This window comes from Pseudomonas spartinae (assembly GCF_965197125.1).
Lineage (GTDB): Bacteria > Pseudomonadota > Gammaproteobacteria > Pseudomonadales > Pseudomonadaceae > Aquipseudomonas > Aquipseudomonas composti_A.
Genome location: NZ_CBDAMB010000015.1, coordinates 1 through 115,130, shown reverse-complemented (window position 1 = coordinate 115,130; position 115,130 = coordinate 1). Strand labels below are relative to the sequence as shown.

Annotated in this window: 81 protein-coding genes, 2 tRNA genes and 5 pseudogenes; 23 read left to right on the top strand and 65 right to left on the bottom strand. The window is 60.5% G+C overall.

Translation table 11 applies throughout. The features are described from left to right. Positions 1-674: 674 nt before the first annotated feature. From ACN8M7_RS23700 to ACN8M7_RS23680, 5 genes are all read right to left on the bottom strand, one after another. The gene (locus ACN8M7_RS23700) at positions 675-4,010 is read right to left on the bottom strand and encodes a DEAD/DEAH box helicase (RefSeq protein WP_490262355.1); all 3,336 of its coding nucleotides are present in this window, start codon (positions 4,008-4,010) and stop codon (positions 675-677) included. A 40-nt stretch (positions 4,011-4,050) separates the two neighbouring features. Further along, positions 4,051-9,180 carry a RecQ family ATP-dependent DNA helicase gene (locus tag ACN8M7_RS23695; RefSeq protein WP_490262354.1) on the bottom strand — a complete coding sequence of 1,710 codons (5,130 nt, stop codon included), beginning with the start codon at positions 9,178-9,180 and terminating at the stop codon, positions 4,051-4,053. 115 nt (positions 9,181-9,295) lie between these two features. Continuing rightward, positions 9,296-10,735: a hypothetical protein gene (locus ACN8M7_RS23690; protein ID WP_490262353.1), complete on the bottom strand. Its 1,440-nt coding sequence runs from the start codon at positions 10,733-10,735 to the stop codon at positions 9,296-9,298. After that, positions 10,732-15,786: an AAA domain-containing protein gene (locus ACN8M7_RS23685; RefSeq protein WP_490262352.1), complete on the bottom strand. Its 5,055-nt coding sequence runs from the start codon at positions 15,784-15,786 to the stop codon at positions 10,732-10,734. Before ACN8M7_RS23685 ends, ACN8M7_RS23690 begins: the two co-directional genes overlap by 4 nt. Positions 15,787-15,964: 178 nt before the next feature. After that, positions 15,965-16,159 (bottom strand): AlpA family transcriptional regulator, encoded by a 195-nt coding sequence (locus ACN8M7_RS23680; protein ID WP_316915897.1) that lies wholly within the window; start codon positions 16,157-16,159, stop codon positions 15,965-15,967. Between the two features lie 79 nt (positions 16,160-16,238). On the opposite strand from ACN8M7_RS23680, the gene ACN8M7_RS23675 reads away from it, so the two are divergent. After that, complete coding sequence (locus ACN8M7_RS23675; RefSeq protein WP_490262351.1) at positions 16,239-16,541, top strand: hypothetical protein; 303 nt, start codon at positions 16,239-16,241, stop codon at positions 16,539-16,541. 8 nt (positions 16,542-16,549) lie between these two features. On the opposite strand, the gene ACN8M7_RS23670 is transcribed toward ACN8M7_RS23675, so the two are convergent. From ACN8M7_RS23670 to ACN8M7_RS23600, 15 genes are all read right to left on the bottom strand, one after another. After that, positions 16,550-19,324, bottom strand: coding sequence for a DEAD/DEAH box helicase (locus ACN8M7_RS23670; RefSeq protein ID WP_316915899.1), 2,775 nt, complete (start codon positions 19,322-19,324; stop codon positions 16,550-16,552). Positions 19,325-19,333: 9 nt separating this feature from the next. Further along, complete coding sequence (locus tag ACN8M7_RS23665) at positions 19,334-19,834, bottom strand: hypothetical protein (protein WP_490262350.1); 501 nt, start codon at positions 19,832-19,834, stop codon at positions 19,334-19,336. A gap of 3 nt (positions 19,835-19,837) precedes the next feature. Next, a complete protein-coding gene (locus tag ACN8M7_RS23660; RefSeq protein ID WP_490262349.1) occupies positions 19,838-23,089 on the bottom strand; it encodes a DUF1156 domain-containing protein in 3,252 nt (1,083 codons plus the stop codon). Between the two features lie 12 nt (positions 23,090-23,101). Then, positions 23,102-24,103, bottom strand: coding sequence for a PglZ domain-containing protein (locus tag ACN8M7_RS23655; protein WP_490262348.1), 1,002 nt, complete (start codon positions 24,101-24,103; stop codon positions 23,102-23,104). After that, positions 24,103-26,850: a DUF499 domain-containing protein gene (locus ACN8M7_RS23650; RefSeq protein ID WP_490262347.1), complete on the bottom strand. Its 2,748-nt coding sequence runs from the start codon at positions 26,848-26,850 to the stop codon at positions 24,103-24,105. The genes ACN8M7_RS23655 and ACN8M7_RS23650 overlap by 1 nt, the downstream gene beginning before the upstream one ends. 522 nt (positions 26,851-27,372) lie before the next feature. Further along, positions 27,373-27,449: transfer RNA gene (locus ACN8M7_RS23645), tRNA-Pro, on the bottom strand. 75 nt (positions 27,450-27,524) lie between these two features. Further along, positions 27,525-27,881 (bottom strand): MerR family transcriptional regulator, encoded by a 357-nt coding sequence (locus ACN8M7_RS23640; protein ID WP_013716019.1) that lies wholly within the window; start codon positions 27,879-27,881, stop codon positions 27,525-27,527. Continuing rightward, complete coding sequence (gene ihfA / locus ACN8M7_RS23635) at positions 27,862-28,164, bottom strand: integration host factor subunit alpha (protein WP_003243414.1); 303 nt, start codon at positions 28,162-28,164, stop codon at positions 27,862-27,864. Before ihfA ends, ACN8M7_RS23640 begins: the two co-directional genes overlap by 20 nt. Before the next feature lie 3 nt (positions 28,165-28,167). Beyond that, the gene (pheT, locus tag ACN8M7_RS23630) at positions 28,168-30,546 is read right to left on the bottom strand and encodes a phenylalanine--tRNA ligase subunit beta (RefSeq protein WP_490262346.1); all 2,379 of its coding nucleotides are present in this window, start codon (positions 30,544-30,546) and stop codon (positions 28,168-28,170) included. A 45-nt stretch (positions 30,547-30,591) separates the two neighbouring features. Further along, positions 30,592-31,608 (bottom strand): phenylalanine--tRNA ligase subunit alpha, encoded by a 1,017-nt coding sequence (gene pheS, locus ACN8M7_RS23625; protein ID WP_490262345.1) that lies wholly within the window; start codon positions 31,606-31,608, stop codon positions 30,592-30,594. Between the two features lie 96 nt (positions 31,609-31,704). Beyond that, a complete protein-coding gene (rplT, locus tag ACN8M7_RS23620; protein ID WP_003461224.1) occupies positions 31,705-32,061 on the bottom strand; it encodes a 50S ribosomal protein L20 in 357 nt (118 codons plus the stop codon). A 29-nt stretch (positions 32,062-32,090) separates the two neighbouring features. After that, a complete protein-coding gene (rpmI, locus tag ACN8M7_RS23615) occupies positions 32,091-32,285 on the bottom strand; it encodes a 50S ribosomal protein L35 (RefSeq protein ID WP_003461222.1) in 195 nt (64 codons plus the stop codon). 60 nt (positions 32,286-32,345) lie between these two features. Continuing rightward, positions 32,346-32,897 carry a translation initiation factor IF-3 gene (infC, locus tag ACN8M7_RS23610; protein WP_197432229.1) on the bottom strand — a complete coding sequence of 184 codons (552 nt, stop codon included), beginning with the start codon at positions 32,895-32,897 and terminating at the stop codon, positions 32,346-32,348. After that, on the bottom strand, positions 32,897-34,819 hold the full coding sequence (thrS, locus tag ACN8M7_RS23605) for a threonine--tRNA ligase (RefSeq protein ID WP_061242374.1): 1,923 nt from the start codon (positions 34,817-34,819) through the stop codon (positions 32,897-32,899). The genes infC and thrS overlap by 1 nt, the downstream gene beginning before the upstream one ends. A gap of 275 nt (positions 34,820-35,094) precedes the next feature. Beyond that, positions 35,095-35,171, bottom strand: a tRNA-Val gene (locus ACN8M7_RS23600). A gap of 182 nt (positions 35,172-35,353) precedes the next feature. On the opposite strand from ACN8M7_RS23600, the gene ACN8M7_RS23595 reads away from it, so the two are divergent. After that, positions 35,354-36,637 carry an NAD(P)/FAD-dependent oxidoreductase gene (locus ACN8M7_RS23595; protein ID WP_061242371.1) on the top strand — a complete coding sequence of 428 codons (1,284 nt, stop codon included), beginning with the start codon at positions 35,354-35,356 and terminating at the stop codon, positions 36,635-36,637. Positions 36,638-36,689: 52 nt separating this feature from the next. Here the strand turns inward: ACN8M7_RS23595 and ACN8M7_RS23590 are convergent, their stop codons facing one another. The 12 genes from ACN8M7_RS23590 to ACN8M7_RS23535 form a co-directional block, all read right to left on the bottom strand. Next, positions 36,690-37,643: a PA2778 family cysteine peptidase gene (locus tag ACN8M7_RS23590; protein WP_490262344.1), complete on the bottom strand. Its 954-nt coding sequence runs from the start codon at positions 37,641-37,643 to the stop codon at positions 36,690-36,692. Next, the gene (locus tag ACN8M7_RS23585) at positions 37,628-38,035 is read right to left on the bottom strand and encodes a PA2779 family protein (protein WP_490262343.1); all 408 of its coding nucleotides are present in this window, start codon (positions 38,033-38,035) and stop codon (positions 37,628-37,630) included. Before ACN8M7_RS23585 ends, ACN8M7_RS23590 begins: the two co-directional genes overlap by 16 nt. 80 nt (positions 38,036-38,115) lie before the next feature. Continuing rightward, positions 38,116-39,840 carry a hybrid sensor histidine kinase/response regulator gene (locus ACN8M7_RS23580; protein ID WP_490262342.1) on the bottom strand — a complete coding sequence of 575 codons (1,725 nt, stop codon included), beginning with the start codon at positions 39,838-39,840 and terminating at the stop codon, positions 38,116-38,118. Then, a complete protein-coding gene (gene ercA / locus ACN8M7_RS23575; protein WP_490262341.1) occupies positions 39,824-40,987 on the bottom strand; it encodes an alcohol dehydrogenase-like regulatory protein ErcA in 1,164 nt (387 codons plus the stop codon). Before ercA ends, ACN8M7_RS23580 begins: the two co-directional genes overlap by 17 nt. Before the next feature lie 77 nt (positions 40,988-41,064). Then, positions 41,065-43,023 carry an alpha/beta hydrolase family protein gene (locus tag ACN8M7_RS23570; protein ID WP_490262340.1) on the bottom strand — a complete coding sequence of 653 codons (1,959 nt, stop codon included), beginning with the start codon at positions 43,021-43,023 and terminating at the stop codon, positions 41,065-41,067. Next, the gene (gene pqqE / locus ACN8M7_RS23565; RefSeq protein ID WP_490262339.1) at positions 43,011-44,165 is read right to left on the bottom strand and encodes a pyrroloquinoline quinone biosynthesis protein PqqE; all 1,155 of its coding nucleotides are present in this window, start codon (positions 44,163-44,165) and stop codon (positions 43,011-43,013) included. Before pqqE ends, ACN8M7_RS23570 begins: the two co-directional genes overlap by 13 nt. Continuing rightward, positions 44,137-44,415, bottom strand: coding sequence for a pyrroloquinoline quinone biosynthesis peptide chaperone PqqD (gene pqqD / locus ACN8M7_RS23560; protein ID WP_061242357.1), 279 nt, complete (start codon positions 44,413-44,415; stop codon positions 44,137-44,139). The genes pqqE and pqqD overlap by 29 nt, the downstream gene beginning before the upstream one ends. Positions 44,416-44,446: 31 nt before the next feature. Continuing rightward, positions 44,447-45,199 (bottom strand): pyrroloquinoline-quinone synthase PqqC, encoded by a 753-nt coding sequence (gene pqqC / locus ACN8M7_RS23555; protein ID WP_061242355.1) that lies wholly within the window; start codon positions 45,197-45,199, stop codon positions 44,447-44,449. A gap of 28 nt (positions 45,200-45,227) precedes the next feature. After that, positions 45,228-46,142, bottom strand: coding sequence for a pyrroloquinoline quinone biosynthesis protein PqqB (gene pqqB / locus ACN8M7_RS23550; protein ID WP_490262338.1), 915 nt, complete (start codon positions 46,140-46,142; stop codon positions 45,228-45,230). A gap of 47 nt (positions 46,143-46,189) precedes the next feature. Beyond that, the gene (pqqA, locus tag ACN8M7_RS23545) at positions 46,190-46,261 is read right to left on the bottom strand and encodes a pyrroloquinoline quinone precursor peptide PqqA (protein ID WP_003243383.1); all 72 of its coding nucleotides are present in this window, start codon (positions 46,259-46,261) and stop codon (positions 46,190-46,192) included. A gap of 462 nt (positions 46,262-46,723) precedes the next feature. Next, on the bottom strand, positions 46,724-48,244 hold the full coding sequence (exaC, locus tag ACN8M7_RS23540; RefSeq protein ID WP_490262337.1) for an acetaldehyde dehydrogenase ExaC: 1,521 nt from the start codon (positions 48,242-48,244) through the stop codon (positions 46,724-46,726). Positions 48,245-48,573: 329 nt separating this feature from the next. After that, positions 48,574-50,349 carry a methanol/ethanol family PQQ-dependent dehydrogenase gene (locus ACN8M7_RS23535; RefSeq protein WP_061242349.1) on the bottom strand — a complete coding sequence of 592 codons (1,776 nt, stop codon included), beginning with the start codon at positions 50,347-50,349 and terminating at the stop codon, positions 48,574-48,576. Positions 50,350-50,554: 205 nt separating this feature from the next. Between ACN8M7_RS23535 and ACN8M7_RS23530 the strand changes: the two genes are divergently transcribed. Then, complete coding sequence (locus ACN8M7_RS23530) at positions 50,555-50,941, top strand: hypothetical protein (protein ID WP_061242347.1); 387 nt, start codon at positions 50,555-50,557, stop codon at positions 50,939-50,941. Positions 50,942-51,046: 105 nt separating this feature from the next. On the opposite strand, the gene ACN8M7_RS23525 is transcribed toward ACN8M7_RS23530, so the two are convergent. The 4 genes from ACN8M7_RS23525 to pedF are packed head-to-tail and all read right to left on the bottom strand — an operon-like array spanning position 51,047 to position 54,148. Further along, positions 51,047-51,976 carry a quinoprotein relay system zinc metallohydrolase 1 gene (locus ACN8M7_RS23525; RefSeq protein ID WP_490262336.1) on the bottom strand — a complete coding sequence of 310 codons (930 nt, stop codon included), beginning with the start codon at positions 51,974-51,976 and terminating at the stop codon, positions 51,047-51,049. A 54-nt stretch (positions 51,977-52,030) separates the two neighbouring features. Then, complete coding sequence (locus ACN8M7_RS23520; RefSeq protein ID WP_490262335.1) at positions 52,031-52,780, bottom strand: quinoprotein dehydrogenase-associated SoxYZ-like carrier; 750 nt, start codon at positions 52,778-52,780, stop codon at positions 52,031-52,033. A gap of 27 nt (positions 52,781-52,807) precedes the next feature. Then, entirely contained in the window at positions 52,808-53,680 is an 873-nt protein-coding gene (locus ACN8M7_RS23515; RefSeq protein ID WP_490262357.1) for a substrate-binding periplasmic protein, read from the bottom strand. Between the two features lie 48 nt (positions 53,681-53,728). Further along, on the bottom strand, positions 53,729-54,148 hold the full coding sequence (gene pedF / locus ACN8M7_RS23510; RefSeq protein ID WP_061242341.1) for a cytochrome c-550 PedF: 420 nt from the start codon (positions 54,146-54,148) through the stop codon (positions 53,729-53,731). A 350-nt stretch (positions 54,149-54,498) separates the two neighbouring features. Here pedF and exaA point away from each other — a divergent pair, with 350 nt between their 5' ends. From exaA to ACN8M7_RS23490, 4 genes are all read left to right on the top strand, one after another. Further along, a complete protein-coding gene (exaA, locus tag ACN8M7_RS23505) occupies positions 54,499-56,361 on the top strand; it encodes a quinoprotein ethanol dehydrogenase (RefSeq protein WP_061242339.1) in 1,863 nt (620 codons plus the stop codon). A gap of 114 nt (positions 56,362-56,475) precedes the next feature. Further along, a complete protein-coding gene (locus tag ACN8M7_RS23500; RefSeq protein ID WP_061242337.1) occupies positions 56,476-57,135 on the top strand; it encodes a pentapeptide repeat-containing protein in 660 nt (219 codons plus the stop codon). Positions 57,136-57,395: 260 nt separating this feature from the next. Beyond that, the gene (locus tag ACN8M7_RS23495; protein WP_490262356.1) at positions 57,396-57,788 is read left to right on the top strand and encodes a DUF2231 domain-containing protein; all 393 of its coding nucleotides are present in this window, start codon (positions 57,396-57,398) and stop codon (positions 57,786-57,788) included. Next, positions 57,785-59,086, top strand: coding sequence for a PQQ-dependent sugar dehydrogenase (locus tag ACN8M7_RS23490; RefSeq protein WP_490262334.1), 1,302 nt, complete (start codon positions 57,785-57,787; stop codon positions 59,084-59,086). The genes ACN8M7_RS23495 and ACN8M7_RS23490 overlap by 4 nt, the downstream gene beginning before the upstream one ends. A gap of 227 nt (positions 59,087-59,313) precedes the next feature. Here the strand turns inward: ACN8M7_RS23490 and ACN8M7_RS23485 are convergent, their stop codons facing one another. From ACN8M7_RS23485 to ACN8M7_RS23465, 5 genes are all read right to left on the bottom strand, one after another. Beyond that, the gene (locus tag ACN8M7_RS23485) at positions 59,314-59,937 is read right to left on the bottom strand and encodes a hypothetical protein (RefSeq protein WP_490262333.1); all 624 of its coding nucleotides are present in this window, start codon (positions 59,935-59,937) and stop codon (positions 59,314-59,316) included. A gap of 79 nt (positions 59,938-60,016) precedes the next feature. Then, positions 60,017-60,526: a hypothetical protein gene (locus ACN8M7_RS23480; RefSeq protein ID WP_490262332.1), complete on the bottom strand. Its 510-nt coding sequence runs from the start codon at positions 60,524-60,526 to the stop codon at positions 60,017-60,019. Positions 60,527-60,854: 328 nt separating this feature from the next. After that, positions 60,855-61,505: a response regulator transcription factor gene (locus tag ACN8M7_RS23475; protein WP_490262331.1), complete on the bottom strand. Its 651-nt coding sequence runs from the start codon at positions 61,503-61,505 to the stop codon at positions 60,855-60,857. A 106-nt stretch (positions 61,506-61,611) separates the two neighbouring features. Beyond that, positions 61,612-62,952, bottom strand: coding sequence for a HAMP domain-containing sensor histidine kinase (locus ACN8M7_RS23470; RefSeq protein WP_490262330.1), 1,341 nt, complete (start codon positions 62,950-62,952; stop codon positions 61,612-61,614). Beyond that, positions 62,953-63,390 (bottom strand): cupredoxin domain-containing protein, encoded by a 438-nt coding sequence (locus tag ACN8M7_RS23465; protein WP_490262329.1) that lies wholly within the window; start codon positions 63,388-63,390, stop codon positions 62,953-62,955. A 246-nt stretch (positions 63,391-63,636) separates the two neighbouring features. Here ACN8M7_RS23465 and ACN8M7_RS23460 point away from each other — a divergent pair, with 246 nt between their 5' ends. The 7 genes from ACN8M7_RS23460 to ACN8M7_RS23430 all read left to right on the top strand — a co-directional run bounded on the left by ACN8M7_RS23460 (position 63,637) and on the right by ACN8M7_RS23430 (position 69,486). Further along, entirely contained in the window at positions 63,637-64,815 is a 1,179-nt protein-coding gene (locus ACN8M7_RS23460; RefSeq protein WP_490262328.1) for an ABC transporter substrate-binding protein, read from the top strand. Positions 64,816-65,015: 200 nt separating this feature from the next. Next, positions 65,016-65,981 (top strand): YVTN family beta-propeller repeat protein, encoded by a 966-nt coding sequence (locus tag ACN8M7_RS23455; protein WP_061242326.1) that lies wholly within the window; start codon positions 65,016-65,018, stop codon positions 65,979-65,981. Next, positions 65,978-66,850 (top strand): ABC transporter ATP-binding protein, encoded by an 873-nt coding sequence (locus tag ACN8M7_RS23450; protein WP_490262327.1) that lies wholly within the window; start codon positions 65,978-65,980, stop codon positions 66,848-66,850. The genes ACN8M7_RS23455 and ACN8M7_RS23450 overlap by 4 nt, the downstream gene beginning before the upstream one ends. Beyond that, positions 66,847-67,638, top strand: coding sequence for an ABC transporter permease (locus tag ACN8M7_RS23445; RefSeq protein WP_490262326.1), 792 nt, complete (start codon positions 66,847-66,849; stop codon positions 67,636-67,638). Before ACN8M7_RS23450 ends, ACN8M7_RS23445 begins: the two co-directional genes overlap by 4 nt. 102 nt (positions 67,639-67,740) lie before the next feature. Further along, the gene (locus tag ACN8M7_RS23440) at positions 67,741-68,316 is read left to right on the top strand and encodes a PQQ-dependent catabolism-associated CXXCW motif protein (RefSeq protein ID WP_490262325.1); all 576 of its coding nucleotides are present in this window, start codon (positions 67,741-67,743) and stop codon (positions 68,314-68,316) included. Positions 68,317-68,339: 23 nt separating this feature from the next. Next, the gene (locus ACN8M7_RS23435) at positions 68,340-69,005 is read left to right on the top strand and encodes a response regulator transcription factor (protein WP_061242320.1); all 666 of its coding nucleotides are present in this window, start codon (positions 68,340-68,342) and stop codon (positions 69,003-69,005) included. A gap of 61 nt (positions 69,006-69,066) precedes the next feature. Then, positions 69,067-69,486, top strand: a complete 420-nt coding sequence (locus tag ACN8M7_RS23430) for a GNAT family acetyltransferase (protein WP_061242318.1) — start codon at positions 69,067-69,069, stop codon at positions 69,484-69,486. Positions 69,487-69,663: 177 nt separating this feature from the next. On the opposite strand, the gene nahK is transcribed toward ACN8M7_RS23430, so the two are convergent. The 5 genes from nahK to pqqF all read right to left on the bottom strand — a co-directional run bounded on the left by nahK (position 69,664) and on the right by pqqF (position 78,034). Beyond that, positions 69,664-72,306 carry a hybrid sensor histidine kinase/response regulator NahK/ErcS' gene (nahK, locus tag ACN8M7_RS23425; protein WP_197432224.1) on the bottom strand — a complete coding sequence of 881 codons (2,643 nt, stop codon included), beginning with the start codon at positions 72,304-72,306 and terminating at the stop codon, positions 69,664-69,666. Next, positions 72,236-73,399 (bottom strand): nitric oxide-sensing protein NosP, encoded by a 1,164-nt coding sequence (nosP, locus tag ACN8M7_RS23420; RefSeq protein ID WP_490262324.1) that lies wholly within the window; start codon positions 73,397-73,399, stop codon positions 72,236-72,238. Before nosP ends, nahK begins: the two co-directional genes overlap by 71 nt. Before the next feature lie 268 nt (positions 73,400-73,667). Then, positions 73,668-74,060, bottom strand: coding sequence for a hypothetical protein (locus tag ACN8M7_RS23415; RefSeq protein WP_490262323.1), 393 nt, complete (start codon positions 74,058-74,060; stop codon positions 73,668-73,670). A gap of 72 nt (positions 74,061-74,132) precedes the next feature. After that, the gene (locus tag ACN8M7_RS23410) at positions 74,133-75,317 is read right to left on the bottom strand and encodes a porin (RefSeq protein WP_490262322.1); all 1,185 of its coding nucleotides are present in this window, start codon (positions 75,315-75,317) and stop codon (positions 74,133-74,135) included. Between the two features lie 329 nt (positions 75,318-75,646). Next, positions 75,647-78,034 (bottom strand): pyrroloquinoline quinone biosynthesis protein PqqF, encoded by a 2,388-nt coding sequence (gene pqqF / locus ACN8M7_RS23405; RefSeq protein WP_490262321.1) that lies wholly within the window; start codon positions 78,032-78,034, stop codon positions 75,647-75,649. A 96-nt stretch (positions 78,035-78,130) separates the two neighbouring features. On the opposite strand from pqqF, the pseudogene ACN8M7_RS23400 reads away from it, so the two are divergent. Together ACN8M7_RS23400 and ACN8M7_RS23395 are read left to right on the top strand one after the other, a co-directional pair. Beyond that, positions 78,131-79,642 (top strand): annotated as a pseudogene (locus tag ACN8M7_RS23400) (methyl-accepting chemotaxis protein); the annotation flags it as partial. A gap of 390 nt (positions 79,643-80,032) precedes the next feature. Further along, positions 80,033-80,548 (top strand): annotated as a pseudogene (locus ACN8M7_RS23395) (methyl-accepting chemotaxis protein); the annotation flags it as partial. Between the two features lie 427 nt (positions 80,549-80,975). Here ACN8M7_RS23395 and ACN8M7_RS23390 read toward each other — a convergent pair. Genes ACN8M7_RS23390 through ACN8M7_RS23375 form a run of 4 tightly spaced genes read right to left on the bottom strand, consistent with a single transcriptional unit; the run spans position 80,976 to position 85,095 of the window. Continuing rightward, a complete protein-coding gene (locus ACN8M7_RS23390; RefSeq protein ID WP_490262320.1) occupies positions 80,976-82,166 on the bottom strand; it encodes a Bcr/CflA family multidrug efflux MFS transporter in 1,191 nt (396 codons plus the stop codon). Between the two features lie 55 nt (positions 82,167-82,221). Beyond that, a complete protein-coding gene (locus ACN8M7_RS23385; RefSeq protein ID WP_490262319.1) occupies positions 82,222-83,544 on the bottom strand; it encodes a TRAP transporter large permease in 1,323 nt (440 codons plus the stop codon). Beyond that, positions 83,541-84,071 carry a TRAP transporter small permease gene (locus tag ACN8M7_RS23380; RefSeq protein WP_061242299.1) on the bottom strand — a complete coding sequence of 177 codons (531 nt, stop codon included), beginning with the start codon at positions 84,069-84,071 and terminating at the stop codon, positions 83,541-83,543. The genes ACN8M7_RS23385 and ACN8M7_RS23380 overlap by 4 nt, the downstream gene beginning before the upstream one ends. Before the next feature lie 4 nt (positions 84,072-84,075). Continuing rightward, a complete protein-coding gene (locus tag ACN8M7_RS23375) occupies positions 84,076-85,095 on the bottom strand; it encodes a TRAP transporter substrate-binding protein (RefSeq protein ID WP_490262318.1) in 1,020 nt (339 codons plus the stop codon). 825 nt (positions 85,096-85,920) lie between these two features. Here ACN8M7_RS23375 and feaR point away from each other — a divergent pair. After that, entirely contained in the window at positions 85,921-86,865 is a 945-nt protein-coding gene (feaR, locus tag ACN8M7_RS23370) for a transcriptional regulator FeaR (protein WP_061242292.1), read from the top strand. A 60-nt stretch (positions 86,866-86,925) separates the two neighbouring features. Here feaR and ACN8M7_RS23365 read toward each other — a convergent pair whose 3' ends face one another. From ACN8M7_RS23365 to ACN8M7_RS23330, 8 genes are all read right to left on the bottom strand, one after another. Next, entirely contained in the window at positions 86,926-87,696 is a 771-nt protein-coding gene (locus tag ACN8M7_RS23365) for an SDR family oxidoreductase (RefSeq protein WP_061242291.1), read from the bottom strand. Continuing rightward, positions 87,696-88,490 carry an SDR family NAD(P)-dependent oxidoreductase gene (locus ACN8M7_RS23360; RefSeq protein ID WP_061242288.1) on the bottom strand — a complete coding sequence of 265 codons (795 nt, stop codon included), beginning with the start codon at positions 88,488-88,490 and terminating at the stop codon, positions 87,696-87,698. The genes ACN8M7_RS23365 and ACN8M7_RS23360 overlap by 1 nt, the downstream gene beginning before the upstream one ends. Continuing rightward, positions 88,483-89,304, bottom strand: a complete 822-nt coding sequence (locus ACN8M7_RS23355; protein ID WP_061242285.1) for a molybdenum cofactor biosynthesis F family protein — start codon at positions 89,302-89,304, stop codon at positions 88,483-88,485. Before ACN8M7_RS23355 ends, ACN8M7_RS23360 begins: the two co-directional genes overlap by 8 nt. A gap of 104 nt (positions 89,305-89,408) precedes the next feature. Further along, on the bottom strand, positions 89,409-90,872 hold the full coding sequence (locus tag ACN8M7_RS23350; protein ID WP_061242283.1) for an amidase: 1,464 nt from the start codon (positions 90,870-90,872) through the stop codon (positions 89,409-89,411). 17 nt (positions 90,873-90,889) lie between these two features. After that, complete coding sequence (locus tag ACN8M7_RS23345; RefSeq protein WP_490262317.1) at positions 90,890-92,131, bottom strand: MFS transporter; 1,242 nt, start codon at positions 92,129-92,131, stop codon at positions 90,890-90,892. 320 nt (positions 92,132-92,451) lie between these two features. Then, positions 92,452-93,099: a helix-turn-helix transcriptional regulator gene (locus ACN8M7_RS23340; RefSeq protein ID WP_490262316.1), complete on the bottom strand. Its 648-nt coding sequence runs from the start codon at positions 93,097-93,099 to the stop codon at positions 92,452-92,454. A 67-nt stretch (positions 93,100-93,166) separates the two neighbouring features. Continuing rightward, a complete protein-coding gene (locus ACN8M7_RS23335; RefSeq protein WP_061242278.1) occupies positions 93,167-93,526 on the bottom strand; it encodes a cupin domain-containing protein in 360 nt (119 codons plus the stop codon). 37 nt (positions 93,527-93,563) lie between these two features. Continuing rightward, positions 93,564-94,862 (bottom strand): NAD(P)/FAD-dependent oxidoreductase, encoded by a 1,299-nt coding sequence (locus ACN8M7_RS23330; RefSeq protein ID WP_061242276.1) that lies wholly within the window; start codon positions 94,860-94,862, stop codon positions 93,564-93,566. A 584-nt stretch (positions 94,863-95,446) separates the two neighbouring features. Here ACN8M7_RS23330 and ACN8M7_RS23325 point away from each other — a divergent pair. The 5 genes from ACN8M7_RS23325 to ACN8M7_RS23305 all read left to right on the top strand — a co-directional run bounded on the left by ACN8M7_RS23325 (position 95,447) and on the right by ACN8M7_RS23305 (position 103,225). Continuing rightward, positions 95,447-96,430: a helix-turn-helix domain-containing protein gene (locus tag ACN8M7_RS23325; RefSeq protein WP_061242274.1), complete on the top strand. Its 984-nt coding sequence runs from the start codon at positions 95,447-95,449 to the stop codon at positions 96,428-96,430. 257 nt (positions 96,431-96,687) lie between these two features. Then, positions 96,688-98,319, top strand: coding sequence for a DUF1302 domain-containing protein (locus ACN8M7_RS23320; protein ID WP_061242273.1), 1,632 nt, complete (start codon positions 96,688-96,690; stop codon positions 98,317-98,319). Between the two features lie 15 nt (positions 98,320-98,334). Further along, the gene (locus tag ACN8M7_RS23315) at positions 98,335-99,687 is read left to right on the top strand and encodes a DUF1329 domain-containing protein (RefSeq protein ID WP_061242270.1); all 1,353 of its coding nucleotides are present in this window, start codon (positions 98,335-98,337) and stop codon (positions 99,685-99,687) included. A gap of 41 nt (positions 99,688-99,728) precedes the next feature. Beyond that, on the top strand, positions 99,729-100,805 hold the full coding sequence (locus ACN8M7_RS23310) for a WD40/YVTN/BNR-like repeat-containing protein (RefSeq protein ID WP_061242268.1): 1,077 nt from the start codon (positions 99,729-99,731) through the stop codon (positions 100,803-100,805). After that, a complete protein-coding gene (locus ACN8M7_RS23305; protein ID WP_061242266.1) occupies positions 100,802-103,225 on the top strand; it encodes an efflux RND transporter permease subunit in 2,424 nt (807 codons plus the stop codon). Before ACN8M7_RS23310 ends, ACN8M7_RS23305 begins: the two co-directional genes overlap by 4 nt. 301 nt (positions 103,226-103,526) lie before the next feature. On the opposite strand, the pseudogene ACN8M7_RS23300 reads toward ACN8M7_RS23305, so the two are convergent. The 6 genes and pseudogenes from ACN8M7_RS23300 to ACN8M7_RS23275 form a co-directional block, all read right to left on the bottom strand. Then, positions 103,527-103,701: pseudogene (locus ACN8M7_RS23300) on the bottom strand (methyl-accepting chemotaxis protein); the annotation flags it as partial. Positions 103,702-103,722: 21 nt separating this feature from the next. Next, a pseudogene (locus ACN8M7_RS23295) lies at positions 103,723-104,019 on the bottom strand (PAS domain-containing protein); the annotation flags it as partial. Between the two features lie 449 nt (positions 104,020-104,468). Beyond that, a complete protein-coding gene (locus tag ACN8M7_RS23290) occupies positions 104,469-105,545 on the bottom strand; it encodes an extracellular solute-binding protein (protein ID WP_490262315.1) in 1,077 nt (358 codons plus the stop codon). A gap of 121 nt (positions 105,546-105,666) precedes the next feature. Then, positions 105,667-107,070 (bottom strand): APC family permease, encoded by a 1,404-nt coding sequence (locus ACN8M7_RS23285; protein WP_490262314.1) that lies wholly within the window; start codon positions 107,068-107,070, stop codon positions 105,667-105,669. 242 nt (positions 107,071-107,312) lie between these two features. After that, entirely contained in the window at positions 107,313-108,242 is a 930-nt protein-coding gene (locus tag ACN8M7_RS23280; protein ID WP_490262313.1) for a p-hydroxyphenylacetate 3-hydroxylase reductase component, read from the bottom strand. 81 nt (positions 108,243-108,323) lie between these two features. Continuing rightward, positions 108,324-109,493: a p-hydroxyphenylacetate 3-hydroxylase oxygenase component gene (locus ACN8M7_RS23275; protein ID WP_490262312.1), complete on the bottom strand. Its 1,170-nt coding sequence runs from the start codon at positions 109,491-109,493 to the stop codon at positions 108,324-108,326. 266 nt (positions 109,494-109,759) lie between these two features. Here ACN8M7_RS23275 and ACN8M7_RS23270 point away from each other — a divergent pair. Then, positions 109,760-111,067: pseudogene (locus ACN8M7_RS23270) on the top strand (MFS transporter). Between the two features lie 178 nt (positions 111,068-111,245). Here ACN8M7_RS23270 and ACN8M7_RS23265 read toward each other — a convergent pair. Next, complete coding sequence (locus tag ACN8M7_RS23265) at positions 111,246-114,785, bottom strand: hypothetical protein (RefSeq protein ID WP_490262311.1); 3,540 nt, start codon at positions 114,783-114,785, stop codon at positions 111,246-111,248. Positions 114,786-115,130 lie beyond the last annotated feature (345 nt).

Below are 115,130 nucleotides of genomic sequence, written 5' to 3'. Positions count from 1 at the left end.
TTGGGGTAAGAGCTTCGTTGGCGCATGGGAATCCCGGCGATAAGGGCTATCGCGTCCGCTTAAAAATACGCGGACACCATCGCCCTTAATGCTGGAGTTCGGAAGGTGACTTGGCTGGACGCTTACGTTTGGTAGCGGTACGGTTGAGCATGACGATGCACCTGTGTGGTTGATACACACCAAGTGCATTGGTTGTTTTTAATTACTCACACTGAGCGGCCATAAGCTGTTGCTGTCCTACACAGCAACAGCGTTTCTCAGGCGATCGTGCAGCTATCGCTGGAGGGATGACGAGTAGCTGCTCTCAGGGATAGAGGTATCGACTGGATGGTAGATAGCTATCTGGTTGAATGGTTGTGTGATCTATAAAACTAGAACCCGCCCCCATAAAGCCCCCTCCCTCCCAGCAGACTGGAGAAATCCGTGTGTACAGGCCAGTAAACCGGAACAGTTTTCTTGACTTGAACATCACCGACTTAGCTGAGATTTTTCATGCCTCTCTACCCGAAGAGCACCAAGCTAAAACGGCAAACAAGCTGGTAATCGCAGCTGGCTAGATTCAGCTACTGGACTCCCCAAAGCACCGATGAATTGACTCGCTAGTCTGAGTTAATGGTCGCAAAGGCCAAGTAGCCTCCAAACATTGCGGTCAGCGGAGGTCATGCCATGGCAGATCATGCACTGCCAATAACCCGAAGCTTCATCGCACGGGTTTCTAATAAATACGTTTCAACCCCAGCCAACAGATGCAATCCCTCTTCATTAACCGCAGAGCGCGATAACCCTGGTTGTACAATGCGAACGTCGAACTCATAGCGATAGTCTTGCCAGCTTGCCTTCAGCTTCTTGAGCGATGCTGCAGTTCCCAGCTCGAAGCGAGAGCTCTTCCCCATTTCGAGACGACGCTTCTCTCGCTTCAGCATGTGAGCAAACATGCGATTCGGGCGATCGCGCCACCTAGCAGATTTCTGCGCTTGCCCGCAGACCTCGTAGAGATCTCCGAGGCGAGATCCAGGGGTATCGCTGCCTGAAAACTTGCAATGGTAGAGCGTGACCTGCACTAAGCTGTCAGTGACACGCAGAGAAACCACGTCAGCAATTTCCCCTTTCCCATCATCGTCAAAAATCAGGTCATATAAGTTGCCATCGGAGAGCAAGTATTCAATGACCTTACGCTGGACAGAGTCGGGGCGTTTCTCTGCACCTTGAGATTCGGCCCGTATATTGGTTGTGGACCAATCCCACTCAACAATCTTGTCAGTTGGGTACGGCTCAACAGACACACCGTCAGGCAGCGCGTAGAGATGGCTGTAGATCAGAAGCGACCCATCGCCAAAGTCGATCTGAGGCGCATCGTCTCCGAACGACTCAGATAACGTCTTCGCGGCACTGCCAATCTTAATGGTTGCCTCCGGCCCCACTCGCTGTGGATAGCGGGCTCCCCCATCGTTGAACTCGATTTCAAACTCGGCGGCATGGGCGTCGCTGGTCACGGCGAACCGCAGCGGGCCGGTCCTCTCATGACTGATAAGCTCGATATCGCATTCGGCGAACGGGACAACCTGGCCATCGAAACTGATTTCTATACGCTCTTCGATCTGTGTCATAAGCGACTCCGGCCAGTGAATTGCGACGGGAGGTGCCGTAGGTCTCTCGCTGATAAGGCGAGGCCGCATCGCACTCTTGAACACTTCATCAGTGGTAATTCCGGAATCGCTCACCAACCGACCGATTCCCTGGCACCAATCCACCCAATCGGTCAGATCACGGACTGGAGTGATCGACCAGAACTTACCCTTCACCGAGCAACCACGAATGGCCGGTACACCATCAAGAAAGCCGGTAGCAAAGACGTTGTTCTTGATTCTCGACTGCTTTGCGGTGTCGAGGCCGTCAGCGACATCAACGCCCATGTACATGGAATAGCGTACTCCGCGACCCTGATGATGGGTGAGTCCCAGGTTGCGCAGGATCAGCCTTTTGAAGCCATGAAGACTTCGAAACACATCTTCACCCTCGATTCGGCGAGAGCTGTCGCCACAGATAGCCTTGGCAAGCTTGTCATGAGGGCCCTTCGTGGAGCTACTAATGAACAGGAGTCCAGCGTCCTCATCCCAATGCATCATGTGCAGATCCCAGATGACATTGGTAGCTTGCTGAGCTGTAGTCCAGCCGGCCTGTTCTTCATTGCGCGTAACGAATATGGCGACTCGGCGCTGCTGATTGAGCTTCATGCCTCGATAAACGCCGGCAGGGAAGAGGTCCTCTACTTGCAGTGGATCCCAAATTTCGCATGTCGTCCTATAAGCGACAGCATTCATTTTTGGCTCCAGGGTCTGCAGAGGAATATCGCAAAGGTCCCCCGTGAAACCCCGGAACATTTCCGCACGCCGCACCTGTCGTTCGATCCGCGCAGAACTCAGCGCCTCGACCAACGTATTCCAATCGGCATCCTCCGCATAGAGCTTCGCCAACGAGCGGTCGATGTCATCCACACCAGTGTTAGCGATTACTGTTGCATCGCCGAGCCTGGGATCCTGTCGCGTGAACCGACCCACGAACTGAATAGTGACCGCAACGCTTTTATGCGGGTCGTGCAGGCCGGCGATCTTGAGCTCCGGCAAATCGAAACCCTCTCCCAGCATGTCAACACACACGATAATTCGGCTGTCGAAACGACGCAGCGCCGCAAGGCTTGCACGCCTTTCCCGTGCGGACTGGTTGCTGTGAACCAGGACAGGATTATGTTGTGGGAACCGTCGGCTATAGAGCTGATGAAGCTTCTTGGCGCGCTCAATTGTGGAGCACCGCGCCATAGCCAAGTGGTTTAGACCAAGGCTGAGATCGTCTTGCAGAATCTCACCGAGCTTTTCGGCGATCGCCTCATCGGCCTCGGATTGATCCAGGCCAAAGATCGCCTCAAAGCGAATCGGCTTAAAGTAGCCTTCTACCTGCGCTTTCTTGAGCGGATAGGTATAGATGAACTCGCCATCGACTCGTCGCCCATCTTCTCGGAACGGAGTGGCAGTGAACTGGAAAATAGGTAAAGGCAGTTCACGATCGACGAAGAGGCTGCGGAATCTCGCCCAGGTCGGGGCCGCAATGTGGTGGGCCTCATCGATGAAGAGAGCGGATGCGTGATCAGCCATACGCTCCTGGATCTGGGCGTCGGCGCGACCAGCAATCTGCATGGTAGTCACCACCACATTGGCGCTGCCAAAGATCTGATCCACTTCATCCACCGCGGTGGGAATGTGGCAAAGGCGCATTACTACTGGGTAGTCAGCTCTTGAGCTGAGGCACTCCTGACGCCTGAGCACACCAAAGGTTTCAAACTTCCCGGCGATTTGCTCACGTAACGCGTCGTTCGGTACTACAACCAACAATCGCTCGAAACGCTGGTGAGCATTCAGCGCGAGCATAGTTTCCGTCTTGCCGGTACCTGTTGGCATGACAATAGTGGCAGGTGAACCTGATCGCGTGAGGTGGGCGAGCGAGGCATGCAGCGCTCCAATTTGGGGGCGGCGTAACCCTGGTGTAGCGGGCCTGTCCCCCTTAGCTAGGCGGCTTTCACGGAGTTGAAAGGCGTCGTCCCAAGAGGCCGTAATTGCTTCGAGTCTTGATTTCCGAGCAACTGCATCGAGTGTGCTTAAGTCGATCGTGGTGTTGCCCACCCAACGGCCTTCACCTCGCTCAAGTGCCAGAGAAATTTCTGCAGGATCTGAAGCCCCAGCAATCAGTAGAACCAAATCTGCATTGAGTTGAGTTGCAGTCTTAGCGCTGATAATCCTCAGAATCTCGCCGGTTTGTAAGGTCGCTTCATAGCCCGCAATTTGACGAACTGAGAACGGCCGCAACCGGCAGAGCTCACGCTTTTCTGGACTTTCAAGTTGTCGAACGGGGTTATCGAGTACCTTGCAGTTGATTGCAAAGCGCTCTGGAAGCAACAGCGATACCTCCTCGTGGAAGAGATCATCCTGAGTAGAGATAAGGGGGGCATGCGCTGTCATTAACAGTCTCCGTAATCAACTCAGGGCACGATCCCTGGCCCTATAACGCAGGCTGTGGCACGCCACAGAGCCTTGGAACAACAATCTCCCAGCGCTCGCACCTCTGAAGAGACCGATACTGCTCCTCGCTGTCCTCTTGGAACCGAACTACCACACCCGCAACCTCGCACTGTTCAACCTCAAGATCCAGCCTAAAGGACTGAGAAGTCCGCCCGACAACCCGCCCCTGGTCGTCCAGAATCACATAACGCTCGCCTCGCTGCTCAAGCTTCAGCGTCGCCCCCGGCTCCAGGGACCTCAGTGCCTCATGGATAGGGTCTGTTACAGGGCTACGTCCGGCAAAGCCAATATCAATGTCCTTCAAACTGAGCTGCAGATAACGCCGCTCCAAAGCTGGGTTGTAATCGCCGGTGAAGGTCTGCTGCACGATGTCAGCCGACAAACTCCCACTGAAAGGATTCGCTGCACTGAACTCACACAGAGTCAGTGTCTGCTCTGCGCGCGTCATGCCCACGTAGTACAACCGGCGCTCATCGTTAAGTCCCTCAGTCTGTACATTCCATCCACCATCAAGCAAAACGGCATGCCTGAACTCTAGGCCTTTCGCTGAATGCACTGTGCCCAGATACAGGCCACTCTTGGTCTGCTGCCGCATCTCCCGGGCGTAGTCATAGAGCCAGTCCACGATTGCAGCACTGTTGAGCTGGCACTCACCGAGCTCGACCTGCAATTGGGTGAAAGCCTCCCTGAAAAAGTTACACCAGCTCTCACCCACTCCCGCAGACACCTGCTGCCACGCCATAGCAGCCGAAAGCGCCTCATTGACTTCTCGAAGTCGATCAACAACCGCCACGAAATCACGCTGCCGAGTGATGGGCGGCGCACTATCTTTATCCGAGGCCAGAAAGTACGGAACTCCGGCAAGCTCGCAAAGCGCCTGGACTGGCCACAGATACTGATGGGTACGGGCAAGAATGGCGCATCCACTCCAGCTACCCTCTTCCAATGCCAGCAGTCGCTTGAGTTCGCGTATAGCAGCCTGCGCCTGAAGGTTGCCAACAGCTCTATCGCTGGGATCAATTGCCAATCGTGCAACCCGTCCAGAGCGACCTGAATCAAGCGCCTGCCACTGTCCCCCGAGAGGATCTGACTGGCGCTCGCGGTTGATTCGGATCGGATAGGACGCTTTCAAGCGCCCGGGGTTGTTACCAACCAGGTGATTTGCAGCCGCAATGATGCTCTGAGTCGAACGATAGTTCTCGACGAGGTAACTGGTAGCAGCAGAGTAATCCTCGCGAAAGCGCTCGATGTAGCGGTTGTTGGTATCGCGCCAGGCGTAGATGTTCTGATCATCATCGCCTACCGCCAGAATGCACAAACGCCCTTCCTCACTGGACTGCCTACCGGCAAGCGCACTCACCAAACGGTATTGCAGAGCATCGATGTCTTGGTATTCATCAACCAAGATGTAGCGGTAGCCACGCAACAACTGCTCTCGCAGGTCGTCCTCGCCATCGGCTGTTCCCTTGCCCTCCAAAAGCTCAACAGCGTCCTCCAGAACCTGTTTAAGAGCCCCCTCGTCGACAACATCCCTACGCTCAAAACGAGTGCCGGTCAGCCGCATGGCCATGCTGTGGTAAGTCATGACGCTGACGCCGTAGGCATCAGCTCCGACCAGGCTCAAGAGGCGCCTTCGTATTTCATTGGCCGCATGCCGATTGAAGGTCAACGCCACAATTGCATTGGCAGGAACCCGTCGAATACGCAGCAGGTACGCAATACGGTGAACGATTACGCGAGTTTTGCCAGACCCTGGCCCTGCCAACACCAAGCGATTAACGTCGTCGTCATCGACCACAATGAGTCGCTGTTGAGTGCTCAGATCCTCAACGATGGATTTCCAGGACTCTTCACTGGTGGCATGCTTAAGCACCTCTTCGCGGCCAGCGAAATAGCGCTGCAAGAAAGCATCTTTTGAGTCCGTGAAATAGTGCAGCACCAGCTCCAGCGCACTCGCCATAGCGCCGAGCGCGACCTCGGCATACTCACGCATCACATGGACCTGGATACGCTTTTCGCTGTAATGCTCATCGAGACGCAGGTAATCGTCTTTGAGGTAGCTGCCCTTCTTGTCTGCGTTTACCTCAATGGTCATTGCTCGACGCATCACAGTCATCCCGTGGTTGAGCGTCAGCACCTCCTGCTTATGCAGGTATAACAGCACATGCTCAATTGCTCGCTGCCGCTGGTTGGGGGGGATGACCTGTGAGAGCTCCAGATCCGACTCGATCACACCCACCAGCTCACCGAAGGTGGATTGCACCATCAGATCTTTGCCCTTGGAGGCCGGAGCCAGCTTTCCGATCAAGAATTGAAGCAGCTTGCTGGCAATGACTCGGCGCTTTTCACCAAAGCGTTCAATCTGCGACCAGCTGTACCTACCTTGAACTTTAAGCTTGATGTAGTCGTGATTGACCTGTTTAAGCTCAAAACTGCTGCGTGGCTGGCTGTTGCTTTCACGATCTTGAGAGAGACTTCGCAGTAGGCGAAGCACCTGCAACGGGATGACATCCCCACGCTCTAGTCTGGTTTTGAGCCCTGCTGTCAGAGCCGCGAGATTGAGATCCTGCCAACTGCCATCCTCGGCATCTGGCGCCAGCTCGCTGAGTACCTCCAACAGCGCTCCCTCTAATGCAAGGGTCTGCTCCAGCCGTTGAATGGAGGCGTCCACTACGCCGTGACGCAGCAATACGGTCAGTTGGGTGTCGTTGACGAGTAGGCCCAGCTCCTCCATCTGCTTGAGAGTGCTAACAACTTCCTCAGAAGTCAGGCTGGTGAGCGACATCAGGTTGTCAGTATTCACCCGCTCATCGGCCTCAGCCTGGTAGAGGTATTCCAGAATTGCGCCGAACTCTTCACGGCGCCGCTCCGACAGATTGGCCTTGAGCAAACGCTGCTCGGCGTCCGCTTCGCTCAGACTCAGGCGAGCCGGAAAAATCTGTGTACTGTTTTCTTCTCGCTTGAGGTATTGCCCCCGCTCCAGCCAGGCAACCGCGGTGACCACTTTGGTTTCAGCATCACTGTCGTCAGCGTCGAACGAGGTCTCGACGGTCTCATCCATGAGAATCTCGCCGGCGGTGATGACCAGCTCGCCGCCCTTACGCCTGGCATACTCGAAACGCAACTTGCGGAGAATTTGTTGGATGTCACGGAGGCTGAGCTTGGAGCGCTCGCACAATCCAAATTGGGTCTCAATATCCTGCGAGTCATAAAGCAGCACACAGCGTGCTGCATCCTGGTCACGCCCTGCCCTGCCGGCCTCTTGAAGGTAGTTCTCCAGCGAACCAGGAATGTCTGCGTGAACTACCAGGCGGATATCGGACTTGTCGACGCCCATGCCAAAGGCATTGGTGGCGACGATGATGCGGAGCCGCCCAGCCTTGAAGTCGTCCTGGATATCCTTCTTGTCATTGGGTTCAATCCCGGCGTGGAAATGGCGGCACGGCCATCCCTGCCCGACTAGAAACTCTGAAAGCTCTTCAGCGCCCTTGCGACTTGCAACGAAAACGACCGCACCACCGTCCTGGCCGCCGAGGTGATCCTCAAGCAATTGATGGGTTCTTGGCCATTTCTCGCCACGACTGCAGGGCAGCACTTCAAAGCTAAGATTCGTCCGCTCATGAGTCCCCAGGAACTGATCAAACTCAATCCCGAGACCTTCCTTAAAATGCGCCCGGATATCAGCCAACACATCCGGCTTAGCCGTTGCAGTGAAGCAGCCAATGGGGGCCAGGGGTTGATTGCCTGTGTGCTCGCGAATGAAGCGCGAGGCGTACATGTAATCTGGACGGAAATCGTTGCCCCACTTCGACAAGCAGTGGGCCTCATCGAAAATCCAAGCGCCGATCTGGCGCTGGCGTATCGCACGCCGGAAAGCCTTGTTGCGGAACTGCTCAGGAGATACCAGCAGAATGCCGACATCGCCCATCTGGACCTTCTCCAGCACATCCGCACGCTCAGGCATGGTCAGCAGGCCATTGAGCGTCGCAGCACACTGCACATTTCGCTCAAGAAGCCCGTCAACCTGATCCTTCATCAGCGACTGTAGAGGCGAAATGATGATGGTCAGGCTGCCGTTGCGATGAAAACGATTCAGCGCCGGCAGTTGGTAACACAGCGATTTACCACCACCGGTTGCCAGGATCGCGAGAACATGTCTGCCCTGCATGCCTGCGAGAACCACATCGTGTTGCAGGCTTTGGCCGGGGCGTTCGTAGCGGAAATCAGCAAAGCCGAAGTAGCGCTTCAGCTCATGGCGCGGATCGTGGGTCGTGCAGCAGTAGCGGCAGTCTGAACGGCCGCAGGGAACATCCCGGAGCTCAGTAATCAATCGCCCAACAGCAGAGAACTGATGCCGCACCCAAGGCGCAAGGACAGAGTTGCCCCCCGACACTCTCAACCACGCAAGGGCATAGGCCAAGGGCAGATGCAAATCCGTCTGCTCAAGGTCCTCAGCCAGGAGAGCTTCCAGTCGAGCTCTACATACCTTCAGATCACGATCCAATGATGGATCGGTTTCCGCCAACAGACTCGGAATGAGCCGCTGCAGATCCGAAATCGGAACTGCAGTCTGCCCAGTTAGCGAAGCGAAGAATGATCCCAGATCGCTTTTTATGCTTGGGGCAAGCAATGCCTGATAGCAGAGCAGCTCAGCACGATTGGTCTCATTTAACTGCGCAAATGCATCCCGCTGATCTCTAAACAGAATCAGCGTTGAACGACAGTCTGCAAGCGGCGAGTTGAGGCTGTCCCGGATGAGTTTGTAATCCTTGACCAGCCGGTGATACGGGTTCTGCGGAAAGGCCAGGGGGGATAGTCTTAAGGTATCGATGACTGGCAGAGAATGTAGAGCAAGCGCAGGTGCCTGCTGCTTGAGGATGGGCAAGTCATGTTCGATGACGTTATGCCCCAGAAGAAAGCCAGCACCATCGGACAGCGCATCGACTTCAGCAAGAATCTCGGGGAGATTTTTCGAGACCTTACGATCAAGCTCGACACCGAGGTCAGGCCGCGCTGCCCCGACCTTAAAGATACGATCTGGATACCCCTCCTTTCCGGGAGCGACCTCCAGATCGATGACCAAGCTCTTGGGTTGGGGAACTGATGACATCCCTTACGCGATCCCTGCTACTGCAAATGCTTGGTTGCACTTTACAACAAAAGCATGGCACGGCGTTCACAAAGCGCGGCAGTCACTGACAGCAAAGAGCGGACCATCAACACCACTACAAATTCCTGCCCAGATCTGCCAAGCCGCCCAAGTACCTTGGCTTATTCTCAAAGCTGTACTCATCAAGAACAGACCTAACTAGCCCCTCAATACTCCTCACGCGAGCTGGGTCTTCAGTAATAAATCCAAACGGAATTGGTACAGGGTAACGGTCAGGCACCACAAGATGATAGATAACAACTGCAAAACAGCCGCTCAGCATAAAGACCTCTAGAGGCGCCAAGGTTTCAGACTCGACAAAACCGTGCAAATACTCTTTCGCTTCTGCGCAATCGTTATTTGCAGCCTTTTTCGACTGCCAATCCTTGCTAGACGACAGGGGAATCAGAATCTCTGCCTCAAAAGCATGCCGGTCATTTCGTTTGCTTTTTAAACCCGCATACTCAACGAACTTACTTAAAGCTTGACCATGGCGAGAGCTTTTACCCCACAATCCATGGGAGCACGGAGCGAGCCAGGTAAGTCTGGTAGCAACTTCACGCTCAGAATCAGAAATTTTCTCATGGTGCTTTTTCAATAACGAACACACCTGATCCCAATTTCTATTCAGCTGTAGGGATCCATAAATTCTTACGTCACCACGGCGATCATCTAAGCCAAACGACAAAGCACGTTGAGCAACTCCTCTGAAATCCATCACTCCACTCGAAAGAGCATCAATCGTTTCTGAATCGCCTAACCTATCTGCCAGTCGAACAACATCATCGAAATTTTCGCGTCCATTTAGGCTATGCAGCATAGATGCACGACGACCAATATATTCCTCCTCCTCGGCTATTCCCTTTTTCACCTCGAAACTCAAATCGAGACTATCAACATCAAGGCACAACGCCTCCTCAACAAGAAAGCACACGTCTGAGCTTTTCCTCACGTCGCTTATTTTGTACAACTCCGGAACAGAGTCTTGCTGATCCTTCCCTGTCAAATCCCCGCGACGAAATATCTCATGCAAATTATTCTGAAATGCACCGACCGCCCTTTGCTGTGAAACAGCCCTAACTTCAACACCGGCATCTAGAAGAACTGCTCGCCTTGTACTTGCCGATGGAATCTTCCCCCCAAGATAGGAGAACGTTAGCAAGTCAAAAGTGAATGATCGCCGATAGTCCTGCCTAGACCTGACACTGGGAGAGTCTTCATTTCCTGAGAAGAGTCGAAGTCCTTTTTCTGAAAGACTAATCCGCCCATCTGGCTGGACAGAAACCTCTCCCTTCTGGAAAAAGGGTGTCAGTGCCGCACTCAACTCTTTCGAAGTGAAACCGAAGTATCTAGCTATATCAGCCGACATCAAAGGGGAGACTTTCAACAAACGCAGCAAGAACTCAGAAACGAATGGAAGCCCCCCCTTCTCAATCAGAGAATACTCAATTCTGAACTGCTGCGCTGGCACACAGATATCAACTTCAAACAAAACCAAAGCTTCACCAGCCATCATGCAGCTCCTTTTGCATTTACTACCGACGTAATCCTGTAGCGCTCACCATCCTGACGCTCTTGAATATAAGTGGCAACTTTACCCAACGGCAGATCCGCGTTCCGCCCTGCCCACATACTCATGTCACCGACAATAACCAAACGATCCATGGCTCGGGACATTGCCACATTTATTCGATTCGGCAACCGCAAGAAGCCTGGAGAAAGGTCTGCAGAGGATCGCGTCAGAGAAACAATGACAATGCGGTTTTCTTTTCCTTGGTAACTATCAACAGTGTCAATCTTGACCAATTTCTTGAAATCTTCCGACCATGTTTTCTCGGCAAACTTTTTACGAACCAACTTCTTCTGCTCAGAGTACATGCAGATGATCCCAATAGGAGGCTCCATGGTTTCCGTCATTTCCTCAACTAATGCCGAGCTGAATTCCATGTCACTTTCAATATCTTTGAGCATCTTAATAATGGAGTTTGCCTCAGCATGGTTTACCAAGCTGGTACTACCTTGCTGCTCCGAGTGATTAGCTTGTTTCCCGAGAACGCCCGTATCCAACCAAGTTACAATTGAACCGATAACATCTGGAGCATTCGAAAAGCATTCCGGCACAGGCCGCGCACCAGTCATTAGTTCACCACCGTAGAAAACCTCCGAAACCAGATCTCCGATCGGTGGTTGCATACGGTACTGAACCTTAAGTGTGGCACTGACACCTCGGCCATAAGCAGACTCAAAAGCGCGCTCGAAATCGCTCCGCATGATCCGCCGAAACTCGTCTGACTGACTATGCAGTCCCAAATCACGGGCGATGGCCTTGAGATGCTCGTCTGCATAGGTTGGAGGAAGCTGCCGATGATCCCCTACCAACAGAATTCGGCTTCCCACCTGCATGGCAATCGCCAGCTCGCTAGGTGAAGAACGTGCAGCCTCATCGATAATGACCCAGTCAAACCGGTTTTCAGCAAGTTTCAAATGCGGTAGACCGACGCCTACACAGGTACCGCAGACCAGTGTTCTGGCGCGCATCAGAAACTCATCGTAATTAGCGCCATCAGTGGCAATACGTTGCAGCAACTCCTCAGACAGCTTGATCAGATCCATGCAACGCTTAAATTCATGCGGCCTGACACCGTGGCTGGCGGTAACACTGGCATAGGCCTGCTCAAGCATATTCCGAGCAGTAGACTCTGGGGCTGCAGAGATACCATAGTCATTGGCAAGCGCCTCAAGCAGATCCTCTTGCATTCGACTCAGGCTTGCGGTCAATTGCTTAGACTCGAGAGTGCCCTCACCAGCATCTTGCAGATCCTTATCCAGGCGCTCAATGCTTTTGACCAGTCCATGAATCCTCGACTCAAGCTCAACCAGGCTCGCGATAAACCCGGCGCCAACCCCAAGCGAGGGAGCCATCAGAGACAAACGCCTTTTTAGTTCAGCGCTAAAGCTCGATTGTTGCTGGGTGACAATCGACTTGGAATAGACATCCTGCAACTCATCTGAGACTACCTGTTCGCGGTTGCTGAAACGCACAACATCGAGATCGGTATTCAATCTGCGGCAGTGGGCACGAATGCGCTCTGCCGCAGTATTTACAGCCTCATGCGACTGGCTAACAAGAAGGATATTCCTAGCACCCTCTTCACTTATCAGGTAGTGGCAGAATGCGGCAATAAACTCAGTCTTACCGGTACCGGGTGGCCCCTGCAAAAAACCCACTGGCCCATTTGTTATCAACTTTGAAAAAGCATCCTTCTGTGCATCGTTGAGGCCAATAGTCTGCCCGCTTGAAGTTTCTCGCTGGTAGACTGCGAAACCTTCCTCAGTTGGCGGCACAGAAAATCGCTCAGGAACTATACTGCAGCCTTCGTCAAAATAGTCAACCAGCCCTGTTACAACTGATTGACGACCTAATATACGCTCTATCGCGCGCTTTCGACGGGTCAACGAGGACCTGTTCTTATTGCTTTGAAGATAGAGCACATCATCAGCTTTAATAACAGCTCTGGTTTTTCCTGAGTACACCAAACACAGAGCAGACTTTGTACTCTTACGAAGATCTATCTCACCAAGATTGATTTGCTTTTCACCATCCTTCTTGATGAGATTAATTTTATCATCAGTCTCGAACGACTCTAAAACCTCACCACTGGCTGTATATGGAATCATGAGCCCAGTTTTTTCTTTATTAAAGACAGGCTCACCCGACACCTCTAGCGTTGGCAGCCCCTCGACTTCTGTATCCATAATAGCCTTCCAGACTTTACTTGTCTGAATAGACCTCGTTTTTATCTCCGGGACATGCTCTTCATTGATATCATTGTCAGCAGCCAAATCGGTGGAGTTATGCGCACCTCCGGCCTCCTGGTTTACTGAGGAAGCACAGGCAGCATCCATAATACTGGCAACAAGCTCGTCGAACGCCAGATTATTCCCCATAAAGTCTGACAGCTCTTTGAGGTTACTAATATTTGCAACAACAACATTAATTTCGACATCAATTTCAAAATCTGCATTACGCTCAACCCAGTGCGGAACAGCCTCCTGCTGACTAGGCTTGAATCCCCTCACAAAGGCTTTCGAGGACTTCTCATATGCAGCTGAAAAGCTTCCGCCCACACCGCTGAACGTAACGACAGCCTGATGGGCATCCTTTACATCTGGCTTGATGCTGACAAAAAGGCGTCCATTGTCAGGATAAATTGCGAAATCTAGAGAGTCATTTCCGCGCACGGTGACTGTAATAACTGTTCTAGCTTGCTTCGGACGAAATTCACGATTAAGAGCATCACTAAATCGGTCTAGCGCAACGAAGCCTGAATCGCTCTGTAATTCCTCATTAATTGCCTTACGCAGCTCAGGCAGATCATGTTCATCTGGCTGATCCCAGTCCATTCCGAGCAACTCTACAGCCATACGCATGACAGCAAAGTTATCACGCTCGAAAGGTGTGCAGCTTTCGGCTAGAGGGCTATATCGATTATTGAAAGGTTCGCTTCCTGAAACTGTAAGATCCGGAAGATCTAGCAGGTAAAGCTGTACGGACTGCCCGTCATCAACTGGCACTACGACTTTGATATTTCCAGGATGGAGATCTCCGTGAGTCAACTGCTGCTCATGCAGACACTCAACTGCAGAAATAAAATTACGAATCAGCTCTTCGGCTCGTCGCGAGCTCAGCTGTGATAATTCGCTCCAGTGTTGGCCATCGATAAATTGTTGAACTAAAAAAGGAGTACCGCTCTTGTCATACCCAAACTGATCAATCCTAGGCAAAAATTCATAGCCACTTTTATTCAGCAATTCTATTTTTTCAAAAAAGCTGAGCAACAACGGACCTTGCCCTGCCTGCGGAGCATCTGCATGGATCGTAGGCCATAGTTTTACAATGCAATCACCCGACCGATAGACCTCTTTCTCAGGGGTATCAATGATTTCCTCATCCACCGGGTAAATTTTGTAAATTCTAGCGCTTGAAGCGGAAAAACGTTCAAGTTGTGACTGATCGAAAGCAAACTGCGCTGTATCTTCTGGCGTTACCTGGTTCAACTCGTCCAGCAACTCACCGGCGTTGGCGTAGCGAGAGCTTGGATTGTGCTCCACCGCCTTGGCGAGAACGCCTGAGTACCATGTATCCGAATCCAAGATGTCATCCCGAACGCTATCGATGTAATCGGCATTCAGCTTGAGAGGTAAAGACTTGGCTTGAGCCAAGTGCCAGCAAAGGAGTCCAAGCGCGAAAACGTCGCGGTGGAAAGGCGTACCGCCGTGCCCTTCATCAGTACGATCTTCTGGAAGAGCAATAGAGCCAATACTCAGTTGATCACGACGTGGGCCAACCGTACCTGCTGGCTGATGATAGGCTGCAATGAAGTTGGACAAAGCAATGGCGCTGGATGGCGAGAACCATACGCTATGGTCGCCCAAATCACGGTGAGCGACCTTAAATCCGTGCATGGTAGCGAACTGCGCGACCAAGATCTTGGCCAACTTTACCCGCTCACTCTCCTCATAGTTCTGCGCATATCGATTGATGAATTCGTTGAGCCGGTAGTGACTTGCCGGAAGCTCGCACAGCTCAGAAAATTCTTGAGTAACGGACTGCACGGAGGGGTTTCTGATAGGACGCAGACAACGTTTTGCCAACTCATGATCCCGCTGTCCCAGATAAACCAGAACATCCCGCTCCCTGGAAAGAATCTTGAAGCGCCCCTCTGGGGTTTTGGCATCTACATCATCGAGCTTATTGAAGTCCCACAAACGTAAAAGAGCACGATCGGCCTTGTTATTCTCGTTTGCAGCCTCATACTCAACATAAACCTCGCCGGGATGCTTGAAAATCGGCTCCCCCTGCGCTCGGAACCCATCAACCATGAGTTCCTTCGGTTTGACACTTCCCTGATTGAGCAGCTGATCAAACACATCAAAATACTGATTCAGACCTGCCGCCTCGGGATGCGGGCGAAACCTATTATTAAATTGACGCTCGTTGGCCAGCTTCAAGAAGTCATCGAGATGCATTACATGCTCGCGCTCATTGTCGGGTAGCTGATCAAACGTACACTTACCGCTCAAGACCACGCAAAATTTGATATTTGGCACAATGCCCTTCGGGAATTGCTGCCTAACTGCATTGAGCTTTTTCTTTAGTAGAAAGACTTTATTCTGAGTAACCGATATTGGTGAGCGATCACGCTCATCACCATTCTGGTACCACTTGCCACCATGACTGGTGATAACACCATTCCAATGCTTCAGCTCGACTATGATGACGTTCTTATGGGTTACAATGACAAGATCGAACTCGCCTTCTTTACCGCGCGAGTCTGCAAAACGGAACCCTGCATACCCCTTCCAAGGCCACATACCAGAAGGTTGATCTGCCCCCTTGCCTTTCAGAGACAGATTACTGAGCTGCTGAGCTAGAGACTTACCAGCCGTTGGCGAGGCTGCATCTGATTTTTCAGGTTGAGACACATCCTTGAAGGCCTTACGCATGCTCTCGATAGCTTCGACCTCATGCCGCAGCAGGCCTCCTTCCCAGTAACGTACTTCCATTTCTAATCTCCATAACTGCCCCACCGCAGCTCATCTAGGCGGAGCAAAACTTCTGTTTCGAGCGCAGCTCAAGGATATAAACAGACGGGGCTCAGCTCGAAGGTAAGACAATCTATTTCAGGATCGCCGACAAGTTGAAAGATAACGGCGAATTGTAATCAAACTCGCCGGCATCACGTTATCGGCGAGGGTTAATATCTCGCGCTACAAGCCTGCCCTTAATCCACTCCTGGATCTCACTCTCAAGCCAACCAACGCTCCGCCCTACCAATGGTACAGGCTTCGGAAAGTCGCCCGTTCCAACAAATTTGTAAATTGTGGATCTAGCGAGCCCGGTCGACTCAATAACCGCGCTTAACCGTAATATTTTCATGATACCCCTCCACACAAGCCACAAAGCAGGTGAAAATCTCTGCTTGTATGTTACGTACTCCAGAGTCAAGCGATAGAGAATGAAACTCCTCAACACCTACGACGACCGCGACGAAGCCGAAGAGGCTGCTGAGAAGCTGACCGGCGACAAGCGCCTGGCCAGCGAGCGCGACGCTACCGTGGTCATCTACAACCTGTTTGGCATCCCCAGCTGGGGCAATTTCCACCGCCTGGGCATGTATAACCTCGGCGAGCTAAAGGGCCTGCTGGAGCGCCATGCGAGCTGGCAGCCCGTCGATCAGGCAAGGCATGCTGAGATCATCGCCACGCTGCAGACAGTGGCGAAAAACTACGGGATCGAAGTGCCGGGGCACTGGCTGTAGTCAGAAAGCTACCCAGCCATCTCGATATATCCGATCAGCTCAGCCGAATAGCTCCCATCGCCATTGGCCGCCCCTTTATGTCTCAGTTCGCGCTGTAAAGTAGGCTCTACCAGCTGTGAAAACAGCTCCTGCCGCTGCTCGGGAGAGAAGCAGGGGGCGGCCGGGGCGGCCAGCAGGTATTTCTCACATTGTCGTTCGACCGTCGGGACTCGTGTTCCATCTGCCTTCACGGCTATTGGCTGCAAGACCACGCGACGCTCACCAGCGCTGGTTGAGGTTTCAACCATCCAGAGTGACATCAGCACAGGCTCACCCTGGTCTCCCTGTACGGCAATGCCGATCTCTTCCGGAGGCAGGCTGCGCCAACGTCCCAGCTCCTGCTGTACCAATGGGTGGTCAAGGCCCATCAAGTCGACATCGTCACTGCTGGTGGCAATATCGCGATCCAGCGTAAAACGGAGTTTGCGCGAGCCATCTTGGGCAACGAGATCGCAGGTATTTTCATCAACCTTCACCAAGCGCTGCTGGCGGTCTGCCAGGGCCGACGACATGAAGCGCACCAAACGATCCATGCTGGAGGACACGTCGGAGAAAGGCTGGTAATCATCGAGGCTGAAGCCCTCCAGATCCTGAAAGAGATCGAAGACAACCTTGCGAGCCTCGCTGGAATTGGAGAGCGCCGCTTCGAGCTCCACCTGAGTACGACGCAGGGTTGGGTCGGAAAGCGCTTCCTGGTACAGACGGTCGTAGTTGAGCCGTTCGGAGAGCTGACCAAGGATCTGGGCGCGCAAATCTTCGGCTACGTTGCCTTGATCATCGACCTTGCCGACAGTTCGAGCGATTTCGGTGAGTTTCTCATCCAGAAGCAGGAAAATCCGCCCCTCGATGGTATCCGAGAGCACCAGGTTATAGACCTGTGCCGTATGGTTCTGCCCATAGCGGTGGATGCGGCCGATACGTTGCTCTACGTCCATCGGGTTCCAGGGCAGGTCGAAATTGAACAGGATACGAGCGAATTGCAGGTTGATCCCTTCGCGTCCTGCTGCAGTACACACCAGCACTCGCGGACCATCCTTCTGACGGAAGCGGCGCTCCGCAGCCACTTTTGCCCCATGATCACCGCCCCTAAGCACGACAACACCCTGGCCTGGGTAGGTCGCCTCGATTTCTTGGGAGATCATTTCTACCGTTCCCAGGTAGGTCGCGAAAATCACTACCTTTTCTTCAGGATTCTGTCGCCAGAGGTAACCCAAGCCATCGAGCAGCTTTTGCGCCTTGGTCTCCCGCTGCTGGGGGAAGGAGGCCAGCAGGTCACCAATTCGCAGGCGCTCCTCTGGTAGGTGAAGCTCAACGACGGCAGAAGCTGCCTCTTCCGAATGCGTCGATGAATATTCGCTATCGTAGGGATCGGAAGCCATTTCCAGGACATCATCATCCAGCTTCTTGATCAGGCGATGGCGCAGATCTGCCATCACACGATCGACCTCGCTGCGGCCGATGATGTCGCGTGACAGATTGAACTGCTCATGGATCATTTCACGCGCTTCGTCGTAAAGCCGCTCACGCCCCTCGATGTCCAGATCCTTGTCACGCAGCAGCGCTTCATGCAGGGTCAACATCAACAGGCGGCGCTTGAGGGTACGCCGTACAGCCGCAAAGCTTGAGGCCGCGATTTTCTGGAAGATGGCCATCAGGAACCCCAAGGCCCGGCCCTGGTTACCCTGACGATTGGCCAGGTCAAAGCCTTCCTCCAGATACTCACGCAAGCGCTCATAGAAGCGCTTTTCTGCCTCGTTCATCACGAACGACTCTGTATGCACCCAGCGACGAGCAAACAGCGGTGTGCCATCCGGTTGACAGGCATCCGCCTTGGTGCGGCGGAACATCACCGTATTCAGCCGATATCGGTGATCAACCATCTCCTCCGGCCCTTTGAACAGGGTCGGGTTGAGCAACTGCACCAGCATCCAGAATTGGAAGTGATTGCCCTGGTGAGGGGTGGCAGAAAGCAGCAGCAAGTCACGAGCATGGTTCTTCAGTGCCTCGGCCAGCTTGTAGTTTTCGGTTTTCTTGACCTTGTTTCCGCTACTGCGATGAGCTGTCAGGTGGTGCGCTTCGTCGAACACCACCAGATCCCAGCGTGGGGCTTCCAACAGGCGCTTGATGCGTGCAGGTCGCTTGAGGGTATCGATGCTGGCGATCAAGCGGTCGTGCTTGGCGAAGGCATTGGTCTTGCGGTCGGTGATGTCGCCCTCCGAGCCGAATACCTCGAAGTCGAGATTGAACACGTCGTTCAGCTCGCGATGCCAATTGTTCACCAGGCCCGCAGGAACCACCATCAAGGCACGGTTCAGCTCCCCGCGGCTAGCCAGCTCGCGCAGGATCAGCGCCGTTTCGATGGTCTTGCCTAGCCCCACCTCATCAGCAATCAGATAGCGCCTGGGCGAGGCGGTGGCAATACGGTGGGTCAGCACTACCTGGTGGGGCAGAAGATCGATGCGGGCCGAGGTCAGTGCAGAAGCACTCTCCATCGCTGGCAATGCGTGTGCCTCATAGGCCAGCCAGGCCTTGCGAGCACGCTCGCTGCCACCTGCAACCGCCTGCAGAATGCGCTGGGTGCGCGACAGCTCACGCCTGACCAGGTGAACAGGGACACGTCGTAAACCAACGCCGACAAACAGCGCCCCCAGGTATCCATCCCGAGGCGGCTCGGTAACAACCCCCTGCCCAAACTCGGAATGCGTGATCTGCTCACCGGGAGAGAAATGAAGCTCAGCGCTCATCGTCACGACTCAGGTAATCCGCAGATGGAAGAGGCCGGATGCTTTGGCCCCCTGACGCAAGAGGATCTCCTGCGGGTAATCGGTGGCTTCTCCCCAGAGTACGCGGCCAAAATCCAGGCTGGCCTGAGAGTGAGGATGCGCACAACGCCAGGCCACCGCATCGTTGGCCGGGTTTGTCGTGAGCCGACCAGCGCCGGAGGGCATCCAGAACACCAGTGCTGCCTGCCCCTCGTAATAGCTCTGGAAGGAAAGCAAGGCTCCCTTGACTTCTGCTGCCAGCCAGTCCTCGGCCTCGTCAGGAGGGAGTACATCCAGGCTGCCCTCCAGTCCGGCTACCACAAGGGTATTGTTGTCGTTGCTCGGCAGGTCATCCGGCCAATTTCTGGCAGCCTGCATGAATTGCCTCAGGCTCCAGACCTCACTGGCAGTACAAACCTGCGCCAATGCTTCCGCATCCCAAATCCAGCTGGTTCCCCTGCGCATCCAAACGCTGTCGAGCAACTGCTTCATGCCTTAATCCTCCTGGAAAAGCGCCATTTGCTGCACGGCTTCCTTGTGACTGGATGCCCAGCCGTTGTAGATGGTAAGCGCCCGCGACGCGGCATGGCGCATCGGTTCGGTCGCCGCACGCTTGGACAACCAATCCAGCAGTCCCTTGAGCGCGGCGTGGGGTTTGAAGTTTTCATTCTTCAAGGTATCGGCGGCATTGATCCCGCTGTTGTCGAAGCATGCCCCCATCAGAACCAGCGCCTGGTCAAGGTCCGAAGTCAGCTTGCGGCGATGCTTTCCCTGCCAGCTTTGCGCGAACGCCAGCGGCTCCACCATGTAGAAAACCTTTTTCTTTTCCTCACACCAGCCGCGCTCTACAAACTCGTCAGGGGCCATGCCGGAGCCACGCAGGTGCTTTTGCATCTGGTCGCGGGCGACCTCGGTCTGACCGTCGTAGATACGCAGGAATTGACGAGTGACGGGTTCCGCATTGACCGGCGGCGGCTCCTGGGTACGGTTGGCGTCCTCATCGATCAGCTGATTGATACCCACCAGGGCATCCCGCACGTTGATCACCCGTCCTTCATCGACATAGACCTTGCCGTAGTGGCGAGAGAAGTACTCCAGGGCCTTGCCACGGCGAATCACCTGCAGGTCAGCCGATGGCAAGCCCTGTTTGGAGTGGTTCTCCAGCATGCCTTGCAGTTGGCGAACCTCAGTCAAGACCTCACGGCGCATCCGGCCCCAGCTCACCGGCTTGGGCTCTTCAGTGCGCTTGCGGCAAACGTGGATGATGTCGTACTCGATGGTCTTCGAGCCGAATTCTCCTTCGCCTTTGGTCTCGTCGGAGCGAATCGGGTAGGTAGCCTCGAGGTAGAAGCCCGCATCGAATAGCGACTCCAGCACTGCCACCCACGGCTCATCCTCGCTGTGATGGAAGGTGAAGGCCAGGATGCCGCTGGGCTTCAGGAGGCGATGCGCCTCGCGCCAGCATTGCGTGAGCAAGCGCTGGTAGAAGCCATCCGGGTCTTCTGGCTCCCGTGCTTTGTTGGCCACGGCCTCCAGCGACTTGGGTGTGTACTCTGCACTGAAAATCTCTGGGTACTTGCCCTTAAGCACCAGGCGGAGCCAGACGTAGAAAAAGTCGGCCAGCTCCGAGTAGTGCAACAGGCCGCCGAAAGGCGGATCGGTGATGACCAGATCAAGGCTGGCACTTTCTAGCTGAGTCAGATCGGTGGACGAGCCCTGATGCACGACCACATCTAGTACCGGGTCGCCGGGGAACACTTTTTCGCTCTTCCCACTTAGCTGACCAGCAAGCGCAGAGTCGCGGCGCTTCAGCGCTTCGATGCTCACCGAATCCCACGGTTCAGCCGCCCATTCTCGGCCCTCATTGATCCCTTCGATACACGACGCCCAATTGCCACGACCCAGCGCTGGAAAAACACTGTTTTCAACGACATTGTTCTTCGGGTGATAGTTGTTGTTGCTCATGTGCGGCACGAGCTTGTCGTAACCGCTATCCCAAAAACAAAAAAGATTTTGATTGCGTAAATATTGCTGGAAGGCCCCCAGCACAAACTCCCGCACCCGCCAGTCGTAGTCCCCGACTTCGACAATGGCTTTGAGCAGTTGAGCGTGCACCAGCAGTTGGCGCGGGTTGAACATCGTCCACCAGTGCGTGAAGCCGTAGTTTTCACGGATATCACTGTTGGCAATAGCTGTCATGAACCCATAGGGCACTTCAGAGCGCGGCCAGTAGTCCTTCAGGTCAGCATCCTTGCGCGCTTCCCATTCCGCGAACGCAGCGTCATGTTGATGGGCATGTGCTATTTCATAAGGTGCGAAGAAGCGCCCGCTGTAGGGTTTGCCTGCTTCATCCCGCTTGGGCGCGTAGCCTTGAACGGCATATGCTGCCATTTGGCCGCTTTTCTTGGTGGCCTTGATAGAGCTCATGACGTCTTGCACTGTGCCGCAGGCCGCGCAGGCAAAGTTGGAGCGCTTCGGCACTGTGCCGTTTTCCGGCGCAAAGGTGATCTTCGTTTCTGGGCAAGTCACTTGGTCCGGCAGTGCACCTCGCACCTCTAGCAGACGAATTTTGGATGCTCGCTCATTATCCCAGCGCGTGGTCGCACCCACGTCATCCTGCGCCGAACCACCGAAGGGCTGGCCGTTCACATCCAGCTTTGGCGAGCCTGCTAGCCATTGCGGATGCACCAGCAGACTCAGCTCGACCTTCTTATTTTTGCCCTTGCCAAGCTTGATTTGCCCACGAGTGCCTTCCAGCGCCAGACCATCCTTGATGCGTAGTTGGGCCTTGATACTGCTGCCACAATGCGGACAGCTCACACCCTTCTCGACATCAAGGATGGCGAACGGATGCTCCGACGGTGCCACATACAACGGCACGTCGGGTGCCATCCGCGCAGAGTGTTCCTCAATATGGAATTCACCGCCACAGTTGCTGCAGGCATGCTCCCAGTGCTTGACGGACAGAGTTTTCACCGCCATCACCGGACTGGTCATGATCGGTGTTCGATGGCCGCAGCCGGTCACCTGGCAAGGGCCGTGCTTGGCCCAGAAGGTGTAGATGATCTCCGGGCCTTCGTAGCGATAGTCCTTGCGCTCCTCACGCGGAATGCTCAGCGGGTCGAAGCCGGCGGGCATCACCTTCTGGGTCGGCAGATGCGTCCAGGCGCCTTTCTCACCATTCGGGCCATCACAGTAGTAGTACGGCATGATCTGCGGCTTGACTTCGGCCTCGATGTCGGCAAGCAGGTGCCTGACCTGGTCCAGATCGACGTTGGCAAGCTCCTGCTTTACTACGAACCAGGCAACCGGATTCAGGTCATTGCCGATCATCTGCATGCCAAGGCGTGAGCCCTCCACCAGCGTGGTGCCACCCCCCATGAAGATGTCCGCCACCTTCAGATCCTTGAAAGCACCCTTCTTCTGGTGGTTGGCGTAGTAGTTGTCCCATACCAGCTTGGCCGCGTGCGACTTGTCCTCAGGAGCCTTGGTGGCCGCGGCAATCAGCATGGAGCGGAAAACGCTGGAGCGCCGACGTGCCCACCATTTCGACATCTGGTAAATAGGCTTGCCCGCATTACCCTCGATGATCGCTACCTGGTTGACCGGTAGGATCGGGAAATCGACCTCCAGGCAGGTCTTGGGGCGATTCGGGTCGTTGAAATCCACGGTTTCCAGCGCAACGGCCTTGCCGGCACTGACAGCCTTGGCGACTTCGAGGGCCAGGAGTTCTTTTTTGGTTGCCATTTGGCGCAATCCTTACTTGGTGAGCTCGACGAACGGCGACAAAACTTCCAGCAGCGACAAGCCACCGTGAGTCAGCGTCGGGTATCCACCCTGGTTCTTCCACTTCAAACGGCCAAGCGCCATCAGGTGTGGTCCATGCTGGTTTTCGATCTGGAGAGAAACCGGGGGAGAGAAATGGCCAGCATCGGCAGTGCCTGCAGTGCTACGGCCGCCGGCAAAGGTTTTCTTGAGGTAGGCAGCTACATCCCCCTCGGCATCGGAGAAATAGCCTGTAGCGGCATAGCCATGGTCAGAGGTGATAACCAGTCGGCGGCCATTCGCCAGTTTTTCCACCAAGGCCCAGAAGTCATCGCTAGTGAGCTGCTCAGCGGCATCGCGAGTCAGCACCTCTAGCCCCTGGCCAGCGCCGGAGCCATCATGCACCTTGCTGTCAGGCCAGTGGTGCCAGAACACCCAGTTCGGGGCGCTGTTAACCAGACCGGCGCAGTCCTGCCAGGGCAAGTCGATGCTCTCGGTCTGGCAGGGAGCCAGCCTGTGAGTCAATCCACCGCCATTGTTCTGTAGTTGGCTACGGCTGCCAAAGCCCAGGGCTTTGGCAAATTCGTTGGTTTCACCCGGCAGTTCCGAGGCTGTAGCTGAGACTTCATGCAGGGTAAAACCACGCTCCTTAGCCCCCTGGAGCAGCCAAGGCAGCTCGCGCAGCGACAGACCATCCAGAATCAACACTGCCTTGGCGCTGTACGGCTGCTCCCACCAACTTGCCAGCCGGTCCGAGGTACGCTGAATGCCGCTCACTTCAGGATCTGCAAAGGCATGCCAGAGATCCCAGCTGCTGGTCGCAAGAAAATGATCCAGCCAACCCACTTCACGGTCACGCCGGGTCACCTCGCCAGCTGCATTACCCGTGGCCAACGGCTTGCTGGTGATCTCCATGACGCGGCCGACAATAAGCTCCCAGGCCTCTGCGGACGTACCGCTGGTGATCTTCTGCAACAGTTCAGCATCCAGTGCCATCAGTTATCTTCCTTCTCAAGGGATAGCTCGAAGGTCATGCCATCCGGGAGCTTCTTCAGTAGCTCTTTCAATTGAGCGCCAGTGGCTGCCGAGAGCTTGAGCGTCACGGACTCGACAGGTGTGGCAGGACCAATACCCCAGCCCTCCAGCTTGCCAATCAGATTCAGCGGCGAGGTGGCAGGGTTCTGCAGTACGGTTTTCGATTTGCTGTTGGTGCTGTCAGATGGATTGGCAAAAATCCCTCCAGGAGCAGGTGGGGTGCCACCTCCCGGCTCCGAGATAGGGAATGGGGGCATGCCACTTCCCTGGCCGGGATTGCCATTACTGTCACCGAAGAGCCCGCCAGGCTGTGTCGGAGGGACAATCGGAGTGACCGTGCCGCTTGTAGCAGGTACGGCAGAAGGCTGTAGCAGGAATACCTCGTCCAGCTGTCGCCCCGTGAAGGAAAGCTTGGGGCGCAGGCGCCTCCAGGCGCTTTCTTCATCTTCACCTGGCTGTGCCTGCAGGTATTCCATCCCCCTCAGATTGATGGCGATCTTGCCTCGTGCGCAAAGGCGGATGATGCGCTCCTTCATGGCGGTTTCTCCCAGCCATGGGATGCAGTCCAGCCCACCGGGGCGGGGCTCCTTCAGTTCGCGCAGCAGCTTGCTGATAGGCTCGCTGTTGGAAGCGACTTCCATGACCAGCTCTTCAAGGTCTTCCGGTACGAACAGGTCATTGACCAGTGCTTCCTCGATAGCCTCGGGGATCTGCCCCCCCTGTTTCTTCAGCGTCTCTATAGCAAATGCACATTGGCTGGGGTCCTGGTTGCTCCAGCGCATCAGTACAGCGAAGCGATCAAAGCGCTTCTTCAGAATGTCACGCAGCTCATTCTGATACTTGGTCTGTAGCTTCCGGTATTCAGGGCTCTGGTTGCCCCACTCCTGGGCTTTCATGGATGCGCGGGCCAGGATCAGCAGGTCGCGGTCCTGGAACGCATTCTTCGAGCCTCCTCGGGGAAGCAGAAAGCGCACCGTATTGCGATTTTTTTGCAAGTGATCCTTGAGCCAGCGACCGAGACGCTCATCAAGACGATCAGGCTCCTCCGGCAGCACCAGAATGGGCAGGCGATCATCCCAACGCTCAGGCTGCTCGCTTTCCTCAAGGGTGGACCAAGGGTCAGAAAGCCAAGTGCTGGGCAACGCAATCACGCGGAAGTTTTTCGCCACCTCCTCGGTGCCACCGATGACGTAGCGGATCTCCTTGGCCAGTTGAGCGAGATCTGTACCATCAGCAAACAGCTTGTCGTTGCGAGCACAGGCCATCAGCTTGGCTTGGGGGTTTTCCTCTTCACGGAAAACCAGTCGATTGCCATCCTGGTGGATGTTGAAGCTGTTCTCGACAATGGTGGCGAGCTCGACCTGGAAGGCGTTGTCATCAACCGCCGATGCGCGGGTGATATCGACCTGCAGGGTTGCTGGTTCGGCCCCTGCCTGGTTCCCGACAGCAATCGAGCGTAACCAGAGTGCACTGACAATCTCCCGCAGGTGCGGCACATCGTAGCGGTACCCCGGCACAGCCTCGGTAACCGAGGTGATGTTGCGCAGCGCCTTTTCGCGCAGGGTGCGATGCTGCTGGTTGGACACCGAATCCAAGAGCGCGCCGATGCCAGCGCTGTCGTCATCAAGAATGAAGTCGGCGGCAGTCAGGATCGGGCTGGTCTCTCCCCGACTTTTGAACAGGTTGGCCAGGATGCGGATCATGTCACGGGTTTCCTGGGCATCCGTGGCGATCAGCACCTGGTCCTCCAGGAGCTGCAGCAGGTGCGGGGCGTAGGGCCAGGCCTCAGTGAAGTCGCGGCGCTTTCGCTCCTGTTCCGCGGCTGGAACATCCAGTAGTCGGAAGTATTCGCTGACGTGATTTGCCAAGAGATTTTCGATATTGGCGGCAGACACCTGCAGCCGGTTGTCGAACAGGCGGTGTAGCAGCATACGCCGGCGATCCTGTTGGATACGCTCGGGGCTGCCCCCTGCCTTGAAATCGATGGTCACCGGGTTGACGCGGTGAACCTGCTGATAGGCGTCAGTACCGCCATTGCGCACGGAGATCACCAGAACCAAGAGCTCCGGATGCTCCTTGGCGATCTCGGAAAGGATCTGGATGAAATTGAAGGCCCAAGCGACCGCTGGGGCCTGTTTGGTGTCCTTAAGCCCATCGAACCAGGTCTGGAACTCGTCCAGCAGCAGCATGGTTGGCTGCTTCTGGAGCAACTCCAGGATTAGGTCATGGGAGGGAACATCGGTCTTCGCGTGGCCCATGCCCTCCCATTTGCCGCGGATGTATGTGCCATGGGGGTGACGCTCCAGCAGCACATCCCAGAGGAATTTGTAGCGTTGGCGGTGCAGGCTTTCACCGATCACCAGCATGCCATCACGCAGGCGAATCTTGGCAATCTCCGGCAAAACCAGGGTGGTTGCCCATGAGTTGAGCCAGGCAGCGGTCGATACGGGGTCGTTGACCGCGTGGTACAGGGCCGCCATCAAGTGCGATTTACCAAGCCCTCGCTCGCCAATCACTACAACGGGGCGCCCCTGGTCAGGCCCAACAGCCTCGATACCCTTGAGGAGATCCTGGGTAGGGTAGGTGATGCTCAGGAATTCCTGAGCCGCAACCTGTGTCGCACCAGTGTTACTCTCGTTGGCAAGCTCGATGGCAGTGCCTTTGAGGCGCTTGCCCCGGAACTCCTCACGCAACGTTAACCCAAGCATCGGCACTCGATCTCCATTCAATACTCAACGCAGGCCCCGCCAAAGCACAGGCAGGGGCCAGCAATACATTCGTCAGTGTCAGTCAGCTTATATAGAAGAAGCAGCGATCTGATGATGGAGGCCGGGGATGGCCACCACAGATCGAATCGTAGGGGGCCGCCACACAGCACCCGGGCAGAATTGCTCGGACTGAGCATCGGGGATGCATCGCGGGGCTGCGGGTGAAGCCTTGGAGCTGTACGACTGGAGATGGCACCAGAGGGGCGCGGCACGGAAAGCGCACGCAAGCTAACCGGACAGAGGGGTATGCTCTGTCGGGCGCCATGGTCTAGGTTGTTGCGCTCATCCATCCCGAAGATCCTTCACGGCCGAGCTGCTGCTAGTCAGCCATGAGTGTGCGCAAGCCAATCTCAATTGGCAACCAATTGGCAACCAACCTGATCAATTTTCGAACACCACCAAAAACAGACAGGCATAAAAAAATCCAAGCCCCCGCAAGTGCTTGGATTTTCTAGGGTTTTTTGGTCGGGACGGTGTGATTCGAACACACGACCCCTTGCACCCCATGCAAGTGCGCTACCGGGCTGCGCTACGCCCCGACGATGCTTCCGGGTGACCGAAAGCGGGAGGAACTATACATTAAGCTTTTGAAATAAGGCAACTTTTTCTTGGCCTTACTTCTTCAGGACGTGCAAAACGTCCTCAAGCTCAGCGATCATCTGCTTGATCAGCTGACGATACTGAGTGGTATCGTCTTTGGCCTCATCACCTGAGAGACGCTGACGCGCCCCACCAATGGTGAAACCTTGATCGTACAGCAATGCTCGAATCTGCCGAATCATCAGCACGTCCTGGCGCTGATAGTAGCGGCGGTTGCCCCGCCGCTTTACCGGATTCAACTGTGGGAATTCCTGCTCCCAGTAGCGCAAAACGTGAGGTTTGACCGCACAGAGCTCGCTGACCTCACCGATGGTGAAGTAACGTTTGCCGGGAATTGCCGGTAATTCGTCGTTATGACTTGGTTCCAGCATAGGCCTCGACCCTGGCTTTCAATTTTTGCCCTGGACGAAAAGTGACCACACGGCGAGCCGTGATCGGAATCTCTTCCCCTGTTTTCGGATTACGGCCCGGTCGCTGGCGCTTGTCGCGCAAGTCGAAGTTGCCGAACCCGGACAGCTTGACCTGTTCGTTAAGCTCAAGAGCCTGGCGGATCTCTTCAAAAAACAGTTCCACCAGTTCCTTGGCTTCCCGCTTGTTCAGGCCGAGCTCTTCATACAGACGTTCCGCCATTTCAGCTTTCGTCAGAGCCCCCATACGCTACTTCCTTAACGTGGCGTTGAACCTTTGTTCGAGGCAGGTGAGGATGTTTTGCGTAGTAGTACTCACCTCATCGTCATTAAGAGTGCGCGATGGATGTTGCCAGGTCAAGCCAACAGCAAGGCTTTTTCTATGCGGATCAATACCTTTACCGTGATAGACGTCAAATAGCTTGAGGTCTGTCAGCCATTCGCCCGCAGTTTCTCGGATTGCCGACAACACGGCTTCGGCCGGCTGCTCGCGATCGACCAGCAGCGCCAGGTCACGACGCACTTCAGGGAAGCGAGACAATTCGCTGAACGCAGGCATACGACCAGCAGCGACTTCGGCCAGCACCAGCTCGAAGAGGAACACCGGCTGATCCAGGCCCAGGGTCTTGATCAGCTCCGGATGCAAGGCTCCGATGAAGCCGACCAGACGCCCTTCCCTCTCGATACGAGCGGTCTGGCCTGGATGCAGAGCAGGATGCTCGCCCGGCACGAAGCTGAATGCATCGGCCGCACCGGCATAACCCAGCAACGCCTCGACATCAGCCTTCAGGTCATAGAAATCGACGCTCTCACGGCCGTTGGCCCAGCCTTCCGGCAGACGGCTGCCAGTGATCACACCCGCAAGCATGGCCTCCTGCTGCAGACCGTCCAACTGGCCGACGAAGCGCAAACCGCTTTCGAACAGGCGCACGCGCGACTGCTGACGATTGAGGTTGTGCTGCAACGCCTTGACCAGGCCCGGCCATAGCGACGAACGCATGGCAGCCATATCGGCAGAGATCGGGTTAGCCAACTGCAGCGGCTCGACGCCAGGGGTGAACAGCTCGAACAGCTTAGGATCGATGAAGCTGTAGGTGATCGCTTCCTGGTAGCCACGGGCGACCAGCAGGCGACGCAGAGCCGGCAGTTCGGCACGCGCTTCGGCCTTGGCCTGTGGCGCCAAGCGAGCCTGCGGGTAACGCACCGGCAGGCGATTGTAGCCATACAGGCGGCCCAACTCTTCGATCAGGTCCACTTCCAGACTGATATCGAAGCGGTGGCTCGGCACGCTGACCTGCCATTGACCGGAGCCCTGAGCGCTGACGCCCAGCCCCAGTGCGGCGAGCAGACGTTCGACTTCGGCACCGTCCATGTCCATACCCAGCATCTGACTGATGCGCTCGGCACGCAGCGTGATGGGCGCCACCTTGGGCAGATCGGCCTCGCTGGCGACCTCGATGATCGGCCCAGCTTCACCGCCGACGATCTCCAGCAGCAGCGCAGTGGCGCGCTCCATCGCCTTGCGCGCCAACTGCGAATCGACACCACGCTCGAAGCGGTGCGAAGAGTCGGTATGCAGACCATAGGAACGGGCCTTGCCGGCTACGGCGATGGTGTCGAAGAAAGCGCTTTCCAGGAACAGGTCACGCGTCTTGTCGCTCACACCGCTGTGTTCACCACCCATTACGCCAGCAATGGCCAGAGCACGACCATGGTCGGCGATCACCAGGGTGTCAGCGCGCAGGCTGACTTCCTGGCCATCGAGCAGCACCAGCTTCTCGCCCTCTTCCGCCATGCGTACGCGAATGCCGCCGTTTAGCTCGGCGAGATCGAAAGCATGCATCGGCTGACCCAGCTCGAGCATCACGTAATTGGTGATATCCACTGCCGCATCGATACTGCGGATATCGGACCGACGCAGGCGTTCGACCATCCACAGCGGGGTCGGCCTGGACAGGTCGACGTTGCGTACCACGCGCCCCAGATAGCGCGGGCAGGCATTGCTCGCCAGCACCTCGACCGGACGCACTTCATCGTGGGTGGGCGCTACGACTTCGACAGCCACCGGCGAAACTGCAGCGCCGTACATGGCTCCGACTTCGCGAGCGAGGCCGGCGAGCGACAGGCAGTCGCCACGATTTGGGGTCAGGCCGATCTCGATGCTGGCATCGTCGAGACTCAGGTAAGCCCGGATGTCCTGCCCGACAGGCGCATCAGCCGCCAGCTCCATCAAGCCGCTATTGTCTTCGCTGACCTGCAGCTCGGAAGCCGAGCACAGCATGCCCTGCGACTCCACGCCACGCAGCTTGGCCTTCTTGATCTTGAAGTCGCCCGGCAGCTCGGCACCGATCATGGCGAACGGAATCTTGATGCCGGCACGGGCATTGGGCGCACCGCAGACGACCTGAAAGGTCTCGGCGCCATTGCTCACCTGGCACACGCGCAGCTTGTCGGCATCCGGGTGCTGTTCGGCACTGAGGATCTCACCCACCACCACACCACTGAAGGCACCGGCCACCGGCTGCACCGCATCGACCTCTAGGCCGACCATGGACAGGCGCGCTACCAGTTCTTCGCGGGATACGTCGGGGTTCACCCAGCTGCGCAGCCACTGTTCACTGAATTTCATGTTGTCTGTTCTCCTTAAACGAATTCGATCACGAGGGGACGGTGGCTAGCGAAATTGCGCCAGGAACCGCAGGTCGTTATCGAAGAACAGGCGCAAATCATTGACGCCGTAACGCAGCATGGCCAGGCGCTCGACGCCCATACCGAAAGCGAAGCCAGAGTACTTCTCCGGGTCGATGCCACTCATGCGCAGCACGTTGGGATGAACCATGCCGCACCCCATCACCTCCAGCCAGCCGGTCTGTTTGCACACACGGCAGCCTTTACCGGAGCACATCACGCACTGCATGTCGACTTCAGCCGAAGGCTCGGTGAAGGGGAAGAACGATGGACGGAAACGCACGCCCAGCGGCTTCTCGAAGAACACTCGAAGAAACTCCTCGATGGTGCCCTTGAGGTCGGCAAAGCTGATGTCCTCGTCGACCAGCAGGCCTTCGACCTGATGGAACATCGGCGAGTGGGTGATATCGGAGTCGCAACGATAGACGCGGCCGGGGCAGACGATGCGGATCGGCGGCTGCTGCGATTCCATGGTGCGCACCTGCACCGGCGAGGTGTGAGTGCGCAGCAGCATGTTCGCATTGAAATAGAAGGTGTCATGCATCGCCCGCGCCGGGTGGTGGCCGGGGATGTTGAGCGCTTCGAAGTTATGGTAGTCGTCTTCGACTTCCGGGCCTTCGGCAACGCTGAAACCGATATGGGTGAAGAACTGCTCGACACGCTCCAGCGTGCGGGTGACCGGGTGCAGACCACCGGAGGCCTGGCCACGGCCAGGCAGGGTCACATCGATACGCTCGGAGGCCAGCCTCTCGGCGAGCAGAGCCTGCTCAAGCACAGATTTGCGGGCATTCAGAGCGTCTTGCACCTGGTTCTTGGCAGTATTGATCAGGGCGCCGGCCTGCGGGCGCTCTTCAGCCGACAGCTTGCCCAGGGTCTGCATCAGGGCTGTCAGCTCGCCTTTCTTGCCAAGGTACTGAACCCGGAGCTGTTCCAGGGCATTGACATCTTCGCTTTGTTGCACGGCCTCAAGCGCTTGGGAGACCAATGCATCCAGATTTTCCATTTACAGACTCCAGATACGAAATAGGGGAAGAGCTGTTAAGGCTCTTCCCCTATCTTTGACGTTGCCACCGGGCGAGCCCGGTGATTGTCGGGGGACTTAAGCCAGAACGGCCTTGGCCTTCTCGACAATCGCAGCAAACGCCGCTTTTTCGTTCACTGCCAGATCAGCCAGAACCTTACGGTCGATTTCGATCGACGCTTTTTTCAGGCCAGCGATCAGACGGCTGTAGGACAGACCGTTGACGCGAGCACCAGCGTTGATACGAGCGATCCACAGTGCGCGGAACTGACGTTTTTTCTGACGACGGTCACGGTAGGCATATTGACCAGCCTTGATGACAGCCTGCTTGGCAACACGGAACACACGCGAACGAGCGCCGTAGTAGCCTTTAGCCAGTTTCAGAATCTTTTTGTGACGAGCACGAGCGATAACGCCACGCTTAACACGAGCCATGAGTAATTACCTCTAAGTATCTTGACCGATTAACGAACGCGCAGCATGCGCTCGACTTTAGCTTTGTCCGACGGACCGATCAGCGAGCTGCCACGCAGCTGGCGCTTACGTTTCGTGGACATCTTGGTCAGGATGTGGCTCTTGAAAGCGTGCTTGTGCTTGAAGCCTGTAGCAGTCTTCAGGAAGCGCTTCGCAGCACCGCTCTTGGTTTTCATTTTTGGCATGTTTTGTACTCCGCATTCATTAACAACTGATAACCATCAGGCCTGCCAGTGCCCGGTAGATTATTTACGCTTCTTGGGAGCGATGACCATCATCAGCTGGCGTCCTTCCAGCTTAGGGTGCTGTTCTACGGTGCCGAGCTCAATCAGGTCTTGTTCGACCCGCTTGAGCAGCTCCATACCCAGCTCCTGGTGAGCCATCTCACGGCCGCGGAATCGAAGCGATACCTTGGCCTTGTCCCCATCTTCAAGGAAACGTATCAGGTTGCGTAGTTTTACCTGATAATCCCCTTCTTCCGTCCCTGGACGAAACTTGATTTCTTTAATCTGTTGCTGGTGCTGGTTCTTCTTGGCGATAGCAGCCTGCTTCTTCTTCTCGAACAGGTGCTTGCCGTAGTCCATGATGCGGCAAACTGGCGGCAGCGCGTCAGCAGAGATCTCTACCAGATCCAGCTTGGCTTCTTCAGCCACGCGCAATGCCTCATCGATCGAAACAATACCGACCTGCTCGCCGTCAGCACCAATAAGGCGCACTTCACGAGCGGTGATATTTTCGTTGATCGGCGCCTTAGGGGCGGCCCGCTTGTCCTGTCTCATTTCACGCTTAATAGTTATTACTCCAAATCTTGGCGACCACGCCGGGAAACCGCTTGCTGCAACTGCGCCGCGAATTGCTCGATAGGCATTGACCCCAGGTCAACGCCTTCGCGGGTGCGCACAGCAACGGATCGTGTCTCGACTTCCCGATCTCCAATAACCAAGAGATAGGGAACCTTGAGCAAGGTATGCTCGCGGATTTTAAAGCCGATCTTTTCGTTTCTCAAGTCAACCTTGGCACGAAAACCGCTTTGATTGAGAGTTTTCTCGGCTTCGCGGGCAAAATCGGCCTGTTTATCGGTGATATTCATGATCACCGCCTGAGTGGGTGCAAGCCAGGCCGGGAAGGAACCTGCATAGTGCTCGATCAGCATGCCGATGAAACGCTCGAAGGAACCGAGGATCGCACGGTGCAACATGACCGGACGCTTACGATTGTTGTCTTCGGCGATATAGCTCGCATCCAGACGCTCGGGCAGGTTCGGATCGTACTGCAGCGTACCACACTGCCAGTTACGACCCAGGCAGTCGCGCAGCGTGAATTCGATCTTCGGACCGTAGAACGCACCCTCGCCCGGCTGATATTCCCAAGCCAGGCCGGACTCATTGAGCGCCTCGGCCAGCGCACCCTCGGCGCGATCCCACAGCTCATCGGAGCCCACACGCTTGGCAGGACGAGTCGAGAGCTTCATGGCGATATCGCTGAAACCGAAGTCCGAATAGACCTGCAGGGTCAGCTTGATGAAATCGGCCGCTTCTTTCTTGACCTGATCTTCGGTGCAGAAGATGTGCGCATCATCCTGCACGAAGCCACGCACACGCATGATGCCGTGCAGCGCACCAGACGGCTCGTTGCGGTGACAGGCACCGAACTCAGCCAGACGCAGCGGCAGGTCGCGGTAGGACTTCAGGCCCTGATTGAAGATCTGCACATGGCACGGGCAGTTCATCGGCTTGACCGCATAGTCGCGGTTTTCCGAAGCCGTGGTGAACATGTTCTCGGCGTAGTTGGACCAGTGCCCCGAACGCTCCCACAGGATGCGATCGACCACCTGCGGCGTGCGCACTTCCACGTAGCCATTCTCACGCTGCACCTGGCGCATGTACTGCTCCAGCACCTGGTAAACGGTCCAGCCGTTGGGGTGCCAGAAGACCATGCCCGGCGCTTCTTCCTGCAGATGGAACAGGTCGAGCTGCTTGCCGATACGACGGTGATCGCGCTTCTCGGCCTCTTCGATGCGCTGAATGTAGGCGGCCAGCTGCTTCTTGTCCGCCCAGGCAGTGCCATAGATACGCTGCAGCTGCTCGTTCTTCGAGTCGCCACGCCAGTAGGCACCGGAGATGCGGGTCAGCTTGAACGCCTTGAGGAAGCGGGTATTCGGCACGTGCGGGCCACGGCACATGTCGACGTATTCTTCATGGAAATACAGGCCCATGGCCTGCTCGTCCGGCATGTCGTCGATCAGGCGCAGCTTGTACTCTTCGCCACGGGACTTGAACAGCTCGATGACGTCGGCGCGCGGCGTCATCTTCTTGATGACGTCGTAGTCCTTGTCGATCAGCTCGGCCATGCGTTTCTCGATGGCCGCCATGTCTTCCGGCGTGAAGGGGCGATCGATGGCGATGTCGTAATAGAAGCCTTCATCGATGACCGGGCCGATCACCATCTTGGCATTCGGATACAGCTGCTTGACCGCATGCCCAACCAGGTGAGCACAGGAGTGGCGGATGATCTCCAGCCCCTCTTCGTCCTTCGGCGTGATGATCTGCAGGGTGGCATCGGTATCGATGACGTCGCAGGCGTCGACCTGCCTGCCATTGACCTTGCCAGCCAGGGTGGCCTTGGCCAGACCCGCACCAATGGATTGAGCGACCTCCAGCACGGATACCGGATGATCGAACGAACGTTGACTGCCGTCGGGAAGAGTAATGATGGGCATGGCGCCTCCTCTCCTAGTGGTGACCCCTACCAAAGGTCACGTGGGTTGGGATGAGCCAGGAAGCGATTCGGCGGTATGCCTGCCTAACGATGGCAGGAGCCCGAAGGCCAACCAGAACGAACCAGAGTCACTGGAAGTAAAGAGTGCGGATGCTTTCAGAAAGCCTGAGCCCTGACAAGCCGCCAGCTGAAACAAAAACGGAAAAACCTGCCGCCTTCTCCCGAGCAATTCGGGAAATAAAAAAGGGGTCGCTTAGCGACCCCTTTTTATCGATTTGGTAGGCACAATTGGACTCGAACCAACGACCCCCACCATGTCAAGGTGGTGCTCTAACCAACTGAGCTATGTGCCTTCGATGGGTGCGCATTCTACGCAGATCTTTTTGCCCGTCAACAAGTTTTTTCGCTAACTCACTGAAATAGGCCAATTTTTTTCGAAACCGGGTCGTTGAATATTTTGCACGGCCACTAGCCGGCTATTTTCAACTCAGGTAGCATCGGATCATTCGTAAAAAATAAAGAACAGAGGTTCAATATGGCGCACACGGCATATCCCCAATCCTATTACGCCGCCTCAGCCACCCCAGTCCCGCAACGCCCAGCCCTGCAAGGCGAGGTGGAAACCGATGTCTGCATCATCGGTGCAGGCTACACCGGTCTGTCCACTGCACTGTTTCTCCTGGAGAACGGCTTCAAGGTAAGCATCGTCGAAGCGGCCAAGGTCGGCTTCGGTGCTTCCGGCCGCAACGGCGGGCAGATCGTCAACAGCTACAGCCGCGACATCGACGTGATCGAGCGCACTGTCGGCCCCAAGCAGGCGCAACTGCTCGGGCAGATGGCATTCGAGGGCGGCCGCATCATTCGTGAGCGCATCGCCAAGTACGACATCCAGTGCGATCTGAAGGATGGTGGCGTCTTCGCTGCGCTGACCACCAAGCAGATGGGCCACCTGGAAGCGCAGAAGAAACTGTGGGAGCGCTACGGCCACACCCAGCTGGAGTTGATGGACGCCAAACGTATCCGTGAAGTCGTTGCCAGCGAGAACTATATCGGCGGCATGCTGGACATGAGTGGCGGCCATATCCATCCGCTGAACCTGGCGCTGGGCGAAGCCGCTGCGGTGGAATCACTCGGCGGCGTGATCTATGAGCAGTCCCCTGCCACCCGCATCGAGCGCGGCGCCAACCCGGTGGTGCACACCCCGGAAGGTCGCATCAAGGCCAAGTTCGTGGTGGTCGCGGGTAACGCCTACCTGGGCAACCTGGTGCCGGAGCTGGCGGCCAAGTCAATGCCGTGCGGTACGCAGGTCATCACCACCGAGCCCTTGAGCGATGAACTGGCTGCCAGCCTGTTGCCGCAGGACTACTGCGTGGAAGACTGCAATTACCTGCTCGACTACTACCGTCTCACCGGCGACAAGCGCCTGATCTACGGTGGTGGCGTGGTATACGGTGCGCGCGACCCGGCCAATATCGAGGCGATCATTCGGCCGAAGATGCTCAAGACCTTTCCGCAGCTGAAAGACGTGAAGATCGACTTCGCCTGGACCGGTAACTTCCTGCTGACGCTTTCGCGCCTGCCGCAGGTCGGCCGTATCGGCGACAACATCTACTACTCGCAAGGCTGCAGCGGCCATGGCGTGACCTATACGCACCTGGCGGGCAAGGTCCTGGCCGAGGCGCTACGTGGCCAGGCCGAGCGCTTCGATGCCTTCGCCGGCTTGCCGCACTACCCCTTCCCAGGCGGTCGCCTGTTCCAGGTACCGTTCAGCGCCATCGGCGCCTGGTACTACACGCTGCGCGACAAGCTCGGCGTATAACCCCCCTTCACTCCAATGAAAACGGCGCCCTCGGGCGCCGTTTTCATATGCATCACGGACAAAGCGGCAAGGCCTGACACTGCCCGGCAACGCCAGCGGCATTGGGGGGCACGGCAAAGCGCGCATCATCTGGTGCCAGACGCTGTGCGCAAGCCTGGGCCTGCTGCGCCTCACGGGCGCAACCCTGCTCGCCCAGCACCTGCGACAGGTTGAACCAACCCGCAGCGAAACCTGGCTCGCGCTTCAGACTCTCGCGCAACGCCTGCTCGGCGCCCTTGCGATCGCCATCGGCGTAGCGGCTGTTGCTCAGGGCGAACCAGGGCAGCGACTGCTCCGGCCAGGCCTCGGCAGCACGACGATAGGCACGCCGCGCCGGCTGGGCATTGCCGGTTTGTTCGAGGTCGTTGGCGGCCTTCATCCATACCTGCATGTCGGCCTGTGCCGGCAGGCGCTCCGGCGGCAGGGTCACTACCGCCCAGCGACCACCGCGCGCCCAGGTTCTGTCGAAGCTGTTGAAGCTGTCTTCGAGCCTGCGTGTGGTGGCCGAACGCAGGACCAGCGTGCGCTCACGACGGTCGTAACCCACCACCACCGCGAAGTGCCATTGCGGGTACCAGTCGAAGGCCAGGTTCTGCAGCACCAGCACCGGGTTGCCGGCTGCCACCTCGGCAAGCACTGCCTCCAGGCGCGGCTGCAGCGGATACACGAGCATTTCGTGGTTGCGCGCGGCGGCGACCATCTCCACCTGCAGGCTGCCCTCACGACTGGGGATGTACACCTTGTCCTTGAGCGCACCGGGCGTGGTCAGCACGCCACGCTGGTTGAGCATGGTGGCCAAGGCGGCCGGCCCGCACTGGTAGGCATTCTGGGGGAAGAAGGGAACGTCGGTGAGCTCTACCCGCTCAGGCAGACGCTCGCCCACCGGTGATAACACCGGGGAGCGAGCGCAGGCTGTGAGTAGAACGATCGATGCAATGCAGCAGAGGCGAATCAGCGATTTATGCATTTAACGAAACTGAAGATGTTGGTGGCGCACAGCATATCAGTGATGATGAAGATCACCAGAAACAACACGATGATGCCGACCACACCCGCACCGGCCGGCGCCTGATCCAGCTGCTGGTTGAACTGCGCCAGTTCGGCCGGGGTCAGGCTGGCGATGCGCGACTCGACCTGATCACGGTCGACGCCCATCGACACCAGTTTCTCCTTCACCTGCTCGTCATCGAGCATGGCCATCAACTGCTCCTGATCCACCTTGTGCTGCTGCTCGGCGATTACCTCGTGAGTGCCGACCATTGCCGCGTTCGCAGCAGGAATCTGCACCACCAGCAGCAGATGAAACAGCGCGGTCATGGCTGCCAGGCGGCGCATAACGGGATTCATGGAAATTGTCATTGTGGTTATCTCCTGAGGGACGAGGTAGCCAATAGACAGCCCCAAAATCGCTCAGGTTCACTCCGCCAGCCGGCTGCCGTTCACGCGTCCATCAGCAGCTGGCTGAGCACCGCACGCAGCTTGCCGGGCTTGACCGGCTTGTTCAGCAGCGGCGCGCCCAGGCTCTGCAGCTCACGGCGACAGGCATCACTGCGGTCGGCGCTGATGATCAGTGCCGGAATCGGCCGGGAGAATTCGTCACGTAGCTGCTGGATCACCTGGCAACCGAGCACGCCGTGATCGAGGTGATAATCCGCCAGGATCACCTCCGGCGCCCTGCCCTGCAGTCGCTGCAGCGCCTCAGGAAAATCGACCGCCGTGACCACCTCGCAGCCCCACTGGCCGAGCAGCGCGTCCATGCTATGGAGGATGTCCACCTCGTTGTCGATCACCAGCAGACGCCGCCCCGGCAAGGGATTGCCGAGAATCGGTTGCGCCACGGACGGCGCCTGACGCTGCGGCATGGCCTGCGCCAGTGGTACGCGGATGCTGAACACCGAGCCTCGCCCAGGCTGCGAACGGACCTGTACCGGATAACCCAGCATGCGCGCGATGCGCTCGACGATGGCCAGGCCCAGGCCGACCCCCTTGCGCTCAGCGGCGCGGCCGACCTCCAGCTGATTGAACTCGAGGAAAATCTTGTCCAGCTGATCCACCGCGATGCCGCGGCCGCTGTCCCACACCTGCAGTTCGACAAAATCTCCACGGCGGCGTGCGCCGAGCAATACGCCGCCGCGCTCGGTGTAACGGCAGGCATTGCTGAGGAAATTACGCAGGATGCGCGTCAGCAGGCGGAAATCGGTGAGCACCGCATAGTCGGCGATGCGTACGCGCAGACGCAGGTCATTGGCGCTGGCGACGCTGTCGAACTCAGAGGCCAGCGGCGCCAGCAGCTCTTCGAGACGATAGACGTCGACATCCGGCTTGATCGCCGCCTGATCCAGCTTGGAGATATCCAGCAGATCGGCGAGCAGATCTTCGGCGCCTTCCAGCGCCAGATGGCTGCGCTCGACCAGATTGTGCTCGGCGCTCGGCAGTTCACGCTCACGCAGGGTGGAGATCAGCAATCGCGCCGCGTTGAGTGGCTGCAGCAGGTCGTGACTGGCCGCAGCCAGGTACTTGTCCTTGCTGCGGTTGGCCGCCTCGGCGGCGTCGCGCGCCTCACGCAGCGCCAGTTCGATGCGCTCGCGCTCCTCGATCTGGCGCTGCAGGTTGCGGTTCGATTCGAGCAGCTCATAGGTGCGCGCGGCGACGCGGCGCTCCAGCTCGTCGTTGAGTTGTTGCAGACGTTGCTGCGCCTGCTTGCGCTCGGTGATATCGGCGACGAAGCCCTCGAAGACGCCCTCGCCTTCGGGCTTGAGCAACAGGTTCATCAGCACGTCGATGGTGCTGCCATCGCGCCGCCGCAGACGCGTTTCATAACCGAGCAGGGCCTGGCCCTGGCTCAGGCGGTTTCGAATCACCTCCAGCTCATCGAAACCGCCGACGAACAGATGCCGGGCCAGATCGCTGAGCGACCACAGCACCTGCTGCGGATCGTCATAACCGAGCATACGCGCCATCGCCGGATTGGCCGCCAGCACGCCGTCCTGCAGACTGGCCTGGATGATGCCGTGCACGGCGTGCTCGAACAGCCATTTGTAGCGGTTGCGCTCGGTTTCCAGCTCTTCCAGACGCGCCAGCAGCTCGGGGTAATGACTCTTGCGCGCCGACTGGCTGCCCAGCCCCAGCAGCCCTGCCAGCGCTTCGTCAGAGCGCCTCGCCATAGACCACCTCGACATCTCGCTGAGTCGACTCGCGCGGATTGGTCAGGATGCACGGGTCATCCATCGCATGGCTGGACAAAAACGGAATGTCCGAGGTGCTCACGCCATGCAGGCCGAGCGTCTCGCGGAAACCCATGGCGTGCTTGAAGGCGATCAGGTGCTCGACCAGACGCTGGCGGATCTGCGCGTGGTTGAGGCCACGGCAATCGATACCCAGGGTTTCGGCGATGACCTTGAAGCGCTCCGGCGCCGCGCTGTAGTTGAATGCCACCACGTGCTCGACCAGCACAGCGTTGCACAGGCCGTGCGGCAGGTCGAGAAAACCGCCCAGGCTGTGGCTCATGGCATGCACCGCGCCGAGGATCGCGTTGGAGAAGGCCAGACCGGCCTGCATGCTGCCGAGCATGATTTTCTCGCGCAAAGCGATATCGCCCGGGTTGGCGATCATCTGCACCAGATTGCCGTTGATCAGGCGCATGGCTTCCAGCGCATGGGGGTCGGTGAGCGGGCCATGGCCGGTGGAAACGAAGGCCTCGATGGCATGCACCATGGCGTCAATGCCGGTACAGGCGGACAGGAACGGGTCCATGCTCAGCGTGGTTTCCGGGTCGATCAGCGACACGTCCGGCACCACCGCCTTGCTGACGATGGAGAACTTCATCCGCTCCTGCTGGTTGGAGATGATCACGAACTGCGACACATCGGCGGAGGTGCCGGCGGTGGTCGGGATCAGGATCAGCGGCGGGCTGGGCACACGAATGGTGTCCACGCCCTCGAATTCGAGAATGTTGCGGCCGTGGGCGACGACGATGCCGATGCCCTTGGCGCAGTCCATCGGGCTGCCGCCACCGACAGCGACGATGACGTTGCAGCCCTCGCTGCGATACAGCTCGGCGCCCTCCATCACCTCTTCCACGCGCGGGTTGGGCGAGACGCTGGTGTACAGGCAGTAAGCGATGCCCTGAGCCTGCAGGCTGGCCTCAACGTCACCAGCCCAACCAGCGGCGACCACGCCGGGATCGGAAACGATCAACACCTTGCGCGCGCCGAAGGTCTTGGCGTAATTGCCGACGTTATGCCGAGAGCCGGCACCAAAGATGATCTCGGGGGAAACGAACTTGCGTAGTTGATTCAAATCGTGGCTCATACAACGGCCTGATATTTCTTGTTATGGAGTGGCGATCAGCCTACTGCATTGCTGGGTTTATGCAATGCGACCTGCGATCAGCTAAGGCGGTGAAAAAAGGCATGCTCGGCGCGCAGCGCCTCGGCCAGATTGGCGGCCTGGCGAAAACCGTGGCGTTCGTCGGCGAACAGGTGATATTCGACCGGCAAACCACCTTGGCGTAACGCCTCGACCATGCTTTCGGTCTGGCTTGGCACCACCACGGCATCCAGCCCACCCTGAAAGAAAATCACCGGCACCTTGATCCGATCGGCCTGTAATACAGGGGTACGGCGTCGATAGCGCTCAGCATCCTGCTGCGGGTCGCCAATCAGCCAGTCCAGGTAATCGGCCTCGAACTTGTGCGTCAGCCGGCGTAGCGCCAGTGGGTCGCTGACGCCATAGAGGCTGGCGCCGCCGCGCAACTGCGGCAGCTCGACCAGTGCCCGCAAGGCGCTGAAGCCGCCAGCGCTGCCGCCGCGCACGAACACGCGCCGAGGGTCGATACGGCCGTCGTGGACCAGGGCGTCGATGGCGGCGCGCATGTCCTGCACCTCCAGTTCGCCCCACTGGCCAGCCAGACGCAGGCGATAGTCGCGACCATAACCGCTGCTGCCGCGGTAGTTGAGATCGAGCACGGCGAAGCCGCGCAGCGTCCAGAAGGCGATGCGCGGATCAAATACCGGGTAGCAGGCCGAGGTCGGGCCACCGTGCAGGAAGATCACCAGCGGTGGACGCTCCACGTTTGCAACGCAGGAGTAGAAAAACCCATGGCTACGCTCGCCCTCCGCCACCGCACAGCTGAATGGCCGAGGGCGTGAGAGCTGCTCTTCGGGTAACGGCTGCTCGCCACCGGCCAGTATCCGCACGGTTCCATCGCTGCGGAGAATGGCAAGCACCGCCGGCAGGCGATCCGGGGCGCCGGCAATGCAGTAGAAATGCTCGTTGTCGGCAGCCAGGGAGCGGAAGCGGGTAAACCCTTCGGCCAGCCGCCGCTCTACGTAAGGTGCGACGGGCGTACCGACTGCGTTGCCAGCAAGATCGTTGGTGCTCACAACCTGGTCGGCCCCGCGCGCGCCTACCAAGACGCCCGTGCCTTGCTCGAAACGCGTCAGCAGCAGCTCATCATGCGCAAGCGGCAAGTAGCTGCGACCGCCCAGCTGCCAGGGCGCCGGCGCGTGATCGCAGGGCGCGGCATCGCGCCTTGCGTCGTCATCGACGCACTCGGGCTGCCACCATCCGCTGCGGTCGCTCAACACCCATAGCCGGCCCAATGCATCGAAACGTGGTTGCTGCAGGGATCGATCCCCCGCCTCACCTGACAACACCCGGGTGCGCTCGCCGGACTCGCGCCGACACAGGCGCGTGGCAACCCAGGGCTGATGCGGGCGATCCCATTCGATCCAGGCCAGACGCTGGCCAGTGGGGTCAGCCACCGGCGCAGCGTAGAAATCAGCGCCTTCGACCAATACCTCGCGCTTGCCGGTCAGGCCGATGCGCACCAGGCGATGCACCACCGCGCCCGCCTCATGGCTCTCCTCAACCGCCAGCAACGCCTGCCAGGCGGGCACGAAACACAGGTCGCCATAACGGCAGTTGACGCCAGCCGTCAGCGCCTGCGGCTCATTGTTCGTAGGAGCGGCTGTGCGGTATTGCGCTTGAGCCGCGAATCTTTGCGGATCAGGAGAAATCGCGGCTGAAGCCGCTCCTACCATCTCCGGCATCGGCAGGTGGTAGATTTGCTGATCACGCTCATTGACGAAGGCCACGCCGTGCTCGGTGGCGCAGCAGGCGCCGCCACCGTACTCGTAGACGCGACTGCGCACGGAGAACCCTGGCGGGGTCAGTTCACGTAGCTGCTCGTCACGCCAGAAGAACAAGCCGCAACGCGCCATCTGCGGGTCGAACGCCACCCACAGCACGCCGCCGTGAGCCGCATGCAGCTCGGCGAAGTCGGCGCTGGCTGCAGCGGCCTGCTCGGCGCTCCAGATCGAATCGGGATCGGTCACACCTTGCATATGATCCGCGAGGCCTTGTCGTTGCGGTACTGCAACGCCTCCAGCCCGAGTGGCGCCTCGTCGGCTTGCTGGCGCGCGGCGAGGATCACGTCATGGTGCGCCGACTTGCTGCACACCGGGTCGGCGTTGCTGGCATCACCAGTGAGCATGAAGGCCTGGCAGCGACAGCCGCCGAAATCCTTGTGTTTCTCATCGCAGCTGCGGCATGGCTCGGGCATCCAGTCGTCACCGCGAAAGCGATTGAAACCGAAGGAATGCCGCCAGATATGCTCGATGCTGTGTTCGCGCACGTTGGGGAACTGCACCGGCAATTGCCGCGCACTGTGGCAAGGCAGCGCCGTGCCGTCCGGGGTGATGTCGAGAAACAGGTTGCCCCAGCCGTTCATGCAGGCCTTGGGGCGCTCCTCGTAGTAATCCGGGGTGACGAAGATCAGCTTGCACGGATGATTCTCGGCCGCCAGCTTGTCGCGCCACTGGTTGGTGATGCGCTCGGCGCGATCGAGCTGTGCGCGGGTCGGCAGCAGGCCAGCACGGTTGAGCTCGGCCCAGCCGTAGAACTGGCAGGTAGCGAGTTCGACGAAATCCGCCTCCAGCTCCAGGCATAGTTCGATGATGCGCTCGATATTGTCGATGTTGTGCCGATGGGTAACGAAGTTGAGCACCATCGGATAGCCATGCGCCTTGACCGCACGGGCCATCGCCAGCTTCTGCGCGAAGGCCTTTTTCGAGCCGGCCAGCAGGTTGTTGACCTCCTCGTCGGCGGCCTGGAAGCTGATCTGGATATGATCCAAGCCAGCGTCGGCGAACTCGGCGATACGTGCTTCGGTCAGGCCGATACCGGAGGTGATCAGGTTGGTGTAGTAGCCCAGGCCACGCGCGGCTTTGATCAGCTCGGCCAGATCCTGGCGCACCAGCGGCTCGCCGCCGGAAAAGCCCAGCTGCGCCGCGCCCAGCTCACGGGCCTGGCGAAACACCTCGATCCATTCGGCAGTCGACAGCTCGGCGCCCTGCTTGGCGAAATCCAGCGGGTTGGAGCAGTACGGGCACTGCAGCGGGCAGCGATAGGTCAGCTCCGCCAGCAGCCACAACGGCGGCCCTGGCTCATGACCTGCCTTAGCGAAGCTCGATCCAGAACTGAGCATGGGCCACCTCCATGAAGGCGAGGATGTCTTCGTCGATGCCCGGCACATCGGGGAAACGCTGGTGCAGGTTACCGATGATCTCGGCCACCGAGCGCTTGCCGTCGACCTGCTGGAGAATCTCGCTGGCACTGTCGTTGAGCTTGATCATGCCTTCCGGATAGAGCAGTACGTGGCAGCCCTGCGCCGGCTCGAATTGCAGGCGAAAGCCACGGCGGATGGCAGGCACGTTGGGCAGGATTGAGATGGTCATGCTTCTGACTCCTGGCTAGTACGCACGAAACTCATAGCGCGATCCCCCGATGCCAGGCGCGCGCTTCGGTCACCGTGTGATACGGCGGACGCTGCAGCTCGTAAGCCATGCTCATGGCGTCGAGCATGCTCCACAGCACATCCAGCTTGAACTGCAGGATATTCAGCATGCGCTCCTGTGATTCGCGGGTGCGGTAGTGTTCGAGGGTGATGCGCAGGCCATGCTCGACATCACGCCGTGCTTCGCTCAGTCGTTTGCGGAAGTAGTCGTAGCCGGTGGCGTCGATCCACGGGTAGTGCTGCGGCCAGGCATCCAGGCGCGACTGGTGGATCTGCGGGGCGAACAATTCGGTGAGCGAGCTGCTGGCCGCTTCCTGCCAACTGGCGCGACGCGCGAAGTTGACGTAGGCATCGACGGCGAAACGCACACCAGGCAGCACCAGCTCCTGCGACAGCACCTGCTCGCGGTCTAGACCGACCGACTCGGCGAGACGCAGCCAGGCTTCGATACCGCCCTCCTCACCCGGCGCACCGTCGTGGTCGAGGATGCGCTGGATCCACTCGCGGCGCGTCTCGCGATCCGGGCAATTGGCGAGGATCGCCGCATCCTTCAGCGGGATATTGACCTGGTAGTAGAAGCGGTTGGCCACCCAGCCCTGAATCTGCTCGCGGGTGGCGCGCCCTTCGTACATGGCGCGATGAAACGGGTGATGGATGTGGTACAGCGCGCCCTTGGCGCGCAGTGCCTGCTCGAATTCGGCAGGGCTCATGGCAGGTTGGCTCATCGGCTCTCCGGATTTTTCTTGTAGCCCGTTACAGGTGGATGCTCATGCCGTCGAATGCGACCTCGATACCTTGCGCGTCCAGCTCGGCGCGCTCGGGCGAGTCCAGATCGAGAATCGGGTTGGTGTTGTTGATATGGATGAGGATCTTGCGTGCGGCCGGCAGGCCATCGAGCACCTCGATCATCCCGCCCGGGCCGCTCTGGCACAGGTGGCCCATTTCGCTGCCGAGCTTGTCGCCCACTTCGCACACGCGCATCTCGTCGTCGCGCCACAGCGTGCCATCGACCAACAGGCAATCGGCGCGGCGCATCCAGCTCAGCAGATGTTCGTCCACCTGGCCCAGGCCAGGGGCGTAGAACAAGCTGCGCCCGCTGCGGCTGTCCTCGATGAACAGGCCGATGTTATCGCCCGGATGCGGGTTGCCCCGGTGCGGCGAATACGGCGGCGCGCTGCTGCGCAGGGCGATGGCGGTGATGTTCAGCGCCGGGCAGGCGGGAATGTTGAAAGGCTCGGCATCCAGCTCGATCAACCGGTGCTGCAGGCCACCGTTCCAGTGGCTGAGCATGTTGAACAGCGGAAAGCCCGTGGTCAGATCCTGATGCACCATCTCGGTACACCAGACCTGGTGCGGGCAGCCCTCGCGCAGGGTCAAGAGGCCCGTGCAGTGGTCGATCTGGCTGTCGAGCAAAACGATACCGGCGATTGCCGTGTCGCGCAGCTTGCGCGCCGGCTGCAGCGCCGGGAAGGCTTCGATCTGCGCGCGGATGTCCGGCGAGGCGTTGCACAGAATCCACTGCTCGCCGTCATCGGAAATGGCGATGGACGATTGCGTGCGCGGCTGCGCGCGCAGGGTGCCGGCCCGCACGCCACGGCAGTTGTGGCAGTTGCAGTTCCATTGCGGGAAGCCGCCGCCAGCGGCGGAGCCGAGAATCTGGATATGCATGGAAGTCACCAGCAGGGATGCCCCGGACGAACCGGGGCCAGGAGCGATCAACGGTTGGCGAAGTACATCGTCACTTCGAAGCCAATGCGCAGATCGGTGTAGGCGGGTTTAGTCCACATGGTGCGGTCCTCTTGTTATGAAGCCGGGGCATTCCGGCAACCCCATTAAGCCCCCGCCAGGCAAGAGGCCAAATGGTACTTTGGGATGAGTCAGCACTGGCATTGGTAGGTGCGTCCATTTAGTAGGAATGGATCGCGCCATGAAGGTTCCAGCGATCGCCCGACCTGAAACATGTGCCAATACAAAGCGCTTGGCGGAGTATGGATGGCGCATTCGCGATCAGGGTGAGCGCGATGTCGGTCAATATCGCGGATAAATCCGCTCCTACCGGTCAGGCGCGCCGTTTCTGCAGGAGCGGACTTATCCGCGATCACGCTCAAGCAGAGGCAGAGCCAAACCTCATCGCCAATAAAAAACGCGGCCGAAGCCGCGTTGCGATAAGGGCCTGCTGCCGATCTGGAGCATCGCCAAGGTTACAGGCCACACGCTGGAGCGAACGTGTGGCCTCTTGGGTCTGCGACTTAGAAGAAGCCCAGCGGATTGATGTCGTAGCTGACCAGCAGGTTCTTGGTCTGCTGGTAGTGATCGAGCATCATCTTGTGGGTTTCACGCCCGACCCCGGACTTCTTGTAGCCGCCGAAGGCAGCGTGCGCCGGGTACAGGTGGTAGCAGTTGGTCCACACGCGACCGGCCTTGATCGCACGGCCCATGCGGTAGGCCACGTTCATGTCGCGGCTCCACACGCCGGCGCCGAGGCCGAACTCGGTGTCGTTGGCAATCGCCAGGGCTTCGGCTTCGTCCTTGAAGGTAGTCACGCCGATCACCGGGCCGAAGATCTCTTCCTGGAACACGCGCATCTTGTTGCTGCCCTTGAGCAGGGTCGGCTGGATGTAGTAACCGCTGGCCAGGTCGCCTTCGAGTTTTTCCGCCGCGCCGCCAGTCAGCACCTGGGCGCCTTCCTGCTGGGCGATCTCCAGGTAGCTGAGGATCTTGTCGAACTGCTGCTGCGAGGCCTGGGCGCCGACCATGGTCTCGGTGTCCAGCGGGTCGCCACGCTTGATCTGCTTGACCTTCTTCATCACCTCGACCATGAAGGCGTCGTAGATCGACTCCTGCACCAGCGCGCGCGACGGGCAGGTGCACACCTCGCCCTGGTTGAAGAAGCCCAGCACCAGACCTTCGGCGGCCTTCTCGATGAAGGCCGGCTCGGCGTTCATGATGTCGGCGAAGAAGATGTTCGGCGATTTGCCGCCCAGCTCGACGGTGCTCGGGATGATGTTCTCGGCGGCGCACTTGAGGATGTGCGAGCCGACCGGGGTGGAGCCGGTGAAGGCGATCTTGGCGATGCGCTTGCTGGTGGCCAGCGCTTCACCGGCTTCGCGGCCGAAGCCCTGGACGATGTTGAGCACGCCCGGCGGCAGCAGGTCGCCGACGATTTCCGCCAGCAGGGTGATCGACAGCGGCGTCTGCTCGGCCGGTTTGAGCACGATGGCGTTGCCGGCCGCCAGGGCCGGCGCGAGTTTCCAGGCGGCCATCAGCAGCGGGAAGTTCCACGGGATGATCTGCCCGACCACGCCCAGCGGTTCGTGGAAGTGATAGGCCACGGTGCCGTCGTTGATTTCGGCGGTGCTGCCTTCCTGGGCGCGGATGCAGCCGGCGAAGTAACGGAAGTGATCAGCGGCCAGCGGTACGTCGGCGTTGAGGGTTTCGCGCACGGCCTTGCCGTTGTCCCAGGTCTCGGCCACAGCCAGCAGCTCGAGGTTGGCTTCGATGCGGTCAGCGATCTTCAGCAGGATATGCGAGCGCTCCTGCACACTGGTGCGGCCCCAGGCATCGGCGGCGGCATGCGCGGCGTCCAGCGCCTTGTCGATGTCGGCGGCGTTGGAGCGGGGGAATTCGGCGATCACCGAGCCATCGACCGGGCTGGTGTTGCTGAAGTACTGACCACTGAGCGGGGCGACGAACTCGCCACCGATGTAGTTGCCGTAGCGCGGCTTGAGGGTGACGACGGCGCCTGCGGAACCCGGTTTCGCGTAAATCATGATGCTGACCTCTCTTGTTGTCGGAGCTCGCTGCCAATCGGGAAGCGAGTCATGGTTCGATCTTAGGAAGCCCCCGAAAACCTCGGTATGCGCCCATGGCACAGATCGTCTCGTCATTTGGTAGTAGAGCAGCACGGACGGTCTGCCACGGGCCTTTGGCAGCGAGGCACAAGGCTATGGAAGCTAAAGGCTAGACCCGTTCGCCGCGTCTTGCGTTCCCAGCGGATAAATTCACCCGCGGCATTTCGCAGCAGCGGCAAGCCGCGCGGCAGACGCCAGAAACGACGATGGCCGGACAAAGTCCGGCCATCGTCTGACGCTTCAACCAATCAGTGCTTGGCCACCAGCTCCTTCGGCAGCTTGAAGGTCCACAGCATGCCACCCTGGTTCAGGTGTTTGATGCGCTTGGCCACCTCGCCGCCCCACAGCGGTACCGCACCACCCCAGCCGGACAGCACCGAGACATATTGCTCGCCGTCCATCTCCCAGGTCACCGGCGAGCCGATCACGCCCGAGCCGGTCTGGAATTCCCAGACTTTCTCGCCAGTCTTGGCATTGAACGCTTGCAGGTAACCTTCCGGATTACCGGTGAACACCAGGTTGCCCTTGGTGGTCAGCACACCGCCCCACAGCGGCGCGTAGTTGGTCTGGCGCCAGACTTCCTTGCCGGTTTTCGGGTCGATGGCGCGCAGCACGCCGATGTATTCCTCGTTGAGCGGCTTGATGGTGAAGCCGGCACCCAGATAGGCCGCGCCCTTCTTGTAGGCGATGTCTTCATTCCAGATGTCCATGCCCCACTCGTTGGAAGGCACGTAGAACAGGCCGGTGTCCTGGCTGTAGGCCATGGGCATCCAGTTCTTCGCACCGAGGAAGGCCGGGGCGGAGAATACGCTCTTGCCCTTCTCCTTGGCGCTCGGCGAGCCAGGACGGTTGCTGTCGTCGTAGATCGGCCGACCATTCTTGTCCAGCCCCTTGGCCCAGGTGATCTTGTCGACGAAGGGGAAGCCACGGATGAACTTGCCGTTGGTACGGTCGAGCACGTAGAAGAAACCGTTACGGTCGGCGCTGGCCGCGGCCTTGATGGTTTTGCCGCCTTCCTGGTAATCGAAGGAGATCAGCTCGTTGACGCCGTCGAAGTCCCAGCCGTCGTGCGGCGTGGTCTGGAAGTGCCACTGGATGCTGCCGTCGTCCGGGTTCAGTGCCAGGCGCGAGGAGGAATAGAGGTTGTCGCCCGGGCGCAGGTGCGAGTTCCACGGCGCCGGGTTGCCGGTGCCGAAGAACAGCAGGTTGGTGTCGGCATCGTAATAGCCGCCCAGCCATGGCGCGGCGCCGCCGGTCTTCCACAGGTCGCCCGGCCAGGTCTTGCCGGCCTCGCCACCACTGATGCCGTTCTCGATGGCCTTGCCATCTTTGTAGACGTAGCCCATGTGACCTTCGACGGTCGGGCGGCTCCACAGCAGATCGCCGTTCTTCGGGTCGTAGGCCTCGATCTTGCCGACCACACCGAACTCGCCACCGGACACGCCGGTGATCAGCTTGCCATTGACCACCAGCGGCGCTGCGGTGATCGAGTAGCCGGCCTTGTGATCGGCCACGTTCTTGCGCCAGACCACCTTGCCAGTGTCCTTGTTCAGCGCCACCAGCTTGGCGTCGAGGGTGCCGAAGATCACCAGGTCGTCATACAGGGCGACGCCACGGTTGATCACGTCGCAGCACGGGCGGATATCGTCCGGCAGGCGCGCTTCGTACTGCCACAGCTCACGGCCGGTGCGTGCATCGACGGCGAACACCCGCGAGTAGGAAGCGGTGACATACATCACGCCGTCCTTGATCATCGGCTGCGCCTGCTGGCCGCGCTGCTTCTCGCCGCCGAAGGACATGGTCCAGACCGGGCGCAGTTCCTTGACGTTCTGGTCGTTGAGGATGCTCAGCGGGCTATAGCGTTGGCCCTGCAGACCGAGACCGTTGGTGACGATCTGGTCGGTGGTGGTGGCGTCCTTGAGAATCTCGGCGTCGGTGACCGCCAGCGCGGCGGCGGACGGCAACAGCATGGCGGCACAGAGTGCGGTGAGGAGGAAGGGCTGGCGAAGACCGGCGTGTTTCATTGCGGCTACCTCTGCGGGTTCATTGTTATTGCCGGGAAATTTTCCCGGTCTGCCGCAAATTCTTGGCTCGCACAGGCCTGCCAACAATTGCACCCCCAGCCGATTTTCCTCGTTCCTTGGTAGCAATACCTGCATCGACGCGATTGCAGTGGTCACCGCTTTGCCCGACACTTGGCCGCCCCGCACCTATCGACCGGAGACGCCCGTGCCCCACCCACGCCAGGAAATTCTCGATCATCCCGATGCGCTGGACTGCACGGTCTATCGTCCCGACGAGCAGGATCCGGATGCCGAAGAGCAGGACCTGGGCGATGGCAAGGTCCTGATCACTGGCGCCTTCGAGCCACCGCAGGACTGGGATGCACACCAGCGCGAGGACTACTACGGCGAGGAAGACCCCACCCACTTCGTCACCGCCCATATCGAGTGCCTGGCCAAGCCGGCCACCAAGGCGTTCTTCATGCCCGAGAGCGGTGACTACGTAGCCGTGCAGTCCAGCCTGGATGAGGTGGTGATGTATTACGTCTACGACCACGAAGAGACCGAGCACGGCCGTCATTACGTAATGATTCGTGACGACGAAGAGCTCTGATCGCTGACCGTGGGAGGCGCTTTAGCGGCGGCGCTCTTGTGCGCAGGTCGCGGCTAAAGCCCCTCCCATAAGCGAGACCTGTGGCCTGAGCGACACCTCTGGTTGCTAATCCTGACGATCCACGCGCGCCATGGCATTGCGCTCGTAGCGCGGGTAGAGGTGGCTGACGCTGCGGATCAGCTCATAGCGCGACAGGTTGACCTGGGCGAAACGCTCGGGGATGGCCGCACGGATCAGCTCGTTCATCTCCGCGCCCTGCTCCGCACCCTGGCGCAGCAGGCCGTCGAGCCAGCTCAGGTAATCACGCATCTGCACGAACGGCGCCGCATCGGTGGTCACTGGGCCATGGCCGGGTACGATCTGCTTCCAGGGCAGCGCTTCGAGCCGATCCAGATCGGCCAGCCAGACATCCAGCCCCGGGCTGTTCGGCGTGGTCAGCGCACGCTGGTAGAACAGGATATCGCCAGCGAACAACACGCCGGTACGCTCATCGAGAATCGCCAGGTCGGCGCCGGTATGCCCGCGCAAGGCCAGCAGCTGCAAGCGTCGCCCGCCGATCTCCAGCTCGCCCTCCTGCACTTCTTCGTTGGGCAAGACCACCTCGGTGCCGCGCATCCAGTCGCCGACCAGGCGATACATGTTCTCCGCCATGGCATCGCCCTGCTCGGCCAACAACCGGGTGGTCTCGGCTAACGCCGCGATGGGCACCCCGGTGAAGGCCTGGTTGCCCAGCACATGATCGGGGTGATGGTGGGTCAGCAACACGCGCACCACCGGTTTGCCGGTGGTTTTCTCGATGATCTGACGCAACGCCTCACCGTAGCGGCGCGACGGGCCGGTATCGATCACCACCACGCCGTCAGCGGTTTCGATGAAACCGATATTGACGATATTGCCGCCGTTGTCCGCAGCGAAATTATCGGTACTGCCCTCCAGCAGCCAGACGCCATCGGCGATCTGCCGGGGTTGCAAGTGGTAGTCGAGCGCCTGGGCCAGGCTGGCGAGCAGGCACGTCATCAATAGCATCCAGCGCATGGAAGCCTCCTAGATGGGGTTGGTGCGCACGGCGCACCCGACCGGTCGCAGCGTTCAGAACGCGGCCTGGAATTCGTTGCCGTTGTTGTCGCGCAGCCACAGTTCGGCGTGCTGGTCGCCGCGCAGGTCGAAGGTCAGCGTCGGATTTTCGCTGACGGCCGGGAACAGCTCGATGCGCCCCAGCACCTGGCCATCGGCATCACGCAGCTCGGCTTCTTCGATGTAGAACTCGGGGATACCGTCGACCAGGCCGTTGTCCATCGGGTGCGAGACCTGCAGGCGCAGGCGGCTGTCCTCACCGCGCACGAAGCGCTTGCCCAGCACCTGGCCCAGGCGTTCCTCCCAACCGCCTTCGGCACGCACCACACTGGGTGCGGTGCAACCGCCGCCCGCGGCCTCGATGCGCGCCGAGCCGATATGCCAGACACCATCGTCGGTGAGCACCGCCGCGCGAATCGGCGTGGCCTGCTCGACGCGGATACGGATGGCCAGACTCGGCTCAAGCTCCGCGCCGGGGGTGAAATCGAGAATGCGCGGGATGGGGTTGAGTTCGGCCCAGGCCAGAATGCGTTTGACCTTGCCGCGGTAGGCACTGGCGTCGATCTGGATCGGCACCTGGCGGGCATCCTCGGCGAAGGGCGGCACCTCGAGGCGAATCCTGTCATCGAAGACGAAGGCCTCACCGTTCAGCAGGCGCTGGTGGTAGTAATCCCACATCACCGAGGTGACCGGATCGGGCACGGCGGCCCGCGCCTCCCAGGCCCAGGCAAACATGGCCAGCAACATCAGGCTGCGCCAATCCATCGTTCACCTCCGCTGCGGCCCAAACCGCTATTGGTATTGTTCAGGCTTCTCATAGCGCAGCCCGTAGCGCGCGTACAGGCGCTCGAGCGAGCCATCGAGAATCATGTTTTCCAGCTGTTCTTCCAGGGCATAGGCCAGTTGCCGATTGCTCTCGTGCACCGCCATGCCGATCTCCCAGATCTGCCGGCCCATGTCCGGGTAGGCGTTCTCGGCCAGCGCCAGCTTCGGGTCGTGCGCCTCGTGCAGCAGCCAGTCCACTTCGCCGCGCAGGGCCATCACCGCATCCACCTCACCGGCACGCATCGCGGCGAAAGCCAGGGTCGGCGACGGGTAGTGGCGTGCCTGCGAGCGCAGCAAGCCCTCACGCGCGGAACTGAGGTAGAACGAAGGCACGCTGTCCACCTCGACGCCAATCGGATGCGTCTGCAGTGCATTGATGCTTGGCACCTCGGCCAGGCGACGGCGGTCGAACGCCAGTTGCCAGCGCTCGCGCTGATAGGGGCCGAACATCACCACGCGCTCGTTGACCAACTCGCCCAGTTCGTTGCGCATCTGCGCGTAGTCACGGTCGTAGGGCACGCGCAGCATCAGGTCGGCCAGCTCGCCCTGGGCGGTGACCCGGCCACGCCAGATGTAGTCGCGCAGATCATCGTCGAGCTTCTCGCCGGGCGGCGCCCAGATCACCTGCAGCGTCAGACCCAAGCCCTCGGCCAGCGCCTTGGCCAGTTCGTAGTCGACGCCACGCGGCTGGCCATCCTGCTCGTAGCTGTACGGCGGGAAGTCCTGGTACAGCGCCACGCGCAATACGCCCTCTTCCACGATGCGGTCGTAGTCACGCACCTGTGCCTGGGCTGCGCCCAGGCACAACAGCAGAGTGCTCAGCAGGATCAGCCGACGCATGACCGCGAAGGTCGTGAAGCACGAGCGCAGCAGAGTGATCATCAAGCGCTACTCCTCGACGTGCACGCTCTCCAGGTAGCTGCGCACCGCCCACAGGGCTTCCTGGCTCAGGTAGTCGGCCATCTTCGGCATGTACACGCGACCATCGCGCACTGCACCGTGAATAACCCGCTCCTTGAACCATTCATCACCGCTGGCACCCAGCTCCAGCAGGCGCAGGTCTGGCGCGATACCGCCGGACTTGGCTTCCAATCCATGGCAGGCCGCGCAGTTCTGGTTGTACGCGGAGGAGCCGATCTCGATGGCGCGCGGGTTGTCGCGGTAGGGGTTCTCGTCCAGCCATTGCTCACCCAGCGGCTCCAGGCCATCGGTGTTGACCGCCTGCGGCACCACGTCGCCGTGCGCCCAGAGGGTGGTCGACGCGGTGAGCAGCACCAGCGCCAGAGTGGATTGGATCTTCTTGTTCATGGCCAGGACCTCATCTAATGCACGCAAGACAGCCCGTTCAGAGCTCGTGGCGACCATCTTAGAAAGGCCGCGCAGCGCACCGAATGCTGCTTTGGTGGTCGCGCTCTAGTCCCTTGGTAGTAGGGCTTGGGAGGGGGTATTACCGATGCCTTGGCAGCAAGGCCAAGTCATGTGCCAACCGGGAAATCCTCCCGGTAAGGGCGGGAGTTTTTCCGTAGGCGCCAAGGAAGCACGGTTCCACCATCAGCTTGCCCCTGCAGACCCTCTCCAGAAGCGTCGGCGATGACCACGCGGATCGCTTTCTTGCGGTGAGCTGCGGCGACCTACCACCTCCAATGGGAAGCACAACGATGACAACAAGAAACCTACCCAGCACCCCACGCCCCCTGGCGCTTGCCCTGATGCTGGCCGGCGGCCTGGCGCTGAGCCAGGGCGCGATCGCCAAGCCGGTCACCTGGGACGACATTGCCAACGACCACACCACCACCAACAACGTGCTGCAGTACGGCATGGGCACCAACGCCCAGCGCTGGAGCCCACTGGCTCAGGTCAACGCCGACAACGTGTTCAAGCTGACCCCGGCCTGGAGCTACTCCTTCGGTGACGAGAAGCAGCGCGGCCAGGAGTCGCAAGCCATCATCCACGACGGTGTGGTCTACGTCACCGGCTCCTACTCGCGCGTCTTCGCCCTCGACGCCAAGACCGGCAAACGCCTGTGGACCTACAGCCACCGCCTGCCCGACGACATCCGCCCGTGCTGCGACGTGGTCAACCGTGGCGCCGCCATCTACGGCGACAAGATCTACTTCGGCACCCTCGACGCCCGCGTCGTCGCGCTGAACAAGGACACCGGCAAGGTGGTGTGGAACAAGAAGTTCGGTGATCACTCCGGTGGCTACACCATGACCGGCGCACCGACCATCGTGAAGGACGGCAAGAGCGGCAAGGTACTGCTGATTCACGGTAGCTCCGGCGATGAGTTCGGCGTGGTCGGCCGCCTGTTCGCCCGCGACCCGGACACCGGCGAAGAAGTGTGGATGCGCCCCTTCGTCGAAGGCCACATGGGCCGCCTCAACGGCAAGGACAGCACCCCTACCGGCGACATCAAGGCGCCGAGCTGGCCGGATGACCCCAATCACCCGACCGGCAAGAAGGAAGCCTGGAGCCAGGGTGGCGGCGCCCCGTGGCAGAGCGCCAGCTTCGATGCCGAGACCAACACCATCATCATCGGTGCCGGTAACCCGGCCCCGTGGAACGGCTGGGCACGTACCAGCGACGGCGGTAACCCGCACGACTACGACAGCCTGTACACCTCCGGCCAGGTCGGCGTCGACCCGACCACCGGCGAAGTGAAGTGGTTCTACCAGCACACCCCGAACGATGCCTGGGACTTCTCCGGCAACAACGAGCTGGTGCTGTTCGACTACAAGGACAAGGACGGCAAGGTCACCAAGGCCACCGCTCACGCCGACCGCAACGGCTTCTTCTACGTAGTCGACCGCGCCAACGGCAAGCTGAAGAACGCCTTCCCCTTCGTCGACAAGATCACCTGGGCCAGCCATATCGACCTGAAGACCGGTCGCCCGGTCGAGAACGAAGGCCAGCGCCCGCCGAAACCCAAGCCCGGCGAAAGCAAGGGTGAGGCGGTCGAGGTCTCCCCGCCCTTCCTCGGCGGCAAGAACTGGAACCCCATGGCCTACAGCCAGGACACCGGTCTGTTCTACGTGCCGGCCAACCACTGGAAGGAGGACTACTGGGCCGAGGAGGCGCACTACAAGAAGGGCTCCGCCTACCTGGGCATGGGCTTTCGTATCAAGCGCCTGTTCGATGACCACGTCGGCATCCTGCGCGCGATGAACCCGACCACCGGCAAGGTCGCCTGGGAACACAAGGAGCGCCTGCCGCTGTGGGCCGGCGTGCTCGCCACCAAGGGCAACCTGGTGTTCACCGGTACCGGCGACGGCTACTTCAAGGCCTTCGACGCCAAGAACGGCAAGGAGCTGTGGAAATTCCAGGTCGGCACCGGAATCATCTCCCCGCCCATCACCTGGGAACAGGACGGTGAGCAGTACATCGGCGTGACTGCCGGCTACGGCGGCGCCGTACCGCTGTGGGGTGGCGACATGGCCGAGCTGACCAAGCCGGTCGCCCAGGGCGGTTCCTTCTGGGTGTTCAAGCTGCCGAGCTGGGACAAGGCAACCGCCAAACGCTAGAGGCTGAACGCATGGCGCACCTGGGTGCGCCATGCGCCTTTGCCTGTAGGAGCGGCTGGGCGGCATTCCGTTTCAGCCGCGAAGCTAATCAGGCCATCACCCCGAGGACTCGCCATGAACTACCTGCCTCTACTCATTCCAGTCGTACTGCTGGTACTCGGCAGCCACGCCATCGGCGCCGAAACCGACAACGACGGCGTGCCGCAGATCAACGGCTGCCGCATCGAACCCGACAGCCAATGCCCCAACGCCAACCTGCGCGGCGCTGACCTGCGCAACCTCGACATGCGTCGCATGAACCTGTCCGGGGCCGATCTCTCCGGCGCCGACCTGCGCCATACCAACCTCGACCTGGCCAATCTGGAAAAGGCCAAGCTGCGTGGCGCCAATCTCAACCGCGCCAGCCTGCAGCAAAGCAACCTGCGTCTGGCCGACCTCTCCGGCGCCAGCCTGGTAGCCATCGGCGGCTGGGGCCTGTTTGCCCAGGCAGCGCAATTCGAAGGCGCCGACATGCGCGCCGCCAACCTGGAGTTCGCCCGTCTCTCCGGGGCCAAGCTGCACAACGTCCAACTGCAGGCGGCCAATCTGGAGATGACCTGGCTGAGCAAGGCCGATCTCAAGGGCGCGCACCTGGAAGATGCCAACCTGCAAGAAGTGAAGCTCGGCGGCTCCAACCTGGAGAACGCCAACCTCACTGGCGCGCGCACCCGCTTCGGCAACTTTCAGGACGCCAACATGCCCGGCTGCGTGCAATGCCCCAAGGGCTGGGACTGAGCCCGATCCCGGTAGGAGCGGCTTCAGCCGCGATGCGCTCGTGAATATCGCGGCTAAAGCCGCTCCTACACCCCTTGCGAGCACCAGGCCAAACGCCTCGCCCTTTCGCCCTGAAGTAAAACAACCTGAACCATGCCCATACAGAGCAATCCCTTCTTAGGAACAGCCTGATCGAGGCGGCAACATCCAGGCCGCCATCAGTCATTGTCCAAGAGGGATCTGCCGTGACCACCACCGCAACGCCACATGCCTGCCCCACCATGCTCAGCCCCCTGCACACCACCCTGCTGTGCGGCCAGGTGCCGCTGTTTCTCGGCGCGCTGCTGGCCGACATCGCCTACTACCGCAGCTACCAGATCCAGTGGAGCAACTTCGCCTCCTGGCTGATCGCCGGCGCGCTGGTGTTCACCGGCCTGGCCTTGCTGTTCGCCCTGGTCGGCCTGCTGCGTGAACGCTCCAGTTCACGCCCACTCACCTATTTCCTCCTGCTTCTGGTCACCTGGGTACTGGGCTTCATCAATGCGCTGGAACACGCCAAGGACGCCTGGGCCGCCATGCCCATGGGCCTGGCCCTGTCGGTGATCGTCACCCTGCTGGCCGTCGCCGCCACCTGGGTCGGAATGGCCCAGCCACGCACAGGAGGTGCCCGATGAAAACGCCCCTAGTACTGACCGCCCTGCCCCTGGCCCTGCTGCTGAGCGCCTGCGGCGAAGAGCCCGGCAGCAACCAGCAGTTCTACGGCGCCCAGCCGGATCTGCCCAAACCCGAACGCGGCATCCTGCCAAGCATGACCATCGCCAAGCCAACGCCCTGGGGCGACCAGCAGCCCAGCGTGCCCGAAGGCTTCAGCATCAGCGCCATCGCCACCGACCTGAAGATTCCCCGACAAACCCTGGTGCTGCCCAACGGCGACATCCTCGTCGCCGAAGGCCGTGGCGGTAACGCGGCCAAGCTCAAACCCAAGGACGTGATCGCCGGCGTGATCAAGGCACGCGGCAACACCTCGGTGGAAAGCGGCAACCGCCTGACCCTGCTGCGCGACGCCGATGGCGACGGCAGCTACGAGCTGCAGACGGTGTTCGCCGAAGACCTCAACGCCCCCTACGGCCTGGCCCTGCACGAAGGCAACCTGTACGTGGCCAACCAGGACGAGCTGGTGCGCTTCGACTACCAAGAGGGCCAGACCGAGGCCAGCGGCCCGCCGAGCAAGGTCACCGACCTGCCCTCAGCAATCAATCACCATTGGACCAAGGCGCTGACCGTCAGTGACGACGGCCGCTACCTGTACGTCGGCATCGGCTCCAACAGCAACATCACCGAGCGCGGCATGGACGCCGAAGTCGACCGCGCGATGGTCTGGCAGATCGACGCCGCGACCGGCGCCCACAAACCCTACGCCACCGGCCTGCGCAACCCCACTGCACTGGCCATCCAGCCGGGCACCGGCACCTTGTGGACCGTGGTCAACGAGCGTGACGAACTGGGCGAAAATCTGGTGCCCGACTACCTCACCTCGGTCAAGGAAGGCGGCTTCTACGGCTGGCCCTACAGCTACTTCGGCCAACACGTCGACAGCCGAGTTAAACCGCAGGATCCGGACAAGGTCGCCAGCGCCATCGCCCCGGACTACGCCCTCGGCGCCCACGTCGCCGCGTTGGGCCTGGACTTCTCCAGCGACGTAATGGGTGAGCAATATGCCGACGGCGTATTCGTCGGCGAGCACGGCAGCTGGAATCGCAAGAACCCGGTGGGCTACAAGGTGATTTTCGTGCCCTTCGAAAACGGCCGCCCTTCAGGCGACCCCATCGACTTCGTCACCGGCTTTCGCGATGAAGACGGCAAGACCCGCGGCCGCCCGGTGGGCGTAACAGTCGACCCGCGCGGCGCACTGATCGTGGCGGATGATCTGGCCAATACGATTTGGCGGGTGGTGCGCGAAGGTAGCGAGTGAGACTGGGGGAAGCGAAATATGGCTCCCACGCTCCGCGTGGGAGCTAGCCCGCGACGCTCTGCGTCGCCAGCGGATGCATATGCGCCACGATCTAATGCGGACGCGGAGCGTCGAGGGCTGCATTACCACGCAGAGCGTGGGAACGATCAATCTGGTCCGGCTAACGTTTGGTTATGGGGCAGTCCCAATGAGCGCAGCGAACGGCTTGAAGCAGTTGCTAAGTCTGTTCACACGCTTTCGCTAGTGATAGTTCTTGCTATTTGCCCTAGGAGCACAAGCGCAAACACTCTATCGCTTAATTGATTAATGATAATTGCTCGTGCGTTTTCGGTGGTCAAGTCAGCCTCTATTTCTCTCCATGCAGCGGCTTTCTCTTCCTCCGTATGGTACTGAGTGCCGTTCAACCATGTCCGAAGTAAAGAGCTGTCAAATAATGGCTGCTCTCCGATTGATACCTGCATATAAGCCGCTAACTGTCCATGGTCAAATATATGCTGAAATTCCTTCAAGCGAGCCGATAGACGTTTATTTTTGAAGCATCTACCCAAGATGGCACGAACCGCCCCGAAAGAAGCAGGTTCATTATGGAGGATCAATGGCCGCAGCACATGTAACAACTCATACAGCTCGGCGTTGGAATAGCTTCCGGCATTGAACTTCATTTCACCCACGTCCCATTTTATGCCGGTTATTCTAGGAATTCCTCGCAGAATAAGGCTGCACTCCATAGCACGGTCAAGGTGAGATACGAATTTGGCAAGTATCTTCCAGTCAAGTTCGGAAATATCACCACTTAAGGTATCCAAAATCGCACCATCATCGCTTCGTTCTTCAAGACGGATAGTGGGCATACTGACACCTTAAATTGAGCTAGACATAATGATTAAGTCCCAGCGAATGAAATGAGCGATTTCAGCGCCTTATTAGGCATTATGCCCTCGATTTGTTTGGCCATGCTTTTGCTACGATTTTATTTTTCTTTACGAGCCTTGAACGCCACAGAAGATCGGAAAGCAAGATTGCAACTGCAAAATTGAAGCGAATCCTCGGGCCTGAGGTGGACTCCAAGTCTTTTGGCCCAAGCCAAGATAGATTACTAGTTAGGTCTGATATTTTTTGAGTATCGAACGAGATACCGCGCCAAGCGTGACCAAACTCATTTCGAATTTTCCGAATTATTGTTATCTCTTGAAATTCATTGTCTTGAATTAAGCCCAGAGAGTGTGCGGCGGCTGCACGCGCTGAAAAAGTACCAAGCGGCGCATTGAATCCATCCAATAAATCTTTGGATGATTTATTATCCGCAAGAAACCCCTTAAGTATATTTAGCAGCCACTCATCCAAAACTGAAGCTGCATTCAGAGCAGCACCTCGGTCGGTTTCTTTATTGAATTCATTCAGGAATTCTGAAAGCTCTTGTATTTCTGGCTCTGGATTCATTTATTACTAAGCCTAACACTGATTAGATCGCCGCCCATGCTAATCCAATAGCACGGAGAGCGAAATAACTCTGCACAACTGCCACTATGAAAAACAAACAATTACAACAAAATCAATAATTTGCAATCCAGCTCAAGCAGACAAATGTATTCGATTGACCTACGTTTTTCGCTCACGCATTGCGGCGCCACAAAGAATCAGGTCGAAAAGGCGGGATGCAAATACCGCTGCGCCAGCGCAAGTCCCTGGGTGTGAGCGCAAATAAAGGTAGCCGGAATAGGATTGGCCTTCCCGCGGTCATGCACGGTATCAACAGGCATCGCCCTGCTCAGGCGCTTTCCAACCCCACCCTGACCACCCCACTATCAATCGCCAGATGCACCAGCTCCGCCTGCGAGGCGATCTGCAATTTGTTCTTTACCAGGGTCTGGTAGTTGGACAGGGTCTTGGCGCTGATGCACAGCTTCTCGGCGATCTGCCTCGGCGGCAGGCCGCGGGCGAGCATGACGAAGATTTCGAATTCGCGCTGGGTCAGCTCGCGCAGGCGTGGGTCGAGGCCGTCTGCGCTGGTGGGATTGCAAGCAAGCTGGGTGGCCAGTTGCTGCTCGATATAGGAGTGGCCGGAGGCGGTGCGTTTGACCGCTTCCACCAGCACTTCCGGCGACGAGTTCTTGGTCAGGTAGCCGATGGCGCCAGCGTCCAGCGCCTGACGCACCAGGGGCAGTTCGTCGTGCATGCTGAAGAACAGGATGCGCAGTTGTGGCAGGCGCTGGCGCAGGCGGCGGGTGGTTTCCAGGCCGCTGATGCCGGGCAGGCCGATATCCATGATCACCAGATTGGGAATCTCTTCCTGCACCCGCTGCAGGGCCTGTTCGCCATCGCAGGCCTCACGCAATTGCACGTCCGGCAACAGGGCGCGCAGCAGGCTGGCGTAGCCCTGACGCACCACGGCGTGGTCGTCTACCAGTAGAACCTTCATCGCGTTGCCTCCCGGGCATCTCTAAAAACTACCTGCGTTGCCATCACTGCGTTAAAAACAGGCTCGTGCGCGAGTCCGAGCTAGGCGCCCCCATCAAAATGCTCATTTACAACACACTGCGCTTTTTCACCTGTTTCTGCGGGGCCGCCATCGGTATTGCGCTGGCTGCCTCGCTTACGTTTTTAGAGGCGCCCTCCAAGGGAATATTCAGGCACAACGCCCAGCCCGCTTGCGGGCGGCTGTGCAGGCGCAGTTCACCACCGAGGCTGCGGCTGCGTTCGCGCATCGAGCGCAGGCCGATTCCGGGGCGCAGCGGCAGTGCTGTGCCCTGGCCATTGTCGCGCACCAGCAAGCGCAGGCCCTGGCCACGGCGTTGCAGGCGAATGCGCACTTCACTGGCATCGGCATGGCGGGCGACGTTGGTCAATGCCTCCTGCACCAGGCGATAGAGATGGGCCTTGCTCGCCAGCGGCAGGCTCGGCAGTTGTTCGCCCAATTGCAGGTGGCAGCGAATACCTTGTGCCTGCTGCCAGTCGGCGGCCAGTTGCTGCAGCGCCGGGCCGAGTTCCAGACGCTCCAGCACCACCGGGTAGAGATCACGGATCAGGCTGCGAAAGCCCTGCTGCAGGCGCTCGCAGTTGTCGTCGAGCAGGCGCGCGGTGTCTTGCACCTGTTGCGGCCTATCAGCGATCACCTTGAGCAGGCAGGCCTGGGCGCGGATGCCGCTGAGGTACTGGCCGAGGTCGTCATGCAGGGTCTGGCCAAGGCGCGTGCGCTCACGCTCCTGCAGCTCCAGCAGGGATTGGGTCAGCTCGGCGTTGTCCGCCTGCACCTGCTGCAAGGTGGTGGCCATGTCGTTGAAGTGCGCTGCCAGATGCCTGGCTTCACTCAGGCCGTGGTCACGCAGACGAGTATCGAAGTGGCCGGCACCGACCTTGCGCAGGCCGGCGAGCAATTCGTCCAGCACACGGCGCGCACGGTGCACGGCGAAGCGGATGGTCAGCAGACTGAGGATCAGGGCGAAGGCGCTGAGCAGCAGCAGTTGCAACAGTGAGTCCTGGATTTCCTCGATCTCGTCATAGGGATCGAGGGCGATGCGCAGCACGCGACCGTCGTCGAGCGGCCAGGCATCACTCACCAGCGACGAAGAGCCCAGCAGGCGCTCGGCGATCCAATGCTCAATAGCGCTCGCGCTCTGCGCTTTGGGCAGCTCGCCGGGGCGCAGCCAGCTCACACGGATATGTCGCAGGTTCTCGGTCAGCTCCGGGCGCAGGCTGCCAGGATTGCTGCGCGCCACCTCGCCAAGGTACTCGACCACCGCCTCGGCGGCCTGCAGCTCGCGCTGCACGTCGTGGCTGGCCTGACGCAACAGCAGCGCCAACCCGGCCAGGGTCACCAGCACGAACAGCAGACTGACCACCAGGTTGATGCGGCGCAGAGCGGTCATCTACTTGACCACGAAATGACCGAGCATGCCCTTGCCTTCCAGGCCCTTGGCGTAGAAGCGGAACTTGCCCGGCTTGACCGGCAGGAAGAAGATTTCCGCCTCGCCGGCATCCTCGAACTCCAGCTCGGTGAGGGTGACGGCCTTGACCTCCACGCCACCGGCCTCGACCTTGCGCAAGTAGATGGAAGTGGCGAACTCCGGCGCCTGGAAGGCGTACTCCTTCTGGCCGTTGGAAATGATCTTGAGCTGGTAGGCCTGGCCGGTTTCCAGCTGGTATTCGTTGTGCGATATGAAGTAGTCACTGTCGTCACTGCCCAGCACCAGATCAGGCAGTGCCACCGGGCGGCGGGTCATGTCGCCGGCGGCGTGCAACTGATCGACGCCGAGCAGGCTGATGATCAGCAATAGCGGCAACAGCAGGGCTTTGAAAATACGCATGGCGTTCACCGGTTCTTGTTATTGGAGATTGCCTGCCATGCTAGGAAGTAAAGCCCGGCACCGGGTTACTACCTTGGTACTGACGGGTTGGTACTTTGGGCAGATTTCCTGGCGCGGCGCGGCATAACCCCAGCCTTTGCGACCAGGCGAACTACGACCTTCGTACGTGTCCGGCGCTACCTTGGGCATATTTCCCAAGCCGATGGCGCTTCCTATGCTGGCGACACCCTCTGCTGGAGTCGCCCCATGCGCCGGATCAGTTGTCGCCTGTTGTTCTGCATCGCCGCCGCGCTCGGCGTGGTGGCAGGCGCCAGTGCGGACGAGCTGCAGGTGCGCATCGGCTATCTGGCGCATCTGCCGCCGCGCGGGCCGCTGCTGTCCAACGTCATCCCCGAGCCCAGCGACGCCGGCCGCCGTGGCGCCGAGCTGGCGATCATCGACAGCAACAGCACCGGACGTTTCCTCAAGCAGCAGTTCGCACTGCAAAGCGCCGAGAGCGATCAGGCTGAGGCGCTGCTCGCCGCCGCCGAGCAGCAGCACCAGGCCGGCATTCGCCTGTTCGTGGTCAACGCCCCGGCCGCCACCCTGCGCCTGCTCAGCGCGCGCCTGCCAGACAGCCTGCTGCTCAATGCCGGCAGCGCCGACGATGGCCTGCGCCGCGCACAATGCCTGGGCAACGTGCTGCATACCCTGCCCAGCCGCGCCATGCTGGCAGACGCGCTGGCGCAGTTTCTCGCCGTGCGCAAATGGACGCGCTGGCTGCTGGTGACCGGTAGCACCGAAGACGACATCGCCTACGCCGACGCCCTCAAGCGCGCCGCCAAACGCTTCGGCCACAAGATCGTCGCCGAGAAGCCCTGGAGCTTCGACAACGACCAACGGCGCAGCGCCCAGGCGGAGATGCCGCTGTTCACCCAGGCCAGCGAGTACGACGTGGTGCTGGTGGCCGATGAGCGTGGCGACTTTGGCGAATACCTGCCCTACAACACCTGGCTGCCGCGCCCGGTGGCGGGCACCCAGGGCCTGACCCCGACTGCCTGGCACAAGACGGTGGAAACCTTCGGCGCCGCGCAGTTGCAGAAGCGCTTCGAGGAGTTGGCCGGGCGCTGGATGAACGACCGCGACTTCGCCGCGTGGATGGCCGTGCGCAGCATCGCCGCCGCCGTGACCAAGCTGCGCAGCGCCGAACCGCAGGCCATTCGTGCTCTGGCGCTGTCCGCCGACCTGCCGCTGGATGGCTTCAAGGGCCGCAAGCTGAGCTTCCGCCCGTGGAACGGCGAATTGCGCCAGCCCATCGAGCTGGTGCACCCGCGCGCGCTGGTCAGCACCTCGCCGCAGGACGGTTTCCTCCACCCCAGCAACGAGATGGACAGCCTCGGTTACGACCAGCCGGAAGTGAGCTGTGATCTGGTGGGTATGCCTTAGCGGCCCAACATTCAGCACGATTGTCCTGCGGAAGGTGATGGCCGCAGGCAAAGAAATTCTGTCCCCTCGCCCCTCCGGGGGAGAGGGTTAGGGAGAGGGGGTTTTCAGCCCTCTCCCCCGACCCCTCTCCCATAAATGGGAGAGGGGAGCAAGCGCACAGGCCAAGGCCGTCGCCCCGATAACAACAAGAGGAATCCTCCATGCGCCTGACCCGTCTCGCCTGCGCCGTCGCCTTCGGCCTGGCCTGCCACTCGGCCCTGGCCGCCACTGCCTACGTGACCAACGAGAAGGATGACAGCATCAGCGTCATCGACCTCGACAGCCTGGAAGTCACCGCCACCCTGGACGTCGGCATGCGCCCACGCGGGCTGCTGCTGTCCTCCGACAACAAGCTCTTGTACATCTGCGCCAGCGACTCGGATCGCGTGCAGGTAATGGACCTGGCCACGCGCAAGATCATCAAGGAGCTGCCCTCCGGCGCCGACCCCGAGCAGTTCGCCCTGCACCCCAATGACCGCTGGCTGTACATCTCCAACGAGGACGATGCGCTGGTCACGGTGGTCGACACCCAGAGCGACGAGGTATTGGCGCAGATCGACGTGGGCGTGGAGCCCGAAGGCATGGCGGTGAGCCCGGACGGCAAGTGGGCGGTCAACACCAGCGAGACCACCAACATGCTGCACTGGATCGACACCAGCACCCAGCAGCTGGTCGACAACACCCTGGTCGACCAGCGCCCGCGCCACGTCGAATTCGACAAGGACGGCAAGCGGCTGTGGGCCTCGGCCGAGATCGGCGGCACGGTAACGGTGCTGGACGTGGACTCGCGCCAGGTGCTCAAGGTGCTCAAGTTCGCCATCAAGGGCGTACACCCGGACAAGGTGCAGCCAGTGGGCGTCAGGCTGAGCGACGACGGCAAGTACGCTTTCATCGCCCTCGGCCCGGCCAACCATGTGGCCGTGGTGGACGCCAGGACCTACGAGATTCTCGACTACCTGCTGGTGGGCCGGCGCGTCTGGCACCTGGCGTTCACCCCGGATCAGAAGCGCCTGCTGACCACCAACGGCGTCAGTGGCGACGTGTCAGTGATCGACGTCGATAGCCTCAAGGTGACCAAGTCGATCAAGGTCGGCCGCTACCCCTGGGGCGTGGTGGTGACGCCATGAACGCCCTGGAGGTGAGCGGCGTCGGTTTCGCCTACGGCGCCCGCCAGGCCTTGAATGACCTGGCCTTCGAGCTGGCACCGGGGCGCTTTGGCGCCCTGCTCGGCCCCAACGGCGCCGGCAAGTCCACCCTGATCGCCCTGCTCACCCGCCTGTATGATCTGCAGCAGGGCGACATCCGCATCTTCGGCCACAGCCTGCGCGAGCAGCCGCGCCAGGCGCTGCGCCAGCTCGGTGTGGTGTTCCAGCAGAGCACGCTGGATCTCGACCTGTCGGTGCAGCAGAACCTCGCCTACCACGCCGCGCTGCACGGCATGCCGCGCCGCCAGGCGCAGGCGCGCATCGACGAGGAGCTGCTGCGCCAGGATCTGGCCGAGCGTCGCCACGACAGGGTGCGCACGCTCAACGGCGGCCACCGCCGCCGCGTGGAGATCGCCCGCGCCCTGCTCCATCAACCGCGCCTGCTGCTGCTCGACGAGGCCAGTGCCGGGCTCGATCCGGCCAGCCGCCTGGCGCTGGGCCGACACGTGCGCAACCTGTGCCGCGAACAGGGCCTGTGCGTACTGTGGACGACCCACCTGCTCGACGAGATCGAGTCCAGCGACGAGCTGCTGATCCTCCATCGCGGCGAGCGCGTGGCCTGGGGCAAGGCTGGCCAGCTCGGCGACGACCTGGCCATCAGCTTCGCCCGCCTGACCGGTGACGAGGCGCTGGGCCGTGGCCATGTGCGCGAGGCGCTACGGCCGAACCTGGATCCCCAGGCCCGTAGGAGCGGCTTCAGCCGCGATATCCACGATATCGAAGCGCTCGCGGCTAAAGCGGAACGCCGCCCGGCGCCTCCCACAGATTCCACAACGGAGCCACACCCATGACCGCCTACTGGGAATGCCTGCGCGGCATCGTCCTGCGTGAATGGCTGCGCTTCGTGCTGCAGCGCTCACGCTTTCTCAGTGCTCTGGTGCGGCCGCTGCTGTGGCTCCTGGTGTTCGCCGCCGGTTTTCGCGCCGCGCTGGGCATCGCCATCATCGAGCCGTACGACACCTACATCACCTACGACACCTACATCGTGCCGGGCTTGGCCTGCATGATCCTGCTGTTCAACGGCATGCAGGGCTCGCTGTCGATGGTCTACGACCGCGAGATGGGCAGCATGCGTGTGCTGCTCACCAGCCCGCTGCCGCGCGCCTTCCTGCTGGTGGCCAAGCTGTTGGCCACGGCGCTGATCTCGCTGCTGCAGGTCTATGCCTTCCTCGCCATCGCCTGGATCTATGGCGTGCAACCGCCGGCCTGGGGCCTGCTCGCCGCACTGCCGGCACTGCTGCTGGTGGCGCTACTGCTCAGCGCCCTGGGGCTGCTTTTGTCCAACGGCATTCGCCAACTGGAGAACTTCGCCGGGGTGATGAATTTCGTCATCTTCCCGATGTTCTTCCTGTCGTCGGCGCTGTACCCGCTGTGGAAGATGCGCGAGTCCAGCGAATGGCTGTACTGGCTGTGCGCGGCCAATCCCTTCACCCACGCCGTGGAGCTGGTGCGCAACGCCCTGTACCTGCGCCTGCACCTCGAGGCGCTGCTGATCTGCGCCGGCCTGACCATCCTGCTGACGCTGCTGGCCGTGGTCACGTTCAACCCGCAACACGCGGCGCTGCGCAAGGCGGGCTGAGCTTTCTACTACTTTGGTACTGGTTTTCCTCTCCATCGTAGAATTCCCAAGTCTGCGACCATGGCCTGTAATACCGGCACAACAATAAGTAGAGACCTCGCCATGAAGTACCGTCTGCCCGTGCAAGCGGGCCTGATGCTCGCCTCCCTGCTGCTGGTCTGCATCGTGCGTGCCGATGACCTGTTCGATGCCGACGGCTATCGCAGCAGCCAGTACCGCAGCCCCACGCCAGCCAGCCTGGAAGGCGTACAGATCGTCGATACCCCCGCCCTGCAGAAACTCCTTGCCGAGCGCCCGGATACCCGCCTGATCGACGTTTACCGCCGCCCCTTCGTACAGGACCGTTTCGTCGAGGACGCCCCCCACGCCAACCTGCCCGGCAGCCTGTGGCTGGCCAATGCCGGTGACGGCAACCTGGCCCCGCAATGGCAGCGCTATTTCACCCATTACCTGCACCAGCAGAGCGGTGGCGACGTGCGCCAACCCTTCGTGTTCTACTGCCGCTCCGACTGCTGGCTGAGCTGGAACGCCGCACGCCGCGCCCATGCCATGGGCTATCGTCAGCTCTACTGGTACCGCGACGGCGTCGATGCCTGGGAACAGGCTGGCCTGCCGCTGGTACCCGCCCAACCTGCCGAACTGCCTGCTGCTTTCCTCATGCCCACCGCCACACCATAATCACAACAACGAGGTGCAAGGCCATGTACAAGATTCTGATTGCCGACGACCATCCGCTGTTTCGTGAAGCCATCCACAACGTCATCGCCGACGGTTTTCCCGGCAGCGAGATCATGGAAACCGCCGACCTGGACAGCGCCCTGGAACTGACCCAGAGCCATGACGACCTGGACCTGATCCTGCTCGACCTGAACATGCCCGGCATGCACGGCCTGGGCGGGCTGATGAACCTGCGCAACGAGGCGCCGACCATTCCGGTGGTGATCGTCTCGGCCGAGCAGGACAAGCAGATCGTGCTGCAGGCCATCACCTATGGCGCGGTGGGTTTCATCACCAAGTCGTCGCCACGGGCGCAGATGACCGACGCCATCGCGCAGATTCTCGACGGCAACGTCTACCTGCCGCCGGACATCATCCGTTCGCAGAAGAGCGGCAACTCACGCCAGCACCACGACAACCACAGCTTCGCCCCGGAGCTGCTGCAGGCGCTGACGCGCAAGCAACTGCTGGTGCTCGAACGCATGACCAAGGGCGAGTCGAACAAGCAGATCGCCTACAGCCTGGATATCGCCGAAACCACGGTCAAAGCGCACGTGTCGGCCATTCTGCGCAAACTCGGCGTGCATAACCGGGTGCAGGCGATTCTCTCGGCCGGCGATATTGATTTCGCCTCCTACCTGCGGCGCTAGTGCCTCTAACGTCTGTCATCGGCGCGTGCTAAAACGGTGGGCTCACCGATTGGAGCCCATCATGCACATCCGCCCCTTCCAGCTCTCCGACCAAGCTGCCATCGTCGACCTCTGGCAACGCTGCGACCTGACCCGCCCCTGGAACGATCCATACAAGGACATCCAGCGCAAGTTGCAGGTGCAGCCCGAGCTGTTTCTGGTGGGTGAGATCGACGGCAAGCTGGTGGCCTCGGCCATGGCCGGCTACGAGGGGCATCGCGGCTGGGTCAACTACCTGGCGGTGTGCCCGCAGCAACGCCAGCAGGGCCTGGCCCGTCAGCTGATGGCATACATCGAAGAACAGTTGCTGGCCATGGGCTGCCCCAAACTCAGCCTGCAGGTGCGCGACAGCAACGCGGCCGCGCTGGCCTTCTACGAGCGGCTTGGCTACAAGGTCGACGCCTCGGTCAGCCTGGGCAAACGCCTGATCGCAGATGATTGATGATGTGCCCGTATCGTAGCCCGGATGCAATCCGGGGCAGAACGCTATGATCCTTCCCGGATTGCATCCGGGCTACGGGCCAGCTTCGGTGCACGCAGCGCACCCTACGGGATCGAGGTCGCCTGCGCAGTAGGTATCACGCGGGTACATCGTAGGGTGCGCCGTGCGCACCGGGCTTCAAGCCCCCGCCCCACGCTCCATCAAATGACTCATCGCCGTCTTCAGCTTCATCGGCCTTACAGGTTTGTGCAGCAAGCTGTGGCCCAGCTCGCGCATCTGCTGCTTGAGCTCGTTGCTGTAGTTGGCGGTGATCATCAGCGCCGGTAGCGGCGCGCTGCGCCGGGCGTTGATCTGCGCCACGGCGTCGAGGCCATTGCGCCCGTCGTCGAGGTGGTAGTCGGCGATCAGCAGGTCGGCCTCGGCGTGGTAGTTGTCCACCTGGCGCGCCAGGTCTTCCTCGGAAAGTGCGGTGACCACCCGGCAGCCCCAGCCTTCGAGCAGCGTGCGCATGCCGGCGCAGATCGCCGCATCGTTATCCAGCACCCACACCCGCGCACCGCTGAGGCGCTCGAGCAACTGATCCGGGCACTCCTGCACGGCACGCACGCGCGGCGCTCGACGGGTCAGCGGTACCTCGACGGCGAACATCGAGCCCCTGCCCTGCTGCGACGCCACGCGGATACGGTGGCCGAGCATGCGTGCGATCTTGTCGACGATCGCCAGGCCCAGGCCCAGGCCGCGATCCTGCTTGCGCTGCACGTTGTCGCCGCGCTTGAACTCCTGAAATACCTCCACCAGCTTGTCCTCGGCGATGCCGATGCCGGTGTCCCACACCTCGATGGACAGGCTGTTGCCACGCCGCCGACAGCCCAGCAGGATGCGCCCGCTGGCGGTGTAGCGAATGGCGTTGCTGAGGAAATTGCGCAGAATCCGTGCCAGCAGCTGCACGTCGCTGCGCACCAGGGCCGAGCTGGGCAGATAATCCAGGCGAAGGCCTTCGCTGCGGGCGATCTGGTGATACTCGGCAGCCAGGTTCTCCAGCAGCTCGCTGACGGCGAACGGCGCAATATCCGGCTTGATCACCCCGGCATCGAGCTTGGAAATGTCCACCAGCGTACCCAGCAGGCTTTCCACGTCCTCCAGTGAGTTGCTGACGTTGCGCACCAGCGGCGCACAGCCGGAAAGGTCGCGTTTCTCCAGCAAGGCGCTGGTGAACAGCCGGGCGGCATTGAGCGGCTGCAGCAGGTCATGGCTGACCGCGGCGAGGAATTTGGTCTTGGACAGGTTGGCCTGCTCGGCCTCGCCCTTGGCTTCACGCAGGCGCGCCTCCATCTGCGTACGCTCGTCGATCTCGCGGCGCAGTTGGTCGTTCACCGTGGTCAGCTCGGTGGTGCGTTCACGCACACGCTGCTCCAGATGCTGGTAAGCCTGGTGCAGCGCCTCGGCGGTACGACGGCGCTCGGTGATGTCGCGGATCAGCACGAAGATGCCGACCACCTCGCCGCTGGCCTGGCGATTGGGCACGTAGGAACGCAGCATGTAGCGCTCCTGGCCGTTGTGGTTGGTTTCGGCGAATTCGAAGGTCACGCTCTCGCCGGACAGCGCCAGTTCGACGTAGGGCTCCAGGCGCTGGCAATGCTCTTCGCTGTGCACTTCGCGCAGGCTCTGGCCGAGCATGGCGCCTCGCGGCCAGCAGTACCATTCCTCGTAGACCTTGTTGGTGAATTCATAGACCAGATCGGCCGACAGGTAGGCGATCAGCGCCGGCACGTGGTCGGTGATCAGGCGGATCCAGCGCTCGCTGTCGCTCAGCGCCTGGGCCTGGCGATGGCGCTCGGTAATGTCGGTAAAGGTGTTGACGAAGCCGCCCGTCGGCAGCGGATGGGTGCGCACCTCGAGCATACGCCCGTCGAACAGGCGCACTTCCACCTGGCGCAGTGGTTTGCCACCGACATCGCGGCTGTCCGGGGTCAGCGGCTCCAGTTCGCTTTCCGCCATCACCTCGGCGAACGGGCGATGGGCGTTGATCGGCGCCAGGCCGCAGAGTTCGAGAAAGCGGTGGTTCCACAGCTCCAGCGCACCCTCGGCATTGACCATGGCCATGCCCTGCGACAGGTTGTCGACCGCACGCTGCAGCAGGCGCGACTTCTGCGCCAGGGCCTGCTCACGGCGCAGCGCCTCGCTCTGCTTCACCTCGGTGATGTCGGTGTAGAGGATTACCAACCCGCCCTCGCGGGTCGGCCGCTCGCTGACCTGCACCCAGCGCCCGTCCTGCAGGCGGAACAGGCTCGGCTCGCCCTCCTTGCCCAGTTGCGCCTCCACCACCAGGCCGGTGCTGCGGCTCAGACGGCGAATTTCCTCCAGCCGCGTACCGGTGCCGATGCGCGCGCGGCTGCGTGCCCACAGGGCCTTGAAACGGCTGTTGAACAACACGATGCGCTGGCGATCGTCGAACAGCACGAAGGCGTCGGAGATGCTCTCGATGGCATCGATCAGATGCTGGTGCGCGGTCTCGGCACGCAACCGCGCATCGCTGAGCAGCTGGTTGCTGGATTTCAGCTCGGCCATCGCCTGGTTCAGCGCGTCGGTGCGTTCACGCACCTGCTCGGAGAGCACCACCGAATGCTGGAAGGCCGCGTAGGCATCATCGCCCCGGGAGTGGATCGACTCGACCCGCTCGATCAGCGCGGCGTTGATGCGCTTGAGCTTGGCGTTCTCCTGCTCCAGCGCCGTGAAGCGGGCCTGCAAGTCAGCGTTCGCCACGCCCAACAGGTCGGCCAATGGCGACACCGGTGAAGGTCTGGTTGATGTGCATGCCATTGAACTGCTCTCCGTAGGTGTTGAAGCCGATCACCCGCTGCTCGCGCAGCAGTGTGGCGACCGACTCGACGCCGCCATCGTTCTCGATCTCCAGGCGACGCAGGAAGCAGTCGCAGCCGATGGTCAGCAGCAGCGGCCCGAGACGCTGCTCCAGACCGGCGAACAGCTGCTGCAGATTGGGCAACAGGGGGCCAGGCTGCATCGCGGTGAGGACGATGCCGTTCTCCACCGCGCAGTAGAAGGTCAGGCTGAGGTCGTCGTGCACCTGCTGGATCGAGCGCACGTAGTAGTGATCGCTGATCCGCACCGCCAGCGGATAGGCAGCGAACGCCCGCAGATCCAGAGCCTCGACCGGCACACCGATCAGTTCGGCATATTCCTGCGCAGCCGGCGCGGCATTGAGCTCGTACACCCGGCGCGTGGCGCTATCGGCACGGGTCACCACCAGCTTTTGCGCACGCGGCTGAATGTGGTGGGTGCTGAACACCTCGAACTCCAGCCAGGTGTTGAACAGCACCACCACGGCCGCGCCGCTGTGAAAGCGCCCGCCGTGGTAGACGTGGGTGTGGGTCAGGTGGTTGTCGTCGCCGGCCGAGCCGCCGAAGTGCGGGATGCTGCCCAGCGCCGCACTGAGTGCGCCGAGCACCAGTTCTTCGCGGCTGGACAGGCCATCGAGCAGGGTCAAGGCGAAGCTGTGGCCCTTGATCGAGGCCAGCTCGTTGCTGCGGCAGTCCTTGACTAGGCCATCGACCAGGTGCTGCGCGTCGAGCAGATTGAAGCGCTCCATCTCGTCGATCAGCACGCTGGCGATGGAGAAGCAGCGCAGGTCGAAGCCCAGCGCCACCACGCAACCACGGTCATAGCCCTGCGGCGTGATTTCACCGGCGCTGGTACAGCCGACCAGGCTCACCCCGCCGAAGTGGGCCTCCAGCGCCTGGCCGAGGCCGTCGAGGTCATACTCGGCCGAGCAGAAGAACAGCACGAAACCGAGATAGGGATGAATCAGCTGGCGTGCCAGTTCCTGGGCGGCCAGTTCCACGTCCTTCGTGCTGGATACGGCGCTGAGCACGCCTTCCGACTGTTGCAAGGCCATATCACGCCCCAATACACCTGCTGGTCATGGGGAAATTCTACGAAGCCGGCGCTGCCCGACCCATGCTACTTGAGTACTGGGTAGTCGATCCGTAGGGCGTACTTGCGAAGCAGTACGCCGGGCGGCAAGGGCAATCGGGGGTTACGTTCCCGGATTTCATCCGGGCTACTCCGTTCGTTATCACATGCCGGGATCACTGGTGCGCATGGCGCACCCTGGCCGGGACACCGCCAAGCTTGTGTAGGGTGTGCCGTGCGCACCAGCGTTCTTACAAAGCCGGCCAGAACATCAGGGTCAGCCCCAACATCCCGGCGTAGAAGCCGATCTCCAGGGTTTCCGTCCACGGCTGGATGCGCCTGATCGCCCCATGCACGTGCACCACCACCATCAGCAGGGCCACGGCGGCCAGCACCTCGAAGGTGGTATGCAACGCTTCGCCGGTCAGCGCCGCCCGCAGCATCAGCGCCTCGACGATCAGGATGAAGGCGCCCAGGCAGCGCCCGAAATACACCGCCAGATCGATGTCCTGCGGAATGCGCCAGCGCATCAGGCGTGCCCAGGTCAGCGGTACGAGGAAAATCGGCAGCGCGAAGACTAGCGTGGTGCTGATCGCCAGTACCAGCAGGTAGGTTTGAGCCGATTCGCTCCAGAGTCCGATCATTGGATTCTTCCTTTCAGTCCCTAAAAAGAACGGGAGACCCTTGGGCCTCCCGTCGTCGACAAGCCGCGTGGCTTACCAGTTGAGTACGGCACCCACGGCGAAGGTGTCGGTGTCCTCGTTCAGACCGCTGCCGGCGGCGGCATCGATCTGGTACTGGTTGTATTCGGCGACCAGCTTGAGGTTGTCGTTGATGGTGCGGAAGTAGGCGATGCCACGGGTCTCGTAATCCGCCGCCACGCCCAGACCGTTGCCATCGTCCTCGGTCTTGCCGTAGGACAGCGCCACGCGGTTCTTGCCCCAGGAGTAGGAGCCCTGCAGCAGGTAGCCGTCGCTGTCGATGTCACGCAGGGTCGGCTCGCCCAGGTTGTTGGTGAAGAACGGGTTGATGCCCTTGGCCTGGAAGCCCGAGCCGGTCAGCGACAGGCCGCCGAACTTGGCCTGCACGCCATAACCGAGGCCCTTGGAGGTGACCTTGTCGACCGTATCGTCGGTGTTTTCCGAGGTCTGGTAGGCACCGTTGACCCAGGTGTAGATGGTCGAGCCGCCCACCTCGAACTGGTAGCTGACTTCCGATTCGAAGCGCGGGTTTTCCTGATAGGCCTTGCCGGTGGCGCTGTCGTCGTTGGTGTCGACCGGGTCCATGATGCCGACCGCGACGCGCAGGCCCTCGGCCAGGTTGTTGTTGCGGTAGGTGATCTGCGAGGTCGGGAACGGGTACGGGTAGCCGGTACCGATGTTGCCGAAGGACACGCCGGTGCCGTCCACCAGGCCCAGGGTGTCGGACACGTTGCCGTAACCGGCCAGCAACTCGTCGAGGAAGATGTTGGAGCGCGAGAACAGGCCGAAGTCCTTGCCCACCAGCACCTCGCCCCATTCCGGGCTGGAAACGGTGCCGTAGAACTGACGCACGTCGATGGCGGTGTCGGTGCCGTTGGTTTCGCTGTCGTTGATGGTGACCCAGAACGAGGAGCGACCGGTCAGCTTGAGATCGTCGATCTGCTTGCCGAAGTTGAAGCCGATCCAGTTGGGCAGAAAGCCCATCTTCACCCGCGACTGGCGGCGGTCGAACTGCTCGCCATCACGGTCCACGTCGCTGTTGACGTAGAAGGCGTTGATGTAGCCGTCGGTGGAGAAAGTGGTGTCGTCCTTGTCGTACAGGACGATCTCGGCGGCGGCCTGCTGCGCGGTCGCCAGAGCGACGGCTGTAGCCAGGGTCAGGGGCAGAAATCGAGTGATGGCGATCTTGTTGTTGTGCATAACGCTCTCCGCTTGAGTGGCGACCGCCAGGGCAGTCGTGTCGGAGGCGATTATCGAAAGCGTGTCAGCCGGGCCATACGCTGCCTTGGCAGCGATTCGCTGCTGCTTTGGCCAGGCGCTACCGGCCCACTTCTGCGGGCTCGCGACCGGCCTGCTACCGGTAGTGGGAGAAAGGTATTAGTACCGGGCCAGCCCTAGGGCGTAGAGGCGTAATTACGCGTCGCGCAGAAGTGCTGAACAACAGATGCAGGCAGACGTACAGGGCAGAACGCCAGGCCGTTCCGGGCCGGGTTCATGGAGATGAATCGGGGTGTGGGAAACTGGGCGGCCTAGGCGGCCGACGGCGCTGCGCTGGCCAATACGCGCCAGTCACGGGCGAGCAGCAATTGCGCATGCGCCCGCAGCAGATCGCTCACGGTCAAGGCCGCCACCGCCTGCTGCACCTGTTGCAGGTGCGCCTCGGGCAAGCCTGCCAGATGCAGCTGCCATAGCTGCTCGGCCCGCGGCCAATTGGCCTGGGCCGGGTTCAGTAGCGGCAGCAGGGCATCGCGGTAACGCGACACGGCCGAGTCGTCCAGCGCTTCGAGCTGCTGACGTTGCTCGTCCAGAAAGGCACGTATATGAGCGAAGATAGCGGCCGCATCGCACACCGGCGACTGCAGGGCGAACAGCAGGCCTCTGCTGCCCTGCACCTGGCGAAATCCGGCGAACAAGGCGTAGCCGAGTTGTAGCTCACCCCGCAGGCGCTGGTAGAAGCGCCCCTGCACGATCTGCCCGAGCAACTGCCAGGCGGCATCGGTATGGGCGTCGACAGCCGGTAGCGGACAGAACAGCAGCAAGGCCGCATCCGCGCCTGGCTGCGCAACCTGATCCCAGTCGATGCCGGTGTCGATACATGGTGTTGGCGGCAGCTCTGCAAGTGGCTCGACCGCCGTGCACAGCTCGGCCAGTTGCGCCTGTTCGCTCGCCCCCAGGCCAACGCTCAGCCCTTCCAGCCGCGACGCTGCGGGCAGCTCGCAGAGCTGCGGCAGACGCTGCAGCAACGCCCGCAGCAGCATGCCCTGGGAAGCGGGCTCGGCCGGTTCAGCGACAGCCGCCAACAACAAAGGCACCAGCAAGCCGCTAAAGGCCGGCAACAGCGGCGCTGGCCCGCGTAACGAGAGCGTCCAGCCGAAAGCTTGCACGTTCAGCTGGCAGGCGATGCCAAGCCGCTCACCGCGCCAGCGCAGATCGGCACTGCGTGCCAGCAAAGCCGCTTCGATGGCGGCCGCATCGCCCGCACCTGACCGGGGGCCACGCCAGTAAAGGGCGGCTGGCCCTCCTTCGGCTTGCCCCGGATGGTGTCGCAGCGCAGCCAATGGCAGAGCGGCCGATGCCACGGCAGCGCCGGCCAACAATGGCTCAGCGCTGGACAGCCGCCACTGGCGCTTCGAGATTGGCGCTGACACTTGCATCGGCATGGCCTGCAATGGCAGATCCAGCCCGATTGCCGGCCACAGGGGCCGCGCCTGTTCGCCGCACTGCAACTCGATCAGCCCCTCACCGCGAGCCAGACAAGCCAGCAGCGCATCGAGGTCGCGCAAGGTGTGGCCGTCGTTCTGAGCAGGCGATTGCAGCTCCCTGGCCGCCGCCAACGGGCTGAGCCCGAGCTGCCTGAGTATTGCCGCCCGCTGATGGTGCTGCAGGCGCTGCGACCAATCCGCATGGCCGTGCAGGCACGCGGACCAATGCTGCACGGCCGCGCGCAACGCCGCGCCCTGCTCTGCCGTGGTGCCAGGAAAGTCCAGGCGCAGCAGGCATTGCCCCTTGTGCCGATACAGCACCCGCGCCTGCAACTGCCGGCACAGCTCAAGCTCACGCAAACCGGCCAGCAAACCTCCAGGCGCAGGATCCAGCAGGGCGTCCAGCAACAGCTCCAAGGGAGCATTCAGGTCGCGAGTATCCAGTTGCACGGCCACACCCAGGTACACCCCAGGGCGGTTGTGCTGCAGATACAACTGCGGCGCCCGTAGCGGCAACAGGTCCTGCGGTGGCGTTGAATCAGCCTGGCCATCGCCCGCAGGCAAAGCCGCAAGCAGCGCTTCGGCGATATCCAGCAACTGCTCTGCAGGTTGCGGCCCCACCAGGGTCAGGCACATGTGCCGAGCCTGATAGTGGCGCTGGTGATAATTGTGCAATGCCCGCTGAAACGCCGCAGATTCCACGACCAGCGTGCTGCGGTCGCCAGCCAAGAACTCACTGCAGCGATGCCCAGCGGCGAGCGCCTGGCCCAGGGCATGATCGATCCGGCTGTCGGCATCCTGGCTGCGCGCCTGGTATTCGGCGTGCAGCACCTCGCGCTCGCGCACCTGCGCGTCGATCTCCAGCAGCGGGCGGCTGAGCATGTCCAGCAGACGCGTCAGCGCTGCCGACAGATGTTCGGCCGGCAGCTCAAAGACGAAATCGGTATGCCCCGCCTGAGTAGAGGCATTGACCAGCCCGCCATGGCGCTGGACGAAGGCCATCAAACCCTCGTCAGTGGGGTAATCGCGGCTACCGAGAAACAGCAGATGCTCGAGAAAGTGCGCCAGGCCCGGATAGGCCGGCGGCTCGTCATGACTGCCGGCCGCGACCCGCAAGCAAGCGCCCGCCTGTCGTGCCCAGGGTTGCTGGACGACATGCAGGACAGCGCCACTGGCCAGCAGCCGACGGTGCGGAGTTGGAGCGTAAGCAGGCATTGAGATGGCTCGAGAAACTCCCATACAGGTTCCCGATCATAGCCCGTCGGCCGCCATCCTTCTTTCGTAGCAAGACGCTAGCCACTTGGTGGCGAAATGCCCTGCTCTGTTTTCAGCGGTTACCCGGCGCGGCCAATTCAACGCGTTGACCACCGCCGAGCGATTCGATTCACAGCCCAGGCTGCTCTGCGCTGGCGCTATGGCGGCACTCGACTAGTGTCTATGTCAGGACGTGCAAAGATGGCCCTGCAGGCAGGATGCGCCGCCCTCGCTCACGAAAGCACGTGGCGGGCCGATACAACAAAAAGACCCATCCAAATCCTTTCAGCATCCGCTGCCTTCATTGAAGTGCTGCTCACCTCAAGAGACGTCGCCATGTTCAATGCCATGTCCATTCGGCTGAAAATCGTCCTACTTTCGGGTCTTTCCCTGCTCGGCGTAACGGCCTTGATCGTGGGTATGAACCTCTACCAGAGCAGCCAGAACAACCAGCTTACTGGCGCGTCCAGCCGCCAAATGCTGACCGATGGCGTCGAGCAACTGCTGGAAGCCCGCGCATCCGAGCAGGCGGTTAGCCTGCAGCGCACCTTCGGCGACAGCCTGCTGCTGGTCACCAGCCTCGCCGACCAGGTGAACGACCTGCGGGTCCTGGCTGACAAAACCGCAATGCCCACCGCCCCACTGCGTGAAGCGATCAACCAGAGCATCAAGACCGCCTTCGAGCGCAATACCAAGGTACTGGGCATCTGGCTGGTATTCGAACCCAACGTGCTGGATGGCCGCGATGCCGAGTTCGTCGACGACAGCGCCCATGGTTCCAACGAAACCGGCCGTTTCTCCAGTGCCTGGACGCGCAGCACGCCACAGCCCATGAACATCATGATCACCGAGGGCGACCTCAATAAAACCGAGCTGAGCATCAGTGGCACGCCCTACAACAGCTGGTACACCTGCCCTCGTGAGCGCAAGAGCGCCTGCCTGCTCGAGCCCTATGCCGACACCCTGGAAGGCCAGCACGTACTGATGACCACGCTGTCGATTCCGCTGATGGACGGCGACAAGGTGATCGCCACCATGGGCGTCGACCTCGAGCTCGCCGCCCTGCAAGCGGCAGCAGGCGAAGCCCAGCGCGGCCTGTTCGACAACGCCGGTCGTGTGCTGATCGTCTCCCCCAGCGGCACCCTCGCCGCCTACAGCACCGACGACAGCCAGATCGGCAAGAACATCAGCGAAACCCAGGGTGACGAAGGCCGCAAGATCCTCGCGGCAGTGGGTAACGGCACCCACAGCATCCTCAGCCAGGGCGATTTCATCTATGCCGTCTACCCTGTCAGTCCCATCGCCAATGCCAAGCCCTGGGGCGTATCGATAGGCCTGCCAGAGAAGGTGCTGCTGGCCGACGCGGTGAAGCTGCAGAACCTGCTCGACCAGGCCCAGACCAGCGGCACCGTCAAAGCCCTGGCAGTAGCACTGGTGGCCTGCCTGGTGGGCTTGGTGCTCATCTGGCTGACCGCATCCGGCGTCACCCGCCCGATCAACGAAGTGGCCCACATGCTCAAAGACATCGCCAGCGGTGAAGGCGACCTGACCCAGCGCCTGCGCTACAACAAACGCGACGAACTGGGCGAGCTAGCGAGCTGGTTCAACCGCTTCCTCGACAAACTGCAGCCGACCATCGCACAGATCAAGCAGAGCATCACCGAGGCGCGCAGCACGGCCGACCAGTCCTCGCACATCGCCAGCCAGACCAGCGACGGCATGCAGATCCAGTTCCGCGAAGTCGATCAGGTGGCCACCGCCTCCAACGAGATGAGTGCCACTGCCCAGGAGGTCGCCAGCAGCGCCTCCAACGCCGCCGAAGCCGCCCGGGGCGCCGACGAATCAGCCCAGCAGAGCAGGAGTCTCATCGAACGCAGCAGCCAGGACATCCGCCTGCTGGCCGATGAAGTGAGCAAGGCGGTGAGCGAGGTCGAGGCCCTGGCCGTCAACAGCGAACAGATCGGTTCGGTGCTGGAGGTGATCCGCAGCATTGCCGAGCAGACCAACCTGCTGGCGCTCAATGCCGCCATCGAGGCCGCCCGGGCCGGCGACAGCGGGCGCGGCTTCGCGGTGGTAGCTGACGAAGTGCGCAACCTGGCCAAACGCACCCAGAATTCGGTCGAGGAAATCCGTCAGGTCATCGAACGCATCCAGGGCGCGACCCGTGGTGTGGTCACCACCATGCACGCCAGCCAGCAGCATGCGCAAACCAACGTCGAGCAAATCCAGCGCGCCGCCCAGGCCCTGGGCCGGATCAGCGAAGCGGTGTCGGTGATCAGCGACATGAACCTGCAGATCGCCAGCGCCGCCGAAGAGCAGAGCGCCGTGGCCGAAGAGGTCAATCGCAACGTCGCGGCCATCCGCAGCGTCACCGAAACCCTGACCGAACAGGCGACCGAGTCGGCGAAAATCAGCAGTCAGCTCAACAATCTGGCCAACCACCAGATGAAACTGATGGATCAGTTCAAGGTGTAAGGCGATACGGCAGCGCACCAAAGACCCGCAGCCTCTGTGACGCATGCGCCAAGGACATTGGCTGTGGCGCCCTCACCGGGCTCGCTGAAGCGCTGCCGACCCGAATAGCTCACCGCTGCAGCAGGCATTCATCCGCTCGGCCGTCCGTTTTTCGAGAGAAGATCGCCTCGACTTGCTAGAATCGCCGGCCCGCTGCCAGCGAGCGGGCTCGGCCATTTACCCTGGCCACTCCTTCATCCCTGAACAAGCAATCTGCGTATGTCTTCGAAGTCGCCCACACCCGCGCCCCTTTCCCGCCGCTTCTCCGTCGCCCCGATGATGGATCGGACGACCTAAATCACCCAGGCCACTGATTTAGAGGCCTTGGGCAGAATAATCCAGCGGTTCGTACCACTTTTTTACCACCTAGCGGTCTAGCGTCCCCTATTTAATGTTGTAAGCCATATCTCCTCGCAACCTTGTAAGCCACCGAACACCCGATCCCTGAAATGCCGATGAGTATGCTCATGGGAGCAGCCGTGCCGTCGTGAAACACGCCAGCCAACGCGCTGGACAGCATACCGAGGCCAAATTGCAGCGATACCGCCAGACCGGCGGCGGCTCCAGCTTGATGGGGAAAGTATGCCAGCAGGCTGGCCAGGCAGTTGGCGCCAATCAGACCGGTCACGCTGACATAGAGCAGGACGCAGATCACCACGGCAGGCAGGCAGCCCAGGCTCGAAGTTCCCACAAGAGCAAGGGCGATCCCGGATAAAGCCGCGACGGCTACTCCCGCCTTGAGCATCTGCCTCGTCCCAAATCGAGGAACCAGCCGTGCATTGAGCAGGGTGGCGACGATCACCCCGGCGATGTTGAGTGCGAACAAACCACCATAGTGCTGCGGTGAAACACCGAAATACTGGATATAAACAAAGGGTGACGCAGTGATGAAGGCGAACATGCCGGCGAAAGACAGGCCCATACACAGGATGAGCCCCAACGCCACAGGTGCACGGAGCATGTGCCCGTAAGCGCGAAAGACCTGGCCCAGCGAAGCTCCTCGCCGCTCTGGCGGATGACTTTCCGGCAAGTAGGAAACCACCAGAGTTAGGCAGAGCCCGGCGATCGCCAATAACAGCAGGAACAACGAACGCCACCCCGCCAGCAGCATCAGGTAGCTGCCTACCAACGGCGCCAATAGCGTGGCGAGCATGGTCACCAAGTGCATGAGCGAGAATACCCTGGCCGCTGCATTCAGGGGAAACAGATCACGCACGACCGCCCTGGCCAGCACAGAGGCTGCCGCGCCGCCCAGTGCTTGCAGGAAGCGCCACAGCAGCAGAGACTCGGCACTGCTTGCCAGCGCACAACCCAGGCTGGCTGCCACATAGAGGCTAATACCGAAGAGCAACAGCGGACGCCTGCCAAAGCGATCCGAAAGCGGCCCATAGAGCAGCATGCCCAAGCACAGCCCCGCGAGAAATACGCTGATAGTAAGTTGTACGCTGGCCTCTGCGGCTCGCAGATCCGCCGCGATCAGGGGCAAGCTGGGCAGATACAGATCGATGGAGAGCGGGCCAAAGGCCGTCAGAGCAGCGAGAAGAACGATCAGACGCTGCGGATTGGCGACTGCGGACATGCATGATCACTCGTGATTGAGACGGCCAACCCGCGCGCTGGTCGTCTGCGCAGGGTTACAGACCGAGCAGCCAGAGACACATCCCCGGGAAGAGCAGCAACAGAGCGATGCGCAACAGATCGGAGACGAGGAAAGGCAACACGCCTCGTGCAGTCTCGGCAAAGGACACATCCCCTGCCGCCTTTTGAACAATGAACAGGTTCATCCCCAGTGGCGGCGTAATCAGACCGATCTCCACCACCATCAACGCCAGGATGCCGAACCAGATGGATTTCGCCGTCGCATCCAGGCCATAGAAATCCAGACCGAGTATCAGCGGGTAGAAGATGGGGATAGTCAGCAGAATCATCGCCAGCGAATCCATCACGCAACCCAGCACCAGATACAGCAGCAGAATCGCCAGCAGCACCAGCATCGGCTCGAAGCCGGCATTCATCACCCAGCTGGCAAGCTCGGTGGGCATCTGGGTCAAGGCCAGGCCAGAGTTCAGCAGATCGGCGCCAAGCAGTACGAAGAAGATCATCGCTGTGGTCTCGGCGGTGCCCAGCAGACTGGCACGCACACCCAGCCAGCGCATGCCGCCTTGCAGCACCGCAAGAATGCCGCAGGCAGCCGCCCCGATCGAGGCCGCCTCGGTAGGATTGGCCCAACCGCCGTAGATACCGACGATCACCACCAGAAACACCACCAGCACCGGTGTAACCTTGATCAGCGCCCTCACCCGCTCGCTTGCACTGGCCTTGGCTACACCCTCGTCTGCAGCCCCATCGCGGCTAACCAGCAGACGCAGTACCAGCATGTAGCCGAGCATTGCCAGCAAACCGGGAATTACCGCAGCGACGAACAACTTGGCGATGGATTCCTGGGTCAACACGGCGTAGATGATCAACGGCACCGAAGGCGGAATCAGAATGCCCAGAGTCCCACCGGCCGCGACGGTAGCCGTGGCCAGACGCCCCGAATAGTGATGGCGACGCAGCTCCGGCAGGGCCACCTGACTCATGGTGGCCGAGGTGGCCAGGGAGGATCCGCAGATGGCCCCGAAACCGGCGCAAGCACCGATGGCGGAAATGCCGAGGCCGCCGCGCAGGTGACCGACAAAAGCGGCAGCACACTGGAAGATCGTACGCGACAGGCCACCATGGGTGGCGAACTGGCCCATCAGCACGAACAGCGGAATCACCGCCAGGTCGTAGTTGGAAAGCCTTGAGTAGACCAGGTTGTTGAGGGTGAACAGCAAGGCGTTCAGATCACCGGCATTGACCGCCCAGTAACACAGCGCACCGCCGACCAGCATGGTGATACCGATATGCACCCGCAACACCAGTAGCGTGAGGGTAACCCCCAAGGCACATAGGCCGAGACTCAGACCACTCATGCTTTGGCTCCAGGCAAGACGATGTCGGCAACCCGCTGCAATGCGCACAGCGCCAAAAGCACCAGGCTCGGAACGATCAGCAGCAACGGAATCCATAACGGAATGGACAGCAAGGTGGTGACATCGCCGTACTCGCGGCTATCTAGCATCTGCAAGCTGGTGCGCCAGGCCAGGATGACGGCAACCCCAACACAGAGCAGATGAGCCAGAGCATCGAGGCAACGTTTTACCGCCTCGGGAGCCGCCAGGGTGAAGGCATCGGCCTTGAGGTGATTGCCGCGCAGCTCGCACATCGGCAGGAATGCAGCAATGGCCACCGCGGCGCCGACTTGCATGAGCTCCATGTCGCCGCGAATCGGCGCAGCGAACAGCTTGCGGCCGACGATGGAAATCAGCGACATGCCGATCAGCGCCAGCAACAGCAAGCCGCCTGACAGGGCAAAGCCCTGGGTGAGCCCGTTCAGCACGCGGCGAGTTGGTCCTTGCGCCTGCATAGGCACGGGGTCGAACGACAGCGGCTCGTTCATCCTATCAACGCTCTTGTGCAGCCAGACGACGCAAGCCGGTTACCAGCGCCTGTGCATCCAGACCACGACCGTTCGCTTCTTCGATCCACTGCTCGGCCACCGGTGCCGCAGCGCGCTGCATCGCCTCATAGGTGCCTGCATCGAGGGCCACGATACTGCCCTCCTTCGCAGCCTTCTGAGTCTTGGCGATCTCCTCGTCCCAGGCTTTGCCGAAACGCTCCGACAGGACCTTGCCGCTGTTGCGCTCGACGATTTCCTTTAGGTCCGCGGGCAGGCTGTCGTACTTGCGCTTGTTCATCAACATGCCCAGCACCGTGTAACCGATTGCCGGCTGCCCTTCGCCAAGCAGGCTGTGGTAGTTCGTCACTTCGTCGAGCTTGGTTGGCGCCACCACCTCCCAGGTCGCCAGGGCACCGTCGACCACTCCCTTGGCAATCGCCTCGGTCATCTGCGCCGGCGGCATGCTCACAGGGCTTGCTCCCAGGCTTTCCAGGGTCTTGGCGGCAGTGCGACTGGAGGCTCTGAGCTTGAGCCCTTTGAAATCCTCGAGCGACCTGATCGGCTTGTCACGCGTATGCACGTCCATGCCGCCATCACCGAACAGCGCCAGCACCTTGAATCCCTTGAAATCGTCCTGGGCATACTGCTCGAAGTAGTCCCAGATGATGGCATTGCCCCGCTGTCCGCCATAGGGCAGGACGAACGGCAGCTCCAGCGCCTCCACCCGTGGGAATTTGCCAGCCGAATAGCCCGGCGCCGTCCAGACGATATCGGCCACGCCGTTGCGCGCCATGTCGGCGAGCGTGGCGGGCGTGCCGCCCAACTGCATGGAAGGATAGATCTGGCAGGTGATGCGCCCGGCCGACTCGGCGCTGAGCTGTTCGCACCAGGGCTTGATGACGTTGGCGTGGGCGTTGGAGTTGGCCGGCAGGAAATGCGCGACCTTCAGCGTGACCGTTTCGGCCTGGGCCAGAACAGGCAGGCTCAGTGCCACGCAGAGTGCAGCCAGGGCGTAGGTCTTCATAAGGAGTGGAGCTCCCATCTTGTTGTTGTCGGCGGCGCGAGGAGTTGTCGCGCACTGGATGCTTATTTATTAATAAATTAACTTTTTAACCAACCCTGTCAACCTTCTCATTTTGATGCCTACGTAAAACCCCTCTCGAAAACCATATAACTCTTTAAAAATCATGAATATAAAAAATTCACATCTCTCATCATTGGCTCACTCTCAGCTCTTCCGCGAGAAACCTGATAGATAAGATATTATTAAAAATTGAAACCACCGACCCCTCTGCAGCCAAGGGCAGGCGGCAGGTCTTGCTTGCCAGCGCTGTCAGACCGAGGGCATGACGAGCAGAAGCAGCGTCTCGGCTCCACTCACCGCCGACCGAAACCTTGGCGGAAATGCGGCCACAATCCTTGATAGTGAAGCCATCATCGACGCCGCCCAGCGGACGCCTGAAATAAACGCTCAGGTCGACCTCAACCAGCGCGGGTACCAGATTGCCGGAACGCCAGGCCTGGCAGACGTCCTCGGCGCACCAGAAGAGCTTCCATAACGGTGTGAGCTATTAGGGAGCGCAAACGCCGGCAATGCTTGGCCACACTTGCCAGCGGACTTGACCCGACGCGCCACAGCCAACAGTGCACCTGTTGTGTGCAGCAGTAACAAAGAGCGCACCGAGAGTCGGCGAATGGCCGCTTGAGTATCAGATTCCAGCCCTGCGCAATGGCGCTTTGCGGCAACAAGGAATGACTTGCAAGAACACGGCACGGTTCATGCTTAACATGTTAATAAAAATTCGAATGCGTCATTCGGTAACATGTTAACAAGCATAAAGGGGTCGCCATGCACGCTCAGCAGGCAATGCACAGCTCATTCGAAAACTGGCAGCGCTCCATCCAATCCGTTTGCGGCAACTACGAGACCCGCCTGGCGTTCAACAGCACCCTGTTCATCGGTGACGTCTATGCCAAGGAACACGCAGGTCTGACGCTGGCTCACCTGAAGACCAATGCCGGCCAGATCTCGCGTAAGGCCAAGACAGGTCGCGATGACGACCGTTACTGCTTCCTGGTAAGCCAGCGCAGTGGCTGCTCACAGATATCCCAGAACGGCCGGACCGTGCAGTTGGCACCGGGCGACCTAGTGCTCATGGACTCGGTAGGCTCGTGCGAAATCACCCCACAGGGATTGATCGAACATGCTTCCCTGCATTTGCCGCGGGAAGATGTCCTGCGCACACTCCGTAATGATCGCTCGCTTTTCGGCAAGGTTTCACCTCGCTGCACCAGCGGCCGCATGCTGCGTCTGCTGGTGGACCAGCTATATCTCAGCGAAGCCGGCATCCAGGCCGATGCTTGCGAAGGTGAAGCCATACTGAGTGCGTTTACCAGTCTGCTCGGCCCTGCCCTGACTCAGCGCGAACAGCAGGCCGAAATCACAGACTCGATTGCTGGCAACAGCCTGCGACGGCAGGCACGACAGCTGATCGACGAATCGCTGAGCCACCCCAACCTGACGCCGGTAGCCTTGGCCAGCCGCCTGCAGATATCCGTGCGCCAGCTCTATCGACTCTTCGAGGAACAGAACGACAGCGTATGCCGCTACATCCAGCGAACTCGCCTGCAGCGCAGCGCCAGTGATCTAGCCAACCCCAATCTACGTCGCGAATCGATTACTGCCATTGCCTACAAGTGGGGTTTCACCGACTCGGCGCACTTCAGCCGTGCGTTCAAGAAACAGTTCGAGCAATCGCCCAAGGACTACCGCGCCCTGGCCATCGATCAGTAGCGGAAGGCCAGCCCAGGCAGGTACCGGCTGCGACGACCGAAGGTCGCCACCGACATAGTCTCAGTCAAGCGCTGCCTGGGTTTCCGGAAGGGTCGCACCGCCATCCACCACAATGGTCTGCCCGGTAATATAGCCGGCACCTTCGGAGGCGAGAAACAGCATGGCACCGGCAATATCAGCCGGTTCGCCCAGGCGACCCAACGGTACCCCGCGGGCGATATCGGCACTGTGGGCACCATCACCCAGATTACCCATCGCCGGAGTACGGATCATTCCCGGTTCAACACCATTGACCCGCACCCCACGCCTGGCCAGCTCCAGCGCCGCACTGCGGATGAAACCGTTGACCCCTGCCTTGGACGCCGCATAGTGACTCAGCCCCGGATAGGCGACCCGTGGCCCGGTCACCGACGAAGTGACCAGCACGCAGCCCCTGCCGAGGCGCTCGAACAACGGCAACGCACCCTGGGTGAGCCAGAACAGCGCGCTGAGATTCACCGCCAGGGTGCGCTGCAGGATCGTCGGAGTGATTTCTGCGAAAGGCGTCAGCGGAAAGTAGCCGGCGTTGTGCACCAGGACGTCCAGGCGCTCCAGCCCGCCAAGCAGCGCGGCGATGGCCGCTTCGTCGGCCAGGTCGATCGCCAGCGCCTGCACATCGTGCCCCTGGCTCTGCAGCTCGCGCGCCAGTGCCTGGGCTGGCTGCACCTGCAGGTCGGCGATCAGCACGCACGCCCCGCTAGCGGCAAAGCCCTCGACAATGCTGCGACCGATGCCCTGGGCGCCACCAGTGACCAATACGGTCTGCCCGGCGAAATCAAATCGTGCGTTCATCAGGCACCTCCTAAACGGTCGAACACCAGGGTCGGCACGTCGACGATGCTGGAACCGCCGTCGGCGACGATGCTGGCTCCGGTGATGATCGACGCCTCGTCACTGATCAGGAAACGGCATACGCTGGCGATTTCCTCGGCACTGGCCGGACGCCGCAGAGGCACGTCGGCGGTAACACGGGCGTAGGCGGAATCAAGGTCTTCGCCGAAGTGCTGCATCAGCGGTTGCATCTCCTCGTCGGCCATCGGCGTGCGCACCCAGCCGGGGCACACGCAGTTGACCCGCACGCCCAGTGGGCCGTAATCACGCGCCAGGGAGCGATTGAGGCCGAGCAGCGCATGCTTGGCAGTGGTGTAGCCACACACCTGCGGGCCGGCAGCCAGCGAGGCGATGGAACCGAGTAGGACGATGCTGCCGCGCCGCTCGATCAGCAACGGCAGGCAGGCTCGGGCGCTGTGAAAGGCGCTGTCGAGATTGCTGCGCATGGCGGCCTGCCAGCCCTCATCGGACGTTTGCGTGGCCGTGCCGAGACCATGGCCACCAGCACAGGCCAGCAGCGCATCGAGGCCTCCGAAGCGGCTGCGGATCTGCTCGACGAAACCACTCCACGCCTCGGCGCTGGCAGCATCTCCAACCAGCACCAGGCCACCAGTTTGCGCCGCCACACGTTCCAGAGGCTGGCGGCGACGGCCGACCAGCACCAGATTATGACCTTCGCCCGCCAGCCGCCGGGCACAGGCTTCACCGATGCCGGTGCCTGCCCCCGTGATGGCGATAGTCTTCGCCTTACTCATTGGGGTACTCGGTGCGGTTGATCACGCTGCAATAGGAAGCCACTGGGAAGTTGGACAGCTCATCGAAGCCGCCACCGGCATAGCCGAAGATCTTGCCATCGCTACGGTGATTGGCCATGTCGATCATCACTAGGCCTAGGGTCGGCACGATCTTCTCGCGCCAGACAAACATGTACAGCTCATCGGCGATCTTGTAGTAGTGACAACGATCGGTGTCGCACAGCCCCGCTTCCACACCTTTCAGGCACTGCCAGGTGTAGAAGTTTTCGTTGAGGTAGATATGCTCGTAAACCTCGGTCGGGCTGTAGCGATAGAGATTGCGCAGCCCCACCAGCTCGCGGGTCGGCGCGTGCGGGCAAGCGCCCTCCTGCCAAGGTTTGTCCAGGCTGCCGTGGAAGAACTCGACCTCTACGCCGGTCAACAGTTTGCCGGCCAGAGCCCGGTGATAGAGGCCTTCGTGGGTGGTTTCAGCATCCGGCAGACGGCCGATTACCGCCGTGAAGGAGGCGCTGCCAATATCCAGCACCAGGCTGATCGACCAGTCCTGACCTTGCTCGTGCTTGAGGAAATCCACCAGGTAGATACCGGGGCGTACCGAAGTGGCGCGGTAGGTTGCACTGCCCTGCGAATGACCGTCGGCGGCCTGCCAGCTCAGGCACTCGGACTCGAAGCGGTGAGCGATTTGCCAGCCATTGGCAAAGTGCAGCGTCAGGCTTCGCCCAGCGAGGTCGGCCAGGTTCGGCAGGATGAAGGATTCCTGGGCAAAGCCATCGGCCAGGGCTCCTACGGTGATCCAGTCGGAATTCGTGCTCATGCGGACATCTCGAAGTGGTGGGTAGAGCCTGCATGGTGCGTGATCGGTTGAAGCCCGCCTATCAACCGGATGGTTGAGGGGCGGGCTTTTGTCCTGCCCCTCAATCAGTTCGCAGCCTTGCTCTGACGGGCGTTTACCGCAGGCACGCGAGACGCCCAAGGCTGCGCCTGCTCCAGCTGAGCAGCCAGAGCCAGCAAGGTGGCCTCGTCACCGAAGCGACCGGCAAAATGCGCACCGATGGGCAGGCCTGCGGCCGTCCAGTACAGCGGCACCGACATCGCCGGTTGGCCGGTGGCGTTGAACAGCGCGGTAAACGGCGAATAGCTGTGGAACTGCTCCATCACCTCGTCAAGGCTGAGCCGTTCATCGAAGGCATCCAGATCACCGATGCGTGGCGGCTCACGGGTCAGGGTCGGCGTGAGAATCACATCGAACTGCTGCAGGAACCCGGCAAAGACACGCCCCAGCGTATGGATCCAGTCGACTGCCGCCGCATAACGTGCGCCAGCGATATCACCACGCTCGCGCAGGATGATGCGGGTACGCGGCTCCAACTCCTCCAGCGCCACCGGCTGACCACGCATCTGCCCCAGCATGTCGATGTAACCACGGGTGCTCGCACCGATGATGTCGAAGACGCGATCCAGGAAGACCGGCAGCTCGACCGGCAACCGAGTCACCTCGACCGAGTGGCCAAGGCTCTCGCACAGGCGCGCCGCATGCCGCACGGCAGCCAGGCTTTCGGCAGAGCTTGGCCAGGGGTCGAGATGCTCGACCAGCGCGATACGCAGCGGGCGCGATGGCCCCTGCGCAGCAGCGAGATAGGAGGTGCTGTGCAACGGAGCCGCGTAAGGCGCGCCCAGATCCATACCAGCCGTCACATCGAGCAATGCAGCGCTGTCACGCACGGACAGGGTGATCGCGTGCGGTGTACCCATGCCGGCCCAACCTTCGCCGACCAGCGGCCCGGACGGCATGAGCCCACGGCTCGGCTTGAAACCGAACACGCCGCAGCAGGATGCGGGAACCCGCAGCGATCCACCGCCATCGTTGCCGTGGGCGAAAGGAACCACCCGCGCGGCCACCAGTGCTGCCGCTCCACCGCTGGAGCCACCAGCACTGCGCTCTGTGTCCCAGGGATTACGAGTGGCTCCGAAGCGCGTGGACTCCGTGGTGTAGGACGTACCGAATTCGGGCGCCGTGCTGCTGCCGGCGAACACGCAACCGGCCTGCCGCAGTCGCGTCACTACCTCGGCTTCAAAATCGGCACGCACCTCGCCGCAGGCCTGGGAACCGTTGGTCATCAGCGCACCACGCAGCGGTGAGAACAGATCCTTGATCAGAGTCGGCACACCGGCGAAAGCACCCTGACGGGTACTGGCCGACTGCGCATCGAGGCGGGCCCTGTCATAGAGTTTTTCGCAAACTGCATTGAGCTGCGGTTCGACCTGTTCGATGCGTTCGATGACCGCCTCCAGCAGTTCGCCGGGTAGTACCTCCCCCGTGCGTACCAGTTCGGCGAGCCCGTAGCCATCGTGACTGTCCAGCAGCGAGTGAATGCTGTGCATAGTGAGTTTCCTTGGAATCAGGAGTGGGTAGAAAGTGGTTCAGCCGAACGCTTACGCTGGATCAGCCCGGTAACCAGCCACAGTGACGCAGCCACAAGGCTGGCCACTGCCAGCCAGTGAATCGAGGCGCGCAAGTCGCCGGTGAATGCACCAACCAGCGCGACCACCAATGGGCTGACGAACTGGCCGATATAGAGGCAGGCCGTGAACAGGCCGAGACCACGCCCCCGGGTACTGACGTTCAGTGCGTTCATCACAGGTGCCATGGCATTTGGCACCAGCAGGCCAGCGCCAAGGCCATGCACGCTCACGGCCAGCAAGACCTCGTTGTAGCTGTGCGCACGGGTCAGCAACCACAGGCCCAGCGCCAGCAGGGTCAGCAGTGCAACGTTGCAACCCGCGATACCCAGACCTCGACGCAGCAGCGGCCAGATCAGTGAGCCACCGAGAGTGGCCAGCAGCCCCAATCCTGCAGACAGGCCAATCAGGGTGCTGGAGGTGACGCCCATCCCCACCAGCAGAACGGGTGTCTGCACCGGCACGATCAGGCTAAGGATCATTCCGCCCAGAATCAGCAGATAGCCACTGACCAGTGCCGGAATCGAGACCTGCTCATCGTCCTCGTCGGAAGCCGTCTCCACCCGCTCACGAACGGGTTCCCAGAGCACCCGGATCATCGCCGGCACCAACAACAGCGGCAGCAGATAGAGATAGAACGGCAGGCGCCATGACTGTTCGCCCAACGCACCGCCGACAACGAAGAACAGTGCGCCCACCAGGCCGATGGTGACCACCTGCAGGTTGACGTAGCGCATGCGCGCCTCCCCTCGCCAGTAGTCGGCGATCAGGGTGGCGCAGCAGGTCATGATCGCCGCTTCGGTGCAACCGAAGAGCAGGCGCACAGCAACGATGGCTGTCAGATCGTTGAGCAGCGCCGGGATCATTCCCAGCAACGCGTACAACTGGGTAGCGATCACCAGCAGCGCCTTGCGCCCAACCCGGTCGGCCAGCCAGCCGGCCAAAGGCGCGCAAAGGGCGATGGCCAGGGCCGGGCCGGTCACGGCCAGGGGCACCAGCAGCTCGGCATGTGGCGAAGTCGGGCCAAACTCGGCGGCCAGCTTCGGCAGCATGGGTGCGACCATCACCGCACCCATGATGGTCAGGCTGCTGCCAAGCATCAGCACCACGCCTTCACGCCGGCCGCTGGCCTGCCGGGCGTTGGGCGCTGCCGCGCCTGCAAGGGAATGTTCCAGGGACATACTGAAGACCTCGAAGAAGTGAAGAGGAATCCATGGCGAGCGTCGCAAGGACACCCCTCGGGATCCTGCCTACGGCGTTTGCCAAAGGCTCCGAGATGCAAGGCCATCGACCGTGCGCCGGCGGTACGCAGGCATCCTAGGGCGCGGTCTGAAACCACCGTTATCCAAATTCGGCAGAATCACGACGACCATTTCCGGCCGCTCGGAGCAGGCTCCGACCTGCCAGAAATGGCTAGCACAAGACAGATGCGGTGTTCGGCTGCGAAGGCCGTTTTGTGGGATGGAAGGCGAAGGGGCGTCAGGCGAACCCCGTGCAAGTCTTACAGGAAAAGCGTCGCCACCAGTTCGGTACGATTGCTTACACCCAACTTGCGAAATAGATTGATCAGATGGGTCTTGACGGTGGGCAGGCCAACGTTGAGTCGTCGAGCGATGTCCTTGTTGCTGTAGCCAGCTCGCAACAGCTCAGCTACTTGCCACTCCCGTGCAGTCAGTTGCATGCGCGAAGCGACGGACGTTGGCGGTGCCACGGCAATCTCGAACAGTCCCTGCAGAGCCTGTAGTTGCTGCAGTTCGTGCATGGCGAAGGCGCCAAGCTGCGAACCACGCAGCAGCGAGATACCCGCCACGGGACGCCCATGCTCGAAAGCCAGTACCTCGACGACATCGATGACGCCGAAGCGCTCGAGGAAATCCCTGTAGCGCCGATTGGCGGCGGCGTCCTGCGCACTCATGCCCAGTTGCAAGGGCACAACACTGCTGCCGGTGCGCTGGCAGTTGCGTGGCTGTAGCGGATCGACCTGACGATAGTCGGACAGATAGCGCTCATGCATGTCCAAGCGCATCTGCTGCAGGAGGAAATCGTGCGGTTCGAGCTGGTCGGCAATGCGATAGAAGACACCGGCGGAGACGGGTAGCAACGCCAGGAAGCTGTTCAGGCAACGCTTACCCACCTCTGCGTCATACATGATCACGTGACTCAGTTAGACCCTGGCGACCGAATCGGCCGCCAGGTTGTGCAGCCAGTGGTTAGGGTTACACCACGGCCATGTAATGTTTGGTGAAGCTTTCGCTGAGCACGTCCCACAGCACGCTAGTGCCCTTGGTCACGAACCAGCTGTCGCCAGCCTTGTAGCGGGTGCTCTGGCCGGTGGCCTCATCAGTCAGAATGACCTCGCCGAACACCACGGTGGCCTGTTCGTTGAACGGATACACCATGCGGAACTTGCTCTTGGTCACAGCGAAGTAACCGGCGCTGAGCGCATCGGTTGGGGCGCCGAAGGTCATCTTGCCGAAAGCCTTGCCCTCGCCTTCGAGAATCTCCGAGCCCAGGTCGGCAATGGTGCCCCAGGTATCCAGCTCGTTGAGGGTGGTGCCTTGTTTGATGGGAGTCATTGGATATTTCCTCTGTTAATGATCGTCAATGGATGGATCAGCGCCGCCCGTTCCAGTACCCCGATAGCTGGTGCCAGGATTTGCCGGCAGTGAGCAGCAACGGACGAATCTGGTCTTTACCGATCACCTGGATGCGACGCACCGAGCTGATCAGGTCATAGCGCGCCGAGCCTTCGCTCATACCCTCGGCCAGCACCTTGCAAATGATGTGACTGGGGGTAACGCCGAAGCCCGAGTAACCCTGCACGAAGAACACATTGGGGTGCTGCGGCAAGGTGCCGATCTGGGGGAACAGATTGGGGCTGCAGGCCATAGGGCCACCCCAGGCCAGGTCGATCTTCACGTCCTTGAGGTAAGGGAAAATCTTCAGCATCAGGTTACGGTTCCAGGCCTTGAGGTCGCTTGGAATGTGCTCGACGAAGGGCGTGGCCGAACCGAATAGCAGGCGGTTCTCACGGGTGACCCGGTAGTAGTCGATGACCGGGCGAATATCGCTGTAGGCACCGCGAATCGGGCTGATACGCTCGATCAGCTCATCCGACAGCGGCTCGGTGACCATCTGGAAGGCATAGGTGTTGATGGTGCTCCTGTGCAGCTCCGGCTCCATCTTGTTGAGGAAGCTGTCGCAGGCCCAGAGCAGCTTACCGGCCTTGACCGAGCCCTTGGCGGTACGCACCGTGACGCGCTCGCCATAGGTCACTTCCAGCGCCGGGCTGTACTCGAAAATCTTCACGCCGTGACTGGCCAGCGCCTTGGCCTCGCCCAGCAGAAGGTTGAGCGAATGCACATGGCCGGCGCCCATGTGCAGCAAGCCACTGGAATAGGCATCGGAACCGATCATCTGCTTGAGCTCGCTGCCCACCAGCAGACGGATCTCCTGCTGCGGACTCAGCGCCTTGAACTCCTTCTCCCAGGCAGCCAGAGTCTTTTCCTGGCGGGCATTGAAACCCATGTAGCCATAGCCATGGCAGAAGTCGGCATCGATGGCGTACTTCTCGATGCGGCTCTTGATGATCTGCGCGCCCTGGTCGCTGATCTCCAGAATCGCGCGCAGGCCGTCCTCCCCCACATCCTTGCGGATCTTCTCCAGGTCATGGCCGATACCCGCCATGATCTGCCCGCCGTTGCGCCCAGTACCACCGAAGCCGAGGTAGCGCCCCTCCAGCACGACGATGTTGGTGATGCCCTTCTCGGCCAGCTCCAGAGCTGTGTTTATGCCGGAAAAGCCGCCACCGATCACGACCACGTCTGCGTCGATATCCGCCTCGAGGGACGGAAAGCTGAGGTCATACTTCTTGGTGGCCGTGTAGTAGGTAGGCGTTTCGATATTGATCATGGGAAGCAACCTAAGTATTCGAGAAGGAACGACTGCTAAACGTGCCCGGCGCCGTGCACGTTGCGTTCTGCTGGATCACATTAGGAACTCATCAGGCCAAGCACGTCTTGATTCACCCTGCCCTGACACTTGACCATTCCTGCCAGAGCCTATGGGCTCAGGTGACACCGCAGCCTGAAATTGCTTCCTCTACCGTTCATCCGCTGACACCCTGGCAGCAGCGATCAATAAGGAGGCACGCTTGATCAAGACAGTTATACGTCTTAACTTCTATCGTCATATGCATCAAGCCATCACCCTTCGTCCCTATCCGTTCGAGAGGTGGTCTGCCCCAGTCGTGCCACGAGCCGAACTGAAAAGGCTGCTTACTTAAAGAAAATTTCAACAAGAACAACAAAGAACCTTTCCTTAACTGCAGCTCAGGTGTTTCCCAAGTGGGAATCCTTTGGTGCCTCACTGGTGACTACCCAGACTCCATCTGGACATGGATCGCCGCAGACGGCAAAGCGCATGATGCGCATGCCCTCCGCTCTGGAGAATGGCTCATCGGTAAGCACCGCACCGACGGCGTTCGAGCGGACTAAATGAGCATGTATGACACATTCGCTTCATCCACCACTCCCCGACTGATCAGCACCTCTCCCTTTTCGCGGCACGTCAGCTCGCAGGATATCGACGAGCATGCCGAGCAGGTCAGCGACTGGCAGCTGACCTACGACCAGATGTCCGCTGGCCGCTTTCACGGCGAACTGACGGAGTTCAGCCTGGACTGGATGCAGGTCATCCGTGACAGAACCAACCAGTCTCTGATCAAGCGCGGCTCGGCCAAACCCGGCACCATCAACTTCAGCATTCCGCTCAGCTTCAGCGGTGACCTTTACTGCGATGGCAATCTCGTTTCCGGAGGCAAGGCCCTGGTCGCCCATGCCGATGACCTGCCGCAGTTGCGCACGCCCGACGAAATGGATCTGCTCGTGGTGGCCGTGGACATGGAAATACTCGAACGGGAGCTGACCCTGCAGGGCATCGCCTTCGAAAGCCGTCACCTACCCAAGACCTACCTGGTCAAAGATCTGGATCTGCCACGCAACCTGCGCACTATTCTGGAAAATCTCGAATACGGCTGCGCCAGCTCCACGGCCGACCTGAATGACGAGCGGCTACGTCACCAGTTCCGCGACGCGATCATGCTGCAACTGTTCGAGCTGCTGCCCTCCAGCCAGCCCGTCGAGATCACCCCCTCGAACCGCAAGCGCACGGTCGACCGCGCCTGCGAATACGCCCTGGCGCATCTGGACGAGCCACTGACCATTCTCGATCTGTGCCGCACGCTGGGCGCCAGTCGCCGCAAGCTGCAGTACTGTTTTCAGGAAACCCTTGGCACCAATCCGGTGGCCTACCTGCGAACGCTGCGCCTGAACGCGGCGCGCCGGGAGCTGCGCCAGGGCGCCGACCTGGTGTCAGTGCAGGAGGTCGCCAGCCGCTGGGGCTTCTGGCATCTCAGTCGCTTTTCCAGCGAATACCGGACGATGTTCGGTGAACGTCCCTCGCAAACCCTGCATCGCTGACCCCATCGGCGCAGCACTTCCTACGCCCCTCCTGCTAACCCAACCCTCAGACGCGACTGATGACAGCCGCGACTGGGGGCGTATCAGCTTTTCTACCCTCGCGCCTGCATCTTTGCCATTTTTGGCTAACACGCCCAATGCCCCCTCCGTAACCTGAACGTAACGGACGAACTGCCACGTCCCGGTCTCCGCCTATCCAGGCGGCCAAACACACCCTGTTGACAATAAAAAAGTCTCGCAACGGAGGTAACTGGGAGATGGACAAGAAATTTGCCTTGTATCCCCTGGCCATGTCGATCATGGCCTCGATGTCCCCTGCAGTTCAGGCATTCCAGATCGACAGCGGAGATCCCGATCTCAGGCTGCGCTGGGACAACACGTTCAAATACAGTACGGCCAGCCGCCTCAAGGGCGCGTCCGATCAGCTCACCGCCCTTCCCAACCACGACGACGGCGACCGCAACTTCAGCCGTGGCCTGATCTCCAACCGCTTCGACCTGCTCTCGGAATTCGACGTCATGTACAAGAACGTTGGCGCCCGGGTATCGGGGGCAGCGTGGTACGACAGCGTCTACAACGAGGGTAACGACAACAACTCGGCGGCCACCGCCAATGCCTTTTCGGTCGACCACGACGAGTTCACCCGTGCTACCGAAAAGCTGCATGGGCGCAAGGGTGAACTGCTCGATGCATTCCTCTTCGCCCGCTTCAATTTGGGCGACGCCAAAGGTACGGTGCGCGCCGGTCGGCATGCACTGGTGTGGGGGGAAAGCCTGTTCTTCGGCGCAAACGGCATTGCCGGCACCATGGCGCCCGTGGACGCGGTCAAGGCGGCCTCGGTGCCCAACACCCAGTTCAAGGAGCTGATCCGCCCCACCGAGCAGTTTTCCGGTCAACTGCAACTGACGCCCGACGTCTCCATCGGCGCGTTCTACCAATGGCGCTGGGAGCAGACCCGTCTGCCGGCCTCAGGCAGCTACTTCTCGGTGCTCGACACTATCGGCGAGGGCGCTGAGCGCCTGATCGCCGGGCCCAACCCGGTCATCCCCGGTGGTGAACCCCTGGCATTCTTCCGCCAGCAGGACATGAAGGCCAAGGACTCCGGCCAGGGCGGCGTGCAGATCCGCTTTCGCGCCGGTGAGACAGACTTCGGTCTTTATGCCGTTCGCTACCACGACAAGACACCGCAGATCTACATTCGCCCCGGTGCAGGCGCCCCCGACTTCGCCAGCGGACGCCTGGGCACTTACCAGTGGGTCTATCCGGAAAACATCCGCGCCTTCGGTGCCAGCGTCAGCCACACCTTCGGCGACTACAACGTCGCTGCGGAAATCTCCACCCGCCGCAACATGCCGCTGAGCAGCGATGGCGTGACCATCCTCGACGGCAGCGGCGACAACGATGGCGATGCCCGCTACGCCGTCGGCAACACCCTGCATGCGCAGGTGTCCTGGCTGGCGACGCTAGGCCCGTCTTTCATCGCCAACGAAGCGGACTTCCTCGGTGAGGTGGCCTGGAACCGTGTACTCGACGTGACCAAGAACCGCCAGGCGCTCAACCCCCTGGCCGATCGCGACGCCGCCAACGTGCGCTTTGTCTACGAGCCCCGCTATCGCCAGGTGTTTCCCGGTGTCGACCTGTCGGTGCCGGTCGGGCTCGGATTCGGCATCGGCAACTCCGCAGTGGTCGGGGCCTTCAATGGCGACAAGGTGGGCGACTTCAGTATCGGCCTGACCGCGCTGTACCTCAACGAATGGCGAGCTGGCCTCACCTACACCCACTACTTCGGGCCGGCTGGCACCTCGGTAGACGAAGACAACCACATCTCTTTCAAGCAATCGCTGAAGGATCGCGACTTCATCGCCCTGTCGATCCAGCGCACCTTCTAAGCAGAGGAACCTCACATGACCCGTTTCTCCCTTCCCATACTGGGCCTGGCATTGCTTTGCGCCCAGCAGAGCATGGCTGCGGTGACGGCCGAAGAAGCCGCCAAGCTGACAGGCGAACTCACGCCACTCGGTGCAGAACGCGCCGGCAACGCCGACGGCAGCATTCCCGCCTGGAAAGGCGGGCTGACCACGCCCATCCCTGGCGACAAACCCGGAGGCCGCCGTTCTGATCCGTTCAAGGACGAGAAGCCGCTGTTCAGCATCAACGCGGGCAACGCCGCGCAATACGCCGACAAGCTGACCGATGGCACCCGCGCGATGCTGGCCAAGTACCCCGACAGCTATCGCCTGGATGTGTATCAAACGCACCGCACCGCCGCGGCGCCGCAATGGGTGTACGACAACACCCAGGCCAACGCGAGCCGGGCGAAAATCGACAACGACGTGGTGGTCGGCGCGTTCGGCGGGATTCCCTTCCCGATTCCTAGCAGCGGCGCCGAAGTGATCTGGAACCACCTGCTGCGCTGGCGTGCACCGACCGCACGCTTTTACGCCACGGCCTACCAATTGACCTCCGATGGCCGCGCCGTCCTGGCCAGCGACGCCAGCTCCGTGCAACAGGTGCCCTATTACTTCAAGGACAGCAGTCTGGAGGATTACGCCAAGTCCAACCTGTACTTCAACATTCGGGTCAACCTCTCCGCCCCGGCCATCCGTGCGGGCGAAGGCATCGTCGGGCGGCAGAACCTCGACGCCGCCAAGGATCAGGCCTGGGTTTACCTGGTGGGGCAACGCCGCGTGCGCAAACTACCCAATACCTGCTGCGACACACCAAGCCCGACCATGGCTGGTCTGATGAGCTTCGATGAACTGGAAGTCTTCTCTGGTCGCCTGGATCGCTTCGACTGGAAGATCATCGGCAAGCAGGAAAAGTACATCCCTTACAACGCCAACAAACTGCTGCAGCCGACCTCGGACAAAGAGGTACTGAGCGCCCACCACCTCAACCCCGATCACGTTCGCTGGGAATTGCATCGCGTGTGGGTCGTCGAAGCCACTCTGCGCAATGGCCAGCGCCACCAGGCCGCACGCAGTCGCTACTACTGCGACGAAGACACCTGGACCTGCGTGATGGGTGATCGCTGGGATGCCAACGGCCAACTGTGGAAGACCACCTGGGGCCAGGTCATGGTGATGCCAGAGCTACCCGGCAACTTCATGTTCGCCTTCGGCTTCAATGACCTGCTCTCCGGCGCGGCCATGGTCGCCGGCCTGTTCAACGAGAAGCCGGTGCATTACGAGCTGCTCGAACGCCTGCCGGATGTCGAGTTCACCCCCGACGCCCTGGCCAATGACGGCATTCGCTGACCTGTTACCCGCCATCCGCGACAGCATTACGGAGCGCGCTCATGAACACCCATAGTCATTTATCGCGCGGCACTGCAGGACGTTGGCCGTGGGCACTGCTGGCAGCCTGCCTGTGCCTGACCAGCGCGGCGCAGGCCGAACCGGTCGGCGCTGCGCTGGAGCGCCCGGCATTGGCCACGGTCAACCCGGCGCAGGGCTATCTGCTGGGCCTCGCCCAGGCCGGCCAGCGCCTGGTAGCCGTTGGCGAACGCGGGCTTATCCTGCTGTCCGACGACCAGGGGGCGACCTGGCGACAGGCCGCCTCCCCGGTCAGCGTCACCCTGACGGCTGTGCGCTTCGCCAATGCCGAGCACGGCTACGCTGTCGGGCACGGCGGCAGCGTACTGGTCAGCCAGGATGGAGGGACTAGCTGGACTGCCAGCCTCGATGGCCGCCGCGCCGCCCAAACGCTACTGGCAGCGGCGCAGGCGCAAGGTAACCCGCGTGCGATAGCCGAAGCCAAGCGCCTGGTCGAGGACGGCCCGGACAAACCCTTCCTTGACCTGTGGCTGAAGGGCCCGCAGGAGGCTTATGTCGTCGGGGCCTACGGCCTGGCCCTGCGCAGCCGCGATGGCGGCAAGAGCTGGCAGCCCTGGCTGCAGCGCAGCGTCAACCCGGGCGGTTTGCACCTCAATGCCATCCGCAGCCGTGGCCAGCGTGTGGTGATCGCTGGGGAACAGGGCCTGGTGCTGCTCTCCGAGGATGGCGGCGCCAGTTTCACCCCAGTCGAAACGCCCTACTCCGGCAGTTTCTTCACCCTCGAACTGCCAGCCGATGGTTCGATCGTGCTCGCCGGCTTGCGTGGCAATGCGCTGCGCAGCGATGACGGTGGTGTGAGCTGGGGCCCGCTCGTCTCCCCCGTGGAGGCCTCGATCACCGCCTCGGCGCTACAGGCCAATGGCAAGCCGATATTCGTCAACCAGGCCGGCATGATCCTGCGCGAGCAAGACGGGCGCCTGCTGCCGAGCAACCGACAGCTGCTGCCGCCCCTCAATAACCTACTGCCCACTGCACATGCCGATATCGTCCTCGTGAGCGCAGAAGGTGTCAGTGTGCTGAAAGCTGGAGACGTGAAGTGAACAACGCGCCAACAGACCTGGCGGAAGCTTCCGCTGACTTCGATCCGCGCTCGGGCTCGCTGCTCGAGCGCTTGCTCTTCAACCACCGCCTGCTGGTGGTGGCCCTGTGCGCCATCACCACCCTGCTGCTGGCCTGGCAAACCACCAAGCTCGAATTCAACGCCAGCTTCGAGAAGACCATTCCCACCCAGCACCCTTATATCCAGGTCTTTCAGCGCTATCAGAACCAGCTGACCGGCCTCGGCAACTCGCTGCGAATCGCGGTGCAGAACCCGGCTGGCGACATCTACGACCCGAACTATCTCGACGCCCTGCGTCGTCTGTCGGACGCCGTATTCCTGCTGCCGGGGGTCGACCGCGTCAACATGAAATCCCTGTGGACGCCTTCGACACGCTGGACGGGTGTGACCGAAGATGGCCTTGAGGGCGGTTCGGTGATCCCCAACGGCTACGATGGCAGCCCGGCCAGCCTGGAACAGTTGCGCGCCAATATCGCCCGCTCCGGCGAGATCGGCCAGTTGGTGGCGAGCAATGCGCGCTCCACGGTGATCTACGTGCCACTGCTGACCAAGGACAGCAACGGCCAGGCGCTGAACTACGCGACCTTCGCCGGGCAGCTCGAACAACTGCGCCAGCAATACCAGGCCGAAGGCCTGGACATCCATATCACCGGCTTCGCCAAGATAGTCGGCGACCTGATCGACGGGGTGCGAGCAGTACTGGTGTTCTTCGCCATCGCCGTGCTGATCGCCACGCTCACCCTGTTCTGGTACACCCGCTGCATACGCTCCACCCTCTTGGTGGTCACTGCCTCCCTGGTGGCAGTGGTATGGCAACTGGGGCTGTTGCCAACGCTGGGCTACTCGCTCGATCCCTATTCGATTCTGGTGCCGTTCCTGGTTTTCGCCATCGGCATGAGCCACGGCGCACAGAAGATGAACGGCATCATGCAGGACATCGGCCGTGGTATCCCCAAGCTGCTGGCGGCGCGCTTCACCTTTCGCCGCCTGTTCCTGGCCGGCATGACCGCCCTGCTGGCCGATGCAGTGGGCTTCGCGGTGCTGCTAGTGATCGATATCCAGGTCATCCGTGAACTGGCCATCGCCGCCTCCATCGGTGTCGCGGTGCTGATCTTCACCAACCTCATCCTGCTGCCGATCATGCTCTCCTACACCGGCGTCAGCACGCGGGCCGCCCAGCGCAGCCTGCGGGCCGAGCAGGCCGACGCCCGTGGCCAGCGCAAGCACCGCCTGTGGTCGTTGCTCGATGGCTTCACCCGTCGCCCCATGGCCAGCGTGGCAGTAGCCGGCGCGCTGGTGATCGGCGTAGGCGGTTTCATCGTCAGCACCCACCTGAAGATCGGCGACCTGGATCCGGGTGCGCCGGAGCTGCGCCCCGACAGCCGCTACAACCGCGACGTGGCCTTTATGAACGCCAACTATGGCGCCTCCAGCGACGTGTTGGCGGTACTGGTCAGCAGCCCGGACGGCCAATGCGCGCAATACGACATCCTCAACCGGGTCGATGCCCTGGAATGGCAACTGCGCCAGCTCCCTGGTGTGGAGTCGACCCAATCGCTGGCCCTGCTCAACCGCCGCATGATGGTCGGGCTGAGCGAGGCCAATCCCAAGTGGTACGAGTTCATGCCCAACCAGGGCATGCTCAACTCGGTCGCCGCCAGCGCCCCTCGTGGCCTGTACAACGATGGCTGCAGCCTGCTGACGCTGTACATCTACTTGCGCGACCACAAGGCCGACACCCTGACCGCCGTGGTCGACCACGTCACCGCATTCGCCCGGGTCAACGACACCCCGGACGCGAAATTCCTGCTGGCCGCCGGCAACGCCGGCATCGAGGCGGCGACCAATATCGTGGTCAAGCAAGCCTGGTGGCAGATGCTGGTGCTGGTGTATGCCGCCGTGGCGCTGCTCAGCCTGATCACCTTCCGTTCCTGGCGTGCGGTGCTGGTGGCCGTGCTGCCGCTGATGCTCACCTCGGTACTGGCCGAAGCGCTGATGGTACTGCTGGGCATGGGTGTGAAAGTGGCGACCCTGCCGGTGATCGCCCTCGGCGTAGGCATCGGCATCGACTATGCGCTGTACATCCTCTCGGTGACCTTGGCCCAGTTGCGCGCGGGCAAGAGCCTGTCGCAAGCCTACTACCGCGCCCTGCTGTTCACAGGCAAGGTGGTGATGCTGACGGGGGTGACCCTGGCGATCGGCGTGATCACCTGGGTGCTGAGCCCGATCAAGTTCCAGGCCGACATGGGCCTGCTGCTGGCCTTCATGTTTCTCTGGAACATGCTCGGTGCCCTGATCCTCCTTCCCGCCCTGGCGCACTTCCTGCTGAAGCCGGAGCGGCTCGCTACAGCCTCGCGCGAGCAGCAGGCGCCAAGCGGCCTGACGTCTGCAGTCCGGTGAAAACGGCCTGAACACACCGCCGCAATAGCAAAGGCGCCCACTCGGGCGCCTTTGTGCATGGATAACCAAACATCACGGCACTGCCACTTCCCATGAAACCTGCAGCTGACAACCCGAACGGGCCGGTCGTGCTGTTTTCGTCGGGTACGCCTGGCAGGCAGAGACGCCTCGCAAATCAGGATCGGGCTTGCGCCGCTACGCAGAGCGTAGCGGCGGACGCGAGTTCAGTCGGGTTGCGGCGCAGAGGACTGGGTACGCGCCAGCATTGCCTGAATTTCCTGGGTGGCCTGACGCGTGTTCTGCGCCAGCTTTTTCACCTCGTCAGCGACCACCGAAAATCCACGCCCTACCTCGCCTGCGCGAGCCGCCTCGATGGCGGCGTTCAGCGCAAGCAGGTTGGTCTGCTCGGCGATGCCCTTGATCACGCTGACCACCTGAGCAATCTGCCCGTAGGTGTCCTGGTTGTGTTGCAGCATGCGTTCATGCGCCGCCTGGGCGTTGCGCTCATCGGAGATGTCGCGCACCGCCCCGATCACCCGGTAAAGCCGCCCCTGCTCATCGCGCACCGAACGCCCGCGCTCCCGAAACCAGATGTAGCCCCGCGTCTTGTGGCGCATCAGGTATTCGATCACGTACTCGCCACTGCCGGCTGGATCGACGATCTCTCGCTCGAACAGACCGGCGATGGCCCCGAGATGGTCCGGATGAATGAGGCTGGCCTGACTTTCCAGGCCATCGGGCAACTCGTCGCGGCTATATCCAGTCAGTGAGCGAAACTGGTTGGAGATGCGCATGCTGCTGGCCGGATCGTCGATGCGCCCGTTGACCACGATAAAGTCCCAATAGCCTTCGGTCAGCGTCGACTGCGCTAGCTCCCATACCCGGGCTTCCTGCTGGCAGTGCTGCAGCACCTCGTGTTGCTCATGGCACCGGTCATGCAGTGCCTCCAGCTCCAGCGTCTGGCGCTGCACCTGCTCCTGCAACTGGCGCTCGCGAACAGTGGCCTGTTGCTGCGCCTCGGCTTGCGCATCGAACTGCGTCTGCAAACGCGCTTGCTGCTCCTGAAGCTGGCTCAGGTGGGCAGCGACTCGCGCCAGCGCATCGTTCAAACGGGGCTGCTCGGCCAATATTGCACAACGAGCCGACGCAAGCTCCGCGCCCCGGCCCAAGGCCTCGAGCTGCTGCTCCAGCGCCTCGGCGATATCACGTCCTCGATCACGAAAGAACATAACGGCTACTCCCGTCAGATGGGCGGCGGCCTGGGCGCCGCACGCTGCTTGATCAGTTGCCACTGCTGGTCGATGACCTGCTTCTGCTCGGGCTTGAGCGGCTCGAGAAAGTACAAGCGGCGACGCTCGCCGACTGCCGGCACGAGACTCGGCGCCTGCCGGGCTAACTCGATCATTTCCGGCAGATCAGCGCGCAAGGGCGCGTAGAAATGGGTGGCCTGGGTATTCAGGCGGGCGTTTTCGGCCGTCAGCATGTAGTCGATGAAGCGATAGGCCAGCTCTGGCGCCTTCGCATCGGCGGGGATGGTCCAGCTGTCGACAGTCAGCAGCGCGCCCTCCTGCGGTACCAGGAACTCCAACGATGGCCGCGTCGCAGCCGCCTGCAGCGCATGCCCACTCCAGGCCATGGTCGCGCAAAGGCGCCCGGCAGCCAGCGCCTCTATATAGCCCTCGTTGTCCAGTGTACGCACGGCGCCAGCGCTGACTGCCAGAGACGCACCGACTGCCTGCAAGCGCCTGGGCGTAGCATCGGAAAGACGCCGTCCCTTGGCGTTCATCCACAGCGAGAAGGTTTCTTCCGGCGCATCCAGCCAACCGATGCCACATGCTTTGAGTGCCTGAACATAGGGCTCATCGAACAACAGGCGCCAGCTCGGTGGTGCCTGCCGGCCCAATGTACGCTCGACCTGATCACGGTCGATCACCAGGCCAACGGTGCTCCACAGGTACGGCACAACATAGCGCGGCGCACCGGCAAAGCTCGCCAGGGCAGCCGTCAATTTCGGATCGAGGTTGTCGTAGTGAGGCAACCTGTCCAGTGCCAGTTTCTGCAGGCGGCCCTCCTCGATAAGCCGCTGCAACTGGAAATGCGAGGGCACCACCAGGTCAAAAGACGAACCCTGACGGAGCGCCTGGTCCAACTCCTGGGCCGTCGTGAAGGTCTGGTAGTCGACAGCAATTCCGCTGTCGTGCTCGAAACGGGCGAGCACCTGCGGGTCGATGTAGTCCTTCCAGTTGTAGATCCGTAGCGTCTGGGCATGCCCGCTGACACTCGACAGCATGAGCACGGCTAGCAGCAAGCCTCTCATCATCCGACTCCCCTGATATTGTCGATACTCAGTGACAACGCACTACGCAAGGGCAACTGACGCTGACCTTGCGTGTGCGGGCGCGCCTTCAGCCACGCCTCAGCTGAGGCATGGTGTAGTGCGTCTAGTCGAGGTCAGGTGCGAACAACGGGCGTTTCATATAGAGCTTGACCCAGAGCAGCGCGATGATGCTGACCAGCAGCAGGATGGCGCCGAGAATCTTGTAGACCAGCACGGTCATTTCCGGTGACGGGGAGTTGTTCATCGCGACATAGAGCATGGCGCCGATGCCGATGATCTGCGGCAGCGGGTAGAACGGCGTCTTGAAGGGACGTGGCTGGTGCGGCAGGCGGCGACGCAGTACAAGCACATCGATATGCGCCACCACGTAGGCCAGCAGCCAACTGGTCGAGGCCGCGATCACCAACGGGATCAGCGAGTCGATGTCCATCAGCAGCAACGGGATAGCGATGATTACCGCCATGAACACAATGCCCACCCAAGGCGTGCCGAAGCGCCGGCTGATGATCTTCATCTGCGGAAAGGCCTGCCCGTTCTCGGCCATGCCCTGCAACATGCGCGGCACGGCCGCCAATACAGTGTTGACCGTGCTGCAGGTAGCGGTCACCGCCATCACCGCTGCGATGATGAGACCGGCCTTGCCGAACACCGCATGAGCGTAATCCAGATAAGGCAGCGGCGAGCCGGTGAGGGTTTCCACATTCAGGTAGTAGGTCGCGCCCCAGACGAACAGCAGAAAGATCCCCAGCATGGCGCACAGCGACAACATCATCGCGCGCGGGATATTGCGCTGTGGGTTGTCCACTTCATTGATCATCGGGCAGATGAACTCCACCCCTACCATCAGCCACATGGCCATGGCGATCAGACCGATGAAGCTGCCATTTAATATCGGCTCCAGGCTCAGGCTCACCGGCGTGCCACTCAGTTCGACATGCGGTTCGACAGCGCCACTGACCGCGCAGAGACCGATCAGAATCAACGCCGTGACCAGGATGAACGACAGCAGGTTCTGCACCTTGGCGAACACATCCGCGCCGAGGATATTAGTCACCACCAGCACGCCGAGCACCAGAAACGGCAGCACCAGCGGTGGGAACATGCCAGGTAGCAACTCACCGATGATCGCATCGACCAGGAACATCTCCACCGGCAGGGCCAGCATGGCAACCACCACGTAGCCGGCGAAAACCGCAACGATGGCCGGGAAGTGGCCGATGGCCTTCTGCGTGTAGGTCGCCAGCGTCCCTTCCTGGGGAAACATCAAAGACAGCTCGGCAAAGCTCATGGCGTTGAACTGCGCCAGGACGAAGGCGACGACGAGCGCGGCTATGAAGCCCATGCCACCTATGCCGATGCCCTGCGTGGCGGTGATCATCGAGCCCTGCACGATCACCAGGCCGACGCAAATCGCCATCATGGTGATGAAGCCCAGTTTCTTGTGCTGCTTGAAGGTCGCACTCCCCGCCTTCATCGAGGCAATGTCAGGGGCGTTGGTCTTGTTCATTCGATTATTCTCCCGCTCGGGCCTTGCGGCCCAGTGGTGCCCATGGATATGACGTCGGTCGAGCGCCGCGTCGACTATCACTGTGCTACTGCGCCGGGGGGTAATTCTTGCACCAGGCTGCCGCCGCCTTGCCCAGGTGTGTCAGGGCCGAACATTTCGCCGGACGCAGCCATTGAGCACGCATAAAAAACCGGCCGCTGGCGCTATGCCAGGGGCCGGTCAGCGTAACGCCACACTGGGCTTCAGCCCTGGGCGATGACCGCCTTGAGCATGCTCTTGAAGGTTTCGATCTGCTCGGCGCTGAAGGCGCTGAACACCTTGTCCTGCTGCTCACTGGCGATGCGCCAGAGCGCTTCGGCCTGCTCCACGCCCGCGGCGGTCAGCACGTAGCGCTCGTCGGTATCAGCCACCATGCCCTTGCGCTTGAGGATCGCCACCGCCTGCTCGATCTCGCGCACCGGCATGGCGACTTCGCGCAGCAGGTCGCACATGCTCAGCCCCGCATCGTTCTCCAGCACCATCAGCATGCGCGCCTCGCTGGTACGCAGCCCGGTGGAAAGCTGGCGCGGCTGGTAATTGCTCTGGTAACTGCGCACGGCCTGAGTCATCAGGTAGTAGAGGTTGTTACTCAGGCGCCCCTGAAACGCGCTGCTGGGCTGCTGGCCTTCGCTTTTCTGGGTCATGCGCGTGTGCGGCAGCACCATCGAATAGGCGCCCTGGTGATAGAGCAGCGGCGAGCGGCCCAGGTCATCAAAGGCCACCACCTTGCCAATCAGGATCCAGTGGTCACCACCGTCGACCTGCTGGTGCATCTCGCACTGAAAGCGTGCCGCGCAATCGGCCAGCAGCGGCGCACCGCCCTCCCCGGCCTCGTGCACGATGCCCTCGAACTTGTCGTCACGCGGCCGGGCGAACTGATTGGAAATATCGATCTGGTCGGCGGCCAGCACGTTCACCGCGTAATGCGTGGCGCGCTGGAACACTTCGTAGCTGCCGGAGCGCTTGTCGATGCTCCACAGCACCAGGGCCGGATCCAGCGACACCGAGTTGAAACTGTTGGCGGTCACGCCGACCTTCTCGCCATCGGGCGTGGCAGCGGTGATGACGGTGACGCCAGTGGCGAAATTACCCAGCGCACGGCGAAAGGCGCGCGCGTCGATGGAAGTGCTCATGGGGATCTCCCTGGCCGCTGCGATGCGGCTTATTGTTCGAGTAGCGGGGCCGCTAGCGGCCCCAACGCAAGGTAACCAGACTCAGACCATGCTCGGATCCGGCTCCAGGCCCATCAGCTCACGGCCGAGGATCTGCGCGCAGACGTCGTAGTCGGTGTAGGCATGGGCGCCGGTCATGTGCGAATCACGGAACAGGCGCTGCATCTCGTTGCTCTCGAACCAGGACGTACCACCAGCGGCCTCGAACAGACGATCCACGGCCTGGATGCACATCTTCACCGCATAGGCCTGGTTGGTGCGCCAGAACGCCAGGGTTTCACGACCTGGGTACTGGTGACGCTCGGCATGCTCGGCGTGCTCGGCCCAGGTCTTTTCCAGGAAGGCCCGCGCGGCGCCGACCTGATGGGTGGATTCGGCCAGGCGCATCAGCGCCGGTGTGGCAGTGCCGACATTGACGCCAGTGTAGGCGCGCACGCGGTTCTTGGTCTTCTCCTTGTAGGCTTCGAGCATGCGCTCGGCCACACCCAGGCCGATGGCGGCAAAACCGCTGGCGAAGTACGGGCGATAAGGCGCGTAGAAAATCTTGCTGTCGGGGTACAGACCGAACCCGGCGGACTTGCCCTCCATCATGTCCTTGGCCTTCTGGATGCGATGGCTGGGCACGAAGGCATCCTTGATCAGCAGGGTCTTGGTGCCGCTTCCCTTCATGCCAGCGGCGAACCAGTCGTCGCGAATCTCGTAGTCGCTGCGCGGCAGCACGGCGAAGCAATAGTCCTGGCCGCCCTCGCCGTTCTGCCGACGGCAGCCGACGATGGCCCATTCAGCGTGATCGCTGCCGCTGCTCCAGCCCATCTCACCGTTGAAGATGACGCCGCCTTCCACCTCCTCCACCTTGCCGAACGGCGCGATGCTGCTGCTCGCGGTGGCATCGGGGTTCTCGCTCCAGACCTCGTCCTGCAACTGCTTGGAGAACAGCGCCAACTGGTGGCTATGGGTGCACAGCAGGCTGAAGGCCCAGGCGGTGCTCGCACAAGCACCAGCCAGCGCGGCGACGCAATCGGTGAACTCCGGCAGGGAGATTTCCAGACCACCATAGACCTTGGGCTGGAAGGCACGGTGCATGCCGATGCTCTTGAGCAAGGCGATGTTCTCCTCGGGCACCTTGCGCTCCTGCTCGGCACGCGAAGCATTGGCAGCGATAGCCGGGAGGATGGCTTTGAGGTCTTCGAGGAGCGGATTTGGCTTTTTCATCTGAGTACGAGCCCTGATTATTGTTAGCTGTAGATCGCGGCAGGCGACTCGTTGGCGACACTGACAAGCTGCTCGTGCAGCCCGTCAGCCTGCGCATCAAGTGCGATTCCGGCCGAGGGACGCGCTCATTATGGGTACTGGCCAGCGGGCTAAAAATGCACCTTACGAGGACTCGATTGTACTTTTCATAGGAATTTGAGCGGCAAGACGCAAAAAGTTAATCCATTAATGAGTTTCCCCTTTCACCCCCTCTCAGGACGCGCCCGATGCCCGCCTTGCCCTTCTATGCACGCCCTCACCTGCTGCGCGCCCTGCGTCACCGCAACTTCCGCCTGTACTTCGCAGGCCATGCCATCTCCACGCTGGGCACCTGGATCCAGCAGGTGGCACTGGCCTGGCTGATCTACCGCCTGAGCGGCTCAGCCGCCCTGCTCGGCCTGACCACCTGCGTCGCCCTGCTGCCGCAACTGTTCGTAGGCCCCCTGGCCGGCGCCTGGATCGACCGCCACGACAAACGCCGCCTGCTCATCCTCGTCGAAGCCCTGCTCGGCGAGCAGGCGCTGGTGCAGGCTCTGCTGACCTGGCTCGGCTGAATCAACCCGACGCTGATCGTTGCCATAGCCGCACTGATGGGCGTGCTCAACGCCTTCGACACGCCCTTGCGCCAATCGCTGCTCAGCCAGTTCGTCGACGACCGCGCCGACCTGCCCAACGCCCTGGCCCTCAACGCCATGCTGTTCACCTCGTCACGCTTCGTCGGCCCGCCCCTGGCGGGGCTGCTGCTGGGCGTATCCAGCGAGACGCTGTGCTTTTTCCTCAATGGCCTGTCCTACCTGGCGCTGGTGATCGGCCTGTTGCTGATCCACCTGCGCCCCACCGAACGCGCCGCTGGCTCCTACCGCGACCTGCTCGGCGAAGGCCTGCGCTACGCCCGGCACAACCCACGCATCCGGGCGGTGATGCTCAGCGTACTGGTGATCAACTTCACGGCCTCGAGCTACGTGGTGCTGCTGCCGGTATTCGCCAAGGATATCTTCGCTGGTGATGCCATCACCCTCGGCTGGCTCTGGGGCGCAGCGGGGCTCGGCTCGCTGCTGTCGACGCTGCTGCTGGCCTCGCGCCTGTCCGTGAACTCGCTGCCGCGCACCATCCTCGCCGCCAGCGCCGTCACCGCCCTGGCCCTGCTGGTCTTCGCCGGCAGCGACTTGCTGCCGCTATCACTCGCCGCCATGGCGGTGATCGGCTTCGGCATCACCGTGAGCAACGTCGGCACCAATATCGTGCTGCAAAGCGAAGCCCCGGAAGCCCTGCGCGGGCGCATCGTCTCCCTCTACACCTCCACCCGCTTCGGCTTCGATGCCCTCGGCGGCCTGCTGGTCGGCCTACTCGCCGCCCACCTCGGCGCGCCATGGGTGATGGCGCTGGCTGGCGGGGGTGTTGTTGGTTTATTGCGGGGGGCTTGGGTTGAAGCGTGGGCGCGGGTAGTGTCACTTCATAGACGCATACAATTGACGTCTTGCGGCAGACGATACCGGGCGAAAAGACACTGTCAGCGAATATCAGCCAAGTATTAGGAGAAGGAAAACGGCAGATAGATCTGTGCTGATAAGGCTGCTTTCGGCCAAGAGCGGACGTTGCTGGTTGGATCGTAATTGATTGCAGGTATTGGCTAACATTCCGCATAACTGGCTGGCAATGAAGTACAGCGAAATTTCCCGTCCACGTTGATGCGGTTGTTAGGCGTTGAGATTACTAATCTTCCGGGTCTTTGTGATCATTAATTATTCGTTCAGCTTCACGGTCGTAGCTGTCCGCCAAACCTCTCAAGGTAACGGCAAATCGCTGAAACCCGGCGTTCTCTATGTCCTCGGCTTTACTCCGGAACTGTTCAGCCAGTTCTCTCTCCGGCTTTCCGGTTGGGTCTACCCAATAGACGCCGCGTGCGTTGTATGTACCTGTCCTGTAACCGTCGCGCATGTCATCAGCTTCACGGTCATTCAATGCGGCAGCGACAGCGCGATGTATCCATAAGCCTCCTGGATCGGGTGGGGTATGAATCAGTACTTCGCCAATATTGATGAATGCAACTTCCAGATGGCCGGATTCCGTACAGGCTTCCTTTACCCTTTGGAGCCATTCAGCAAAGCGCTCTTCGCTGAATGTTCCATCTTGTTGTGCTCCCGGCGGTGTCTTCCATTCATGCAGTAGCCGCCAGGCATTTGTTGCAAGTGCCTTTGATTCCTCGGAGGGTTCTCTCGACGGCTGATCTTCTTTCTTGGAACGGTAGATCAGTCGAATAACTTCGCAAAAGAACTCTGGATCATTTGCCAGTCTGCTTTCAAGGAGTTGGGGCGCGGCACCTCTATGACTGTCTAGCAATGGAACATATGCCCACTCAACCCGAAAGAGATCGTCTTGATTCACCTCAGGTTCGGCCTGAAGAAACTTGATCAGTTCAACGATGTGGTACCCGTCGATGGCGTAACTTGGCTCACTAGAGGAAAGCGCTGCGAGCAACGCTCGGACACATTGGTTACTATCGATTGGCTGTTTGGCATAGCGCATCCTGTCCAGACAGTTGATTGCCGCATGTGGTCTGCCATGCTCAATCAGTTTCTCAATCGAAATAGTAAAATCACCATCGGCCTCATAGGCATTGGCGCCGGTGCGGGTCCAATATTCACTCTCGTGGGCCTGAAGCCATTCTGAAGCGCGATCCCATGTCTCCTTGGTAAAAGGCAAACAAGCCAGAAATTGTCCTGCTTGCTCGGGTGTCCAATCAGATCTATCGAGGTCGTCGCACCACTCCCAGCCTTTGAGATGGTAACGCCTCCAGATAAAACCGCTCACCAAGGCCTTGCGCTTGTTGTCCGCTGAATTCAGGAAATGCGGCAAAAGAGCACGTTCAAAAACGTTATCGGCAATAACGCCAAGCGCGTGCCCTACCCGGCCGGGTGAAGAAACGGATTCGGCAAATCTAATAACACCCTCGGCACCATCTTGCTGAAAGATTTCCGAAATGGCCGTTTCGCGTCGGGCGTCTAGTTTCTTACGCTGCGCCTCCCAATCGCCATTCTCTACGTAGAGATCAAAGTCATCGTCTGTAAAAAGGTGCTGATATAAATTGAAAGGGTTGGCGGGGGCGAGTTGCCCGGCAACGTGTTCAATGCGGGTAATCAGTTCGTCGGGCAATGCCCATTTCGCATCGGAGAACCGCCGGTGTTTCTTTGTGAATTTCGTGAGATGGTCCCAAATCGAAAGTCGTTGCTCTTCGGGGAGCTCTGAAATGGATTGGGAGGCAAGAGCTTGAAGAAGTTGATCAAATGCGGGTTCAGGCAGGTTATCAAAATGATCAATCAATGCGGAAAGCCGCGCGGTATCATGACTAGCGGCAGCCACCGCAAGTTCCGCGTAAAAAGATGCCTGCTGCCAGTATTCCTGATGCGTCACGCCTTTTTCCCAATCATCGGGAATGGTCTTGCGCCAGCTTGGTTTGTGCGACCCGGAAGAGGTCTGATGCTGGCCGGGAAGAAGCTGAATGATCAGATTCCAGGCAATATCCGGCCATTCATTAAGGATCGTTCGCACCGCCACCTTGCGTTTGTCAACAGATGCCAGCGTTTGCGGCAGCCAAGGCAGCAAAATGGTTGCAAGCGAATTGGATGGTCGATTGGCCCACTGGCCGCCGGGATCATGGCTGGCAAGTTCAGCAAGCGCAACACAGACTCGAACCAGATATTGTTCATTCCAGGCCAGCCCTTCCAACGCCCAGAGCAGGCCGGTTAGATAATTGCCGCCGGTGATGCCGTTGCCTTCTTGGGAGAAAAGCTCATCAAAAGGACAGGGCGTCAGACGCATCGCCTTCTCGACCGCATCAAGAAATTCACCCGGGGCGGCTTCGGCTAAAGTGGGCAGTAGACCGTTCAGACTACCCCACAAAACCCAGTTGGCATCAGCCAGAAGTTCACGTATCACCAATACACAGGTTGCTTCAACTTTCCCTTGCGAGCAGTTAGCGCACGCCTCCGGTTGGCTGCCTAGAATGGCCAAGCCCTCGGAAATGCCTTTTCGCAATACATGTGAGCATTTCAGTACCTTGCCGTGAATGCTTGCCGCGTATCGCTCTTCGGCGGGCAGTTCAAAAGCGGGGTCTGGCTCCTTAAGTACTGAAACAGCAAGCGACCTAAAAGTATCGAGGTTCTGATCAAGGATGCGCGATCCCAGCATGCTCCAAAGCTCGGCTCGATTAACAACTTTCCAGATGCCGTTTTTGAGAGATAACGGGCTGTCAGGGCAGTGCAATATTTCCCGAGCCTTCTTTAGCCATTCGTCATAACTGATGCCGAGCAGTTGGGTTATCGCCTCAAGGTCGCATTGACTTTTGTCTTGCCAAGAGCCGAGCAAAATCGCCAAAGCCAGATAGGTGGCGTCCGGGTGCTGGGTCCAATTGGTTTTAGGTTTCTCCTGTGCCGCCTTGAGCTCCTCGGGCATCTCCGCCACGGCCTTTTGTTTAAAGGCATCCAGAAGGTCGTCCGGTAGCTTGCCGGGTGTGATCGTGCCGGCATCCTGATTCCATGTTTGTACAATATCGACAACCCGTGACCAGACCCATTGCGGATACTGCTGCTGGAATTGGGAAATGTGGGAGTGCAGTAGAGACAGAACAACACCAAACTCGTTACCAAGATCGTAACCGAGCAGATGGAAGTGGTTCAGGAAGTCATAGAGTTCATCACTTGAAACATCGTTGCCGCCGTTTGCAGCCTTCAGGTGGTGTTGAATGACCTCCATTTTCTCGGTGCTCTTGGGTGGGCTGAAATTCGCCTGCTGGACGTTTCTGAAAAACTCATCAACGTTTTTTGTGTGCCTCGCCTGGTTTAGCAACCATTGCACATTGTGTGCATCGGTCGCGCTGAGCGGTCCTGTGATCAGCGCAATAACATCCTTATCCCTAGTGAACACCTTGGGGTTTTTGAAATCATTCCAGGCGGCCTGCATCACCTCTCCAAACAGGGCGCTGCCCTGCGTGATGGCAATGGAATGTTTGACCTGCCCGAGAAGTTTCCGCCGCTCCTTGCTGTTTACATTTTCCACGACAACAACGAGGTCGTCTGTATCAAAGCCGTCGATCTTGCCCTGAAGTTTGACTTCCGCAATAGGCCAGCAGGGAAGACAGGGGGCGTGTCCTCCGGTAAGCATCAGCGCGACAAATGACGCCTGGACATGCGCTTCAAAATGAACGCCGCCACCGCCGGTGGAAAATGGATTGCTTAGTTTTTTCTTTTTTACCATCTACGCCACGCCCGGATTCTTATGCCTAAATATAAGTAGACGATACAAGTGGCGTTGTTTTTTCCGTTGATTGTGTCTGATAACGCCCCTTATCCAAGCATAACTCCTTGTTCGGCTTGAGTCTCGCGCCAGAAACGCGACAGAAGGCGAGCACGAAAAGCGACATGAACTGTGCGCACATTACTGGCGGATCAGAGGCATGCCCATGGTCTGCTTTTGGCCCAGACCGTGTAAAAACGCAGCAAGCGATGGCGATCAACTGCTGAGTGATTTTCTTAGTCCCAGGAGGCCGTGGGAGGCTCAATCAGGCGCAATCGGTGATTCTGATTGTATGGGCACTTCCGG

What these genes read in the sequence shown, in the direction of transcription:
- ACN8M7_RS23700 (WP_490262355.1), bottom strand. Translation starts at nt 4,010, where the DNA reads ATGACAGCGCATGCCCCCCTTATCTCTACTCAGGATGATCTCTTCCAC.
- ACN8M7_RS23695 (WP_490262354.1), bottom strand. Translation starts at nt 9,180, where the DNA reads ATGTCATCAGTTCCCCAACCCAAGAGCTTGGTCATCGATCTGGAGGTC.
- ACN8M7_RS23690 (WP_490262353.1), bottom strand. Translation starts at nt 10,735, where the DNA reads ATGATGGCTGGTGAAGCTTTGGTTTTGTTTGAAGTTGATATCTGTGTG.
- ACN8M7_RS23685 (WP_490262352.1), bottom strand. Translation starts at nt 15,786, where the DNA reads ATGGAAGTACGTTACTGGGAAGGAGGCCTGCTGCGGCATGAGGTCGAA.
- ACN8M7_RS23680 (WP_316915897.1), bottom strand. Translation starts at nt 16,159, where the DNA reads ATGAAAATATTACGGTTAAGCGCGGTTATTGAGTCGACCGGGCTCGCT.
- ACN8M7_RS23675 (WP_490262351.1), top strand. Translation starts at nt 16,239, where the DNA reads ATGAAACTCCTCAACACCTACGACGACCGCGACGAAGCCGAAGAGGCT.
- ACN8M7_RS23670 (WP_316915899.1), bottom strand. Translation starts at nt 19,324, where the DNA reads ATGAGCGCTGAGCTTCATTTCTCTCCCGGTGAGCAGATCACGCATTCC.
- ACN8M7_RS23665 (WP_490262350.1), bottom strand. Translation starts at nt 19,834, where the DNA reads ATGAAGCAGTTGCTCGACAGCGTTTGGATGCGCAGGGGAACCAGCTGG.
- ACN8M7_RS23660 (WP_490262349.1), bottom strand. Translation starts at nt 23,089, where the DNA reads ATGGCAACCAAAAAAGAACTCCTGGCCCTCGAAGTCGCCAAGGCTGTC.
- ACN8M7_RS23655 (WP_490262348.1), bottom strand. Translation starts at nt 24,103, where the DNA reads ATGGCACTGGATGCTGAACTGTTGCAGAAGATCACCAGCGGTACGTCC.
- ACN8M7_RS23650 (WP_490262347.1), bottom strand. Translation starts at nt 26,850, where the DNA reads ATGCTTGGGTTAACGTTGCGTGAGGAGTTCCGGGGCAAGCGCCTCAAA.
- ACN8M7_RS23640 (WP_013716019.1), bottom strand. Translation starts at nt 27,881, where the DNA reads ATGCTGGAACCAAGTCATAACGACGAATTACCGGCAATTCCCGGCAAA.
- ihfA (WP_003243414.1), bottom strand. Translation starts at nt 28,164, where the DNA reads ATGGGGGCTCTGACGAAAGCTGAAATGGCGGAACGTCTGTATGAAGAG.
- pheT (WP_490262346.1), bottom strand. Translation starts at nt 30,546, where the DNA reads ATGAAATTCAGTGAACAGTGGCTGCGCAGCTGGGTGAACCCCGACGTA.
- pheS (WP_490262345.1), bottom strand. Translation starts at nt 31,608, where the DNA reads ATGGAAAATCTGGATGCATTGGTCTCCCAAGCGCTTGAGGCCGTGCAA.
- rplT (WP_003461224.1), bottom strand. Translation starts at nt 32,061, where the DNA reads ATGGCTCGTGTTAAGCGTGGCGTTATCGCTCGTGCTCGTCACAAAAAG.
- rpmI (WP_003461222.1), bottom strand. Translation starts at nt 32,285, where the DNA reads ATGCCAAAAATGAAAACCAAGAGCGGTGCTGCGAAGCGCTTCCTGAAG.
- thrS (WP_061242374.1), bottom strand. Translation starts at nt 34,819, where the DNA reads ATGCCCATCATTACTCTTCCCGACGGCAGTCAACGTTCGTTCGATCAT.
- ACN8M7_RS23595 (WP_061242371.1), top strand. Translation starts at nt 35,354, where the DNA reads ATGGCGCACACGGCATATCCCCAATCCTATTACGCCGCCTCAGCCACC.
- ACN8M7_RS23590 (WP_490262344.1), bottom strand. Translation starts at nt 37,643, where the DNA reads ATGCATAAATCGCTGATTCGCCTCTGCTGCATTGCATCGATCGTTCTA.
- ACN8M7_RS23585 (WP_490262343.1), bottom strand. Translation starts at nt 38,035, where the DNA reads ATGACAATTTCCATGAATCCCGTTATGCGCCGCCTGGCAGCCATGACC.
- ACN8M7_RS23580 (WP_490262342.1), bottom strand. Translation starts at nt 39,840, where the DNA reads ATGGCGAGGCGCTCTGACGAAGCGCTGGCAGGGCTGCTGGGGCTGGGC.
- ercA (WP_490262341.1), bottom strand. Translation starts at nt 40,987, where the DNA reads ATGAGCCACGATTTGAATCAACTACGCAAGTTCGTTTCCCCCGAGATC.
- ACN8M7_RS23570 (WP_490262340.1), bottom strand. Translation starts at nt 43,023, where the DNA reads ATGCAAGGTGTGACCGATCCCGATTCGATCTGGAGCGCCGAGCAGGCC.
- pqqE (WP_490262339.1), bottom strand. Translation starts at nt 44,165, where the DNA reads ATGCTCAGTTCTGGATCGAGCTTCGCTAAGGCAGGTCATGAGCCAGGG.
- pqqD (WP_061242357.1), bottom strand. Translation starts at nt 44,415, where the DNA reads ATGACCATCTCAATCCTGCCCAACGTGCCTGCCATCCGCCGTGGCTTT.
- pqqC (WP_061242355.1), bottom strand. Translation starts at nt 45,199, where the DNA reads ATGAGCCAACCTGCCATGAGCCCTGCCGAATTCGAGCAGGCACTGCGC.
- pqqB (WP_490262338.1), bottom strand. Translation starts at nt 46,142, where the DNA reads ATGCATATCCAGATTCTCGGCTCCGCCGCTGGCGGCGGCTTCCCGCAA.
- exaC (WP_490262337.1), bottom strand. Translation starts at nt 48,244, where the DNA reads ATGATTTACGCGAAACCGGGTTCCGCAGGCGCCGTCGTCACCCTCAAG.
- ACN8M7_RS23535 (WP_061242349.1), bottom strand. Translation starts at nt 50,349, where the DNA reads ATGAAACACGCCGGTCTTCGCCAGCCCTTCCTCCTCACCGCACTCTGT.
- ACN8M7_RS23525 (WP_490262336.1), bottom strand. Translation starts at nt 51,976, where the DNA reads ATGCGCTGGATGCTATTGATGACGTGCCTGCTCGCCAGCCTGGCCCAG.
- ACN8M7_RS23520 (WP_490262335.1), bottom strand. Translation starts at nt 52,780, where the DNA reads ATGGATTGGCGCAGCCTGATGTTGCTGGCCATGTTTGCCTGGGCCTGG.
- ACN8M7_RS23515 (WP_490262357.1), bottom strand. Translation starts at nt 53,680, where the DNA reads ATGCGTCGGCTGATCCTGCTGAGCACTCTGCTGTTGTGCCTGGGCGCA.
- pedF (WP_061242341.1), bottom strand. Translation starts at nt 54,148, where the DNA reads ATGAACAAGAAGATCCAATCCACTCTGGCGCTGGTGCTGCTCACCGCG.
- exaA (WP_061242339.1), top strand. Translation starts at nt 54,499, where the DNA reads ATGACAACAAGAAACCTACCCAGCACCCCACGCCCCCTGGCGCTTGCC.
- ACN8M7_RS23500 (WP_061242337.1), top strand. Translation starts at nt 56,476, where the DNA reads ATGAACTACCTGCCTCTACTCATTCCAGTCGTACTGCTGGTACTCGGC.
- ACN8M7_RS23495 (WP_490262356.1), top strand. Translation starts at nt 57,396, where the DNA reads ATGCTCAGCCCCCTGCACACCACCCTGCTGTGCGGCCAGGTGCCGCTG.
- ACN8M7_RS23490 (WP_490262334.1), top strand. Translation starts at nt 57,785, where the DNA reads ATGAAAACGCCCCTAGTACTGACCGCCCTGCCCCTGGCCCTGCTGCTG.
- ACN8M7_RS23485 (WP_490262333.1), bottom strand. Translation starts at nt 59,937, where the DNA reads ATGCCCACTATCCGTCTTGAAGAACGAAGCGATGATGGTGCGATTTTG.
- ACN8M7_RS23480 (WP_490262332.1), bottom strand. Translation starts at nt 60,526, where the DNA reads ATGAATCCAGAGCCAGAAATACAAGAGCTTTCAGAATTCCTGAATGAA.
- ACN8M7_RS23475 (WP_490262331.1), bottom strand. Translation starts at nt 61,505, where the DNA reads ATGAAGGTTCTACTGGTAGACGACCACGCCGTGGTGCGTCAGGGCTAC.
- ACN8M7_RS23470 (WP_490262330.1), bottom strand. Translation starts at nt 62,952, where the DNA reads ATGACCGCTCTGCGCCGCATCAACCTGGTGGTCAGTCTGCTGTTCGTG.
- ACN8M7_RS23465 (WP_490262329.1), bottom strand. Translation starts at nt 63,390, where the DNA reads ATGCGTATTTTCAAAGCCCTGCTGTTGCCGCTATTGCTGATCATCAGC.
- ACN8M7_RS23460 (WP_490262328.1), top strand. Translation starts at nt 63,637, where the DNA reads ATGCGCCGGATCAGTTGTCGCCTGTTGTTCTGCATCGCCGCCGCGCTC.
- ACN8M7_RS23455 (WP_061242326.1), top strand. Translation starts at nt 65,016, where the DNA reads ATGCGCCTGACCCGTCTCGCCTGCGCCGTCGCCTTCGGCCTGGCCTGC.
- ACN8M7_RS23450 (WP_490262327.1), top strand. Translation starts at nt 65,978, where the DNA reads ATGAACGCCCTGGAGGTGAGCGGCGTCGGTTTCGCCTACGGCGCCCGC.
- ACN8M7_RS23445 (WP_490262326.1), top strand. Translation starts at nt 66,847, where the DNA reads ATGACCGCCTACTGGGAATGCCTGCGCGGCATCGTCCTGCGTGAATGG.
- ACN8M7_RS23440 (WP_490262325.1), top strand. Translation starts at nt 67,741, where the DNA reads ATGAAGTACCGTCTGCCCGTGCAAGCGGGCCTGATGCTCGCCTCCCTG.
- ACN8M7_RS23435 (WP_061242320.1), top strand. Translation starts at nt 68,340, where the DNA reads ATGTACAAGATTCTGATTGCCGACGACCATCCGCTGTTTCGTGAAGCC.
- ACN8M7_RS23430 (WP_061242318.1), top strand. Translation starts at nt 69,067, where the DNA reads ATGCACATCCGCCCCTTCCAGCTCTCCGACCAAGCTGCCATCGTCGAC.
- nahK (WP_197432224.1), bottom strand. Translation starts at nt 72,306, where the DNA reads ATGGCATGCACATCAACCAGACCTTCACCGGTGTCGCCATTGGCCGAC.
- nosP (WP_490262324.1), bottom strand. Translation starts at nt 73,399, where the DNA reads ATGGCCTTGCAACAGTCGGAAGGCGTGCTCAGCGCCGTATCCAGCACG.
- ACN8M7_RS23415 (WP_490262323.1), bottom strand. Translation starts at nt 74,060, where the DNA reads ATGATCGGACTCTGGAGCGAATCGGCTCAAACCTACCTGCTGGTACTG.
- ACN8M7_RS23410 (WP_490262322.1), bottom strand. Translation starts at nt 75,317, where the DNA reads ATGCACAACAACAAGATCGCCATCACTCGATTTCTGCCCCTGACCCTG.
- pqqF (WP_490262321.1), bottom strand. Translation starts at nt 78,034, where the DNA reads ATGCCTGCTTACGCTCCAACTCCGCACCGTCGGCTGCTGGCCAGTGGC.
- ACN8M7_RS23390 (WP_490262320.1), bottom strand. Translation starts at nt 82,166, where the DNA reads ATGTCCGCAGTCGCCAATCCGCAGCGTCTGATCGTTCTTCTCGCTGCT.
- ACN8M7_RS23385 (WP_490262319.1), bottom strand. Translation starts at nt 83,544, where the DNA reads ATGAGTGGTCTGAGTCTCGGCCTATGTGCCTTGGGGGTTACCCTCACG.
- ACN8M7_RS23380 (WP_061242299.1), bottom strand. Translation starts at nt 84,071, where the DNA reads ATGAACGAGCCGCTGTCGTTCGACCCCGTGCCTATGCAGGCGCAAGGA.
- ACN8M7_RS23375 (WP_490262318.1), bottom strand. Translation starts at nt 85,095, where the DNA reads ATGAAGACCTACGCCCTGGCTGCACTCTGCGTGGCACTGAGCCTGCCT.
- feaR (WP_061242292.1), top strand. Translation starts at nt 85,921, where the DNA reads ATGCACGCTCAGCAGGCAATGCACAGCTCATTCGAAAACTGGCAGCGC.
- ACN8M7_RS23365 (WP_061242291.1), bottom strand. Translation starts at nt 87,696, where the DNA reads ATGAACGCACGATTTGATTTCGCCGGGCAGACCGTATTGGTCACTGGT.
- ACN8M7_RS23360 (WP_061242288.1), bottom strand. Translation starts at nt 88,490, where the DNA reads ATGAGTAAGGCGAAGACTATCGCCATCACGGGGGCAGGCACCGGCATC.
- ACN8M7_RS23355 (WP_061242285.1), bottom strand. Translation starts at nt 89,304, where the DNA reads ATGAGCACGAATTCCGACTGGATCACCGTAGGAGCCCTGGCCGATGGC.
- ACN8M7_RS23350 (WP_061242283.1), bottom strand. Translation starts at nt 90,872, where the DNA reads ATGCACAGCATTCACTCGCTGCTGGACAGTCACGATGGCTACGGGCTC.
- ACN8M7_RS23345 (WP_490262317.1), bottom strand. Translation starts at nt 92,131, where the DNA reads ATGTCCCTGGAACATTCCCTTGCAGGCGCGGCAGCGCCCAACGCCCGG.
- ACN8M7_RS23340 (WP_490262316.1), bottom strand. Translation starts at nt 93,099, where the DNA reads ATGTATGACGCAGAGGTGGGTAAGCGTTGCCTGAACAGCTTCCTGGCG.
- ACN8M7_RS23335 (WP_061242278.1), bottom strand. Translation starts at nt 93,526, where the DNA reads ATGACTCCCATCAAACAAGGCACCACCCTCAACGAGCTGGATACCTGG.
- ACN8M7_RS23330 (WP_061242276.1), bottom strand. Translation starts at nt 94,862, where the DNA reads ATGATCAATATCGAAACGCCTACCTACTACACGGCCACCAAGAAGTAT.
- ACN8M7_RS23325 (WP_061242274.1), top strand. Translation starts at nt 95,447, where the DNA reads ATGAGCATGTATGACACATTCGCTTCATCCACCACTCCCCGACTGATC.
- ACN8M7_RS23320 (WP_061242273.1), top strand. Translation starts at nt 96,688, where the DNA reads ATGGACAAGAAATTTGCCTTGTATCCCCTGGCCATGTCGATCATGGCC.
- ACN8M7_RS23315 (WP_061242270.1), top strand. Translation starts at nt 98,335, where the DNA reads ATGACCCGTTTCTCCCTTCCCATACTGGGCCTGGCATTGCTTTGCGCC.
- ACN8M7_RS23310 (WP_061242268.1), top strand. Translation starts at nt 99,729, where the DNA reads ATGAACACCCATAGTCATTTATCGCGCGGCACTGCAGGACGTTGGCCG.
- ACN8M7_RS23290 (WP_490262315.1), bottom strand. Translation starts at nt 105,545, where the DNA reads ATGATGAGAGGCTTGCTGCTAGCCGTGCTCATGCTGTCGAGTGTCAGC.
- ACN8M7_RS23285 (WP_490262314.1), bottom strand. Translation starts at nt 107,070, where the DNA reads ATGAACAAGACCAACGCCCCTGACATTGCCTCGATGAAGGCGGGGAGT.
- ACN8M7_RS23280 (WP_490262313.1), bottom strand. Translation starts at nt 108,242, where the DNA reads ATGAGCACTTCCATCGACGCGCGCGCCTTTCGCCGTGCGCTGGGTAAT.
- ACN8M7_RS23275 (WP_490262312.1), bottom strand. Translation starts at nt 109,493, where the DNA reads ATGAAAAAGCCAAATCCGCTCCTCGAAGACCTCAAAGCCATCCTCCCG.
- ACN8M7_RS23265 (WP_490262311.1), bottom strand. Translation starts at nt 114,785, where the DNA reads ATGGTAAAAAAGAAAAAACTAAGCAATCCATTTTCCACCGGCGGTGGC.